Raw genomic sequence first — 115343 nt, forward strand, 5'->3', positions numbered from 1 at the left:
GGGCCGCGCGCGATCGCGGCGTTCCGGCAGATCGCCGGCGGAACCGATCCGGTAGAGAAGGCCACGCCGGGCACCATCCGCGGTGATCTGGCCCTGATCACCCAGGACAACCTGGTGCACGGTTCGGATTCGGCGGAGTCGGCGGCCCGCGAGATCGAACTCTGGTTCCCCGGCACGTAGCAAGATCGGGGCCCAGCTCGCACAGCCTGGTCAGGCGGGTTGGCGTGATGTGGGATACTTGGCTCGGGTAGCCGGCCATCAACCGGGGCCGGACGCCCGAATGAAGACTTAGACGTGCGCGACCATCGCCACGCGTGATGCGGCGCCGACCGTCCAGCCATCATTCAGACCGGCACCGGGATGGTTCACCAGTGGACCGCCCGGAGCGAGACCACAACAAGCCCGGGCGAAGTCACCCGGGTCAATAGCGGAAGCCCTCGCGTGGCCGCGTCGATCGAGACGCGCCCGGGGGCTTAAGGAGAATACGTGGCCGAAGATGCCCCAACCGAAGACCTTTCAGAAGACACGCGACACGCGGAGGACAGCCAGCCGGAGGAGTCGGCGACCGAAACCGCCGACGCGGCCGGGCCTCCTTCCGACGGTGACCAGCCCGAATCCCAATTGACCTCGGAAGCGTCCGCGGCGAGCCCCCAGGAGCACGCCGACTACCTTCCGCTGTTCGTGGCGCCGCAACCCGTCCGGTTCGACTACGACGCTGACGCCGCCGACGACGATGACGAGGACGACGACAGCGACGACGGCCAGGACACCGACGATGACCAGTCCGAACGGCCATCCGGACGGCGTCGTCGCGGGGGCCGGCGCGGGCGGGGCCGCGGCCGCGGCGAGCAGAACGGCGACGACGCCGACTCCGACAGCGACAACGACCAGGGCGGCGAGCAGGACAGCGACGACTCGGACGACTCAGATGACGAGTCCGGTGACGACGAGAACGCCGGCGCCGACGGTGCCACCCGCCGCCGCCGCCGCCGACGCCGCCGCAAATCCGGCTCAGGGGACGACAGCGACGGAGGCACGTCGCCCGACGACCCGCCCAACACCGTCGTCCACGAGCGTGAGCCGCGGAAGTCCGCGAGGGGCGACAAGTCCGGCCAAAGTGGCGACGGCGAGATCCAGGGCATCAGCGGATCGACCCGGCTGGAGGCCAAGCGGCAGCGCAGGCGCGACGGCCGCGACGCCGGCAGGCGCCGCCCGCCGATCCTGAGCGAAGCCGAGTTCCTGGCCCGGCGCGAGGCCGTCGAGCGGATGATGGTCGTCCGCGACAAGGTCCGCACCGAACCGCCTCACGAAGGCGCCCGCTACACCCAGATCGCCGTGCTCGAGGACGGCGTCGTGGTGGAGCACTTCGTTACGTCGGCGGCTTCGGCCAGCCTGGTCGGCAACATCTACCTCGGCATCGTGCAGAACGTGCTGCCGTCGATGGAGGCGGCGTTCGTCGACATCGGCCGCGGCCGCAACGGTGTGCTCTACGCCGGCGAGGTGAACTGGGAGGCCGCTGGCCTCGGCGGGCAGAACCGCAAGATCGAGCAGGCCCTCAAGCCGGGCGACTACGTCGTCGTGCAGGTCAGCAAGGACCCGGTCGGCCACAAGGGCGCCCGGCTGACGACGCAGGTGTCGTTGGCCGGCCGCTATCTGGTCTACGTGCCGGGAGCCTCGTCGACCGGCATCAGCCGCAAGCTGCCCGACACCGAGCGTCAGCGGCTCAAGGAGATTCTGCGGGAGGTCGTGCCGCCCGACGCCGGGGTGATCATCCGCACCGCGTCGGAGGGCGTGAAGGAAGAAGACATCCGCAACGACGTCGAACGCCTCGCCAAGCGGTGGGCGGAGATCGAGGCCAAGGCCGCGGAGATCACCGCGAAGAAGGCCGGCGCGGCAGTCGCTCTCTATGAAGAGCCCGATGTGCTGGTCAAGGTGATCCGCGACCTGTTCAACGAGGACTTCACCGGCTTGACAGTGTCCGGCGACGAGGCCTGGAACACCATCAACGAATACGTGAATTCCGTTGCGCCGGAACTGCTTCCGCGCCTGACGAAGTACGAGCCCGTGTCACCCGACGGTCCCGACGTGTTCGCGGTGCACCGCATCGACGAGCAGCTCACCAAGGCGATGGACCGCAAGGTGTGGTTGCCGTCGGGCGGCACGCTGGTCATCGACCGCACCGAGGCGATGACCGTCATCGACGTCAACACCGGCAAGTTCACCGGCTCCGGCGGCAACCTCGAACAGACCGTCACGCGCAACAACCTCGAGGCGGCCGAGGAGATCGTGCGCCAACTGCGGTTGCGTGACATCGGCGGCATCGTCGTCATCGACTTCATCGACATGGTGCTCGAGTCGAACCGCGACCTGGTGCTGCGCAGGCTGACCGAAGCGCTGGCCCGGGACCGCACCCGACACCAGGTCTCCGAGGTGACCTCCTTGGGCCTCGTGCAGTTGACGCGCAAGCGGCTCGGCACCGGTCTGGTGGAGGCGTTCTCGACCTCGTGCACCCACTGCGGCGGGCGGGGGATCGTGCTGCACGGCGACCCGGTTGACTCCATGTCGAGCGCCGGACGCAAGTCCGACGGCGGTGGCGGTCGGCGAGGTAAGCGGGGTAAGCGGGGCGGGAAGTCCGACGATGTGGCGGTCGCCAAGGTGCCGCCGCATCCGGCAGGCGAACACCCGATGTTCAAGGCGATGGCGGCCGCCAACGGTCGTCACGACGAGGACGAGGACGAGACCGAGGAGCAGAAGCCCGTCGAGGAGGTCGCTGCGGCCGATTCGGAGGCCATCCGCGCCGCGGTGACCGAGACCGACGACGAGGACCTCGAGGACGAGGATTACGACGACTCGGACGAGGACTCGGACGACGATTCGGACGAGGACTCCGACGACGATTCGGACGAGGACTCCGACGACGACGAGATCGATCTGGATTCCGACGACGATGAGGACGACATCGACGACGACATCGAGGTCATCGACGAAGACTCCGACGAGTCCGACGACGACGATTCCGATGACGAGTCCGACGACGATTCGGACGAGGATGACGACGATTCGGACGACGACTCGCAGGGGTACGGCGCGAACGGGGCCCCATCGACGGCGACAACGGCCTCCGGTGGGCGGCATCGGCGCCGGGCGGCCGCTCGGGCCGCGGGTCCACCGGCCCACGAGGGCTGACCGGTGGCGTTCGCCGCCCACGACGCGTGACCTGCGGTGATTTGACCCTCGTCCGGCGACTCAAGTAGCCTTGAGCAGTTGTCGCCAGGCTCTGGACCAAGTGGAGTCGGCGACACTCCGAGATCCGGAAACCCAGACATGCGCAGCAGCAAGTCGCGCGCGCCCAGTGAACGACGTAGGAGTAGCAAGACGATGGCAGCCGAAAAGGTTACGTACGCAATCGTCAAGACCGGCGGCAAGCAGTACAAGGTCGCCGTCGGCGACGTGGTGAAGGTCGAGAAGCTCGATTCCGAGCCCGGCTCCAACGTCTCGCTGCCCGTTGCGCTGGTCGTCGACGGGGCGAAGGTCACCGCGGACGCCAAGGCGCTGGAGAAGGTCGCGGTCACCGGCGAGGTGCTCGAGCACACCAAGGGCCCGAAGATCCGCATCCACAAGTTCAAGAACAAGACCGGCTATCACAAGCGGCAGGGACACCGTCAGCAGCTGACGGTCCTCAAGGTCACCGGCATCAAGTAGGAGCGACGACGACATGGCACACAAGAAGGGCGCTTCCAGCTCGCGTAACGGTCGCGACTCCGCCGCACAGCGGCTCGGCGTCAAGCGGTTCGGCGGCCAGATCGTCAAGGCCGGCGAGATCATCGTGCGCCAGCGGGGTACTCATTTCCATCCCGGCACCAACGTCGGCCGTGGCGGCGACGACACGCTGTTCGCGACGGCTCCCGGCGCTGTCACATTCGGCAGCAAGCGCGGCCGCAAGACGGTCAGCGTTCTCCGACCAGAGGCTTAAGCTCGCGAAGGTAACGCTGCGGCGGTCTCGTGAGCTGACGGTCCGCCATGGCGTTTCTTCGAAGGAGTGATCACCGATGCCTCGGTTCGTCGACCGCGTCGTGATCCACGCGCGGGCCGGCAACGGCGGTAACGGCTGCGCCTCGGTCCACCGCGAGAAATTCAAACCGCTCGGCGGCCCCGACGGGGGCAACGGCGGCCGCGGCGGCAGCGTGGTGCTGGTCGTCGATCCGCAGGTGCACACGCTGCTCGACTTCCATTTCCACCCGCATGTCGTGGCGCCGTCCGGCAAGCAAGGCGCGGGCGGCAACCGGGACGGAGCCGCAGGTGCGGACCTCGAGGTCAAGGTCCCCGACGGCACGGTCGTGCTCGACGAGGACGGTCGACTGCTGGCCGATCTGGTCGGTGCCGGCACCCGCTTCGAAGCCGCCGCCGGCGGCCGCGGTGGCCTGGGCAACGCCGCGCTGGCGTCGCGTGCCCGCAAGGCCCCCGGCTTCGCGCTGCTCGGCGAAAAGGGGCAGGTCCGCGACCTCACGCTGGAACTCAAGACCGTGGCCGACGTCGGACTGGTCGGGTTTCCGTCCGCGGGCAAGTCATCGCTGGTGTCGGTCATCTCGGCGGCCAAACCGAAAATCGCGGACTACCCGTTCACCACGCTGGCGCCCAACCTCGGCGTGGTGTCCGCCGGTGAGAACACGTTCACCGTCGCCGACGTGCCCGGCCTGATCCCCGGTGCTTCGCAGGGCCGCGGTCTCGGCCTGGACTTCCTGCGCCACATCGAGCGCTGCGCGGTACTGGTCCATGTGGTGGACTGCGCGACGCTGGAACCGGGACGCGACCCGGTGTCCGACATCGACGCCCTGGAAGCCGAATTGGCCGCCTACACCCCGACGCTGCAGGGCGATGCGGCGCTGGGTGATCTCGGGGAGCGCCCGCGGGCGGTGGTGCTCAACAAGATCGACGTGCCCGATGCGCGCGAGCTGGCCGACTTCGTGCGCGACGAGATCGCGCGCCGATACGGCTGGCCGGTCTTCGAGGTCTCCACCGTGACCCGGGAAGGGTTGCGGCCGTTGACGTTCGCGCTGTGGGAGATGGTGTCGGCCTATCGCGAATCGCAACCCCCGGTGGTGCCGCGCCGGCCCGTCATCCGGCCCGTCGCCGTGGACGAGAGCGGGTTCACCGTCGAGCCCGACGGACACGGCGGCTTCGTCGTCCGCGGCACCCGGCCCGAACGATGGGTTGCCCAAACCGATTTCGACAACGACGAGGCGGTCGGTTATCTCGGTGACCGGCTGGCGCGGCTGGGCGTCGAGGAGGAGCTGTTCAAGCTCGGCGCCCGCCCCGGCTGCGCCGTCACCATCGGAGACGTCACCTTCGACTGGGAGCCGCAGACCCCCGCGGGGGTGGACGTGCCGATGTCGGGTCGCGGCACCGATCAGCGGCTGGAGCAGACCGACCGGGTCGGCGCCGCCGAACGCAAGGCCGCCCGACGGGAGCGGCGACGACCGGGCGGGGAACCCGGATGAGCGCACCGCTGAGCACCCGGGACGCGATCCGCACTGCGCGCAGCATCGTCGTCAAGGTCGGCACCACCGCGCTCACCACGCCGTCAGGGGTGTTCGACGGGCGCCGGGTGGCCACGATGGTCGATGCGATCGAAAAGCGCATGCAGGCGGGTTCGGATGTGGTGATCGTGTCCTCGGGTGCGATCGCGGCGGGTATTGAACCGCTCAAATTGTCCAGGCGACCGACGGATCTGGCCACCAAGCAGGCCGCGGCCAGCGTCGGGCAGGTGGCGCTGGTGAACTCGTGGAGCGCGGCGTTCGATCGCTACGATCGCGTCGTCGGGCAGGTGCTGCTGACCGCGCATGACATCGCGATGCGGGTGCAGCACACCAACGCCCAGCGCACGCTCGACAGGTTGCGCGCGCTGCACGCGGTCGCGATCGTCAACGAGAACGACACGGTGGCCACCAACGAGATCCGGTTCGGCGACAACGACCGGCTCTCGGCGCTGGTGGCCCATCTGGTGGGCGCCGACGCGCTGGTACTGCTGTCGGACATCGACGGGCTCTACGACTCGGATCCTCGAAAGGGCAACGCCCGCTTCATTTCCGAGGTGACGCGTCCGGAGGATCTGGACGGCGTGGTCGCCGGCCGCGGCAGTCATCTGGGCACCGGTGGCATGGCATCGAAGCTGTCGTCCGCGCTGTTGGCGGCCGACGCGGGCGTGCCGGTGCTGCTCGCCGGGGCATCGGACGCCGCCACGGCGCTCACCGACGCGTCGGTGGGCACGGTCTTCGCGCCGCGGCCCGAACGGATGTCGGCGCGCCGGTTCTGGGTGCGCTACGCCGCCGAGGTTGCGGGCGCTCTGACGCTCGACGACGGTGCGGTGCAGGCGGTGGTGCGTCAGCGGCGGTCGCTGCTGCCGGCGGGCATCACCGCGGTGTCGGGCCGCTTCTACGGCGGCGACGTGGTCGAGTTGCGGTCGCAGGACGCGACGATGGTGGCGCGCGGCGTGGTGGCTTACGACCACAGCGAACTTGCCACCATGTTGGGCCGGTCGACGTCGGACCTGCCGCCAGAGCTGCGCCGTCCCGCAGTACACGCCGACGACCTGGTGGCCATCTAGCAGGGATTTCGGTGTCCAAACCGTCGGTCAGCGATCGTTTCGACACCGAAATCGCTAAGAAAGGCGGGCCTGCAGCTTGCCGAGCACCGACCTGATCTGCTCGGCGCGTTCGTCGGCGTCCTCCATGACGTCGTCCTCGGCGGGCGTCACCGACACCGCGTGGGCCTTGGCGGTCGCTTCGAAGCACTGGCGGACGGCGGGATCGGCGAGGATCACCGCGGCGAACATTCCCGGAGCGAGTTCGCGGGTCCACAACAGGCCGTCGTAGCGCACCTCGGCGGGGATCCGGATCTCCAGCGCACCGCCTTCCAGTTGCTGCTTGGCCGCGGCCAGTAGCAGCGTCAGGGCGGCCCGCGAGATCGCGCCGAGCACCTTGCGACGGAACGGGAACCACGGCAGCGGCAGCTTGTCGATCTGCTTGTCGACGCCGCCGGTGAACAGGTACTCGATCAGGCTGCGGGTGCGGATCTCCTCCACTTTCGCCCACTCGACGGTGTCGCCGTCGAATTCGATACCGTCCTCGCTGATCGCCACCCCGCCGAAGTGGTTGAGCTTGCGTACCAGCCAGCGCAACTTGGCCGGCGTCAGCGAGTGCTCGGCGAGCATGTCCCCGACGCCCAGCGCCCACCGGCCGTTGACCGGTCCCGGTTCGGGCCGCCGCCGGTCCAGCAGCGCACGCAGCCACGAGGCGTCGTCGTCGGTGGTTTCCGTCACGCCGTCATTCAAGCCGAAGTGGCGACCTCGGGCAGCTCGTCGGCCAACAACGCCAGCATGGGGGAGCACCCGTTGTCGATCTTCACGGTCGCCAAGCCATCGCCGCGAGTCGGTCCGCGGTTGACGATCGCGATCGGCATGCCCGCCGCCGCGGCGTGCCGCACGAACCGGTAACCCGAATACACCGTCAACGAGGATCCCGCCACCAGCAGCGCATCTGCCGCGTCGACCAAAGAATATGCTTGCGCGACACGGTGCTTGGGCACATTTTCGCCGAAGTAGACGATGTCGGGTTTGAGCATCCCGCCACACTCGGGGCAGTCGACGATGCGGAACGACGCGGTGTCGCGGACGACGGCATCGGCGTCCGGAGCGACAGCGATGCCACCGACGGATCGAGCGGCCTGCCGGGCGAATCCCGGATTGGCTGCCTCCAGCAGATCGGCGAGCACGGCCCGCGGCATCGTGTGCCCGCAGTCCAGGCAGATCACCTGCGCGTAGGTGCCGTGCAGGTTGACGACGTTGCCGCTGCCCGCCTTGGTGTGCAGCAGGTCGACGTTCTGGGTAAGCAGCCCCGACACCACGCCCGCGGCTTCCAGCGCGGCGAGGGCTCGGTGGCCGGCGTTGGGCAGCGTGGCGTCCATGTGGCGCCAGCCGAGGTGGTTACGGGCCCAGTAGCGCTGGCGGAACACCGGGTCGCCGGTGAACTGCCGGATGGTCATCGGATTGCTCGGCGGCGAGTCCGGGCCGCGGTAGTCGGGGATGCCCGAGTCGGTGGAGATGCCCGCACCGGTGAGCACGGCGACCCGGCGGCCACGCAACAGGGCGACGAGCTCGGGCGCTTCCACGTGATCGAGAGTAGGCGCTGTCCGGGCCGTCGAGGGCGCAGAGTCAGTTCATCAGGGCCTGCGGCGACAGCTCCTTGAGCATCGCATTGGCCCAGCGCATCTGCCGCAGCGCCTGCGGATGGCACCGCTGGGTCAGCTTCAGCAGCCGGTCGTCCTTGGCGGCCTGCGCGCCCTGCCCCAGCAGCTCCCAGTCGAGGGAAACGCCGGCCGCCAGGCGGTGCAGCCGCCGCAGGTCGGCGAGCAACAGCAGCGCGGGTTCGGGGCGGCGGCCGACGCGGTCGCTGATCCACTGCTGCGCGGACTCGGTGATCGCCGACGTGCGGGGGTGAGCGCGCAGTCGAACACCGTAGCGCCGGCCGGTTTCGGCGATCAGCTCCAGATGCTCGCGTGACCAGCCGGCAAGACCGAGCGCCACATAGTAGATGGCTTGGTCGTTGTGGTGCCGCGCGGCGGTCGCGTCCAGCGAGCGGGCCAGCCGCAGTTCCGACCGGTGCAACTCCCGCAGCGCCATGCCGAGTTTCATGGTGTCTCCGAAGAGGTCAGGGATTCAGTCGCTTCGGCCGCCGCGCCTCCGCTTGTCGCATCGACGCCGTCGGAAACCGGTGCCGAGGCGGCGGTGGTCGGCGCTGGAGCAGGTGATGACGAACCGGTTACCCGGCGCAGGCTCGCCGCCGCGGTCTTGTAGACGGGCTGTTTGGACACCGGATCCCAGTCCGTGATGGTCAGCTCGTTGGCGGCGCGGTGATGACCGTCGTCGACATCGACATCCCAATAGCCGTAGTGGAACGGCAGGAACAGCACACCGGTGCGGATCCCGCAGATGCGGGCCTTGGCGGTGACCGAGCCCCGCGGCGTGCCGATCTCGACGACGTCGCCCTCTGCAATGGTGAGCCGTTGGGCGTCGGCCTTCGACACCTCCACCCACACCTCCGGGGCGGCGGCCTGCAGTTGCGGCGCGCGGCCGGTTTTGGTGCGGGTGTGGAACTGGTAGAGGGTCCGGCCGGTGATCAACGCGAACGGAAACTCGGGGCGCGGCGGCTCGTGCGGTGAAATGTATTCGGCCGCCTTGATGATCGCCTTGCCGTCCGGATTCATCGCGCGGTATTCGGTGGGCTCCAGTGGTGCACCGGTGATCAGGTCCTTGCCATAGGCCTCGCAGTAATCGGGTGAGGCCCAGAACCGGCCGTTGGCGTACAGTCGCTCCGTTCCGTCGGGATTGTCTGCGTTGCAAGGCCATTGGATGCCGGCGGAGCCACGGAGCTTGTCGTAGCTCAGGCCGGTGTAGTCGCACGGGCGGCCGGCGCTGCAGCGTTTCCATGCTTCGAACGCCGATTCGGCGTCGGTCCACGACGGCAGCGGTGCGCCGTCGTTGTCGCGGAAGTCCATCCGGCGCGCGTAGTCGAGGAAGATGTCCAGGTCGGGCCGAGCCGCGCCGGGCGGATCGACGGCTTTCTCCGAAAGGTGAACGGTGCGGTCGGCGTTGGTGAAGGTGCCGGTCTTCTCACCCCACGCCGCGGCGGGCAGGACCACATCGGCGAGTTCGGTCGTCTCGGTGCGGAAGATGTCCTGCACGATCACAAAAAGCCGGTCCTGGCCCAGAATGCCTCGAATACGTCGCAGCTCGGGAAGCGATACGGCGGGGTTGGTGGCGCTGATCCACAGCAGGCGCAGCGTGCCCTGCTCGGCGTAACGGAACATCTGCATCGCGTGCGTCGGCGGCGCGTAGTGCGGAATCTGCAGTGCGTCGATGTTCCACAGTCGGGCGAGCTCTTCGATGTGGGAGTCGTTGGACCAGTTGCGGAATCCCGCCAGATCGCCGTCCGCGCCGCATTCGCGGGTGTTCTCGGCCGTGGGTTGGCCATTCATCTGCAGGATTCCGCAGCCCGGCTTGCCCAGCATTCCGCGGACGATGTGAATGTTGTTGACCTGCACCGCCGCCGCCGTCGCCTGATGGGACTGGTAAAAGCCCTGCAGGACCGTCGAGAGTAGCCGCTGCGCGGTGCCGAGCCGCCGAGCCGCCTCCCTGATGTCCTCGGCGGGCACGTCGCAGATCTTCGCCACGCGCTCGGCCGGGAACTCGGCCACCCGCTTTCGCAGTTCGTCGAAGCCGACGGCGTGGGCGTCGACGTAGTCATGGTCCACCCAGTCGTTGCGAAGAATTTCGTGCAACAGTCCGTTTCATCAACGCCACGTTGGTCCCGGGCAGCGGCGCGAGATGCACTGTGGCGGCCTGCGCGACGGGTGTCGGCCGGGGGTCGACGCACACGATGGCGGGTGGGTCGTCACCGGCGAGTCGGTCGAGCATTCGCATCCACAACACGGTTTGGGTTTCGGCGACGTTGTGCCCGAAAAGGGCGATCACGTCGGCGTGGTCGACGTCGGTGTACGAACCGGGCTGGCCGTCGCAGCCGAACGATTCCTTGAGCGCCTCGGCGGCGGTTGCGGTGCACAACCGGGTGTTGCCGTCGACGTGGTTGGTGCCGATCGCCCCGTGGGCGATCACGCCCTGCGTGTAGTACTCCTCGAGAAACAGCTGACCGCTGGTATAGAACCCGAATGCGCTCGGTCCCACCGTTTCGAGCAGCTCTTTGCTGCGGCGGACGATCCGGTTCATCGCTGTGTCCCAGTCGGTTTCGACCAGCTTGCCGTTCTCGCGCACCAGCGGCATGGTGAGCCGGTCGGTCGACGCGTTGGCCTGCCACCCGAAGAGATCCTTGGTGTCGACCCGGCCGCGGTTGACGCGATCGACGGACCGGCCTCGAATGCCGACGATGCGGCCGTCTTTGACCGCGATGTCGAGGCCGTCACCGTTGGAATGCAGCACAGACGCCGACTGCACCCATCGGTCGACCGCATCGGGGGCCAGCCCGTCGGCCAGGTGCATGTCGACGCGTTCTGGCCAATGTTCGCCTTTTCCGTAAGGCGTCCGAGTGCCCCACGGTTCGGCGATCCGATCGCGCTTGGTGTTGATCATCGGTTTGGTCGGGCTACCCGCGAACCGCTACGTCAAACGCGTCACCGCAAACACTCTGCGACCGGGGTGATGTCGGCGCTCATATTGCTCTTCATCATGGTCAGCGCCGCGTCGCTGAGTTCCGGGTCGATGTGGGCGACCGCATCCGGCGGGACGACGACCGGAAAATGCCGGACGTAGGCGTCCAGCGCGGTGTAGAGGATGCACTGCTCGGTGACCTGGCCGGTGAGGATCACCCGCTCCGGCTTCAGTTGGCTCAGCAGGTACGCCAGCGCGGTGGCGTAGAAGGCGCTGTGACGCACCTTGGTGAGCATCCGGCAACCCTTGCGGGGCACTATCGGCTCGACCAGATCGGGGTGCTCACCTCGCAGCGCCGATTGCACGATATCGCCGAACTCCGCGCTGAAATCGCCGTAGTTGTCGTTGACGTAGATGAGGTCCACGTCGTCGCGATCGTGGGCCGTGTCGACGAGCCGGGCCAGCGGGTCGATGATCTCAGCGACGTGCGGAGCCAACTTCTCGGCGTCGGGGTGACGGTAGGTGTTCATCATGTCGATGACCAGCACAGCGGTCGCACTCATGGGGACTTGCATACCCCGTTCCGTTTTCGGGCAACAATGAGGCATGGACTTCTACTCGGCGTACCGGCACGGCTTCGTCCGCGTCGCCGCCTGTACGCACCATACGGCGCTCGCCGACCCGCAGGCCAACGCCGAGTCCGTGCTGCGGATGGCGCGCGACTGCCACGACGACAGCGTGGCGCTTGCGGTCTTCCCGGAGCTGACGCTGTCGGGGTATTCGATCGAGGACATCGTTATGCAGGACGCGCTGCTCGATGCGGTCGAAGACGCGGTGCTCGACATCGTCGTGGCCTCGGCCGATCTGATGCCGGTGTTGGTGGTCGGCGCGCCGCTGCGCTACCGGCACCGGGTGTACAACACCGCCGTGGTGATCCACCGCGGGCGGGTGCTCGGCGTGGCGCCGAAGTCTTACCTGCCGACGTACCGCGAGTTCTACGAGCGACGCCAGATGGCGCCCGGCGACGACGTGCGCGGGGCGATCCGGATGGGGCGCGGTGATGCCTGGGCGGACGTGCCGTTCGGCCCCGACCTGTTGTTCACCGCGACCGACATGCCGGGTTTCGTGCTGCACGTCGAGATCTGCGAGGACATGTTCGTGCCGATTCCGCCGAGCGCGTCGGCGGCATTGGCCGGTGCAACGGTGTTGGCGAACCTGTCGGGCAGCCCGATCACCATCGGCCGGTCCGAGGACCGCTGCCTGCTGGCCCGCTCCGCTTCGGCGCGCTGTCTGGCCGCATACGTCTATTCCGCGGCGGGGCCGGGGGAGTCGACCACCGACCTCGCCTGGGACGGCCAGACGATGATCTGGGAGAACGGCGAGTGCCTGGCGCAATCCGAGCGGTTCCCGAAGGCTGAGCAACGCTCGATCGCCGACGTCGACCTGGAACGGCTGCGCTCCGAACGCATCCGGATGGGCACCTTCGACGACAACCGGCGTCACCACGGTACGTCGACGGACTCCTACCGGCGGGTGGAGTTCCAGCTCGATCCGCCATCGGGTGACATCGGGCTGCTCCGGCACGTCGAACGCTTCCCGTTCGTTCCGTCGGATCCGCAACGGCTGGAACAGGATTGCTATGAGGCCTACAACATCCAGGTGGCCGGGCTCGAGCAGCGGTTGCGTGCGCTCGACTACCCCAAGGTCGTGCTCGGGTTGTCCGGTGGCCTGGACTCGACGCACGCGCTGATCGTGGCGGCGCGGGCGATGGATCGCGAACAACGGCCGCGCAGCGACATTCTCGCGTTCACCATGCCGGGGTTCGCCACCGGCGACCGCACCAAGGGCAATGCCGTGCGGTTGGCCGAGGCGTTGGGCGTGACATTCGACGAACTCGACATCAAGTCGACCGCGGAACTGATGCTCAAGAACATGGACCATCCGTTCGGGCGCGGCGAGGAGGTCTACGACGTCACGTTCGAAAATGTGCAGGCCGGCCTGCGCACCGACTACCTGTTCCGGTTGGCCAATCAGCGCGGCGGCATCGTGCTGGGCACCGGCGACCTGTCCGAACTCGCGCTCGGGTGGTCGACCTACGGCGTCGGGGACCAGATGTCGCACTACAACGTCAACGGCGGCGTGCCGAAGACGTTGATTCAGCACCTGATTCGCTGGGTGATCACGTCCAAGCAGTTCGACGAGACCGTCAACGAGGTCCTGCAGTCGGTGCTCGACACCGAGATCTCCCCGGAGCTGGTGCCCGCCGGTGAGGACGAGGAGATCCAGAGTAGCGAATCCAAGGTCGGCCCCTATGTGCTGCAAGATTTCTCGTTGTTTCAGGTGCTGCGCTTCGGGTTCCGGCCCTCGAAGGTCGCGTTCCTCGCCTGGCACGCCTGGAGCGATCCCGCGCGCGGCGACTGGCCAACCGGCTATCCCGAGGACAAACGACCGGCGTACTCGCTGAAGGAGATTCGGCACTGGCTGCAGGTGTTCGCGCAGCGATACTACTCGTTCGCGCAGTTCAAGCGGTCGGCGCTGCCCAATGGGCCGAAGGTGTCGCACGGCGGGTCGCTCTCGCCGCGCGGTGACTGGCGGGCGCCGTCGGACATGTCCGCGCGCACCTGGCTCGACGAGATCGAGCGGGAGATCCCCGAGGAGTGACTGTGATTTCGGTGTCGTCGGGTGCGGTCAGCGCAACCAGCTATCCCGAAATCACGCCGATGCCGGGCACGAACCGGCCGACTGTCGCGAGGTAGTCGCGGTAACTGTCGCCGTGCGTCGCGAGCAGATACGGCTCTTCGACGACGCGCACCTGCGCCTCGATCGTCGCGACGAGAAGCGCGAAGCCGATGATAGCTACGAGATTCGGTGTGACGAGGGCGATTCCGAAGCCGAAAGCCATCATCGCGGTGAAGATCGGGTTACGCACCCGGGCGAACACGCCGCTGCGGATCAGAGTCGTGGTCTCGCTTGCGTCGACGCCGATCCGCCAGGAGTCGCCCATGTCGAACTGCGCGTAGAGCGTTGCGCCGATGCCCGCCACGGCCAACGCGATGCCGACGACGTTCAGCCACGGCCGGTCGAGAACTTCCAACGGCGCGACCACGCCGGCGAGCTGCAGGATGGGCGCGAACACGGCGGCGGCCATCGCGACGACGAACCCCACCCCGGCGAACCACTCGGGCGACAGCGGCCGCCCGCTGATGCCACGAAACCCGGTCGATCCGGTCCGGCGCCGTTGACGCCAACTGCGCCAACCGAATCCGAGTACGGCGAACAATCCGAACAGGACGAGTGCGATGATCGGCATGCTGACTCCTTGTAGATGTTCACGCGCAGCAGGGATCACCGCGCCACGCGTCGACGCCTTCGCGGACCGCGATCACCGCGATACCGAGCGCCGCGACGGGATCGGCCCACGACCAGCCGAAGAGGCCGTTGAGCAGCAGGCCTGCCAGCAGGATCGCCGACAGGTAGGTGCACAACAATGTCTGCTTGGAGTCGGCGACGGCCGACGTCGAACCGAACTCACGGCCGGCGCGCCGCTGCGCCAGCGACAGCACGGGCATGATCGCCAGGCTCAGCGCGGCGAGCACGATCCCGACCAGCGACGGCGCGGCCGCGCCGCGGCCGGTCAACGCGAGCACCGCGTCGACGGTTACGTACGCCGCGAGGGCGAAGAACGAGAACGCGATGAAGCGCAGCGCGGTCTTCTCTCGCGTCTCAGGATCGCGCGCCGCGAACTGCCACGCGACGGCCGCCGCGGAGGCGATTTCGACAACTGAGTCCAGCCCGAAGCCGATCAGCGCCGACGACGACACCCGGGTGCCCTCGGCCAGCGCGATGGCCGCCTCGATGACGTTGTAGGTGATCGTGGCGGCCACCAGCCATCGGATACGACGGGCGAGTACCTCGCGCCGGGCGGTGGTGGGCATCAGCAGCAGTCGTCGGCGACCGCGCTCGGGCAGCAGGCCGGATCGACGTCGAGCACGAGGCCGACCAGGTCGTCGAGTGCGTGGGCGATGCGCTCGTCAGCGAGTTCGTAGCGGCTGCGGCGGCCCTCCGGCTGCGCGAGCACCAGTCCGCAGCCCCGCAGACAGGCCAGGTGGTTGGACAGAATCTGGCGGGAGACGCCGATCTTGTCGGCGAGCTCCGAGGGATAGCCGGGCCCGTCGCGCAACATCAGCAGGATCTCGGCGCGGGTCGGGTCCGACAGCGCGCAACCGAACCGCGACAGCGCGTCGCTGTGGGTGACCGTCTGCATGGCCCGATAGTACAGGGAATTCTGTACTATCGGGGCCTCGGTTTGTGGAGCCGCACCGGCGCTCAGCGCCGGTAGCGCTCCACAAATCGCTCGCTAGAGGCGGCCGTCGACACGCAGGTCGGGGTGCACCCAGTCCGGCGAACGGCGCTCCTTGAACGACCGGAAGCCCTCCATCGCCTCGGCCGAGGAGTAGCTGGCCTGCATACCGATGCGGTCGAACAACCCGAGATAGTTGTCCAGGCTCGACTTGACCACGCCGCGGGCGCCGGGAGCGGTCCGACAGCACTGGCCGAGCACCTCGCGCGCCGCATCGAGCAGAGCGTCGTGGGGCACCACGCGCGTCACCATGCCCCACTCCAGCGCCTCCCGCGCCGACAACGTCCGGCCGGTGAACATCAGATCCCGCGTGCGGACCGGGCCGATCAGGCGGGCCAGCATCTGGCTGTAGTACGTGTCGGCGATACCGCGCAGCAGTTCGGGCACCCGGAACGTGGCCCGCTCACTGACGACCGTCATGTCGCTGCACAGCGCGATCTGCAAGCCGCCGCCCTGACACAGCCCGTTGACCGCCGACACCACCGGCTTGACCGACTGCCGCAGGGTCTCGAACGGTGTCACGTCCATGCCGAGCGCCGACCCGAACGTCAGCCAGTTGTCGCTGCCGTCGCCCCCACCCATGTCACCGCCGGGCGCGAAGACGTCGCCGGTGCCGGTGATCAGCAGACCGGCCAGATCCGGATCGGCGTCGACGTGGCGCACCGCGTAACGGATTCCGAAGTACATCGCGGGCGTCATCGCGTTGCGGGCCTCCGGCCGGTCGAGCCGGCACACCCCGAACGGGCCCTCGCGGGTGAACTTCAGGTAGGGGGTGCCGAGCCAGTCGCCCTCGGGTGGCCGCGGGCCGCCGGTGGTGCTCGGCTGGGTGCTCGTCATAACTGCCTTTCCGTCGCTCGATTGGATACCGCGTCGTCGATGGCTTCGGCGTAGGGCGCACAATCGCCGGCCCCCGGAACGAGCGTGGACAATGCGGCGGCGGCGCAGGCCCGGCGCAGCGCGGTCTCGTGGCCGTCGAGCCAGTGCGCGGCGAGCACACCGGCGAACACGTCGCCCGCGCCGGAGGTGTCCACGGCCCGCACGGTGGGTGCCGGGACGACGAAGCGCTCGCCGTCGCCCAGATAACTCGCACCGCGCGGACCCCGGGTGATCACCAGATGCGGGACGGGCCAGTGCCACTCGCCGGCCTCGGTCTCGTTGACCACGACGACGTCGGCTGACTCGGACAGCGCGAGCAGCTCGTGCGGCGGGGCACCGGGCGGTGAGGCGTTGACGATGACGACCGCACCGGCCTCGCGCGCCACCCTCGCGGCGGCGATCGCGGTGGGAAGGGGAATCTCCAATTGCAGCAGCATCACGTCGCAGTCGGCGATGACGCCACGCACGTCCGCGGAATTCACGTCGAGCGCGGCATTCGCCCCCGCCGCGACCACGATCGTGTTCTCTGCCGACGAATCCACCAGGATCACGGCCGATCCGCTCGGCCCAGGCACCGTGATCACGCCGTCCAGACCGACCCCGTTGGCGCTGAGGTGACCCCTCAGCGCCTCGGCCGCCGCGTCGCTACCGAGCGCGGCGACGAGTCGCACCTCCGCGCCCGCCCTCGCCGCGGCCACCGCCTGGTTGCCGCCTTTACCGCCCGGTGAGGTCGACAGGCCGGACGCCAGCACGGTCTGGCCCGCGCGGGGCAGGGCGCTCACCATGAACGTGTGGTCGGCGTTGACACTGCCGACCACACACACCCGCGCCACCATGACCCCCAACGCTAATGCAGCACCGCTACCTGACACGTGTCGAACTCCCGAAGCCCGTTCGATACGCTGGTTTGATGAGTGTGCAGGTCCCCTTGGCTTCTGATGCCGCCGATCTGCGTGGTCAGGTACACGACGCCGCCCGCCGAGCCCGCGTGGCGGCGCGCGCGCTGGCCACCCTCAGCTCGGAAACCAAGAACCGCGCGCTGAACACCGCCGCCGACCACGTGCTGATGTCGACGCGGCAGATCCTCGAGGCCAACGAGCAGGACCTCGCCGCCGCCCGCGCCGCGGGCACCCCCGACGCGATGCTCGACCGGCTCAAGTTGAACCCGGACCGCGTCGACGGCATCGCCGACGGACTGCGCCAGGTGTCGCGGCTCCCCGACCCGCTGGGCGAGGTGCTGCAGGGCCGCACACTGCCCAACGGTCTGCAACTGCGGCAGCTGCGTGTCCCGCTCGGTGTCGTCGGCATCGTCTACGAGGGCAGGCCGAACGTCACCGTCGACGCATTCGGGTTGACGCTGAAGTCCGGCAACGCGGTGTTGCTTCGCGGCAGCTCCTCGGCGGCCAACTCCAACGCCGCGCTGGTGAACGCGCTGCGCGCCGCGCTGGCGACCGAACTGCTCGACGTCGACGCGGTGCAATTGCTGCCCAGCTCCGACCGCGCCAGCGTCACCCACCTGATCCAGGCGCGCGGGCTGGTCGACGTCGTCATCCCGCGCGGTGGCGCAGGGCTGATCGACGCGGTCGTCCGGGACGCGACGGTGCCGACGATCGAGACCGGCGTGGGCAATTGCCATGTGTACGTGCATGAGTCGGCCGATCTCGACGTCGCCGAACGCATCCTGCTCAACGCCAAGACGCGCAGGCCCAGCGTTTGCAACGCGGCCGAATCGGTTCTGGTCGACGCCGCGATCGCCGATCGTGCGGTGCCGCGGCTGACCCGCGCGCTGCGGGACGCCGGTGTCACGGTGCACGACAACCCGTCCGAAGAGGAGTTGCGGGCCGAGTTCCTTTCGATGGACATCGCGTTGGCGGTGGTCAACGGGGTCGACGCGGCCATCGACCACGTCAACGAATTCGGCACCGGCCACACCGAAGCGATCGTCGCCACGGATCTCGCTGCGGCGCAACGGTTCACCGAGCGGGTCGACGCGGCCGCGGTGATGGTGAACGCGTCGACGGCGTTCACCGACGGGGAGCAGTTCGGGTTCGGTGCCGAGATCGGAATCTCCACCCAGAAGCTGCACGCCCGCGGACCCATGGGTTTGCCCGAACTGACGTCAACCAAGTGGATTGTGTGGGGAGACGGCCACACCCGCCCGGCCTGATATAGGAGCCCTATCCGTGAGTGTCCCCGCCCGCCCAGCGCCGCTGTTCGCCGACATCGAGGATGTCGGCAGACGGCTGGCCGAGACCGGCTACCTGCCCGACACCGCAACCGCGACAGCGGTTTTCCTGGCCGACCGGCTCGGCAAGCCGTTGTTGGTGGAAGGACCCGCGGGTGTCGGCAAGACCGAACTGGCTCGCGCGGTCGCGCAGTCGACCGGGTCGGGTCTGGTGCGGCTGCAGTGCTACGAGGGCGTCGACGAGGCTCGTGCCCTCTACGAGTGGAACCACGCCAAGCAGATCCTGCGGATTCAGGCCGGGCACGGGGATTGGGACTCCACCCGCGACGACGTGTTCTCCGAGGAGTTCCTGCTGTCGCGCCCGCTGCTGACCGCGATCCGGCGCACCGAGCCGACCGTGCTGCTGATCGACGAGACCGACAAGGCCGACATCGAGATCGAAGGCCTGCTGCTGGAGGTGCTGTCCGACTTCGCGGTGACCGTGCCGGAACTGGGCACGATCAGTGCGGAGCGCGCGCCGTTCGTCGTCCTGACCTCCAACGCCACCCGCGAGCTGTCCGAGGCGCTCAAGCGCCGGTGCCTGTTCCTGCACATCGACTTTCCCGATCCCGACCTCGAGCGGCGCATCCTGCTGTCCCGCGTGCCGGAGCTGCCCGAGCGGCTCGCCGACGAGCTGGTCAAGATCATCGGCGTGCTGCGCGGAATGCAGCTCAAGAAGCTGCCGTCGGTTGCCGAGACCATCGACTGGGGCCGTACGATCCTGGCCCTGGGGCTGGACACCATCGACGATGCGACGATCGCGGCCACGCTGGGTGTGGTGCTCAAACACCAGGCCGACCAGATCAAGGCCTCCGGCGAGCTGAGGCTGAACTGAGATGGCCGTGCGCCGGACCCGACCGTCGCAGCCGTTGGCGCCGCACGGCCTGCCCGGCCACCTCGTCGGGTTCGTCGAAGCGCTACGGGCACAGGGAATTTCGGTAGGCCCTTCGGAGACCGTCGACGCCGGACAGGTGGTCTCCGTGCTGGGCTTGGCCGATCGGGAGGCATTGCGGGAGGGCATCGCCTGCGCGGTGCTGCGCCGCCCCGACCACCGCGATACCTACGACGCGATGTTCGACCTGTGGTTCCCCGCTGCGCTGGGCGCGCGGACGGTTTTGGTGGACGACGACGGTGAAGCGGACGACAGCGACCCGGGTCTGCCGCCGGAGGACGTCGAGGCTATGCGGTCGGCGCTGCTGGACATGCTGGCCGACAACGAGGATCTGGCGAACCTCGACGAGCGGATGGCCGCCATGATCGCTCAGATCGTCGAGGCGTACGGCCGCTACAACTCCAGTCGAGGGCCGTCGTATTCGTCGTACCAGGCCCTCAAGGCGATGAACCTCGACGACCTCGAGGGCCGGTTGCTCGCCGGCCTGCTGGCTCCGTACGGCGAGGAGCCCACGCCGACGCAGGAGCAGATTGCCAAAGCCCTTGCTGCGCAGCGCATCAACCAGCTACGCAGGATGGTCGAGGCGGAGACCAAACGCCGCACCGCCGAACAACTCGGCCGCGACCACGTACAGATGTACGGTGTGCCGCAGCTCGCCGAGAACGTAGAGTTCCTGCGCGCCTCGGGTGAGCAGTTGCGCCAGATGCGCCGGGTGGTGGCGCCGCTGGCCCGCACGCTGGCGACCCGGCTGGCCGCGCGGCGGCGGCGCTCGCGCGCCGGCGAGATCGACCTGCGCAAGACGCTGCGCAAGTCGATGTCCACCGGCGGGGTGCCGATCGACGTGGTGCTGAAGAAGCCGCATCCCGCCCGGCCCGAACTCGTCGTGCTGTGCGACGTCTCGGGCTCGGTCGCCGGGTTCAGCCACTTCACGCTGCTGCTCGTGCATGCGCTGCGCCAACAGTTCTCTCGCGTGCGCGTCTTCGCCTTCATCGACACCACCGACGAGGTGACCGAGCTGTTCGGACCGGACGCCGACCTCGCGGTGGCGGTACAGCGCATCACCCGGGAAGCGGGTGTGTACACCCGCGACGGGCACTCCGACTACGGCCACGCGTTCGCGTCGTTCATGGACAGATGGCCCAATGTGCTCTCGCCGCGCAGCGCGCTGCTGATCCTCGGCGACGGCCGCAACAACTACCGCAACCCCGAGATCGAGCTGCTCGCGCACATGGTCAACTCCAGCCGGCATGCGCACTGGCTGAACCCCGAACCCCGGCACCTGTGGGGCAGCGGCGACTCGGCGGTGCCGCGGTATGAGGACGTCATCACCATGCACGAATGCCGGTCGGCCAAGCAGTTGGCGTCGGTCATCGATCGGTTGCTGCCGGTCTGAGCCGGCTCGGCCACTCCCGTAAGCTGGCTATTCGTGGCTCCTCGGCGCAGGCTCGGCGTGATGGGTGGGACGTTCGATCCCATCCACAACGGGCACCTCGTCGCGGCCAGCGAGGTCGCCGAACTGTTCGGACTCGACGAGGTGGTGTTCGTCCCGACCGGACAGCCGTGGCAGAAGGACCGCCGAGTCACCGCCGCGGAAGACCGCTACCTGATGACGGTGATCGCAACCGCCTCCAATCCACGGTTCACCGTGAGCCGAGTGGACATCGATCGGAGCGGACCCACCTACACCAAGGACACGTTGCGCGATCTGCGCGCGCTCAACCCCGACGCGGACCTGTTCTTCATCACCGGGGCCGACGCGCTGGCGTCGATCCTGTCGTGGCAGAACTGGGAGGAGATGTTCGCCATCGCGAGTTTCGTCGGGGTGAGCCGGCCGGGGTACGAGCTGGACGGTAAGCACATCGCTGCGGCGATCAAGGAACTGCCCGACGATGCGCTGCAGCTCGTCGAGGTGCCCGCACTGGCGATCTCGTCGACCGACTGTCGTAAGCGCGCCCGGGAGAACCGGCCGATCTGGTATCTGGTGCCCGACGGCGTCGTCCAGTACGTGGCCAAGCGCAAACTCTATGCCGCACAACCGCTCACAACCCAGGGGAAGCACCGATGAGCGCCTCCGACGAAGCCGTCCGCATGGCGACGGTGGCCGCGCAGGCGGCCGCGGCCAAGGTCGCCGACGACGTCGTGGTGATCGACGTGTCGGGCCAACTCGTCATCACCGACTGCTTCGTGATCGCCTCTGCGTCGAACGAACGACAGGTCAACGCCATCGTCGACGAGGTCGAGGAGAAGATGCGCGTCGCCGGCTACAAACCGGCCCGCCGCGAAGGTGCCCGCGAGGGCCGCTGGACCCTGCTCGACTATGTCGACATCGTGGTGCACATCCAGCACGAGGACGAGCGCAACTTCTATGCGCTGGACCGGTTGTGGCGGGACTGCCCGACGATCCCGGTCGATGTGGACGAGCCGCATACGCAAAGTGGGGCCCCGCCCGAAGAGCAGGGGATGACGGAAGAGGACGGCCGACCGTGAGGCGGGTCCGACGCCTGGTCATGCTGCGGCACGGGCAGACCGAGTACAACGCGGGCAGCAGGATGCAGGGCCAGCTGGACACCGACCTGACCGATCTGGGGCGGGAGCAGGCGGTCGCGGCGGCAGAGGTGCTGGCCAAGCGGCAGCCGTTGGCGATTGTGACCTCGGATCTGCGGCGGGCATTCGACACCGCGGTGGTGCTCGGCCACCGCGCCGGCGTGCCCGTTACGGCCGACGTTCGGTTGCGGGAGACACACCTCGGCGAGTGGCAGGGGCTGACCCACCTCGAGGTCGACGCCGCGGCGCCCGGTGCTCGGCTGGCGTGGCGGGACAACTCGCGATGGGCGCCGCCGGGCGGGGAGAGTCGCGTCGACGTCGCCGCGCGCAGCATGCCGCTGGTCGACGAGCTGATCGTCGGACAGCCGGAGTGGGGTTTGCACCAGCCCGGTGGGGATCCGGAACGGCCGGTCGTGCTGGTCGCCCACGGCGGGCTGATCGCGGCGCTGACCTCGGCGCTGCTGAGGCTGCCGGTCGACAACTGGCCGATCCTCGGCGGCATGGGCAACGCCAGCTGGGTGCAGCTGTCCGGCCACAGTGACGTCGACGCGGCGCCCGAGGCCGTACGGTGGCGGCTCGACGTGTGGAACGCTTCGGCACAGGTAGCCAACGATGTCTTGTGAGCGTCCGACCCTTCTGATCTTCTGCGACTCGCTGTCCTACTACGGCCCGACCGGCGGGCTGCCGGCCGACGATCCGCGGATCTGGCCCAACATCGTTGCCGCCCAGCTTGGTTGGGATGTCGAGCTGATCGGTCGGATCGGTTGGACGTGTCGTGACGTGTGGTGGGCGGCGACGCAGGACCCGCGGGCGTGGGCGGCGCTGCCGCGGGCCGGCGCGGTGGTGTTCGCCACGGGCGGCATGGATTCCCTGCCGTCGCCGCTGCCCACCGCGGCGCGTGAACTGATCCGCTACGTGCGCCCGCCATGGCTGCGCCGCTGGGTGCGCGACGGCTACTGCTGGGTGCAGCCGCGGCTCTCACCGGTGGCGCGCGCTGCGCTGCCGCCACACCTGTCCGCGGAGTATCTCGAGATGACCCGCGGCGCCATCGATTTCAACCGGCCCGGGATACCCGTCGTCGCCTGTCTGCCCTCGGTGCACATCGCCGACACGTACGGCAGGGCACATCATGGCCGCGACGGCACCGTCAGAGCGCTCACCGAATGGGCCGACCAGCATGACATTCCGCTCGTCGACCTCAAGGCGGCGGTCGGGGAGTACGTCATGAACGGCCAGGGCAACCCCGACGGCATCCACTGGAACTTCGATGCTCATCAGGCCGTGGCAGACTCCATGCTCAAGGCGCTCGCCGAGGCCGGCGTGCCGTGTCCGTAGTCGTGGTGACCGACTCGTCGTCGCGCCTGACGCCTGACGAGTTGAAGCAGACCGACATCCGGCAGGTGCCGTTGCATGTGCTGGTCGATCTGATCGACCTGCGCGACGGTGTCGACGAGGTGCCGTATGACGTGCATGAGGTGCTGCGCGCGAGCACCGCGGGCGCGACACCCGCCGACCTCGCGGAGATGTACCGCCAGGCGCTGCGGGACAGCGACGGCGACGGCGTTGTCGCCGTGCACCTGTCGGCGGCGCTGTCGAGTTCGTACAGTTCTGCGGTGCAGGCCGCTCGGGAGTTCGGACCGTCGGTACGGGTCGTCAATTCACGCTCGGCGGCGATGGGGGTGGGGTTCACCGCGCTCGCCACCGCGCGCGCCGCCGCCAACGGTTTGGACCTGGATTCGGTTGAGGCCGTTGCGCGTTCGGCGGTACAACGCACGCACGCGTTCATCGTGGTGCACCGGCTGGACAATCTGCGGCGCAGCGGGCGGATCGGAACCGCGGCATCATGGTTGGGCACCGCGTTGTCGGTCAAGCCGCTGCTGTGCATCGACGTCGACGGCCGACTCGTGCTCGACCAACGGATCCGGACGATCGGCAAGGCACACATGACGATGGTGGACCGCGTCGCCGATCTTGTCGGTGACCGCCAGGCGTCGATCGCGGTACACCACGTCGACAACCACGACGGCGCCGACGAGGTCGGCGCCGCGCTGACGGACCGGCTCCCTCAGCTCGAAGCGCTCACCGTGCGGGATATGGGTCCGGTGCTGTCGATCCATGTCGGTGGGGGCGCGATCGGTGTGGTCGTCCAGCTCGCCGACTGATCCGGCCATTGCCCGCGGCTTTGGTAAGTGATAACTTACGGTTCGTGCCGACTTACCAAGATGCCGATGCGTGGGTGGCGATGGCGGACCGCACCCGGCGGTCGATCGTCGAACGTCTCGCGCACCGGCCGATGGCGGTCGGGGAGCTGGCTCGCGATCTTCCGGTCAGCAGGCCCGCGGTGTCCCAGCACCTCAAGGTGCTCAAACGCGCCGGGCTGGTCTGCGACCGCCCCGACGGGACCCGGCGCGTCTACCAGCTCGACCCGGTGGGGCTGGCCGCCATGCGGGCCGACCTCGATCGCTTCTGGGGGCAGGCGCTGGCCGGCTTCAAGGAAATAACCGAACGCGAAGGAGAGCAATGATGACCTCTGCCCAATCCGCGGTCGTCCGCCACGACATCACCGTCAACGCGCCGCTCGAACGGGCGTTCCGGGTGTTCACCGAGCGGTTCGGCGACTTCAAGCCGCGCGAGCACAACCTGTTGGGCACCCCGATCGTCGAGACGGTCTTCGAGCCGCATGTCGGCGGGCGCATCTACGACCGCGGCGAGGACGGCAGTGTCTGCGCTTGGGCGCGGGTGCTCGTCATCGAGCCGCCGCACCGCATCGTCTTCTCGTGGGACATCGGCCCGACGTGGCAGCTCGAATCCGATCCCGGGCGGTGCAGTGAGGTCGAGGTCGTGTTCACCGCCGAGGCCGATGGGTGTACGCGCGTCATCCTCGAGCATCGCCACCTTGAAAGGCACGGCGACGGCTGGGATTCCGTCGCCACCGGCGTCGGCGGTGATGCCGGCTGGCCCCTGTATCTGCGCCGCTACGGCGACCTGTTCGACCGCGAGGCGCCGTGATGTCCATCGACGGCGAACCGAGCCTCAAGGAGTTGGCCCGCGCCGAGCGAGCCGACCTCGCGGCGTTTCTGGCCGAGTTGACGCCCGAGCAGTGGCGCCACCCGAGTCTCTGTAGCCGGTGGACCGTCAAAGACGTTGTCGCGCATGTGGTCAGCTATGAGGAACTCAGCGTCGGCGGTCTGCTGAAGCGGTTCGCCAAGGGGTGGGTGGTGAACGCGAACCAGGTCGGAGTCGACGAGTTCGCCGGGTTCTCGCCCGATGAGCTGGTCGCGTATCTGAACCGGCACCTGTATCCGAGCGGCTTGACCGCCGGCTTCGGCGGCATGATCGGTTTCGTCGACGCCACGGTGCACCACCAGGACATCCGCCGCGCGCTCAACCGGCCGCGCACCATCCCCGCCGATCGCCTCGGGCGCATCCTGCCGTTGATCCCCGGTAATCCACGATTGGGGGCGGGCCGGCGGATCCGCGGGCTGCGCCTGCACGCCACCGACGTCGACTGGTCACACGGGCACGGTGCCGAGGTGATCGGTCCCGGTGAGGCGCTGATGATGGTGATGACGGGTCGTCGGGCAGCGCTCGCGGATCTCGACGGGACAGGTAAAAGTACTCTCGCGCAACGACTCTAGGCTCACGAGCGCACACTGCGGTACGGAAAATGGTCGAGAAACCGTACGCCGCTGTGCCTTCGGCGGTAATTCACACCGCGGCGCGACCGGTGACCGGAGGCAGGTCCTTGAGCGTCACGATGCCCGGCTGCGCCGCCACCACGGCGGGCACGGCGTTGGTCACCGGCAGCGCGGTATAGATCATGCCCAGACCCATGAAACCGGGTTCGGTCCAGTCCTTCGGCGGCAGGCAGTGCAGCACGGTGCGCATGTTGGGAAGCCCGAAAACCTGAATGACATGGCCGTGTTCCAGCGGCTTCGGCGGGGTGACGTGGTCACCCATGATCCAGTTGAATCCGACGCTGACGACGTTCTTCTCGCCCACCCAGCCGCGGTGATAACCGTGGACGCCGGCGACGGTGCCTTCGGGGATCTGCATGAACCCGAGGTCGGAATCCCCTGTCGCTGCTGTGAACGTGACGTCGAAGGTCATCCTGTCGAGTTCCGCGCCGATCGCGTCGGCCATCATCGCAGCGGACTCGGCGAACACCTCGCTTTCCCGCCGTACACTCTCCGCCAGCCCGGGGGTGTCCGGATCCTGTGAGAATCCCATCGCGGTCTGCGTTCCCGCCGATTCGTACGTCGAACAATCCACCGACTCGGTGATGCGGATCTCGTCGACCCGTTCACAGGCGCCGGAGAGCACCATGCCCACCATGTTGCTCATCCCGGGGTGCGCTCCGCTTCCGAAGATCGTCGAATTGCCTGTCATGCAGGCCTTCCGGATTCTGTCGAGGTCCGCCGGTGACTGCTTGCCGCCGGTGATCCACGCCGCGCTCGAACAGACGTTGACACCGGCCTCGAGCAGCCGGCACAACTCGTCGATGTCTGGCCACAGCGGGTTGTAGCAGCAGGCGTCGGGGCGCTGCGCCAGCAGTGCCTCGATGTCGTTGGTGGCCGCGATCCCCGTGGGTTCGGGCCAGCCCGCCAGTTCCGCCGCGTCGACGCCGGCTTTGTCCGGGCTGTGCGCGTAGACGCCGACGAGCTCCATGTCGTCGCGTCCGATGATCGCGTGCAGCGACCGACGGCCGATATTGCCGGTGGTCCACTGGATCACGCGAAGTGGCCGATCGGGTGTGGTCACGAAATCTCCTCGGGGTCAGGGTGACTACATGTGGGTGCCGCCGTCGATGCGGACCTCCGTGCCGGTGACGAAGTAGGCTTCCGGCGCCGCGAGCATGGCGACCACGGCCGCCACCGCGTCGGGCTTGGCGAACATGGCGTCGCCGTCGATGGCGAGCGTCGGCATGATCTTGCCGAACAACGTATAGTCCGCATCTTCCGGCAGTCCAGGTCCGGCGCTCTGCCCGGATTGCCCTGACCCGTCGGTCATTCCAGAGGAGATCGATCCCGGCTGCACGCAGTTGAATCGGATGCCTACCTTGCTGAACTCCAAGGCCAACGTGTGCGTCATGGCCTGGATGCCGCCTTTGGAGGCGGCGTACGCCGACATGTACGGGTGCGCGAAGTTCGCTGAGGTGGAACTGAAGTTGACGACCGCGGGTGCAGTGCCGTCGCGCAGGGCGGGTAGCGCCTCGCGGGTGACGAGAAACGTGCCGATGAGGTTGATCCGCAACACGTGCTCGAAGTCGGCGAGGGTGGTGTCGGCGAAGTGCGAAGACCGAAGGATGCCCGCCGCGTTGACGAGAGCGTCCAGACCGTTCATCGCCGCTACGGCGCGAGACACCCCGGCGGACACGGATTCCTCGCTGCCGACGTCGACCACCACGGTGGTGAGCCGGTCAGCGGCCCCATCCGCCTTGGCCTCGGTGTCGGCCAACCCGGTCTCGCTGACGTCGGCGGCGACGACCGTGCCGCCCTCGTCGAGAATCCGCAGGACCGTCGCCTGGCCGATGCCCGACCCGGCCCCGGTGATCAGCACGCGACGGTCGGTGTATCGCTGCAACGTCGTCACCGGAGGAATGCTAGTGGCTACGTCCGGTTCGGCCGGCTATTCCGGGTCCGGTTCGGTGTTCTCGACCGCGTCAGGCCCGGCCGATTCGTCGGCTTGTTCGGCGAGCGCCTCGGTTTCCGCGGGCAGAAACAGCGCCACGCCGAGTGCCAGGAAGAACAAGATGAACAACGGCCCGCCGAGGTAAAGGTTCATCGGTCCGCCCGGCGAGATGAAGCTCCCCGGCGGTCCGATGATCGTGATCGTCTCGATGAGCTGCTCGACGGCGAAGGCGGCGGCGACGATCCCAAGCCAACGTGGAAAACGACCTTCGTTGGCCGCCAACAAAATCGGTGCGGCAACCATGATGTCGGCCACGGTGAGCATGGGTCCCCACATCGTGACGATGTCGGTGATCGTCCGCGCGGTCCCGGAGCCCAGTTCGCCGGGATGCAACGCCAACCCTGAGGTGAACCAGGTGGCGATGCTGATCTGGACGAGAATCACGCCGGAGCCGATCGTGAACACGAAGGCATACGGCCCCGCCAGCCGGTCGCGCGCATGGCCGAGGACCACCACCAGGGCCAGCGAGCCGAACGCCACCAACAGCGCCTGAGTGCGCATGGCACCGGCGTTCTCCTGGATGTGGGTGACGATGTCGAGACCCGGCTTGTCGATGCCCGGTAGCGCCGGAACCATCAGCAGCGCAACGGTATACAGAACGGCGAATGCGATGGCCGCGACCATCGGGACTCGACGATCCACAGCAACACTGTAGACCGCCGTTATCCCCAACGCTCACTTCATCCACAGGGCGCGTCGTCGCCTGTCATCGACGGGGCTTGCGGTCGGCGTGCGCACCTATCTTCGGCAACATGCGAACCGAATTGGCCGCCGAGCGCCTGCAGCGCCGGCTGGGCGCAGAAGTAGAGGCCGACACCGACGTCGAGGAGCGCCAACCGGACACGTCGCTGACCCGCTGGCTGCCGGAAACCACCGGAAACGGCGCAGCGGGTTGGATCGCTGCGGTGCGCGCCGATCCCGGTCGCGTCGGTGTCCTTGCGCTCGCCGGGGTAGGAGTCGTCGCGGTGCTGATCACGGTGTTCGTGCTGGTGCGTGACGACACCCCCGCGGTGACAGCGGCCAAACTCCCGCCCGTGCAGATGGTTTCGTCGGCGAGCCCGACAGCGGATGCGGCGAACTCGACGTCGGATGAGCCCGTGGTCGTCAGTGTCGTGGGCCTGGTGCACAAGCCCGGGCTGGTCACGCTCGAAGCGGGCGCCCGGATCGCCGACGCGGTCGCCGCGGCGGGCGGGCCGCTGGAGGGCGCAGACATGGTGGGACTCAACATGGCCAGACGGATCACCGACGGCGAGCAGATCGTCGTCGGTATCGCGGCGCCACCAGGCGAGCCGGCCGCCATGGGCAGCTCGGTCAGTCCGGGTGCGGCGGCGACCGCATCGGCGGACGCACCGCCGACCGGGACCGGCGACAAACCGCCGGGCGAAAAGGTGAACCTGAACACCGCGACCGTCGAACAACTCGACACGCTGCCCGGCATCGGTCCGGTGACCGCTGCGGCGATCGTGGCGTGGCGCGACGCGAATGGCCGGTTCACCAGCGTCGATCAGCTCGGTGACGTGGACGGTATCGGACCGGCGCGGCTGGACAAGCTGCGCAACCTCGTCCATGTCTGACGACGGTGGCGGACGCCGTTGGGACCCCGCTCGATCTACGGCTGGTACCGGCGGCGTTGACCAGCTGGGCGGTGACCGCCGCCGGGATCGTCTGGCACATCGGCGGAGCGGTTGCCGCCGCTGTCGGGGCGGTGGCGACGGCTGCGGCGCTGGGTTGGTGGGGTGGACGTAGTAGCCGCCGAGCGCAGGCCGACGGAACGGGGGCGGGCGCGGGTGTCGGCGCGGTCGCAGTGGTGGCCGCCGCGTTCGCGATCGCGATCGGTCTGCAGGTCGACCAACTGCGCGACCACCCGGTCGCCCAGCGCTACGGCACGGCCGCCGCCGTCGTCGTCGCGCCGACGGAGAGCCCCCGAGCGCTCGGCGGCAACCGGACGGTGTTCCGCGGCTCGCTGCTGCGGTTGGACGGTCGCGAAATGTCGGGCCGGGTGGTGGTCTTCGCGTCGACCTCCGGCGTCGCCGACCTGACGGCCGGCACACCCGTGGCATTCCGGGCCCGAATCGGCCGGCCGACCCGACGCGACCTCAGCGTGGCGGTGCTGTCGGCGACCGGTGAGCCCACCTACGGCGAGGCGGCCGCGGTCCACCGCGCCGCCCACGAAATCCGCGCGACATTCGCCGACGCGGCACGACGGTCACTGCCTGCTGAGCAGGCCGCGATGCTGCCCGCGCTGGTGCTCGGCGACACCTCGGCGGTGCCGAAACAGACGACGGCCGACTTCCGTGCCGCCGGCCTGACGCATCTGACCGCGGTCTCCGGCGCCAACGTGACGATCGTGTGCGGGGCGGTGCTGTTGACGGCTGGACTGGTCGGCCCGCGGGCCGCAGTCGCCCTCGCTGCGGTCGCGTTGCTCGCGTTCGTCGTGGTCGTGCAGCCGACGGCGAGTGTGCTGCGCGCCGCCGTGATGGGCGCGATCACCTTGTTGGCGGTGCTGACGCATCGGCGCCGGCAGGCGATTCCGGCGTTGTCGGCCAGCGTGTTGGTGTTGTTGATCGCATCGCCGGAACTGGCGGTCGACGTCGGTTTCGCGCTGTCGGTGTCGGCGACCGCGGCCCTCGTCGTACTTGCCCCGGTGTGGTCGCGGCGACTCGTCGACCGCGGCTGGCCCAAGCCGGCCGCCGACGCGGTCAGCGTGGCCACCGCCGCGCAACTGGTCACCGCTCCGCTCGTCGCGGGGATGGCAGGCACGTTCAGCATCGTGTCGGTCGCGGCCAATGTCGCGGTCGCGCCGGTGATTCCGCCGATCACCGTCGTCGGCACCGCCGCGGCCGCGCTGGGTCGCGTCTGGCCCTCCGGTGCCGACCTGTTGATTCGCTTCACCGGGCCGGAGCTGTGGTGGCTGTTGCACGTAGCCCGCTGGGCGGCCGGCATTCCCGGATCCTCGGTGCCCGTGCCGTCGGGGCTGCCGGGGGTGGTGCTGCTCGCCGCCGCGGGCGTCGGGGCGGTGGTGGCCTGGCGCTCGCGCTGGGTGCGCGCCGGCGCGTGCGCCGCCGCGGTGTGCCTGCTGGCGTGGACGGTGGCGGGGCTGCTGTCAGGCGGCCGTGACACGATCGTGGGGTGAGCGAAGCGTCGCGATTGCATCTGGTGCTCGGAGACGAGGAATTGCTGGTCGAACGCGCGGTAGCGACGGTTCTGCGGGGCGCGCGCAAGCAGGCAGGCAGCCACGACATCCCGGTTGACCGGTTGCGTGCGGGCGACGTCAGCACAAGCGAACTCGCCGAACTACTGAGCCCGTCGTTGTTCGCCGACGAGCGGGTCGTGGTGCTGGAGTCGGCGGCGGAAGCGGGCAAAGACGCGGTCGCACTGATCGCCGACGCCGCAGCCGATCTGCCGCCCGGCACCGTGCTCGTCGTCGTGCACTCCGGTGGCGGCCGCGCGAAGGTGCTCGCCGATCAACTCAAGAAACTGGGCGCGCAGGTGCATCCCTGCGCGCGGATCGTCAAGGCCGCCGAGCGCGCCGACTTCGTCCGGCGTGAGTTCCGTGCCCTGAAGGTCAAGGTGGGTGACGACACGGTCACCGCAGTGCTCGACGCGATCGGGTCAGACATCCGGGAACTGGCGGCGGCGTGTTCGCAGTTGGTCACCGACACCGGCCGCGCGGTCGACGCGGCGGCGGTGCGCCGCTACCACTCGGGCAAGGCGGAGGTGAAGGGGTTCGACATCGCCGACAAGGCCGTCATCGGGGACGTCGCGGGAGCCGCTGAAGCGCTGCGGTGGGCGATGATGCGCGGCGAACCGCACGTCGTGCTGGCCGATGCGCTGGCCGAAGCCGTGCACACCATCGCCCGGGTGCGGCCGTTGTCGGGCGATCCCTACCGGCTGGCCTCAGAGCTGGGCATGCCGCCGTGGCGGGTGCAGAAGGCGCAAAAGCAGGCGCGGCGGTGGTCGAACACCTCGGTCGCCGAGGCGATGCGGTTGGTGGCCGCGCTCAATGCGGATGTCAAGGGCGCAGCGGCCGACCCGGAATACGCGTTGGAGGCAACCGTCAGGAGCGTCGCCGAACTCGTCGCGGACTGAGCGGCTTGATTGCGTCGAGTGCACGCCTCACGTACCGATTCTCGCGATTCGTGTACACCAGCCGTGCACTCGGCGATAAAGATCAGAGCTTGTTGAACGCCGAGGCCAAAGCCGATTTGCGGTTCGCGGCCTGGTTCTTGTGGATGACGCCCTTGCTGGCGGCCTTGTCGAGCTGGCGGCTGGTCGACGCCAGCAGGTCGCGAGCCTTGTCCTTGTCGCCGGCCTCGACGGCCTCCCGGAATCCGCGGACCGCCGTGTGAAGCGACGACTTGACCGACTTGTTGCGCAGCCTGCGGCGCTCGTTGGTCTTGATCCGCTTTTCCTGCGACTTGATGTTGGCCACGCGTGTAGTCCTTCGTAAATCCCGTTGGAGTTTCCCAAAGTCTGGTAGGCGCCCGGTGTGCGGGCAGCGAGGGTTCAGGTTACCAGCGCAATGGGCAAATGCCCAAAGCGAGCCCGCCGGCCGCCGGCCCGACCCGGTCGGCCGTCGCCCTCACCCGGCCGGCTTCGCGCCGACCCCGGGATGCACTTCGACGCGATGCAGGTCGTCACCGATTTCGATCTGGCGGTCGAACACCGCCGCGGCCAGCGCGCGCCAATCGTCTTCCTGTCCGGCCTCGATGCCCGGCACGTAGTGCGTCAGGATGAGGATCCCGACCCCCGCGCGCGCCGCGGTCGTCGCCGCCTCCTCGACCGAGGAGTGGTAATCGCAGATGTCGCGGATGCGCTGCATGGGCATCTCGTCGATCAGATCCTTGCGAATGACGGTGTGCACCAACGCCCCTGCGCCCGCCGCCAGCTCATCGAGGCTTTCGCATGGCACCGTGTCGCCGGCCAGGACAACTGACGCGTCGGCGTGCTCGACACGGAAGCCGATCGTCGGCGCGACGGGCCGGTGGTCGGTCGGCGCGACCCGGATCCTCACCCCGTCGCTGTTCCACACTTCACCGTCGGTGTACTCGTGCACCTGCACCGGAGGCGGCGTCGTCAGATCGGCGTGGTGGGAGATGCGGTATCCGATGTCGAAGCCGAACGCCTTGAGCGTGGCGTCGACCACCTCGGCGGTGCCCGGCGGCCCGATGATCTGCAACGGGGCGGGGTCGGGGGTGAAGGTGGACACCCAACGGGTGATGATCACGTCGCCCAGATCGGCGATGTGGTCGCTGTGCAGGTGGGTCAGCAGCAGCGCCGACAACCCGTTGGCGGCGGCGCCCGCGGCGGTCAGGCGTTGTTGTACGCCGCGGCCGCAGTCCACCAGAAACGTCTGTCCGCCCGCACGCACCAGAGTCGACGGCCCGGCCCGGCGCGCGTCGGGGATGGGGCTTCCGGTGCCGAGCAGCGTCACCTCGATCATGGCCCACATATACCTGACGGACGCGTCGAAAACTCGCCATTGCCGGCCCGCCGCCGCGCAAAGCAGCGTTGCGCAGGCGTGACCCGGTTGCAACCGTGCAAACCCTTCCGCGTCGACCGCGCCGCACCTAGCCTGTGAGGTACATCACGAGCGGAGGCAAGGATGCGGATCGCGGACGTGTTGCGGAGCAAGGGCGCCGCGGTGGCCACGATTACCCCGGAGACGTCGGTCGCGGGGTTGCTCACCGAGTTGGCCGTGCACAACATCGGCGCGATGGTGGTGGTGTCGCCCGACGGTGTGGTGGGCATCGTCTCCGAGCGCGACGTCGTGCGCGCCCTGCATGCGCACGGCGCCGACCTGCTGCGACGGCCGGTGTCAGAAATCATGACCAGCTTCGTGGCGACCTGCGCACCAGACGATTCGGTCGACAGCCTGAGCGCGTTGATGACGACGAACCGGGTCCGGCACGTGCCCGTGATGGAGAACGGCAGGCTGGCGGGCATCGTCAGCATCGGCGATGTGGTCAAGACGCGGATGGAAGAGCTCGAAACGCAGCAGGAGCAGTTGCAGGCCTACATCACCCGTGGCTGACGTCGAGGTTGCGCCCGCCCGGCGGCGCGATGTCCGCACCTTGTCGGAGGTATTGGGCCGCGCGTTCTATCCGGACCCGGTGATGATGTGGATGCTGCCGGACGACGGCGCACGGGCTCGCGGCCTCGCGCGGATGTTCGCGACCATGACCCGACACCACTTCCTGCGAACCGACGCCGTCGAGGTGGCCGGTGGCGGACGGATCGGCGCCGCAGCGCTGTGGGCTCCGCCGGGACAGTGGAAGCAGGGGCGCCTCGAGGAGCTGCTGATGATGCCCGGCTTCATCCGGGCGTTCGGCTCGCGGGTCAGACGCGGTCAGCAGGTATCCGAGCTGATGAAGAAGCATCATCCGGAGGAGCCGCACTGGTATCTGGCGGTGATCGGCAGCGATCCGAGTGTCCGTGGGACCGGCTTCGGCCAGGCCCTGATGCGCTCGCGACTCGATCGGTGCGACGCCGAGTACGCGCCGGCCTATCTCGAGTCCAGCAACCCCGACAACATCCCGTACTACCAGCGCTTCGGGTTCGAGGTCACCGGCGAGATCAAGTTGCCCGACGGCGGCCCCAGCATGTGGTCGATGTGGCGCGAGCCGCGCTAGCTCTTCGCCGAACAGACGCAAAAACCCCCGCCACGCAGAGAAAATGGAGCACTTTGCGTCTCCTCGCGGCAGGAAAGCGAGTCAGCTCCAGGAGTATTCGGTGCGGAGGCGGGTCGCGACCGCTTCGAACCTCTCGCGCGTGAGGATCGCGCCTTCGCGCCGGATGCCGGCCTCGGGCACGTCGAGCACCCGGTCCAGCCGCACCCAACTCTGCCGGCCCTCGTAGTCCCAGGTGCCGCTGCCGATGCCGATCCAGTTCGGATCCTCGCGATGGTGGTCCTGGCTGGACAGCATCAGGCCGAGCAACGTCGAGCGGTCCCGCCCGACGACCAGCACGGGACGGTCCTTGCCCTGCGTCGGATCGTCCTCGTAGACCACCCACGTCCACACGATCTCGCCGGGGTCGGCGCGGCCGTCCAGGTCCGGCGCGTATACGACCTTGCGGGCGCGGTGTGCGGTCGGCACGAAGTTGCGGCTGACCGGCCGTCCAGCGGTGATCGCGGGCGCCTCCTCTTTCGCGGTGCCGGCGATCGCGTCCAGGCCGATCTTGATGCCCTGCTGGATACCGCGCTGCACGGTGTCGGACTGGCCGATCTGACGGATGAACTTCGGCGCCTCGTTGAACACCAAATTCTCCGCGAACTTCTGGAATGTTCTCCACGGCGGAGCCATGTCCCGAGCATAAGCGAGCGTCCGACCGCGCGATTGTGTGCTCGGGCCTTGCCCTCGATACGCTGTTGGCACCCGCAGGACCGTCCTACCAGGAGATTTCCAATCAGCAATTTCGCCGATCAGACGTTCACGGCGCCGGCGCAGATCCGGAACTTCTGCATCATCGCCCATATTGATCACGGCAAGTCGACGCTGGCCGATCGGATGCTGCAACTCACCGGCGTCGTCGCCGATCGGGACATGCGCGCGCAATACCTCGACCGGATGGACATCGAGCGTGAACGCGGCATCACGATCAAGGCGCAGAACGTCCGGCTGCCGTGGCGCATCGGTGACGACGAATACGTGCTGCACCTGATCGACACTCCCGGCCACGTCGACTTCACCTACGAGGTCTCGCGGGCACTGGAGGCCTGCGAAGGCGCAGTGCTGCTCGTCGACGCCGCCCAGGGCATCGAGGCGCAGACGCTGGCGAACCTTTACCTGGCGCTGGACCGCGACCTGCAGATCATCCCGGTGCTCAACAAGATCGACCTGCCCGCGGCCGACCCGGACCGGTACGCCGCCGAACTCGCCCACATCATCGGTTGTGAGCCCACCGACGTGCTGCGGGTGTCCGGCAAGACCGGCGCCGGGGTGGCCGACCTGCTCGACCACGTCGTGCGCGAGGTGCCGCCGCCGACCGGTGAGGCCGACGTGCCTGCCCGCGCCATGATCTTCGACTCCGTCTACGACACCTACCGCGGCGTGGTGACCTACGTGCGCGTCGTCGACGGCAAGATCATCCCGCGCGAACGCATCAAGATGATGTCCACCGGCGCCACCCACGAACTGCTCGAGGTCGGCATCGTCTCGCCGGAGCCGAAAGCCTCGGCGGGCTTGGGTGTTGGAGAGGTCGGCTACCTCATCACCGGTGTGAAGGACGTGCGCCAGTCCAAGGTCGGTGACACCGTGACGACGGCGCGCCACGGCGCCGCCGAACCGCTCACCGGATACCGCGAACCGCGGCCGATGGTGTACTCGGGGCTGTATCCCGTTGACGGCTCGGATTATCCGGTGCTGCGTGATGCGCTGGACAAGCTGCAACTCAACGACGCCGCGCTGACCTACGAACCGGAAACGTCGGTGGCGCTCGGGTTCGGCTTCCGCAGCGGCTTTCTCGGCCTGCTGCACATGGAGATCACCCGCGAGCGCCTCGAACGCGAGTTCAACCTCGACCTGATCTCGACGTCGCCGAACGTCGTGTATCGCGTTGTGCTGGAAGATGGTTCGGAAGTCGTCGTCACCAATCCGTCGGACTGGCCTGACGGCAAGATTCGCACGGTCTACGAGCCGGTGGTCAAGACCACGATCATCGCGCCCAGCGAGTTCATCGGCACGATCATGGAATTGTGCCAGTCGCGGCGCGGTGAACTCGGCGGCATGGACTACCTGTCGCCGGAGCGGGTGGAGTTGCGCTACACGATGCCGTTGGGCGAGATCATCTTCGACTTCTTCGACGCGTTGAAGTCGCGCACCCGCGGCTACGCCAGCCTCGATTACGAGGAGGCCGGCGAGCAGGAGGCCGAACTCGTCAAGGTCGACATCCTGCTACAGGGCGAGCCGGTCGACGCGTTCTCGGCGATCGTGCACAAGGAGTCGGCGTACGCCTACGGCAACAAGATGACCACCAAGCTCAAGGAGCTGATCCCGCGTCAGCAGTTCGAGGTTCCGGTGCAGGCGGCGATCGGATCGAAGATCATCGCTCGCGAAAACATCCGCGCGATCCGCAAAGACGTGCTATCGAAGTGTTACGGCGGCGACATCACGCGCAAGCGCAAGCTGCTCGAGAAGCAGAAGGAAGGCAAGAAGCGGATGAAGACCATCGGCCGGGTCGAGGTGCCACAGGAGGCGTTCGTCGCCGCCCTGTCCACCGACTCGTCCGCCGACAAGGCCAAGAAGTAGCTGCGATGCGCAGGGCGGCGATGGGGGCGGCGCTGGGCGCGATCGCGGTACTCGCCGGCTGTTCGGCCCCGCCGGCCAAAGCGCCAGTCGTGCACATCGCCGAAGCCGCCAAGCCGTCCCCGCACCGGGCGCTGGACCGGGCGCTGCCGACCGCCGAGGAACTGGCCACCACACTGGGCGCCAGCGGCTTCATGGGCCAACTGGTCACCGGCGGCGCCGACATGCTGTTGCAGGGTGTGCGGGAGGCCGAGGCGACCCCGGTCGACTGTGTGAGCACCGGGTACCGGTTGGAGAAGGTGGTTTACCAGGCCAGCCCGGTGCGCTCGGTGGCAAGCCGGTCATGGGCCGGAGGCGACGCCAACGGCCCGACCGCCACCGGTTTCTTCGGGGTGGTCGAGTTCGGCGATGTCGCGGCCGCGCAAGCCTTCTTCGCCGCTTCGGCCGACAAGTGGCACGGCTGCAACGGGCGGACGCTGGTGCTGCAGCAGCCCGAGCGTGGCGCGCAGGCCACCAGCCGGATCACCGAAGTGGGCATCGACAACCGGATCGTGTCCGCGGTGGTGATGCAGGACGCCGGGTCGACGATTCAGCGCGCGCTCGGCGTCGCCGGGGACTGCATCGTGGACGTGGAAATCACCGACGTGGCCGGACCCAGCGCCACCGGCGCCCGGGATGCCGCCGCGGTCGCGGCCTTGATGCTGCAGAAAATCGGTGCCTCCTGACGCCTCGCGACCGAATTGACGGCCGCGCCACGAATGTGCGGTGAGTCGGTCACAATAACGCGGTGACTCGATTCGGCACGGCGACCCGGATATCCGCCGCGGCGGTCTTCCTGGCGGTATCCGTCTTGCTGGCCGGCTGTGTGAGCACCGTTTCGGGAACCGCGGTGCGCGGGCAGGACGCCGGCCGCCTCGACGTGCCGCCGCTGGCCGAGTCCGACCTCGACGACGTGTTGCTGTCCATCGGTGAACTGAACGGGATCATGGGCGCAACGACGATGAAGGTCACCAGCGAACTCGACGAGATGACCGACCACTCCGAGCAGGTTTCCGACCTCGACTGCCTGGGCGCGATCTACGGCGCCGAGGATCCGGTGTACGCGGGCAGCGGGTGGACCGACGTACGCGACCAAGTGGCGCGCGAACCCGGCGAGGACAACGACCACTGGGTCGAGCAGACCGCGGTGCTCTACCCCTCGGCCGACAAGGCGCAGCGGTTCTTCGACAAGTCCAGGTCGGCGTGGGAAGGCTGCGCCAATTCCTCTGTCGCAGTGGCAGATGGGGGAACCTCGTACCTGTGGGAGGTCGGTGAGGTGAGCGCCGAGGACAACTTGGTCACTCAGCTCACGACGCAGGCGGACGCCGGCGGGTGGGCCTGCCAGCACGCGGTGTCGGTGGTGTCGAACCTGACCGTCGAGGCGTGGGCGTGCAGCTACTCGATAGGCGACGAGGCCGCCACCATCGCCACCGACATGGTCGGCAACGCCGCGAAGAAGTAGCCAACCGTATGCCGTCACATGAGACGCTCGACCGGAGCCCCGATTTTCGAGAGACCGCCAATCTGGCCGGACTACCCGCTATGCGGTTTCGTATCCGATCGCGAAGCGAGCGTCGAGGCTCTCAGCAGTTCCGCCGCTGAATGTTCTGAATCGTCTTTTGGTACACCGACTGCCAATAGCGGGCATTTCCGTTGTCGCCCTGACGAAAATAGTGGTCGGCGTTGGCTTTGGCGTGGCTGGCCGCATTCTGCAGCGCGGCGCAGCTTCCGTCGCGGGGCCTGGCCTCAGCCACGTCAGCTCCGAAGCCGGCGAGTGCTGTGGACATTGCGACTGCCGCGACCGACTTACCGAGAATTTTACGAATCTCCACGGTGAACTTCCTTCGTGATTGCCCGCAAGGCCGATTGCCTAGCGGTGTTCACATCTACTGACGCATTCCGTCGAGAAAGACGCACGATCACATCGGCCGGTGCGTCCGTCGACACACGCATGCGTCAGAACAGGCGTCGAGTACTTCCCCTGAAAGGAGTCACTGTGGCCACCACACGAATCCAGCTCGCGTTGAACGTCGATGACGTTTCGACGGCGACCGCGTTCTACGAGAGCATGTTCGGCGTACCGCCGCACAAGGTGCGTGATGGCTACGCCAACTTCGCGATCGACGACCCGCCGTTGAAGCTGGTGCTGATCGAAAAACCCGGCGCAGACGAGACCCTCAACCATCTCGGCGTCGAAGCTGACACAGCCGAGCAGGTCATCGCGGCACAGGAGCGCTTCAGAGCCGTCGGCCTCGAGATCGCGGTCGCCGAGCACGACGTCTGTTGTCACGCAACACAGGACAAGGTGTTCGTCACCGCGCCCGATGTGCCGCTCGGCTGGTGGGAGTTCTACGCTGTCACCGACGACAACCCGGCGAACCCCGACGCCGCACCCTTGTCCGTATGCGAGGCCAGCTGCGCGGCAACCGATTCCGTCGAAAGCACCTGCTGCTCCTGAAAGAAGCCGAGTCGGGCTGCGGAGTCAGCGCCCAGCGCATTCGCAACCCGGTGGCGGCTCATAGTCCATCGGCATGCCCCGAGCGTCGAGCGTCAGTGCGCAGCACTGCCCGAGCAGCTCGGCGAGCCGTCGGCGCCCGCGCTGCACGCGCGACTTCATCCCGGACAGCGAGACCTCCGCTCGCTGTGCTGCTTCGGCTTGGCTCATCCCATCGAGGTCGATCATCTTCACCGCCATCCGCTGCTCCACCGGCAGCCCGGCGAGAAGCGGGCGCAGGCAAGCGGACAGCTCGTGAAGCGCGGCGGGCTCGTCCTCGTCGGTGAGCGCGGGGGCGGAGTGTTCGGACAAGGTCGTTACCGGGTGTTCTCGGTTCCGGCCTGCTCGTCGGTACTCGTCGACGATCGCGTTTCGGGCGATCCGCAAGGTCCAGTTCGGCAGCTTCTCCTCGTCGTTGAGCGCGCCCACATTCTGGTGAATGCGAAGCAGAATGTCGGCCAGGAGATCGTCGGCCCGGTTGGGGTCGGCGATCCGCCGGCGAACGAAGGTCCGGAGTTGGGGCAACATGTCCCGCCACATCTGTTCGGTGGGTTGATGTAGCGCCGCCGCAGGCGTGGTCTTGGTGCCGTCGATGCTCATGGCCGTCATCCTCTTGGCACCCGCGCGGGCGCCCGACAGTACTGACGACGGTAGCCCGCCAAGGACGCAACAAGTTGCGGATTCGGCCTACATCGGGGCGTTGGCGGGCACGAACACGCCGGAGCTGTCGGCCTCCTCCTCGGCCCGGATTACGTGCACCACCGCGTTGATCAACGCCAGATGGGTGAACGCCTGCGGGAAGTTGCCGAGATGCCGGCCGGTGCGCGGCTCGATCTCCTCGGCGTACAGGTGCAGCGGGCTGGCGAACGACAGCAGCCGCTCGCACAGGTGCTTGGCGCGGCTCACCTCGCCGATCTCGACCAGCGCCGACACCAGCCAGAACGAGCAGATCGTGAAGGTGCCCTCCTCGCCGGACAGCCCGTCATCGGTCTCCTCGACGCGGTAGCGCAGCACCAGGCCTTCCTCGGTGAGCTCGTCGGCGATGGCCAACACGGTGGCGCGCACCCGCGGGTCGTCGGGCGGAAGGAACCGGGTCAGCACCGCCAACAGCAGTGAGGCGTCGAGCGCGTCGTCGCCGTAGCGCTGCGTCAGCACACCGCGCGAGTCGACGCCGTTCTTGAGCACGTCGGCCTTGATCTCCTCGGCGATCGCGCGCCACTGCTGGGCATAGGACTTCTCGCCTTGCAGTTCGGCCAGTTTGGAGCCGCGGTCCAGCGCCACCCAGCACATGATCTTGCTCGAGGTGAAGTGCTGCGGTTCGCCACGCACCTCCCAGATCCCGCGGTCGGGCTGCTTCCAATGCTTGATCGCCTCTTCGACCTGCTGCTTGAGCACCGGCCACAACGTGTCGGAGATCTGCTCGCGCGACTTGGCGTGCAGGTACACCGAATCGAGCATGGTGCCCCAGATGTCGTGCTGCATCTGGTTGTAGGCCCCGTTGCCGATGCGCACGGGTCGCGCGCCGTCGTAACCGGACAGGTGGTGCAGCTCCTCCTCGACCAGTGTGCGCTCCCCGCCGACGGCGTACATCACCTGAAGCGGATGGCGCTCACCGTTGTTCGCTCCGGACACATCGGCGATGAACGCGAAGAAATCGTCGGCCTCGCGGTCCAGGCCCAGCGTGTAGAGGCCCCACAACGCGAACGTCGAGTCGCGCACCCACGCGTAGCGGTAGTCCCAATTGCGTTCGCCCCGAGGCGTTTCCGGTAACGACGTGGTGGGAGCCGCCAACAGCGCGCCGGTCGGGGAGTAGGTCAACCCCTTGAGCGTCAGCGCGCTGCGCTGCAGGTAGGACCGCCATGGATGGTCGGGGAAGTCGCCGACGTTGATCCATTGCCGCCAAGCCTCGCTGGTCTGCCACATGCGGTCGGCAGCCTCGTCGTAGGTCTGCGGCACCGGATGTTTGGACCAGGACAGCGCGACGTAGACGTTGTCACCCTCCTTCATCCGGGTCCGCGCCCGCGCCTCGTGGCCTTCGAGGCCGAGCCGCAGATTTGTCGTCAGCCGCAGCGTCGGGTGCGCGTCGGCGTCGCGGGTGGCCCGCGCGATCGCCTCGCCGTAGGCCTGAGCCGAGTACTCCCAGGTGGCCGGGATCCGGTGGTAGTCGAACGCCGGTTCGCAGTTCATCACCAACTCGACAGTGCCGCTCACACATCGCACGGTGCGCAGCAGGATGTGCTCGGCGTCCCAGTCCATGGGGGTGCGGCGATGGGTGCGCGACCGCGCCTCCAGGTCGTGCCAGGGGCCCATCACCAGCGCGTCGCGCACGATCAGCCAGCCGGTGTGGGTCTGCCACGTCGTCTCGAGGATCAGGCTGCCGGGCAGATAGCGGCGGGCCGAAGGCACCGACACCCCGTACGGGCCGAGCCGGAAGTGGCCGGCGCCGCGGTCCAGGATCGCGCCGAACACGCTGGGCGAGTCGGGCCGCGGCACGCACAGCCACTCGACGGACCCGGCCGAGGAGATCAGGCAGGTGTTCTCGCAGTCGGACAAAAACGCGTAGTCAGCGATCGGCGGAAACGGGTTCCGCAACGCGCCGCCGGGCGCATAGGGCGTCGGGGCGGTCACCGTCAGCGGGGTGTCCGCCACGACGGCGGGCGCGGGTTTCGCCCCGTTTTCGGTCTCCGTGGACCCGTCCGACGGCCCGGTTTGTTGCAGAACCATGCCGACATCATCGACTGCCGATGTGTCCGGCGTCTACTCATCGGCCGGGTAGCCGCGCGCCTCGCGCTGTCAGCGGCGGGCAAAGGCCGGGACGCGTTCGGGCAGGGGCCCGATCGCGACGCCGTAGGCGGCCACCCTCCGCAGCAACGGCAGCCTGGCGGCGGCGCGCACCAGCAGAGGCGGATCGGCCGGTCCTGTTGACGTGACCGCGACCGCGATGACGCGCCGGTGGATCAGCTTCTGGACCGACTGGATCAGCGCCGTCGGCAGCCATCGCCGGGCCTGCACACGCGCCAGATGCCTGGTGGACAGCGTTCCCGAGCGCAACGGGCCGGCCAGGATCCGCCCCGCCGCGACGGCGTCGGCCACCGCGAGGTTGATCCCGACGCCGCCCACCGGCGACATCGCATGGGCAGCGTCACCGATCAGCAGCAAACCATCGGTGTACCAGCGTCTGAGCCGGTTGAGTTGCACATCGAGCAGTTTCACGTCGTCGAACGATGTCACCGCGCCGACGCGGTCGGCCAGCCACGGCACCAGGGCCACCACAGCGCGATGCAACGACTCGATGCCCTTCGCGCGTAGCTGCTCGTCGCGGCCCTTGGGGATGACATACGCGCACTGGAAATAGTCGCCGCGGTCGATGACGATCTGGGCGTGCCCCGCACCGAGCACGCCGGCGAGGCCGTGCGGATCGTCGGCGTCGCGGGACACCCGGAACCACCAGACGTCCATCGGCACGCCGAAGTTTTTCGGTGTCAGACCCATCGCGGTGCGCATCGTCGAAGACCGCCCGTCGCAGGCGACGGTCAGCGCCGCATGCATCTCGCGGACCTCGCCGTCGGCGCCCCGGTAACGGACTCCGGCAACGACACCGTCCTCACAGACCGGCCCCAGCACCTCGGTGCTGCGCAGCAGAGTGAAGGACGGCTCCCGTTCGGCGGCCGACGCCAGCAGTTCGAGGAAGTCCCACTGCGGGACCAGCGCAATGTGCTTGTGCGGACCGGGAATACGTCGCAGATCCATCGCAAACTGCATACCTTGCACGGTCATCGCCAACGTGTCGATCTCGCGGTGCGGCACCGCGGCGAACTCGTCGGACAGCCCCAACTCGTCGAGCAGTCGCAGCGTGCTGGCGTGCACCGTGTCACCGCGGAAGTCGCGAAGGAAATCGGCGTGCTTCTCCATCACCGTGACCTCGACGCCGGCGCGGGCGAGCAACAGCCCGAGCATCACGCCGGCCGGGCCGCCGCCGACAACGACGCAGGTGGTGCGCTCAGCAGGCACGAGGTCATCTTCGCATCGCCTAGGCTGGCCGTGTGGGTGGCTTCCTCAGTTGGTGGGACGGCGTCGAGCTGTGGCTCTCCGGCCTGCCGTTCGTCGCCCAGACCGCGGTGGTGATGCCGGTGGTGCTCGCCCTGGCCTACGGCGTCGCGGTCGTGCTCGACGGCGCGCTTGGCAACGGGATCAGGTTGGTGCGCCACATTCGCCACGACGATGGTGACGTCGACCGGTGAGCGGCGGGATGCCCCGATCGCGGGTGACGCTGGTGCTCGTCATCCTGGTGATCCTGGTGCTCGTCATGTGGCTGGTCACCCGGTGACACCTGCGAATCCCACACCGGGCGGGTTGCGCCAACTCTGTTAGGCTTCGCGCCATGCAAACAGCGTCCGGCAACAAGAGCGGCCATGTGCTGGCCCTCATTGCCGTGGGTTCGAGCGCTGTCGCCGATGTCTGTTGTTGTTGCTGACTCCCTACCCGTCCGCGGTTCGGTGTCGGTGACGGCTGTGGCATGGCGCCCTCGTGCCGATCCATCGCCTTTCCGTCGGAACGGATTCCGTCGAAATCCCCCAACGAAAGGTCACCGATGGGCAACATCCGCACCTCCTGGCGCGCCGCCGCGGCGCTCGCGACCACCGCGACCCTGCTCGTCGCGTGCGGAGGCGGGTCGAGCGATGTGCCGGGCGGGGACCGGCAGGGTGGCGACGCCGAAACCACCCTGACGCTCGTCGCCTATGCCGTGCCCGAACCCGGCTGGAGCAAGATCCTTCCGGCGTTCGCGGCCAGCGAGGAAGGTGACGGCGTGGCGGTCACGACGTCCTACGGTGCGTCGGGTGATCAGTCGCGCGCGGTGGTCGACGGCAAACCCGCCGACGTCGTGAACTTCTCGGTCGAACCCGACATCACCCGGCTGGTGAAGGCGGGCAAGGTCGCCGAGGACTGGAACGCCGGCGTCACGAAGGGCATCCCCTTCGGCTCGGTGGTTTCCCTGGTTGTCCGCGAGGGCAACCCGAAGAACATCAAGGACTGGGACGACCTTCTGCAACCCGGGCTCGAAGTGGTCAGCCCCAGCCCGTTGAGTTCCGGTTCGGCGAAGTGGAACCTGTTGGCGCCGTATGCCGCCAAGAGCAACGGCGGCCAGAACCCGCAGGCCGGCCTCGAGTTCGTGAACCAGCTCGTCACCGAACACATCAAGACCAGGCCGACGTCGGGCCGAGAGGCCAGCGACCTGTTCCTGCAGGGCACCGGCGACGTGCTGCTCAGCTATGAGAACGAGGCGATCAACATAGAGCGGCAGGGCAAGCCCGTCGAACACGTCAACCCTCCGCAGACGTTCAAGATCGAGAATCCCGTCGCGGTGGTGACCTCCAGCGCGCACCAGGACAAGGCGAACGCGCTGAAGAACTTCCTCTACACCCCGGAGGCCCAGAAGATCTGGGCGCAGGCCGGTTTCCGGCCGGTCGATCCGGCGGTCGCCGAGGACTTCGCGGACGACTTCCCGGCCCCGCAGAAGCTGTGGACGATCGCCGACCTGGGTGGCTGGAGCGCCGTCGATCCGGCATTGTTCGACAAGGACAACGGCTCGATCACGAAGATTTACAAACAGGCGACCGGATGACAGCTGCGCTTGGCCCCGGCGTCTTCGCCGGCCGGTACGGCAGCACTCGGCTGCGTGTCGGCGTCGCGACGACGTGGCTGTCGGTGATCGTGCTGCTGCCGCTGGCCGCGATCGTCTGGCAGTCCGCGGGCGGCGGGTGGGCGGCGTTCTGGGAGGCGGTGACGTCCAACGCGGCGCTGGAATCGTTTCGCGTGACGTTGACGATCTCGACGCTTGTCGCGGTGGTGAACCTGTTCTTCGGCCTGCTGGTCGCCTGGGTGCTCACCCGCGACGACTTCCCCGGAAAGCGGCTGGTCGACGCGATCATCGACTTGCCGTTCGCGCTGCCCACCATCGTCGCCAGCCTGGTGATGCTCGCGCTCTACGGCCCGAACAGCCCGGTCGGGGTGCACATCCAGCACACGAAGTGGGGAGTGGCCACCGCGCTGCTGTTCGTCACGCTCCCGTTCGTGGTGCGCTCGGTGCAGCCGGTGCTGCTCGAATTGGACCGGGAAGTGGAGGAGGCCGCTGCGTCGCTGGGCGCCGACAACTTCACCATCTTCCGGCTGGTGATCCTGCCCGCGCTGCTGCCGTCGCTGCTGTCGGGGACCGGCCTGGCGTTCTCGCGCGCGATCGGCGAGTACGGCTCCGTCGTGCTGATCGGCGGAGCGGTGCCGGGGGAGACCGAGGTGTCCTCCCAGTACATAAGGACCCTCATCGAATTCGACGACCGGACCGGGGCCGCCGCGGTTTCCATTGTGCTGCTGTCGTTTTCCTTCGTCGTGTTGTTCATCCTGCGCACCGTCGGGGCCCGGGCCGCCAAGCGCCAGGAGCTCGAGACATGATTCTCTCAGCCGCGGCGCGATACGTGTTGCGCTTCGTCGCGCTCGGCTACCTGCTGGTCCTGCTGGTCGTGCCGGTCGGGCTGATCCTGTGGCGCACGTTCGCTCCCGGCATCGGCACCTTCGTCGAGTCGATCACCACACCGGCGGCGATCTCGGCGCTGCAGCTCTCGCTGCTGGTGGTCGCGATCGTGGTCCCACTCAACGTCATCTTCGGGGTGCCGACGGCATTGGTGCTGGCGCGCAACCGGTTTCGCGGCAAGAGCCTGCTCCAGGCGGTCATCGACCTGCCATTCGCGGTGTCTCCGGTGGTGGTCGGTGTCGCATTGATCCTGTTGTGGGGCAGCGCGGGAGCGTTCGGCTTCGTCGAGAACAACCTCGGGCTCAAGATCATCTTCGGCTTGCCGGGCATCGTGTTGGCGAGCATCTTCGTCACGGTCCCGTACGTCATTCGCGAGGTCGAACCCGTCCTGCACGAGCTGGGCACCGACCAGGAAGAGGCGGCATCGACGCTGGGTTCCAGCTCGTGGCAGACGTTCTGGCGGGTCACCCTGCCCTCCATCAAATGGGGCCTGATGTACGGCGTGGTGCTGACGGTCGCCCGTACCCTCGGCGAGTACGGCGCGGTGATCATGGTGTCGTCGAACCTGCCGGGCACCTCGCAGACGCTGACCCTGCTGGTGTCCGATCGCCATGCGCGCGGCGCGGAATACGGTGCCTACGCGATCTCGACGCTGCTGATGGCGGTGGCGGTGATCGTGTTGATCGCCCAGGTGATTCTCGACGCCCGCCGCCAGAAGACGACCGAGTAGAACAGGAGACGACGGCTGTGCCGAACGCGATCACCGTACAGGGCGCCAACAAGCGCTACGGCGACTTCGCCGCGCTCGACAACGTCGACTTCGACGTGCCCGCCGGCTCGCTCACCGCGCTGCTGGGTCCCAGCGGTTCGGGCAAGTCCACCCTGCTGCGCGCGATCGCCGGGCTGGACCAGCCCGACAGTGGCACGATCACGATCAACGGCCGTGACGTGACCAAGATTCCGCCGCAGCGACGCGGTATCGGTTTCGTCTTCCAGCACTATGCCGCGTTCAAGCACCTCACCGTCCGCGACAACGTCGCGTTCGGACTCAAGATTCGCAAGCGGCCGAAGGCCGAGATCGCCGAAAAGGTCGACAACCTCCTGGAAGTCGTTGGGCTGGCGGGTTTTCAGACCCGCTACCCGAACCAGCTCTCCGGCGGTCAGCGTCAGCGCATGGCGCTTGCCCGCGCGCTCGCAGTGGACCCGCAGGTGCTGCTGCTCGACGAGCCGTTCGGCGCGTTGGACGCCAAGGTGCGCGAGGATCTGCGGGCGTGGCTGCGGCGCCTGCACGACGAGGTGCACGTGACGACCGTGCTGGTCACCCACGACCAGTCCGAGGCCCTCGACGTCGCCGACCGGATCGCGGTGCTCAACAAGGGCCGCATCGAGCAGATCGGTTCGCCGACGCAGGTTTACGACGAGCCGGCGAATGCGTTCGTGATGTCGTTCCTCGGCGCGGTGTCGTCGTTGAACGGAGCCCTGGTGCGCCCGCACGACATCCGGGTGGGGCGCAATCCCGAGATGGCGATCGCCTCGACCGACGACTCGGTGCAGAGCACCGGCGTGGTGCGCGCGGTCATCGACCGGATCGTCATGCTGGGCTTCGAAGTTCGCGTCGAATTGACCAACGCCGCAACGCAGACGCCGTTCACCGCGCAGATCACCCGCGGCGACGCCGAGGCGCTCGGACTGCGTGAAGGCGACACCGTGTACGTGCGCGCCACCCGCGTGCCGTCGATTCCCGCCGACACCGAACTACCGATGGCCGACACACCGCCGACGACGACGAGTCGCTGAGCGGCTACGCCGCGACGAGGTCCTCGGCGACCACCGCGTCGAAGCGGTCCAGCACCGTTGCGGCGACCAGGTTGTGCGAGCCCAGCGGTTCGGCCATCGCAATGCCGTTCGCTGCAGCGTACGCCCTCACCCGGTCGGTGATGCGGCCGTGCGCCAAGAACCAGGGGGCGATGACGAGGCGCTCGGCGCCGTCGGCGCGCAGCCGCTCCGCGGCGTCGGCGACGCCGGGGTAGGCGCCGGTGGCGAACGCGATCTGAGTTCCGCGCCAACGAGTTCCAGTGCCGAGGGTGTGCGCCACCGTGGCGGTGCGTGCGTTGGCGGCTTCCCTGGAGGTGCCGACCGCGACGACGATCACCCCGAGGCCGTCGTCATCGGGGGAGACCCCGGCCTCGGCGAGGCGCCGGCGGAACACCGTCATCAAGGCCGGGTCCTCGCCGAGAACGTCGGCCCGGTCCACCACTGCACCGGACTCCTCGATGACGGTGGGGATGTCGATGCGCGCGTGATAGGCGTCGGCGAGCAGCAACGGGACGACGATGCCGGGGCCGTCCAGCCCACGCAACGTGTCAGTCAGGTACGGCCCGTTCTGTTCGAGGAATGCCGCCCGGACGTCGAGCCACGGCCGCAGCCGTCGAATGCGGCCCGCGACCGCATGTGTCACCGCCGCCGACCGGGGATCGGCGCTGCCGTGGGCCGTCAGCACCAGAGCGCGACGGGTTGGTGCAAGCACCGTCACGACGCGTGCAGCCCGCATTCGATCTTGCCGGTGCCCGCCCACCGGCCACTGCGCGGATCGGCGCCCTCGACCGGCTTCGCCGTGCACGGCGCGCAGCCGATCGACGGATAGCCTTCGTCCACAAGCGGATTGACGAGCACGCTGTTGGCATCGATATAGGCCTGCATGTCCTCATCGGTCCAGGCCGCCAGCGGGTTGATCTTCACCAGGCCGAATGCCTTGTCCCAGCTGATCAGTGGAGCGTTGGCGCGCGTGGGTGCCTCGACCCGGCGGATGCCGGTGACCCATGCGGAGTATCCGCGCAGCGCCGCCGACAGCGGCTCCACCTTGCGCATCCGGCAGCACTCGTTGGGCTCGCGGGCGAACAGGTCCTTGCCGAACAACTCGTCCTGCTCGGCCACGCTGTGCTCCGGTCTGACATTGACGACGTTGACGTCGTAGACCGCCTCGACGGCGTCGCGGGTGCCGATGGTCTCCACGAAGTGGTATCCGGTGTCGAGAAACAGGACGTCGACACCCGGGCGCACCTTGGCGGCCAGGTCGACGAGCACCGCATCCTGCATGTTCGACGCCACGATGTAGCTGTCGCCGAAGTTCTCATCGGTCCAGCGCAGCAGGTCGAGCGCGCTGGCCCCGTCGAGTTCGGCCGCACCGCGCTCGGCCAATGCCTGCAGGTCGGTCTCGTTCATCAACTCCGTCACCTCAGGTCCGCCTCGTCTGCTCGTAGTGCCCACGTAGCGAAACGCTCGCCCTGTTCTCTTTGTTTCACGAAGTTTCGGACGACACGGTCGATGTAGTCACCGAGCTCAGAAGACAGCACCTTGTGCTGGCGCAGCTTGCGGCCGAAACCGCTGTCCAGGCCGAGGCTGCCGCCCAGGTGCACCTGGAAACCCTCGACCGAACCGCCGTTGCCGTCGTCGACCATCTGGCCCTTGAAGCCGATGTCGGCGACCTGGATGCGCGCGCACGAGTTCGGGCAGCCGTTGATGTTGATCGTGATCGGCACGTCGAGCTGGGCGTTGATGTCCTCGAGCCGCTTCTCCAGCTCCGGCACCAGCCCCTGGGCCCGGGTACGCGTCTCGGTGAACGACAGTTTGCAGAACTCGATACCGGTGCAGGCCATCAGGTTCTTGCGCCAGTGCGACGGCTGCGGCGGCAACCCGAGCGCCTCGAGACCGGCCGCCAGTTCGTCGACCTTGTCGTCGGGCACATCGAGGATGATCAGCTTCTGATAGGGCGTGAAGCGGATGCGGTCCGAGCCCGCCGCTTCGGCCAGATCGGCGACCTTCCGCAGGATCGTGCCGGACACGCGGCCCGCGACCGGCGCGACACCCACGGCGTTGCGCCCGTTCTTGAGCTTCTGGATGCCGACGTGGTCGATCGGGTGCTTGACCGGTTCGGGGGCGGGCCCGTCGATGAGCTTGCGCCCGAGGTACTCGTCCTCGAGCACCTGGCGGAACTTTTCTACGCCCCAGTCCTTGATCAGGAACTTCAACCGGGCCTTGGACCGCAGCCGCCGGTACCCGTAGTCGCGGAACACCGCGGTTACGGCCTCCCACACGTCGGGCACCTCGTCGAGCGGAACCCACGCGCCGAGTCGCTGCGCCAGCATCGGGTTGGTGGACAGGCCGCCGCCCACCCACAGATCGAGCCCCGGCCCGTGTTCGGGATGGTCGACCCCGATGAAGGAGACGTCGTTGACCTCGTGGGCGACGTCCTGCAATCCGGAGATCGCGGTCTTGTACTTGCGGGGCAGGTTCGAGTACTCGGGATTGCCGATGTAGCGACGCACGATCTCGTCGAGCGCAGGCGTCGGATCGAGCACCTCGTCGAGGGACAAGCCCGCCAGCGGCGAGCCCAGCATCCCGCGCGGGCAGTCCCCGCAGGCCTCGGTGGTCTGCAGCCCGTGAGCGGCCAGCCGATCCCAGATCTCGGGCACGTTCTCGATCTCGAGCCAGTGATACTGCAGGTTCATCCGGTCGGAGATGTCGGCGGTGTCGCGGGCGAACTCGGTGGAGATCTCGCCCAGCGTGCGCAGCGCGGCGGCGGTGAGGGCCTTGCCGTCGCAGCGCACCCGCATCATGAAGTACTTGGCCTCGAGCAGGTCGGCGTTCTCGTCGCCGGTCCAGGTGCCGTCGTAGCCCTGCTCACGCTGGGTGTACAGGCCCATCCAACGGAAGCGGCCGCGCAGGTCGGTCTTGTCGATGCCGTCGAAGCCGGTCTTGGAGTAGATGTCGACGATGCGGGCGCGCACGTTGAGCGCGTCATCGTCCTTTTTCAGCTGCTCGTTGGCGTTGAGCGGTTCGCGGTAGCCGAGTTTCCACTGGCCCTCGGCGCGGGGGCGTTTGGCGGGCTTCGGCTTGGTTTCCGCTGTGGTCATGGTCGTGGCTCCTCTGTGGAGCCGGATCGCGCGTCATCACCGGGGCTGTCCGGCGGCGCAGATCCGGCGGCCAGCTGAAATTCGGGGTGGGCTGGGTCCTAAGGATCAAGCGTCAGGGCAGACAACAACAGCTACACACGCGCTTGAAATCGACATGCCGCCGCGCCACCAGGGCTACACGCTGGGGGAAGATGCGGACGGCGGTCACGTGCCCAATTGTGCCACGGACACCGACATATGCCCTAACCGGGCAGAATTTACGGTCACGGTGAGCAGAAACCGGGCAGCGAGGCGGCAATCACGCAGCAGAAGTACGAGGAGGCGCCTGCGTGGCGGCAATGTCGCGGCCAGGCGGACAATCGCTTGCATGACCCGAACCGCGGCACCGACTGGACGCTCCTCGCGCGAGCGCTCGTCGGCCGAGTTACCGGTCGTCACGCCGACGCCGGGGCGGCCGTTCGGTGTCTACATCCACGTGCCGTTCTGCGCGACCCGCTGCGGTTACTGCGACTTCAACACCTACACCCCCGCCGAGCTGGGCGGCGCCGACCCCGGCCAGTGGCTGGTCGCGTTGCGTGCCGAGCTGACGTCGGCGGCTCAGCGGCTGGGCAGCGCGCCGCGGGTCGACACCGTGTTCGTCGGCGGTGGCACGCCGTCCCTGCTGGGCGGCGCGGGCCTGGCCGCGGTGCTCGACGCCGTGCGCACGCATTTCCCGCTGGCGCCCGACGCCGAGGTCACCACCGAGGCCAACCCCGAGTCGACGTCGCCGCCGCTGTTCGACCAGCTGCGCGAGGCCGGGTACACCCGGGTGTCGCTGGGGATGCAGTCGGCGGCGCCCCATGTGCTGGCGACGCTGGACCGCACACATTCGCCGGGGCGGGCGCTCGGTGCGGCGCGGGAAGCCCGGGCGGCCGGATTCGAGCACGTCAACCTCGACCTCATCTACGGCACGCCGGGGGAGTCCGACGACGATCTGCTGCGCTCGGTCGACACGGTCGTGGAGGCCGGCGTCGATCACGTCTCGGCCTACGCGCTGGTCGTCGAGGATGGCACCGCGATGGCCCGTCGGGTGCGCCGCGGCGAGCTCGCACCGCCCGACGACGACGTGCTGGCCCGCCGCTACGAGCTGCTCGACGCCCGCCTGACGGACGCCGGTTTCGATTGGTACGAGGTCTCCAACTGGAGTCGGCCGGGCGGTGAATGCCTGCACAACATCGGCTACTGGAACGGCGGCCAGTGGTGGGGCGCCGGGCCGGGAGCGCACGGCTTCGTCGGCGCGGTCCGATGGTGGAACGTCAAGCATCCCAACACCTATGCGCAGATGCTGGCCGACGGCCGGCTGCCGGTGGCCGACTGTGAGCAACTCGACGCCGAAACCATGCACATCGAGGATGTGATGCTGCGGGTGCGGCTGCGCGACGGGCTGCCGACGAGCTTGCTGACCCAATCCGAACGGCGGCGGGCCGACACCGCCGTCGCCGACGGCCTGCTGACCCCGGTGGACAAGCGGCTGGCGCTCACCGACCGCGGCCGCCTGCTGGCCGACGCCGTGGTCCGCGACCTGCTCGACTAAATGCGGCGAGTGCCCGCAACGTGACCGGCACCACCTCCGAGCAGCCCGCGTAGATCACAAAAACCAGCCCGGATATGCCAGTATTGCGGCCATGGCGTGTGGATTCTTAGGCAAGGCTATCCAGAGTCCGGGACTCACCTGACGTGACCCACACCGACGCCTCAACCGACGACTCCACCCGACCCGAGCCGATCGCGATCATCGGGTTGGGCTGCCGGGTGGCCGGTTCGATCGGAACGCCCGAACAGTTCTGGAACTTCCTGCTCGACGGTGGCAGCGACATCCGCGAGGTGCCGGAGGAACGCTGGGAGCCCTATCTTCGCCGCGACCCGCGCAACGCCGCGGTGCTCAAGGACGTCACGCGATGGGGAACGTTCCTCGACGACCTGCCCGGCTTCGACGCCGAGTTCTTCGGGGTGTCACCGCGTGAGGCGGAGCTGATGGACCCCCAGCAGCGGCTGGCGCTCGAGGTGAGCTGGGAGGCGCTCGAACACGCCGGTGTCCAGCCGAAGTCGTTGGCGGGCAGCGACACCGCCGTGCTGATGGGCGTCAACTCCGACGATTACGGCAAGCTGATCATGGAGGACCTGCCCGGTATCGAAGCGTGGACCGGGATCGGCACGTCGCTGTGCGGCATCGCCAACCGGGTGTCTCACCTGCTCGACTTGCGCGGCCCCAGCGTGGCTCTCGACGCCGCATGCGCCGCTTCGCTGGTCGCCGTGCACCAGGCGTGCCAGATGCTGAACACCGGTGAGACGTCGCTGGCGCTGGCGGGCGGGGTCAGTGCGTTGATCGGGCCGGGGCTGACCCGGGTGCTCGACGTAGCGGGTGCGACGGCCCCCGACGGCCGCTGCAAGACCTTCGACGCCGCCGCGGACGGCTACGGACGCGGCGAAGGCGCGGGCGTGGTGGTGCTCAAGCGTCTCGCCGACGCAATCCGCGACGGCGACCACGTGTACGCGGTCGTGCGGGGCGGCGCCGTCGCGCAGGACGGTCGCACTGTCGGCATCATGTCGCCCAACGGCGAAGCGCAGGCCGAGATGTTCCGACGCGCTTGCCAATTCGCCGGCATCGCTCCCGCGAGCGTCGGTTTCATCGAGGCGCACGGCACCGGCACACCGTCCGGCGACCCCACCGAGGTGCGGGCACTCGCATCGGTCTACGGAGTGGACAGACCTGCCGACGAGAAGTGCCGTATCGGGTCGGTCAAGCCCAACGTCGGCCACCTCGAAGGTGGCGCCGGAGTCATCGGGCTCATCAAGGCCGCGCTGACGCTGCATCACCGGACCATCCCGCCGACCGCGGGCCTCACCTCGCTGACGCCCGCGGTGGACTGGGCCGAAAGCGGGTTGCGGGTACCGACGCAGGTCGAGCCGTGGGACGGTGCCGGCGATGCGCCCAGGCGCGCCGCGGTCTGCAGCTACGGCTACGGCGGCACCATCGCACACGTGCTCCTCGAGGAGACGCCGACCAGACGAGCCGCCGCCGAGCCCGCTCGAAACCCGCAGTGTCCCATGGTCATCCCGGTCTCGGCCCGCAGCACCGCCCGCTTGCGCAGCCAGGCGGGTGCGCTCGCGCAGTACCTGCGAAGCGATCCGCCACCGCTGGCCGAGGTCGCGGCCACCCTGTGGACGCGCCGCTCGCACGAGCCGGTCCGCGCCGCGGTGGTCGCCGACGATGTGGACGACGTGGCCGGGGTGGCCGCGCGCTTGGCCGCCCTGGCCGACGACGAACCGGATGCCGCCGTGGTGACCGGGACGGCGCTGCCCGCCGCAGCCGCCGGCGCGGTCTGGGTGTTCTCCGGCCACGGCTCGCACTGGGCCGGTATGGGTCGCGAATTGCTCGCCACAGCACCGGAATTCGCCGACGTGGTGGACACCATCGACCCGGTGTTCACCGCCGAGCTCGGGTTCTCGGCGCGGGAGGCGCTGACCACCGGGCACCTCGGTGGTACAGACCGGGTGCAGGCGTTGACCTTCGCGATGCAGGTCGGCCTGGCCACGATGCTGCGGGCCCGCGGCGTCACACCGGCGGCGGTGATCGGTCACTCGGTCGGGGAGGTCGCCGCATGCGTCACCGCGGGGGTGTTCGACCTGACGGTCGGCGCCGCGGTGGCGTGTTACCGCGCCCGGGGTTTCCGGTCGGTGATGGGACAGGGCGCCATGGCGCTGGTGCGCCTTCCGTTCGGCGAGGCCGATCGGCGGCTGGCCGGACGAACCGATGTGGTGGCCGCGATCAGCGCGTCGCCGGAGTCGACGGTGATCTCCGGCATGACTGGCGCCGTCGACGACATCTGCCAGGAGTGGACCGATCAAGGCGTGATGGTGCGGCGGGTCAACACCGACGTCGCGTTCCACAGCCCCGCGATGGACGCGCTCACCGGCGAGCTCGGCCGCCTCACCGCCCAGCTGCCCCCGCCGCGGCAACCCGAAACCAGGCTTTACACAACGGCGTTGGCCGACCCACGGTCTGCGGCACGCCGCGACCAGCACTACTGGGTGGCGAATCTGCGAGACCGGGTGCGGTTCGCCGAAGCGGTCTCGGCCGCGGTCGAGGACGGGCACCGGCTGTTCCTCGAGGTTTCGGCGCATCCGGTGGTGGCGCACTCGATCGCCGAGACACTCACCGCTGCCGGTGCCGACCAGCACGCCGTCGTCCCGCTGCTGCGGCGGGAGCGGCCTGAAATGCGTTCGGTGGCAACGGCGGTGGCTGCGCTGCACTGCTACGGCGCGCCGGTCGATCCCGGCCTGCCGGCTGCACCGTGGGCGGCTGACCTGCCGGTGACCCAGTGGCAGCACCGGCGGTTCTGGCGCACCCCGACACCACCGCCGGGTGGCCGCGGCGTGCATGACGTCGAGAGCCACACTCTGCTCGGTGGCCGGACAGAGGTGACCGGCGCGGTGGCGTCGAAGATGTGGCAGACCCGGGTCGACCTGGACACCCGCCCGTACCCGGGCAACCATCCGGTGAAAGGCACCGAGATCGTGCCGGCGGCCGTCATCGTCAACACCTTCCTGGGCGCGGCCGCAGAGTTGGATGTGCGTTGCGACCGCGCGGGCGCAGACCTCGTCGACGTCCGGCTGCGCACCCCGGTGGCGCCGGGGCGGGCCCGCGACGTGCAGGTCGTCCTGCAGGACCGCGGGCTGAGCCTGGCCACGCGGCTGGTCGACAACGACGACGAGTCCGACGACGGCGGCTGGCTCACCCACAGCAGCGCGGTGGCCGCCGCCGATGACGACATCGAAGACCTCCTGGGCGAGGTGCTCGACGAGCCCGCCGCCCGCGAGCGGTGTCGCGATCGGCTGCCCTCGAGTCACGTCGTCGATACCCTCGCCACGCTCGGCGTCGCCGCGATGGGATTCGACTGGGAAATCCTCGAATTGGACGGTGGCGACGGCGAACTGCTCGCCAAGGTGGCCGCTCGCGCTGACCACGCGGCGCCGGAAACCTGGGCCCCGCTGCTGGACGCCGCGACGTCCGCGGCCTCCACGGTCTTCGACGGCCCGCCACGGCTGCGGATGCCCGCCCGCATCGACCGGGTCCGGGTGCACGGGCAACCGCCCGCCGTTGCGCTGCTGCATGTTCGACGAAGGCCGGGCACCACCTCGACCGACGTGTTGCTCGCCGAGGAATCCGGCAAGGTGCTCGCCTCACTGACCGGGATGTCCTTCGAGCAACTCGAGAACCCCTCCGGCAGCGACGTGTCCCGGATGCTGCATCACGTGTCGTGGCAACCGGTGTCATGGCGACCGGACGGCCGGCCGCGAGCCGTCGTGGTCGTCGGCGGTGACACCGCCACCCGCGGGTTCGTGGCGCGCGACCTGTCCGCAGCAGAGGTGCCTTACGTGCTGCACGACGACGCGGGCGAACTCGCTTGTGCTGCAGAGTCATTGGATCGCGATGCCGTGGTGCTGGTGCTTCCGCGCAGCCACGACTCGCCGGAGCGGTCGGTCGGCCTGGTGATGCAGACGCTGCGGGCGCTGCTCGACCACGGCGCCGAGGCGCGGATGTGGGTGCTCACCCGTGGCGTGCACGAGGGCGCGAACGTGGCACATGCGCCGCTGTGGGGGTTGGCCAGGGTCGCCGCCGCCGAACACCCGAAAGTGTTCGGCGGGGTGCTCGACGTGGCCGACGATCGGCTTCCGCTCGGCGTGCTGGCCTCTGTGCACGGCCATCCCGTCTTGGTGCTGCGCGACGGCGTCGCACAGTCGGCGCGCCTGGCGCATGCGGGTCGGGGATCCGGTGCGCCGTTGCAGTGCTCGGCAGGCGGCACGTATGTGATCACCGGCGGCACCGGGGTGCTCGGATTGCGGATGGCGCAGCGGTTGGCCGACATCGGCGCGCGCCGCCTGGTCTTGCTGTCGCGTCGCGGTATGCCGGACCGCTCGCAGTGGCAAGCGGATTCGGAGTTGGTGCGCACCGTCGCGGCGCTCGAGGAGCGGGGGGTCTCCGTGCGCGTGGTCGCGATGGACATCGCAGCGCCCTGCGCCGCCGACACGCTGCGCGCCGCGCTGCGCGACCTGCCGCCGGTGCGCGGGGTGATCCACGCGGCCGGTGTCGAGGCCGGCGCGCTGCTGGTGAACACCACGCCGGACGACTTCACCGCGGCGATGCGCCCCAAGGTCGACGGCACGCTGACCCTGCACGAGGTGTTCCCACCCGAACAGCTGGACTGGCTGGTGCTGTTCTCGTCGTGTGGCTACCTGGCGGGTTTCCCGGGTCAGGGCGCGTACGCGTGCGCGAACTCGTTCCTCGACGTGATGGCGCGGCACCGACGCAATCTCGGTGACCGCACCGTCAGCATCGCCTGGACCGCGTGGCGAGGCTTGGGCATGGGTTCGACGTCCGGCTTCGTCGCCGCGCAATTGGACGCGCTGGGCATGGACACCGTCGGGGCGGACGAGGCGATGCGGGCGTTGGACCTCGCGATGCGACATGACGAGCCGAACGTCGTTGTGCTGCCGCTGCTTCCGGCCGCCGCCTCGGTGCCGATGCTTGCCGACGTGTCGCCGACGGACACCGACGAGTGCGACAGCGGGGGACCACCGCCGGTCGGCCTGATCGACGCCGACCCGACGCGCGTCGGACAGGTCGTCGCTGCCGCGGTCGCCGCGCAGTTGGGCGTGTCGGAGGGCGACGTCGACACCGCTCTGCCGTTGGTGGAGGTCGGCGTCGACTCGATCATGACGGTCGGGCTGCTGCGTCAGCTGGAGAAGCAGACCGGCTTGTCGTTGCCGCCGACGCTGCTGTGGGAATACCCGACCGCGGCGGCCGTCAGCGAACGGATCGTCGAACTGCTCGAGGCTCCGGAGCCCGCGGAGCAGGTCGAGGTCTCCTGACCGGACACATCGCGCTCTGACTCCCGCCCAGACTGAAATCATGCGCGAAAAGACGCCGGAATCTGCTGCACAACTTCAGTTTCGGCAGCGCAAGCAGATGTCCCCGCCTCAGGACACCAGCTGCGAGACCACCTTCTTCTTGTCGACCTTGCCGACCGCCGTCTTGGGCAGCGACGGCAGCGGCGCCAGCACGTCGGGCCTGCAGTGCGCCGAAACGCCGCGCTCGTCGAGGTACTTGTTCAGCTCGGCGAGCGTGATCGGCGCGCCCTTGAAAACAACTGCTGCGCAGATCTTCTCGCCGAGGTACTCGTCGGGCAGGGCGACCGCGGCCGCGGCGTAGACCGCTGGGTGCGCGAACAGGTGCTCCTCGAGATCCGACGCCGACACCGTCTCACCGCCACGGTGGATGACATCCTTGATACGACCGGTCACCTCGACGTAGCCGGCCCGCGGACCGTCGGCGAAGATGCGCACGCGGTCACCGCTGCGGTAGAAGCCGTCGGGAGTGAACGACCGCGCGTTCGCCTCATCGGCGCGGTAGTAACCGTTCAGCGTGTAGGGCCCGCGGACCAGCAACTCACCTTCCTCCCCGGGGGCCACCTCAGCGCCGGACTCGTCGACCACGCGCATCTCGTCGTGCGGCGACATCGGTCTGCCCTGCGTGTTGACCACGACGTCGACCGGATCACCGGGGCGGGTGAAGTTCAGCATGCCCTCGGCCATCCCGAAGATCTGCTGCAGGCCCGGCGTGAGCCCGGACAGGATGTACTCGGCCTCCTGCGGAGTCATCCGGGACCCGCCGACCTGCACCAGGCGCAGGGACGTCGGCAGCACGGGTTCCCACTCGCACGCCTGGGTCCACACCTTGGCCAGCGCGTTGACCAGGGCGGTGACCGTCACCTTGTGCCGGTCGATCAGCGCGAACGCGGCTTCGGGGCTGGCGTCGGTGGTGAAAACCGAGGTGGCGCCGACGGTCATCGAACCCAACAGGCCGGGGCATGCCAACGGGAAGTTGTGCCCGGCGGGCAACACGACGAGGTAGACGTCGTCACCGGTCAGGTGGCACTCCTGTGCGCTCGTCCTGGCGGTGTAGAGGTAGTCGTTGTGCGTGCGGGCGATGAGCTTCGGCAGACCCGTCGTACCGCCCGACACCAAGAGCAGGGCCGGCACATCGGGGTCGACGGGCCCGCGCTCGGGCAGCGGGCCCTCGAAATCGGCCAGCGCAGACCAGGATTGGAACCGGCCCGGCTCGCCGTCGACGAATACGTGGCGCAGCTGCGGGTTGTCCCTGACCAGATCCTCGGCCAGTTCGCGGTAGTCGAAGCCGGCGATCGAATCGGGCACGATGAGGCCGACGGCACCGCTGAGCGCGGCGAAGTGGTTCAGTTCGGCGGACCGGTGCCCCGGCAGGCACATGACGGGAACGACGCCGGCGCGCAGCACGCCGAACAACGTGACGGCGAACTCGCAAGTGTTCGGCAGCTGCAGAAGCATCCGATCACCGGGGCCGATGCCGCGGTCGGCCAGCGCCGCCGCGATGCGGTCGGCCCGCCCGTCCAGGTCGGCGAACGTATAGCTGACGTCGGGGTCGATGACCGCGGTGCGCGCCGGCCACGCCGCGGCGGCGTCGCGCAGGATCGAGTCGAGCGGCTCACCGGTCCAGTAGCCGGCCCGTCGGTACTCCTCGGCGCGGTCGGGCGGGAACGGCACGAACCCGGTCATCAAGTCGCCGAAATCGCCGTGCCCAAGCGGCCGATCTCCTGGTGCGCGCTGCTCGAAACCGGTGCTCATGGCGGATGCGGCCCCTCGGGGTAGGTGTGTTTGGTGCCTCGAATATAAGGTAGCGTTCCCGGGGTTAGTTAGGGCAGCCTGTACTAATCTGGAGGATCGCGTGGGTGTTGGTGAGACGGGTTCGGCGTCGACGGAAAACGCCGCCTCTCCGGGACCGGCCGACCGCACCGTCCGCGAGGAGGTCGCCGAACTTCTCGGCGTGAATCCCGACGAGGTCGACCCCGATGCCGACCTGATCGCCTCGGGCCTCGATTCGATTCGCATGATGTCGCTGTCCGGGCGGTGGCGCAAGCAGGGCATCGACGTCAACTTCGCCGCGCTCGCCGAGAACCCGACCGTCGCAGCGTGGTCGGCGCTGGTCTCCGACCGATCCAGCAACGGTGGCCCGGATCGGGTCGCCGAAACCGCGCCCGCCGGCGACGAGAACGAACCGTTCCCGTTGGCGCCGATGCAGCACGCGATGTGGTTGGGCCGCAACGACGATCAGCAGCTCGGCGGCGTGGCCGCGCACCTGTACGTCGAGTTCGACGATGTCGGCGTCGACCCGGAGCGGCTACGGCGTGCGGCGACGAAACTCGTTGCCCGCCATCCGATGCTGCGCGTCGAGATCCTCCCGGACGGCACGCAGCGGATCGGCGAGCGCGGCCTGCCCGTCACGGTCCACGACCTGCGCGACCTGGACCGCGAGGCGGCCGAGCAGCGCCTCGAGGCCATCCGGCACGAGAAGTCGCATCAGATCCTCGACGGCGATGTCCTCGAGTTGAGCCTGTCGCTGCGCCCGGACGGACGGACGCGGCTGCACGTCGACATGGACATGAACGCCGCGGACGCGGTGAGCTACCGCAAGTTCATGGCCGACCTCGCGGCGTTCTACCGCGGAGGCGAGCTGCCCGACCTCGGTTACACCTACCGCGAATACCGGGCCGCGCTGACCGCGGCGGATCGAGGACCGTCCGCAGAAGACCTGCAGTGGTGGGCCGAGCGGATACCAGAGCTACCCGAATCGCCTGCGCTGCCACTCATTCCGCTCGCCGAACAGCAGGACCCACGGCGCAGCGTGCGGCTCTGGCACATCTTCGACGTCGCGACCCGCGACGCCCTCTTCGCCGCCGCGCACCGCCGTGGGATCACGCCCGCGATGGCCGTCGCGGCCTCGTACGCCAACGCGCTGGCCCGGTGGTCGAGTGGTCCGCGATTCCTGCTCAACCTGCCGATGTTCGGCCGCGAGCCGTTCCATCCCGACGTCGAGAAGCTGGTCGGCTGCTTCACGTCGTCGCTGATGCTCGACATCGACCTCGCCAACACGCGCACACCCACGCAGCGGGCCCGGGCGGTGCAGGAGACGCTGCACTACACCGCGCGGCACTCCAGCTACTCGGGGCTGTCGGTGCTGCGCGACCTCGGCCGTCACCGGGGCAACCAGGTGTTGGCGCCGATCGTCTACACCAGTGCACTCGGGCTCGGCGACCTGTTCGCCGGGGAGGTCACCGACCAGTTCGGCGCCCCGGTGTGGACGATTTCGCAAGGGCCGCAGGTGCTCATCGACGCGCAGGCGACACCGCTCGCAGACGGTCTGATGATCAACTGGGACGTGCGCGTCGACGCGTTCCGGCCGGGCGTCGCGGACGCGATGTTCGCCTACCATCTCGCGGAGCTGACCCGGCTCGCCACCGACGATGCGGCCTGGGACGCGCCCGATCCACCCGCCGTGCCGGAGCCGCAGCGCGCCGTGCGGCAGGCGGTGAACAGCGCGACGGCGCCGCTCAGCAATGAGGCGATTCACGACGGCTTCTTCCGCAACGCGCGGGTGGTCCCGGACGCGCCCGCGATGTTCAGCCGGGACGGCGACCTGACCTACGGCGAACTGCGCGACCGCGCGCTCGGTGTCGCTGCAGCGTTGCGCGACAACGGTGTTCATCCCGGCGACCTGGTCGCGCTGGTCGGACCGAAGTGCGCCGAGCAGATCCCCGCGGTGCTCGGCATCCTGGCGACCGGAGCCGCCTACCTGCCGATCGGCGCGGACCAACCCGCGGAGCGCACCGCGCGGATCCTCGACGCGAGTGCGGTGTCGGCGGTGCTGCTGTGCGGCGGCGCCGACATGGTGCACGCCGACGTGCCGGTCCTCACCGTCTCCGAGGCGACCGCCCGCGACACAGCTGTGCAGCCCGCCGAGGTCGACCCGAATGCGCTTGCCTACGTGCTGTTCACGTCGGGGTCGACCGGCGAACCGAAGGGTGTGGAACTGACCCACGACGCGGTGATGAACACCATCGAGTTCGTCACCGACCACTTCGGCATCGACACGGGCGACCGCAGCCTGGCGCTGGCGTCGTTGGAAGCCGACATGTCGGTGCTGGAGATCTTCGCGATCCTGCGCGCGGGCGGTGCGGTCGTCGTGGTCGACGAGGATCAGCGTCGGAACCCCGACGCCTGGGCGCGGCTGATCCAGCAGCACGGCGTGACGTTTCTGAACTGGATGCCGGGCTGGCTCGACATGCTGCTGGAGGCCGGTGCAGACCGGCTAGCCGGACTGCGGGTGGTATTGCTCGGCGGCGACTGGGTGCGTCCGGAACTCGTTCGGGCGCTGCGCAAATCGGCGCCGAAAGTGCGCGCCGCGGGTCTCGGCGGCGCGACCGAGACCGCCGTGCACGGGACCATCTGCGAGGTCGACGACCCGCCCGCGCACTGGACTTCGGTGCCCTACGGCACACCGTTGCCGAACAACGCCTGCCGCGTGGTGGCCGCCGACGGCAGCGACTGCCCCGACTGGGTGCCCGGTGAATTGTGGTTCACCGGACGCGGCATCGCCCGCGGATACCGCGGGCGGCCCGACCTGACCGCCGAGAAGTTCGTCGAACACGAGGGCCGAACCTGGTACCGCACCGGTGATCTCGTGCGCTACCTGCCTGACGGCACACTCGAGTTCGTCGGTCGCGTCGATCACCGGGTGAAGATCAGCGGTTACCGCATCGAGCTCGGCGAGGTGGAGGCCGCGCTGAAGCGGGTCGGGGGAGTCGACGCGGCGGTCGCCGCGGTCATCCCCGGTGATCGCGATGTGCTGGCTGCGGTGGTGCGCACCGACGACCCCGCCGTCGACGCACGAGCCGTCACGGCGGCGATGGGCGACCTGGTTCCGGCGCACATGATCCCGAAGGTCATCGTGGTGGCCGACCGGATCCCGTTCACCGTGAACGGCAAGATCGACCGGCAGGCCGTCGCGCGCCTGCTCGCCGACGCTGAACCGCCTGCGGCACAAGCTTATCGAGCGCCAGCCACCCCGCTGGAGTCCGCTTTGGTCGCGATCGTGGCCGAGGTGCTCGACATCGAGGCCGCCAAGGTCGGCGTCGACGACGACTTCTTCTCCCTCGGCGGGGATTCCGTGCTGGCGACCCAGGTGATCGCCCGCGTCCGGGACTGGCTCGACACCCCGACCGTGTTGGTCACTGACATGTTCGCCGCCCGGTGCGTGGCGAAGCTGGCCGAGCGACTGCTGGCCCGGGAAGCCGACAGCGAGCGCCTCGACGCCGTCGCCGAGGTGTACCTCGAGGTGGCCGAGATGGACAGCGCCGCCGTGCTGTCCGAACTCGAATCCTCAGCGTAAGGCGGCGGCCAGACGGCGCCACTGATCGCGCGGGAACTCCCGCGGATCGGCGGTGAGCACCTGCACGCAGACGTGGTCGGCGCCGGCGTCGTGGTGCTCACGGACCCGCTCGAGCACCGTCTCCTCGTCGCCCCAGGCGATGAGCGCGTCGAACAACCGGTCGCTGACCGAGGCCACGTCCTCTTCGGTGAAACCCGACCGCAACAGGTTGTTGGCATAGTTCGGCAACGCCAGATACGAACGCAGCCAATCGGTTCCGAGCGCACGCGCCTCGTCGGCGTCGGTGGTGAGCAGCACGGTCTGCTCGGGCAGCAGCAGCGGGCCCTCGCCGAGCTGTTCGCGGGCGTAGCGGGTGTGGTCGGGCGTGACCAGATACGGGTGCGCCCCCCTCGACCGGGTCGCGGCCAGCTCGAGCATCTTCGGGCCGAGCGCGGCGAGTACCCGGTTGCCCACCGGAACCGGTTGCGGTGTCGCGTCGATCCCGTCCAGGTAGGCGCGGGTCGCCGCCAGCGGCTTGCGGTACAGACCCGGCTCCCTGGAGTCGATCAGCGGGGCATGGCTCACCCCGATGCCGAGCAGGAACCGCTCGCCGTGCGTCCCGGTGAGCGACGCGTAGCGGGCGGCCACGTCGGCGGGCTCGTGCATCCAGAGGTTCAGGATGCCGGTGGCGATCACCACCCGCTTGGTCGACGACAGCAGGTGCTCCACCGAATCGAGGACGGGACCACCGACGTCGGGAATCCACAGCGCCGTGAACCCGAGTTCCTCGAGTTCCGCGGCGGCCTCGGCGGCTTCACCCTGGTCGCCGTACCGCAGTTGCGAACTCCACACACCGACGCCGGCCAGCTCCATGCCCGTCCTTCCCTAGGTGACTACCGCCCACGTTACGTAGCGACCGGCACCCTTCACGCGACCGGTAGGGTTAGGCGACCCTTACCCAAGATCAGGAGGGCGCATGACCGCTGTGCAATCCGCACCCGACGTCGAACCGGTCGCGCCGGAAGGGGCGCCCGATGCCGCCAAGCGGGCCGCCACCTACGACAAGCTGGCACTGCAGCAGCTGCTCGCCCCGACGCGGGCTCGCACATCGCGGGCGACGCGCTACCAACTGCTGGCGTCGGCTGCCACCATCGTGCCCTTCATCGGCATCGTGGAGATCGGCCGCGAGCTGCTCGCCGCCGGCCCGCCGGATCAGACCAGGGTGTGGATCGTCGTCGCGGTGGTGATCGTCGCGCTGCTGGTGCGCACGCTCGCCGGTGGCGCCGCGCTGACCATCACGCATTTCGCCGACGTGGACCTGCAGCGGTCACTGCGGCTGCGGATCGTCGACAAGCTCGGCCGGTTGCCGCTGGGCTGGTTCGGCACCCGGTCGTCGGGCGAGGTGAACAAGGCCGTGCAGAACGACGTCGGCGAACTGCATTTCCTGGTCGCGCATTCGGCGGTGGAGAACACGGGCGCGCTGGCCACCCCGCTGTTCGGCCTCATCTACTGCTTCTACCTGGACTGGCGGCTGGGCCTGTTGGCGATGGCCACCGTGCCGTTCTACGTCGGCGTGTACGTCGCGCTGGGCCGTGACTCCCGGGTGCAGATGGAACGCCTCGACCGGGGAGTCGAACGGATCAGCGCCACCATCGTCGAGTTCATCGCCGGCGTGTCGGTGGTCAAGACCTTCGGCGAAGCGGGTAAGGCGCACAAGCGCTTCGCCGACGCCGCCGACGAGTTCAACGACAGCTTCGCCGGCTGGGTGGGACCGCTGGTGCGGGTCAAGGCGGTGTCGTCGATCTTCATCGATACGCCCGTGCTGCTGCTTGCCAATCTCGCCGGCGGCTACTGGTTCGTCCGCAGCGGCTGGGTGACACCGATCGAGGTGCTGGGTTCGACGCTGGTCGCGGTGACGATCCCGGCGGCCGTGCTGACCGTCGGCTATTCGACGCACATCCGCAGGCAGGCGGCGGCCGCGGCGGGTCGCCTCAAGCGCCTGCTCGACACGCCCGTGCTGCCCGTCGCCCGCGATCCGCAGACGCCGCGGGACAACTCGATCCAATTCGAGGGCGTGCAGTTCTCCTACGACGGTCGAAACACCGTCCTGCACGACATCTCGCTCACGCTGCCGGCCGGGACGATCACCGCGCTGGTCGGACCGTCGGGCAGCGGCAAGTCCACGCTGGCGACGCTGGTGCCGCGCTTCCACGACGTCACCGCGGGCACGGTGCGCGTCGGCGGCGTCGACGTCCGCGAGATCGCCCCGGTCGAGTTGTACCGGCACGTCGGGTTCGTGCTGCAGGACGTGCAACTTCTCGGCATCAGCGTCGCCGACAACATCCGGCTCGGCCGGGCCGACGCCACCGACGAAGAGGTCGTCGCCGCGGCGCAGGCGGCCCGCATTCACGACCGAATCCTGCAGTTGCCCAACGGTTATGACTCCGTGGTCGACGAGGACGCGCACTTCTCCGGCGGCGAGGCCCAACGCGTCAGCATCGCGCGCGCACTGCTGGCCGACACGCCGATCCTGGTGCTCGACGAGGCGACCGCGTTCGCCGACCCGGATTCGGAAGCCCAGATCCAGGAAGCGCTTTCGCGGCTCATCGTCGGGCGCACCGTGCTGGTCATCGCGCACCGGCTGGGCTCGATCGTGTCCGCGGACAACATCGTCGTGCTGGACCGTGGGCGCATCGTCGAACAGGGCCGACACGACGATCTGCTTGCCGCCGGCGGGCAGTACTCGCGGATGTGGCAGTCGTACACCGCGGGGCATGCCCGCGAATGGGAGGTGGCCAGATGATCCGGGGCTTTCTGCAGATCCTCGGCCCGCAGCGGGGCCGGATGTTCAGCTTCCTCGCGGTGATGACGGTCTACGGCATCCTGCACGGCGTCGTGATGCTGTTGCTGGTGCCGGTCACGGTGTCGATGTTCGACGGCGACTATGGCGCCACCGCACGATGGTTGGCGCTGATGGCCGTCACGGTGCTGGTCGCATCGGTGCTCAACTACATCGGAGCGAAGCTGGCGATCCGCATGGCGCTGACCACGATGCGCCTGCTGCACCACCGGCTCGGCGATCACATGGTCACCCTTCCGCTCGGTTGGTTCACCCGCGAGACCGTCGGCAGGGTGTCCCAGATCGCGGTCAAGGGAACGGTTTTCGTCGGCACCAGCGGTGGCAACCTGGTCACCCCGCTGGTGGTGAACACGGTCAGCGCGGTCACCGTGGTGGCCGGCCTGTTCTTCTTCGACTGGCGCATCGGGCTCGTCGCCCTGGTCGGCGGTGTGCTGCTGGTGCTGTGCGGGCGGTTCGCCGCGCGGCTGATCGCGACCGCGGAGGTCCGCACCCACGATTCGGCGACCGACGTCAATAACCGCGTGATCGAGTTCGCGCGGTACCAGCCGGTGCTGCGGGCGTTCGGCCGCACCGGCGCCGACTACAAGCCACTCGGCGACGCCCTGGAAGCGCAGCATCGGGCCGGGCGCGCCGCGTTGTGGCAGTCGGTGGCCGGGTTGATGTTGAACGGCGTCGCCGTGCAGGCGGTGTTCTCGGTGCTGATCGCGGCGGGGGCGTGGCTCGCGGTGCGCGGCGACATCAACCCGATCACGCTGGTGGCCATCCTTGGGCTCGCGGCCCGGTTCGCCTCGCCGCTGTCACAGCTGGCCGAACTCGGGTCGGCGATGAGGTTGGCGAGCGCAGAGTTGCAGCGCATCACGTCGATCCTCGACACCGCGTCGCTCTCTGAGCCGGCCACGGCAAACCCCGCCACGGTGCCGGGCCGGGTCGAACTCGACCGCGTCACGTTCGGGTACTCGGACCGCACGGTGCTGTCGGACGTGAGCTTCGCCGCCGAGCCGGGCACCATGACCGCGCTGGTCGGTCCGTCCGGATCGGGCAAGTCGACGATCACCAAGCTGATCGCCCGCTTCTACGACGTCGACTCCGGCGTGGTCCGGGTCGGCGGCCACGACGTGCGCGACCAGCTCACCGCGGACTTGATGGCCCAACTGTCACTGGTGTTCCAGGACGTGTACCTGTTCGACGACACGTTGTGGGAGAACATCCGCATCGGGCGGTCGGACGCCAGCGACGAGGACATCGTCGAGGCGGCCCGCACCGCCGGCCTGCTTTCCGTCGTCGAACGGCTGCCTGACGGTTGGCACACCCGCGTCGGCGAGGGCGGCTCGGCGCTGTCGGGCGGTGAGCGTCAGCGCGTGTCGATTGCACGGGCGCTGGTCAAGAACGCGCCGATCGTGCTGTTCGACGAGGCGACCAGCGCGCTCGACCCGGAGAACGAGCACCACGTCGCCGAATCCATCCGGACCCTCGCCCAGCGCAGCACGGTCATCGTGATCGCGCACAAGCTGTCCACGGTCACCGCGGCCGACAACATCGTGGTGCTCTCCGCGACCGGAGCGGTCGAGGAGCAGGGCACCCATACCGAGCTGATGCAGCGCGGCGGCCGGTACGCGCAGTTCTGGAGCCAGCGCGTGGCCGCGACGGGCTGGGTGATGGCCGCAAGCGACTAGCTGGGCGAAATCACGTGTTCGGTACCGCACGTAGGCGTCTGCGCGCCGAGAAGGATAGGGTAACCTCACTTCCGACTTAGGACAGCCTGCGCTAAATCAACGGAGGAGCTCATGGGGGTATTTCTCGCAGATGCGCAGGCTCGGCCCCGGACTTCTCGCCGACCCATCGACGCGACCCCGACACGATGATCGAACAGAGCCAACTGACCTTCGCGCCCTGGATCAAACGCTCGGCCGGGAAGACCGCCGGCGGCGCGACCGTGATCTTCCCCCACGCGGGTGGCGCGGCGGCGGCCTACCGGTCGTTCGCGTCGGCGTTGGCCGGCGGTGGTGACGACGCGTACGTCGTCCAGTACCCGCAGCGTGCGGATCGGTTGGCCCATCCCGCCCCGGACACCGTGGAGGCGCTGGCCGCCGATCTGTTCGCCGCGGGCGACTGGTCCCGGCTCGGCCCGCTGCGACTGTTCGGGCACTGCATGGGCGCGGTGATCGCGTTCGAATTCGGCCGGGTCGCCGAGCGTCACGGGGTTTCCGTTCGGCAGCTGTGGGTTTCGGCGAGCCAGGCACCTTCCACGATCGCCGGTTCACCGCGGTTGCCCACCGCCGAGGCGGAAATCGTCGCCAACATGGTCGATCTCGGCGGTACGGACCCGCGGCTGGTCGAGGATGAGGAGTTCATCGAGTTGCTCGTCCGAGCGGTGCGGGCGGACTATCTGGCGTTCAACCGCTACGCCTGCGAGCCGGACGCCCGCCTCGCCGCCGACATCCACACCCTCGGTGGCAGCGCCGACCACCGGATCAGCCAGGACATGTTGCGGGGCTGGGAAACTCATACCCAAGGCGCGTTCACACTGTCGCTGTTCGACGGTGGGCACTTCTACATCAACGACCACATCGACGCGGTTGCGGAGTTGGTCAATGCCGGTTAGCGGGCCGGATCACGCTGTCGATGATCCGATCGTCATCGTGGGGATGGCGATCGAGGCGCCGGGAGATGTCGACACCGCCGACGCCTACTGGGACCTGCTGGTCGCACAGCGCGAAGGTCTGTGCCCGTTCCCGCGGGACCGCGGGTGGTCGGTGCGCGACGTGCTCGACGGATCGCAGCGCGACGGGTTCAAATGCATCCACGACCTCGGCGGCTTCCTCTCTGGTGCTGCGGTTTTCGACCCCGAATTCTTCGGAATCTCGCCGCGGGAAGCGGTCGCGATGGACCCGCAGCAGCGGGTCGCGCTGCGGGTGGCGTGGCGAGCGCTGGAGAACAGCGGCATCAACCCCGACGACCTCGCGGGCCACGACACCGGCTGCTATGTGGGCGCCTCGACGATGGGGTACGGTCCCGACCTCGCCGAGTTCTCCAATCTCACCGGACATCTGATGTCGGGAACCGCACTGGGAGTGATCTCCGGGCGGATCGCCTACACGCTCGGACTCGCCGGGCCCGCGCTGACCATCGACACCTCGTGTTCGTCGACACTGACCGCGATCCACACCGCGACGCAGTCACTGCGATCGGGGGACTGCGACCTCGCGCTGGCCGGTGGCGTCTGCGTGATGGGCTCGCCCGGCTTCTTCGTCGAGTTCTCCAAACAACACGCGCTTTCCGACGACGGACACTGCCGGCCGTACAGCGCGCAGGCCAGCGGCACCGTATGGGCCGAGGGCGCAGCGATGTTCGTGCTGCAGCGCCGATCGAGAGCCGTGAGCGACGGTCGTCGGATACTCGCCGAGTTGCGGGCCACCTGCCTGAACCAGGACGGCCGCTCCGTCGGCCTCACCGCACCGAGCGGGCAGGCACAGGCGCGGTTGTTTCAGCGCGCGCTGGAGTACAGCGGGGTGCGGCCCGAAGACATCGGGATGATCGAGGGCCACGGCACCGGCACCCGACTCGGGGACCGCACCGAGCTGATATCGCTCGCCCAGACCTACGGCGCCACCGCACCCGGCGAAGGCGGCCTGCTCGGCTCGGTCAAGTCGAACCTCGGCCACTCGCAGGCCGCGGCGGGCGGACTCGGCCTGGCCAAGGTGCTGATCGCCGCCGAGCACGGAACGATCCCGGCCACCTTGCACAGCAACGAAGCCAGCCGCGAAATCGACTGGGACAGCCAAGGTCTGCGGCTGGCCACCGAGCTGACGCCCTGGCCGGCGGTCGACGGCAGACGTCTCGCGGCGGTGACCGCATTCGGTATGAGCGGCACCAACGCCCACGTGGTGGTGTCGATGCCTGCGACCGAATCCGAGGCGGCATGATGACGTCCACCGGTCTGCCCGACGGCCGGATCCCGGTCGTGTTGAGCTCGCACGCCGAGGAACTCGTTGCCGCCGACGCCGAGGCGATACTGCGTTACCTCGACCGCGACCCGGATGTGCGGGCGGTCGCCGCGGCACTGCTGCGCACCCGCCGGCTGCGCAGACACCGTGCGGTCGTGCGCGCCACCGACACCGCCGAACTAGCCGACGGGCTGCGCGCCGTAATAGCGGGAACCGATCACCCGCTCGTCGTCCGCTCATCGGAAACACGCACCGCCCGGGTAGCTTTCGTGTTTCCTGGACAAGGCAACCAGTGGCCGTCCATGGGCGCGCAGGCATACCGGCAGTCCGCCGTGTACCGGGCGCACGTGGACCGCTGCGCCGAGGCATTCGTCGCCGCGGGCGAGTCGTCGCCGCTGCCGTACCTGACCGCGGAGTCCACTGGCGGACAGTGGTCACAGGCGCAGGTCCAGGCCGCGCAGTTCACCCACGCCGTCGGCCTGGCCCACATCTGGCGGTCATGCGGAATCCAGCCCGACGTCGTCATCGGGCACAGCCTCGGCGAGGTCGCCGCCGCGTACATCGCCGGAAGCATGGCGCTGCCCGCCGCCGCCGGTGTGGTCATCGCGCGCGCCAAGGCGGTGGACCGCCTGTCCGGCGACTACCGCATGGCGGCGCTGGGGGTTTCGCTTCCCGACGCCGAACGGCTGATGTCCACGATCCCCGGTTGGCTCGAGGTGTCCGCGGTCAACGCCGGCGCTTCGGTGGCGGTGTCCGGGCAGCGCGCCGCCGTCGCCGCGCTCGTGGCCGCCGCGACAGAGCAGGGCCTGTTCGCCCGCGAGCTCGACGTGAACTATCCCGGCCACACCAGCGCGCTGGAACGGGTGCGAGACGATCTGCGCGCGATGCTCCCCGATGCCGAATTTACTTCTGCTCCAATACATTTCATTGGCTCGACGACCGCGGATGTGGTGCCCGAAGGCACCGGCTTCACCGACTACTGGTACGACAACCTCCGCAACACGGTGCGGTTCGACCGCGCCGTCGCAGCCGCGAGGCACCGCGGCGCGGAAGCGTTCATCGAGATGTCGGCGCATCCGGCCCTGCTGTTCGCATTGGGTGACCTGCTGGCCGATCAGACCGACGAGCCGCTCGTCGTCGGGTCGGGTCACCGCGACATGTTGCCCATGGAAACGTTGTCGGCCAACATTTCCGCCGTCGCGGTGGCGAATCCCGGCTACCGGTGGGCCGACCTCGTCGACGTCAGCTCGCAGCCACCGTTGCGCGGCTTTCCCAACGCGCCCATGCGGACCGCGCGGTTGTGGGCCGAACCGAAGCCATTGGCACCGGTCTACGGCGTCACCGTCGCCCGCGAGAAATGGGACCGCACCACGCCATCGGCAACGGTGGCGCGGCGCGTCGCGGTCGTCGAGCTCACCGGACCCGGCGGTTCACTCGGTGATCGGCTGCGGACAGCGCTGCGCCGCAGCGGATCCGAACTCGTCGAGGCCCGCACCGCCGACCTCGTCGTCGCGGTGGCCCCCGAGCTGGACCATCCCGACGCCGAACGCGGCGCCCAGGAGATCTCCGGATTGATCGGCGCAGGCTTGCTCGACTACGTCGACGCCGCCGGCCCCGAGACTCGGGCGGTGTGTCTGGTCACCGTCGGCGGTGAGCACGTCCGGCCGGGCGAGCCCGCGGCGTTGCCCGCGCAGGCCGCGCTGGCGGCGATGCACCGCAGTATCGGCTTCGAACGTCCCGAGCAGTCGTTCCGGCATCTCGACCTGCCGTCGTGGGAACCCGACGATGTCGTGGCGGCCGCCGCGGCGGGCGCGCTGCTGGGCGGCGCCGACGAAACCGCCATACGCGACGACGGCTCGGGCCCAGAGGTTTTCGTACGGACCGTGGCCGAATCGGTCGAACCAGCGCCGTCCTGGCAGCTGGATGGGAACTCGCTCGCCGACGTCGTGATCACCGGTGGTAACGGTGCGGTCGGACTTCACTTCGCCCGGTATCTGGCCGCCCACGGCGCCCGTCGCATCGTGTTGCTCAGCCGCAGCGGCGTCGACGCCGCGGTCGTCGCCGAACTGGCGGCAGCGCAGGTCGACGTGGTAGCGCCGCGCTGCGACGTCACCTCCGCCGAGCAGATCGCAGCGGCGGCCGGGCAGTTCGGCGGCGACGGCGCCTCACTGCTTATCCACGCCGCGGGCGCGGCGGCCTTCACGGACCGCGACGCGCTCACGCCCGCCGCGTTCGCCGAAACCTCGGCGGCCAAGATCGGCGGCCTGGCCCGGATGACGGAGCTGTGGCCGATGCGCCCGGACGCGCGAATCCTGCTGTGCTCGTCGGTGTCCGGCGTGTGGGGCGGGCGCGGGCACGCCGCGTATTCGGCCGCCAACCGGATGCTCGACGTGATGGCCGGCCAGCTGCGTGCCAAGGGCCAGCACTGCCTGGCCGCCAGGTACGGGCTGTGGCGCGGCATTGGGATCGCCGGCGCCGGGGAGGTGACCAGGATCGAACGGTCCGGCCTGCTGCCGATGACGCCCGACGCGGCGGTCGAAGCCACCCTGCGTGATCACGGCGAGGACCCGCTGTTGCTGAGCGCCGACCAGGGCCGGCTGCGAATGTTCCTGGAGAGCCGAAGCGCGGATACCATCGAAACCCGGCCGGCCACAAGCGAAGCCGACGTCGACACCGCTGCGCGCGTGCGGACCGAGCTCGCCGCGGTGCTCAACCTCGAGCCGGCCTCGATCGACCTCGACATGTCCCTGCTCGACATGGGCGTCGACTCGCTACTGGCCCTAGACCTACGCAAGCGGCTGCTGCGGACGAGCGGCCGGAAGGTGCCGCTGGCCACCCTGCTCGGCGGCATCACAGGCGGCGAGCTCGTCGCCGACCTCAACAGCACAGAACGATCAGAGAAGGTGGACAACGCGTGACTGACACGGTCGATACCCGCGAGCGGGTCGAGGACCGCCGGCTGGAGTTGCTGCGCCGCAAGTTGGCCGAGCGGGGACTGCGCACGGAGAACCAATCGACCGCTGAGGCGGGCGGGCTGTCCGACGGGCAGCGTCGCATGTGGTTCGTCCAGACGGCAGATCCGACCGGCGCGATCCTCAACATCTGCCTCTCCTACCGGATCACCGGTGAGCTCGACGTCGCCCGACTGCACGACGCCGTCAACGCCGTCGCCGCGCGGCATGCGGTGTTGCGCACCACCTATCAGGCCGACGACGACGGTGAACCGCAACCGACCGTGCATGACGAGCTGAGGCCCGGCTGGGCGGTGCACGATCTGACCGACCTCTCCGAGCACGCGCGCCGACTCCGACTGGAAGTGCTGGCCCAGCGCGAGTTCGGCGCATCCTTCGACCTCGCCACCGAATCGCCGCTGCGGCTCACTGCCGTGCGCACCGCCGCCGACGAGCACGTCCTGCTGTTGGTCGCGCACCACATCGCCTGGGACGACGGCTGCTGGCAGGTGTTCTTCGGCGACCTCACCCGGGCATACACCGGTGCACCGCTCGCACCTGCCGTCAACCCGCCGGCGCACACGCTCGGTTCGGTCGACGAAGACCTCGACTACTGGCGCACGGTGCTGGCCGATCCGCCCGAGCCGCTGGAACTGCCGGGCCCGAACGGTTCTGCGGTACCGACGAATTGGCGGTCTCAGCGCCTCACCCTGCAACTGCCGGACGCAACGGTCGACCGGGTCGCGGCGCTGGCGAAGGAGTCGGGCGCGACGCCGTACATGGTGCTGCTGGCGGCCTTCGGGGTGCTGATGCGGCGCTACACCCACGCCGAGGACTTCCTGGTCGCCACGCCCGTGCTGAACCGCAGCGCCGAGGTCGAGGACGTGATCGGCTACTACGGCAACACGGTCGCCCTGCGGCTGCGACCCGCCGCCCGGCAGAGCTTCCGCGACGTCGTCGCGCACGCGCGTGACACCGCGGTCGGCGCGTTCGCGCATCAACGCGTCAACCTGGACCGGGTGGTGCGCGAACTGAACCCGGATCGTCGGCACGGCGTCGAACGGATGACCCGGGTGACGTTCGGCGCCCGCGGCGCTGACGGCGAAGGCTTCAACCCGCCCGGAATCACCTGCAGCCGAGCGGAATTACGTAGCCATCTGACTCAGCTGCCGTTGGGATTCATGGTGGAGTTCGACGCCCCCGAGGCGCGGGTCGTCGTGGAGGCCGAATATCTCGTCGAGATCCTCGACGCGGCACTGGTCCGCCAGCTTCTCGAGCACTACGCGGTGCTGCTCGACGATGCGCTGCAACGCCCCGATCGCCCCATCGCCGAGCTCGAGGTGATGGGCGCCGCCGACACCGAATGGCTGAACCGGGTGGCGGCCGGCGAGGAGTTCGTCACCGCCTCCTCGACGATGACGGCGCTCGTCGAAGCCCAGGTGGCGCGCACACCCGACGCGGTCGCCGTCGTCTACGAGGGACGCCACTACACCTACCGCGAGCTCAACGAGTCGGCGAACCGGGTGGCGCACTGGCTGATCGAGCAGGGCATCGGCACCGAGGACCGCGTGGCGGTGCTGCTGGACCGCTCGCCGGAACTGGTGATCACCGCGCTCGGGGTGATCAAGGCGGGCGCGGTGTACCAGCCGGTCGACCCGACCTACCCCGAGGACCGGCTGACGTTCATCCTGTCCGACTCCGACCCGAAACTGATTATCCGCGAACCGATCACCGGCCTCGACGGCCACCGCTCCACCGACCCCACCGACGCCGACCGGGTTCGCAGGCTGGATCCGGACAACACCGCGTACCTCATCTACACCTCGGGTTCGACCGGTCTGCCCAAGGGTGTCCCGGTCCCGCACCGGCCGGTCGCCGAGTACTTCGTCTGGTTCAAGGGCGACTACGGGATCGACGACAGAGAGCGGCTCCTGCAGGTCGCATCGCCGAGTTTCGACGTCTCGATCGCCGAGATCTTCGGCATGCTCGCCTGCGGCGGCCGACTCGTGATTCCCCGGCCGGACGGCCTTCGCGACGTCGGCTACCTCACCGAGTTGCTGCACGACGAAGGCATCACCTCGATGCACTTCGTGCCCTCGCTGCTCGGGTTGTTTCTGTCGCTGCCCGGCGTCAACCAGTGGCGCACGCTGCAGCGGGTGCCCATCGGCGGCGAAGCGCTGCCCGGCGAGCTGGCCGACAAGTTCCATGCGACCTTCGATGCGCTGCTGCACAACTTCTACGGGCCGACCGAAACGGTGATCAACGCGAGCCGCTACAAGGTCGAGGGCAAGCAGGGCACCCGGATCGTGCCGATCGGCAGGCCCAAGATCAACACCCAGATCCACCTGCTCGACGACGCACTGCGGCCCGTTCCCGTCGGGGTGATCGGCGAAATCTACATCGGCGGAACGCATGTCGCCCACGGCTATCACCGTCGGGCGGGGCTGACCGCCGAGCGGTTCGTCGCCGACCCGTTCAATTCCGGTGGCCGGCTGTACCGGTCGGGTGATCTGGCCCGCCGCAATGCCGACGGCGACGTCGAGTTCGTCGGCCGCGCCGACGAGCAGGTCAAGATCCGGGGCTTCCGCATCGAACTCGGTGAGGTGGCGGCCGCGATCTCCGTCGACCCCAGCGTCGGTCAGGCGGTGGTGGTGGTCAGCGACCTGCCCGGTGTCGGCAAGAGCCTCGTCGGATACGTGACCCCGGCCGAAGCCGTCGAGGACGTGAACGTCGAGCGCATCCGCAACCGCGTCGCGGCCGCGCTGCCGGAGTACATGACGCCGGCGGCGTACGTCGTCGTCGACGAGATTCCGATCACCGCGCACGGCAAGATCGACCGCGCGGCGTTGCCCGATCCCGACATCGACTCGGGTGCGGCCTACCGCGAGCCCGTCGAGGGAACCGAGCGCCGGCTCGCCGACCTGTTCGCCGAACTGCTCGAACGCGACCAGGTCGGCGCCGACGACTCATTCTTCGATCTCGGTGGGCATTCGCTGCTGGCCACGAAACTCGTTGCCGCAGTGCGGGCCGCGTTCAACGTCGACATCGGGGTGCGCGAAGTCTTCGAACTCGGCACCGTGGCCGCGCTGGCGCAGCGGATCGACTCGGCCCTGTCCTCGCAGGCCACCGCGGCCACCCGGCCCCGACTGGTTCCCGTTCCGCACGACGGGCCGCTGCTCATGTCGGCCTCGCAGTTGCGGATGTGGTTCCAGTACCGCATCGACGGTCCCAGCCCGGTCAACAACATCCCGTTCGCCGCGCGCATCAGCGGGCCGTGTGACAGCGACTCGTTCGTGCAGGCGGTGCGCGACGTGGTGGCCCGGCACGAGGTACTACGGACCACCTACCGCGAAATCGACGGTGCCCCATACCAGATCGTCAACGACGGGCTCGAGGTCGCGGTGCGCCGCGCCCGGGGCGACGACGACGCCTGGCTGGACACCGAACTGCACGCCGAGCGCAGGCACGTCTTCGACCTCGAAAGTGACCCGCCGGTGCGGGCCGCGGTGCTGGCGACGCCGGATGCGCACGTGGTCTCGCTGGTGGTGCACCACATCGCCGCCGATCACTGGTCGGCGATGGTGTTGTTCACCGACCTGCTGACGGCATACCGGGCCAGGCGCGCCGGCCACGCTCCCGGGTTCGCGCCGCTACAGGTCCAGTACGCCGACTACGCGGCGTGGCAAGCCGCGCTGCTCGGCCAGACCGACGGCCCCGTCGTGGCAGAGCGTGACTACTGGCGCAGGCAATTGGCCGGCCTGCACGAGGATCCGGGTCTGGCGCCGGACTTCCCGCGTCCGCCGGTGTTGAGCGGGGAAGGCGACGCCGTCCCGTTCGACATCGACGCCGCCACCCGGGCGAAGTTCGCCGAACTGAGCTCCGAAGTCGGGGTCACGGAATTCATGCTGCTGCAGGCGGCGGTGGCCGTCGCGTTGCACAAAGCCGGTGAGCGCCCGGACATTCCGCTGGGCACACCGGTCGCCGGCCGCACCGAAACCGAACTCGACCAGCTCGTCGGGTTCTTCATCAACATCGTGGTGCTGCGCAACGACCTGACCGACAACCCGACGTTGCGTGAGGTGCTGCGCCGGGCCCGCGACACGGCGCTGGAGGCTTACGCCCATCAGGACCTACCGTTCGACCAGGTGGTCGACGCGGTGCGGCCGGCGCGGTCGCTGTCGCGTAACCCGCTGTTCGGGGTCGTCGTGCATGTGCGCGATGCCCTGCCCGCCGACCAGGTCATCGAATCGGGGCCGGACGGCGACACCACGTTCACCGCGCTCGAGCCGCCCTTCGACGTCGCGCACGCCGACCTGTCGGTCAACTTCTTCGGCGGCGAGGACGGCTACCGCGGACACGTCATCTACCGGACCGACCTGTACCGGCGCAGCACCGCCGAACGGTTCGTCGGGTGGTTGTCGCGCGTGCTGACCGCGTTCGCCGACGATCCCGGCCAACGAGTGCGCGACGTGCAGGTCGCCGACCGCGAGGAGCGCCGCGTGGTGCAGCGGTTCAGCGCGTCGGCATCGGCCAGCGTGCTCGATGGCTGGCGCGACCCGGTCGCGATCGGCGTGGTGGGCGACGTCTACGAGCATGTCGTCGACGAGACGGGCGCCGAACTGCGCGCCACCGGCAGGCGGGGGCGGTGGACGGCCGACGGTCAGCTGGAGTTCGTCGAGGCCGCCGACGCGCGTCGCCCGACGACACCGGCGGGTCCGGCCGAACCGGCGCGCACCGAAACCGAACGGGCGCTCGCCGCACTCCTGGCCGAGGTCATCGACGTGCCCGAGGTCAACCGCACCGACAACTTCTTCCAGTTGGGTGGCGATTCAATTCTCGCGGTGCAGCTGGCGGCCAGGGCGCGGGACAGCGGTTTGGCGGTCACGGCGCGAATGGTGTTCGAGCACTCCACACTTCACGAGCTCGCGAGTGTGGTCGACGAGGCCGGCTCGGGAACCGATACACCCGACACCCACCACGAGCCGATGGCTGCCTCCGGGCTGTCGGCGGACGAGTTGGCGGCGGTCACGTCGATGTGGTCGGCATCGCAAGACGGTGCCCCGTGACTTCAACCCGACCCAAGACCGAACCGAAGGTCGCCATCGAGGACGTGATGGCGCTCAGCCCGCTGCAGCAGGGGTTGTTCTCACTGGCGCAGTTGAGCACCGGTGAGGACGGTGGCGAAGACCCGTACGTCATCGCGATGGTCGCCGAAGTCACCGGCGACCTCGACACCGCCCTGCTTCGCGAGTGTGCGGCGGCGATGCTGGCCCGTCACCCCAACCTACGCGCCAGTTTCCTACGCGCGCAGAGCAAACCGGTTCAGGTGGTGCCCGCCCGCGTCGACGTGCCGTGGCGGCACATCACCGCGGCGACCGACGAGGTCGACGCGCTCGAAGCCGACGAACGCCGCCGGCCGTTCAACCTCGAACGCGGCCCGGCGATCCGGTTCGTGCTGATCCAAACACCCGGGCCGCGTTGGCGTTTTATCGTCGTCGCCCACCACATCATCATCGACGGCTGGTCGCTGCCGTTGTTCGTCGGTGAGCTGATCTCGTTGTACCGCTCGGCCGGTGACCCCGCCGTTTTACCGCCGCCGCCGCGGCCGTACCGCGACTACATCGGCTGGCTCGCACACCGGGATCAGGAGAGCAGCCGCAACCTGTGGCGCGAACACCTCGCCGACCTCGGGGGGCCGACACTCGTCACGCCGGCGCTGGCCTCCGGCGAGCCGCCCGCCGGGGAACCGCGCCGCACCGAGATCAACCTGGATCGCGCCGCCTCGCTGGGCCTGGCCGAAGCCGCGAGGTCGCGCGGCGTCACGGTCAACACCCTGGTCCAAATGGCCTGGGCTGCAATGTTGTCCGCGTTCACCGACCGCTCCGACGTGGTGTTCGGAGTAACTGTGTCTGGGCGCCCCGGCGAGCTCGCCGGCGTCGAGACCATGGTCGGGCTGTTCATCAACACCGTGCCGTTGCGGGTCCGGCTTGACCCGGTGGCCCCTGTCGGTGCGCAATGCGTTGCCCTGCAACGGGAAGCGGCCAAGCTGCGCGACCACAGCTATCTGCCCCACAACGAACTGCGTTCGCTGGGTGGCATCGGCGAGATGTTCGACACCCTGCTGGTCTACGAGAACTTCCCGCCCGGCGGTCTGGTCGGCGGCGGCGACTTCGTCGCCAACGGCGCCACGTTCCGTCCGGCCGCGCTGGAGAGCGTGTCGCACTTCCCGATCACGATCGCCGCGCACATGATCGACGACGAGCTCACCGTGCTGGTCGAGGTGATCGACGGTGCGCTCGGCCAGATGAGCCCGGAATCGCTCGGGCGCCGCGTGCTCACCACCGCCCAACGACTGATCATCCACTGGGACAACCCGTTGCGCGACGTCAGTGTCCTGCTCGACGGTGAGGCCGAGACCGCTGCGGCCGGGCTGGCGCCCGCCCCTTCGCACCTCGGCGTGCATACCGCGTTCACCGAGATCGCGAGCAGCAGGCTCGGATCGCCGGCGCTGAGTTGGGACGGCGGCGAACTCACCTATCGGGAACTCGACGAGTCGGCCGACCGGCTGGCCGCCGCGTTGGCGAAGCGCGGGGTGTCCACCGAAACGCCTGTGGCGATACGCCTTTCGCGCGGACCGCAGTACGTGATCGCGATGTTCGCGGTCTTGAAGGCCGGTGGCGTCATCGTGCCGCTGGATCCCGGTATGCCCGCGGAGCGGATCGCCGACATCCTCGGCCAGTGTGGCGCGACGGTCGTCGTGGACGACGAGATGCTCGCCGCGGCGGCGGAAGCGGTCGAGGAGTTCCGCGCGGTGCCTGCGGCGCCGGGCCAGGCCGCGTACATGGTGTTCACCTCGGGCACCACCGGCCGACCGAAAGGGGTCGTCGGCACCCATCAGGCGCTGCTGGCCTACGCCGATGACCACGCCCGAAACGTCCTGCGGCCGGCGGCTGCTCGGCTGCAGCACCCGCTGCGGGTCGCCCACGCCTGGTCGTTCACCTTCGACGCGGCGTGGCAGCCGCTGGCCGCCCTGCTCGACGGGCACGCGGTGCACATCGTCGACGACGCCGTCCAGCGGGACGCCGAGGCGCTGGTCGAGACCATCGCCCGGTACGGGATCGACCTGATCGACACCACGCCGTCGATGTTCGCCCAGCTGCGCGCGGTCGGACTGCTGACCACGGTGCCGCTCGGCGTTCTGGCGCTGGGCGGCGAGGCCGTCGGGATTCCGGCGTGGAACATGATCCGTGACGAGTGCGCGCGGACCGGGATGACGGCCTACAACTGTTACGGCCCAACCGAAACCACCGTGGAAGCCGTTGTGGCCGCGATCGCCGAGCACGAGGAGCCGACCATCGGGCGCCCGACGTCGCCGAGCCGGGCCTACGTGCTGGACTCGTGGCTGCGCCCGGTGCCCGACGGAGTGCCGGGCGAGTTGTATCTGGCGGGTCGTCAGCTGACCCTTGGCTACCTCGGCAGGCACGGCGAGACCGCGGCCCGGTTCGTCGCCGATCCCTTCGCGCCGGGCGAGCGGATGTATCGCACCGGGGACGTCGTGCGCCGCCGACCGGACGCCGCGCTGGAGTTCCTCGGCCGCTCGGATGCGCAGGTGAAGATCCGCGGCTTCCGCGTCGAACCGGCCGAGATCTCGGCGGTTCTGCACACCCATCCCGCGGTGCGGCACGCCCACGTGGCGGTGCGCGAACAGCGGTGGGGTCCTCAGTTGGTGGCCTTCGTCGCTGCGGCGCCGGCGCCGGATGTGGCGGAGCTGCGCACGCTGGTCTCAAAGCGCCTGCCGCGCTACATGGTTCCGCACTCCATCGTGGTGGTCGATCAGATGCCGTTGACGGCGCATGGCAAGGTCGACGAAGCCGCCCTCGCCGAAATCGCCGTTGCCGAAGGGCCGTCGGCTGCCCCGGAGACCGAGACGGAGGCGGCGCTCGCGGCCGTGCTGGCCGAGGTGTTGAACGGCACCGACAGCGGCGACATCGACGTCGCCGCCGACTTCCTCGCGCTCGGCCTGGACAGCATCGTGGCGCTGTCGGTGGTGCAGGCGGCGCGCAGGCGCGGCATCCCGTTACGCGCGCGGTTGATGCTCGAGTGCGCGACGCTGCGCGAGCTCGCCGCGGCCGTCGACAGCGAATCGGCGATCGCCCGCCACGGCGACGATGCGCAGGGCCCCGTCCCCGTGCTGCCCAACGCGCACTGGCTCTATGAGCACGGCCATCCGCGACGGTTGGCGCAGACCGAGGCCATCGCGTTGCCCGACGGCATCACCGGTACGCAGCTCGAGCGGTTGCTGCGCGCGGTCGTCGACGGCCATGAAGTTCTGCGCAGCCGGCTGGACCGGCAGACGATGACGTTCGTCGAGCACCCGGCGCAGGATCTGCTGACCGAGGTGCGGATCGACGGTGACGCCCAAACCCTGGCCGACGCCGTCGCCGAACACGCCCGACGGTCGGTCGAACACCTTGACCCGCAACAAGGCTCGATGTTCGTCGCGGTGTGGCTGCGGCCGCCCAGCGGCGGTGGTGTGCTGCTGCTGACCGCCCACGTGCTGGCGATGGACCCGGCGTCCTGGCGGATCGTGCTGGCCGAACTCGACGCGGCGTGGCACACCGTCGCGTCCGGTCGCGAACCGGCGCCGACACCGGAACACACCAGCTACCGCCGCTGGTCGCGGCTGCTCAGCGAGCGGGCCTACGCGCTTGACACGGCCGACTTCTGGGCCGCCCAGCTCGACGGCGAGGACCCCGCCCTCGGTGCGCGCAGGCTGCGGCCGCAGACCGATCGAGTCGGCGACGTCGTCGTCTCGATGGCAATGACCGAGACCGACCTGACGTTGCGCTTGCTCAACGGGTCCGAACCCGCACCGCACCTGCTGGCCGAAGCCGCGGCGCGCACCGTCACCCGCTGGCGGCTGCACCGGGGGCAGGAGACACCGCCGCCGCTGCTGGCCCTGGAAACCCACGGCCGCGCGGACGGTGTCGTCGACGGCGCCGACACCTCCGACACCGTCGGGCTGCTCACCGCGATCTATCCGCTGCGGGTGCGCGCGGCGCGCGACGTAGGCCAGATACCCGGCGACGGCATCGATTACGGGCTGCTGCGCTATCTGCGGCCGGACACCGCCGAACGGCTGGCCGCCTACCGGGAGCCGCAGCTGCTGCTGAACTTCCTGGGCCGCGTGCACGTCGGCATCGACGGCGGCGCGCTTCGGCCGGACCGTGCGCTGCTCGCCGGGGTGTCGCCGCTTCCTGAGCCGCAGCTGGCGGTTCGGCACGAGTTGACCGTGCTGGCGGCGGTGCTCGGCGATACCGACGCACCGGTGCTGGGCACCCAGTGGCGCACGCTGCCCGACATCCTGACCGCCGATGACGTCACCACGCTGCAGGCGATGTGGCAGGAATCGCTACGAGAGGTCGTCTCATGAGCCGCACACTCGCGGTGGTCGGCGCGGGCGCCAAAGCCGTCGCCGTGGCCGCCAAGGCCGCCGAACTGCGCGACATGGGCCTCGACGTGCCCGATGTCGTCGCGGTCGAGAAGACCGGTGTCGCCGCCAACTGGCAGGCCGACGGCGGCTGGACCGACGGCCAGCACCGGCTGGGCACCAGCCCCGAGAAGGACGTCGGCTTCCCGTACCGCTCGGCGCTGGTGCCGCGCCGCAACGCCGAACTCGACGAACGCATGACCCGGCACAGCTGGCAGCAGTACCTGATCTCGACCGGGCAGTTCGCCGAGTGGATCGACCGCGGCAGGCCCGCACCCACCCACCGCCGGTGGAGCCAGTACCTGCGCTGGGTCGCGGCCAACATCGAGATGACCGTGATCAACGGTGAGGTGCAGGCCATTTCGGTCGACACCGATTCCGGCGGGCCGCGGTGGGCACTGCGCACCCCGGACCGCACGGTGACGGCCGACGGCCTGATGATCACCGGACCCGGGCAGCCCGAGCGTTCGATCCTGCCCGGCAATCCGCGGGTGCTGTCGATCGCGCAGTTCTGGCATCGCGCCGCGCAACACGAGGTGATCCGCGCCGAACGGGTAGCCGTCATCGGCGGTGGCGAGACCGCCGCGTCGATCCTCAATGAGCTTTTCCGCCACCGGGTTTCGACGATCACAGTGATCTCACCCCAGGTGACTTTGTTCACCCGCGGTGAGGGGTTCTTCGAGAACACGCTGTTCTCCGATCCCACCGGCTGGACCAGTCTCACGATGGGGGAGCGGCGCGACGCGTTGATGCGCACCGACCGCGGGGTGTTCTCCGCGCGGGTGCAGGAGGCGCTGCTCGCCGACGACCGGATACGCCACCTGCGCGGCCGGGTCGCGCACGCGGTCGCGCGCGACAGCCGAATCCGGTTGACGCTGAGCACCACTGCGGGCGGGGAGTCGCTGGAGACTGTCCACGGTTTCGATCTGGTCATCGACGGCTCGGGCGCCGACGCCATGTGGTTTGTGCCGCTGCTCGGCCAGGACGCGTTGGATCTGCTGGAACTGGGCATCGGCGCACCGTTGACTCCGGATGCGTTGCAGGAGTCCATCGGCGACGATCTCGCCGTCACCGGCGTGGCGCCGAAGCTGTTCCTGCCGGGCCTGTCCGGCCTCACACAGGGACCCGGATTCCCGAACCTGTCGTGCCTCGGGTTGTTGTCCGACCGCATCCTGGGCGCCGACCTGGCCTCGACCACAGCCGGCGACGACAGCGCGCTGCCCGCGGTACGGCGCGGCTAAGCCCGTTGCGCTTGGGCCCACGCGTCGGCTCGTGTCGGCACATCCATGTCGAACACGCGCGCATGTAACACCGTGCGGTTGCGCAGCGCGGCGCGCACCGCCCGGTGCAACCCGTCCTCCAGATAGCAGATGCCCTTCCATCGCACCGCGTGCGGGAAGAGGTCGCCGTAGAACGTCGAATCCTCCGAAAGCAACCGGTCCAACGCGAGCACCGTGGTGGTGGTGACCAGTTCGTCGAGGCGGATCTGCCGCGGCGGAATCTGCGCCCACTGGCGATGTGACAAGCCGTGGTCGGGATACGGCCTGCCCTCTCTGACTCCCTTGAAAATCATCCGGCGAACGTCCTTCGCGTCGTACCCCCGGGCTGCGGCGTCACGCCGGCATCAGGTGTAAAGGCTAATGCAATTGGCCCGCGCGCGATACGAACAGTGCTCGGGCGCTGTCTGCGCTGTTGGTGCCCTTAAAATGGGTGCTGACGTGACTCGAGGGGTAGGTGATCAGACATGGGTAGCGCCGACGACCGCCGGTTCGAGGTGCTGCGCGCGATCGTCGCCGACTTCGTGGCCACCAAGGAGCCGATCGGATCGAAGACACTCGTCGAGCGGCACAACCTCGGTGTGTCGAGTGCGACCGTGCGCAACGACATGGCGGTGCTGGAAGCCGAGGGCTACATCACCCAGCCCCACACCAGCTCCGGCCGGGTTCCTACCGAGAAGGGCTATCGCGAATTCGTCGACCGGATCGACGAGGTCAAGCCGCTGTCGTCGCCGGAACGCCGCGCGATCCTGGCATTTCTCGAATCCGGTGTGGACCTCGACGACGTGCTACGCCGCGCGGTGCGCCTGCTCGCCCAACTCACGCGCCAGGTCGCGATCGTTCAGTATCCGACGCTGTCGACGTCGTCGGTCCGGCATCTGGAGGTGGTTGCGCTCACCCCGGCCAAGCTGCTGCTGGTGGTGATCACCGACAGCGGCCGGGTGGACCAGCGGATCGTCGAACTCGGGGACGCACTCGACGAGCATGATGTGGTCAAGCTGCGCGACCTGCTCGGGCAGGCGCTCGAGGGCAAGCCGCTGGCCGCCGCGTCGATAGCGGTGTCGGATCTGGCGTCGCAGCTCAACGGGCGAGGCGGGCTCGCCGACGCGGTCGGGCGCTCGGCGACCGTGCTGGTCGAGACCCTCGTCGAGCACAGCGAGGAGCGGTTGCTGCTGGGCGGCACCGCCAACCTCACCCGCAACACCGCCGACTTCGGCGGCTCGCTGCGGTCGGTGCTCGAGGCGCTCGAGGAGCAGGTGGTGGTGCTGCGGTTGCTGGCGGCGCAGCAGGAGGCCGGCAAGGTGACCGTGCGCATCGGCCACGAAACCGAGGCCGAGGAGATGGCGGGTACCTCGGTGGTCACCACGGCTTACGGTAGTTCGGGCAAGGTGTACGGCGGCATGGGGGTGTTGGGCCCCACCCGAATGGACTATCCGGGAACTATCGCTAATGTCGCTGCGGTTGCTCTCTATATCGGGGAAGTCTTAGGCAGCCGGTAGCGGCCGGCACGGTTAACCAGGAAGACAGGCAAGGTCAGCGTGGCACGCGACTATTACGGGCTGCTCGGAGTGAGCAAGGGTGCGTCGGATGCAGAGATCAAGCGCGCCTATCGCAAGCTGGCGCGTGAACTGCATCCCGACATCAACCCGGACGAAGAGGCGCAGGCGCGGTTCAAGGAGATCAGCGTCGCCTATGAGGTGCTCAGCGATCCGGAGAAGCGCCGCATCGTCGACCTCGGCGGCGACCCGCTGGCAACGGCGGGTGCCGCCGGCGGCAACGGGTTCGCCGGCTTCGGCGGTCTCGGCGACGTGTTCGAGGCGTTCTTCGGCGGGGGCGCCACCTCGCGTGGTCCGGTCGGCCGGGTACGCCCGGGTTCGGATTCGCTGCTGCGGATGCGGCTGGACCTCGAGGAGTGCGCGACCGGCGTGACCAAGCAGGTGACCGTCGACACCGCGGTGCTGTGCGACCTCTGTCACGGCAAGGGCACCCACGGCAAATCCAGCCCGGTCACCTGCGACACCTGCGGCGGCCGCGGCGAGATCCAGACCGTGCAGCGTTCTCTGCTGGGCCAGGTCATGACGTCGCGTCCGTGCCCGGTGTGCGGCGGCGTCGGCGAGGTCATTCCGGATCCGTGCCACCGCTGCGGCGGCGACGGCCGTGTGCGCGCCCGCCGGGAGATCAGCGTGAAGATCCCGGCCGGTGTCGGCGACGGGATGCGGGTGCGATTGGCGGCTCAGGGCGAGGTCGGCCCCGGCGGCGGGCCGGCAGGCGACTTGTACGTCGAGGTGCACGAGCAGCCGCATCCGACATTCCTGCGCGACGGCGATGATCTGCACTGCACGATCTCGGTGCCGATGGTCGACGCGGCGCTGGGCACCACGGTCACCGTCGACGCGATCCTCGACGGACCCACCGAGGTCAGCATCCCGTCGGGCACCCAGCCGGGTTCGGTGGTTTCGCTGCGTGGGCACGGCATGCCGCATCTGCGCTCGGGAGTGCGCGGCGATCTGCACGCGCACATCGACGTCGTGGTGCCGTCGCGGCTGGACAACGACGACGTCGAACTGCTGCGGAAGCTCAAGGAGAAGCGGACCCGCGACGTCGCCGAGGTGCGCTCCACGCAGGCGACGGCCACCGGTGGCGGCTTGTTCAGTCGGCTGCGTGAGACGTTCAGCGGCCGCTAGAACGGGCAGTACCTATGCCGAAGATTGCACTCGGGGCTGTGCCGGACCGCAATCGACGACCTTCAGTGCAATCTCGGGCCAATACGCCGTGACCTACGCGCTGTTCTATGTCGACGCCCTGCCTGAAGTGGGTGAGCGCGCGGTCGTCGACGGTGACGAGGGTTTCCACGCCGCCAACGTGCGCCGCATCCGGCCAGGTGAGTCGCTACAGCTCAGCGACGGCGCCGGCGAGCTGGCGCACTGCGAGGTCGACGAGGTCGCCAAGGGCAGGCTGACGGCGCGGGTGCTCGATCGGCGCTTCGTGCCACCCCCGTCGCCGACCGTCACCGTCGTGCAGGCGCTGCCCAAGTCGGATCGCTCCGAGCTGGCCATCGAACTGGCCACCGAGGCCGGAGCGGACGGCTTCGTAGCGTGGCAGGCATCCCGATGCGTGGCGCGGTGGGAGACGGCTGCCAAGGTCGACAAGGGGCTGCGGCGGTGGAGCGCGGTAGCCCGGTCGGCGGCCCGGCAGTCCCGGCGGGCCCGCATCCCGTCGGTCAACGGTGTGGTGTCGACGGCCGAACTGGTCGACCGGCTCGGCGGCGGTTCCGTGGCGCTGGTGTTGCATGAATCGGCGACGCAGCGGCTCACCGACGTGCCGTTGGCGTCGGCCGACTCGCTGATCCTGGTCGTCGGACCGGAAGGCGGGATCACCGACGACGAGCTCGCGGCGCTGTCCGATGCGGGTGCGACGGTCGTGCGGTTGGGTCCGAACGTGCTGCGGACGTCGACCGCCGCGGCGGTCGCACTGGGCGCGGTGGGTGTGCTGACGAGTCGGTGGTGATGACGGTTCACGCCAGCCGATTTCCAGTTTCCGAACCGTGGTTTCCCGCACCGAAATAGGAAGCCCCCAGCAGAATACGAAGTTGGGTTAAGTTGAATTCCCGTGCGGAATCTTGGCTCCGACAAGTACGCCTCGATACCGGTCGTACCGGGCCCGCCGCATGCTACCCGTGGCGGCCGCAACCCAGCGACGCGTTGTGCCCAGCCGAGCGACCCCTGCTTGCTGCTCAGGCGTTCGGCATCGTCATCCACGGCCCGATGGGCTCCAACGACAGCAGGGGGCAGTTATGGGACGTAATTCGTTATGGATGAGGAAGTTTCACAATCGGGAATCAATCGACCGGCCACCGCTGCTGATCTTCCCGCACGCCGGCGCGGGAGCGTCGTGGTACCGGAAATTCTCGGAGGTGCTCTGTGATGACTTCGAAGTCATTGCGCTGCAGTACCCGGGTCGGCAGGACCGTGCGGCTGAGCCGGCGCCGACATCGCTGACCGACATCGCGGCGGGTGCCTTCGCTGAGTTTCAGACCTCGGAGTTCAACCGCGGTATCCCGATCACCACCTTCGGCCACAGTATGGGCGCGCTGGTTTCGTTCGAGTTCGCCAGAATCGCCGAATCCGCCGGGGTGCGAGTACACCAACTCACCATCCTGGCCGCGGTCGCCCCTCACCGGATAGCGGACAAGCCGCCGGCACCGAAAGACGAGGAAAGGCTTCTGCGCCATCTCAGATGGCTCGGGGGCGCTCACGCAGACGTGGTAGCCGACCCCGAACTCGTCGCGCTGACGCTACCGGTCGTCAAGGCCGATCACCGTACCGCAGAAGCCTATTCGTGCGATCCGGCAGCACGCATCGAAGCGCGGATCAGTGTGCTGGGCGGAGATCAGGACCCCATCGTGTCGATGGCGGACCTCCACGGCTGGCGGCAGCACAGCGACGATGTGGAGATAACGATGTTCGACGGTGGACATTTCTTCCTCCTCGACCACGTCGATGACATCCGAGAACACATGACCCAGACCGGAGTTCGGCGGTGACCATGCAAGCGGCGCCCGATATCGACCCCATGGTCGTATCGGGAATGGCTGTGGCAGCGCCGGGCGAAGTCCATACACCGCTGGCGTACTGGTCCGCACTGAGCGAAGCGCGCGAGTTGATCGGTCCGATGCCACGCGATCGCGGCTGGCCGCTGGAGGACATGTTCACTCTGTCCCGCCACGACGGGTGGGCCGACGTGTGTGACGCCGGCGGATTCCTGGCCGACGCGGGCGCGTTCGATCCCGTCTTCTTCAACATCAGCCAACGTGAGGCCGCCGTCACCAATCCGCAGATCCGGCTCGCGATGCGCGTGGCGTGGAAAGCGGTGGAGAACACCGGAATCAACGCCGGCGCGCTTGACGAAGAGGAAGCTGGCTGTTTCGTCGGGGCGTACCCGACGGAGTACGGACCGCTGGGTACGAGGGCTGACGAATACAGCGGCTACCGGACTGTCGGCATGGTGACCGACAGCATTGCTGGACGGGTGTCGCATTCGCTGGGGCTATCCGGCCCGTCGGCTACCGTCAACACCGCCTGCGCGTCGTCGCTGACCGCGCTGCACCTGGCCGCGGCCGCGGTGCGCAACGACGAGTGCGACTGGGCACTGGCAGGGGGCGTGTGCGTGATGGGCAGCCCGGTCATCATCTATGACTTCGCCAAGCACAACGCCCTTGCCGCCGACGGGCATTGCCGCGCCTACGCCGACGACGCGACCGGAACGCTATGGGGCGAGGGTGCGGGCTTTGTCGTCGTCGAACGCGAATCGCGGGCGCGCCGCCTCGGACACCGCATCTTCGGACGGATTCTCGCCAGCCATTACAACCACAACGGCAAGGGCAAGGCGATCCTGACTCCGCGGGCCGACGCGCAGGAGAAGCTGATCCGCCGGGTCATCGACGCAGCAGGCATCGACGCCGCGGACGTCGGCATGATCGAAGGACACGGCACCGCCACCCGCGCCGGCGACCGCGCCGAACTCACCGCACTGGTCAACACCTACGGCGCCGCCCACTCAACGGCTTTCGTGGGATCGTCGAAGTCCAATCTCGGACACGCCCAGGGGGCGGCGGGGATGCTGGGCGTGATCAAGGTGCTACTGGCGGGATGGCACGGCCAGATCCCCGCGTCGCTGTTCACCGACAACCCGACCACCCAGGTGGATTGGGACAGAACCGGCCTTCGGCTGGCCACCAAGCTGCATCCATGGGAAGCCAAGGACGGCAGTCGATATGGCGCGGTGTCCTCCTACGGGGCGGGTGGAGTCAACGCGCACACCATCATCGGCATGCCGATGCGAGAGGAGAACGACGATTTCTGAGTACCGGATGCCCGATGGAACCGTTCCGGTACTGCTGTCGGCGGACACCCCGGACCTACTTCGCGCCGAAGCCTCCGCGCTGATCTCGTATCTGGAGGCTCAGCCCTGGGTCCAGCCCCAGCGCGTCGCCTCGATGTTGTTTCGAACCCGGCTTCCCAGGCGCTACCGCGCGCTTGTCATGGTCACCGATCGTGCCGGCCTCGTCGAAGCGCTGCGCGCGGTGGCCGACGGTCGCCAGCACGCCGCCGTGGTCCGCAACGAGAAGGCGGCGGGCGAGCGCCGGCGCGCGTATGTGCTGCCCGGGCAGGGTGGTCAGCGCCCGGGTATGGGCGCACTGTTCTACCGCGACGTGCCGGCATTCCGGTCCGAAGCCGACCGCTGCGACGGCTATTTCGGCGCACTGTTCGGCGAATCCCCCTTGGGCTACCTGCTGGGCGCCGGCAGCGCCGGCGACGGCACGGTGGTCGTGCAGTCGGCGCTGTTCATGCTGATGGTTGCACTCGGCGCGATGTGGCGCTCGGTCGGTGTCACCGCCGCCGCCGTCGTCGGGCACAGCCAGGGCGAAATCGCCGGGGCCTACCTGTCGGGGAAGATGACGCTCGAGGATGCCGTGACGATCGTCGGCACCCGGGCGCGTGCGGTCGAGACCATCTCATCTGACGACTACGCGATGGCGGTCGTCGCCGCCGACCGCGATGAATGCGAAGCCGTACTGGCCCGCCAAACCGGCTGGGCGCAAGTGTCGGTGGTCAATTCGCCGCGCCTCGTTGGTATATCCGGAGACCGCGACACGGTACGGGCGAGTGTGGACACGCTGGCGGAGTGCGGCCGGTTCACCCGACTCATCCCGGTCCGATACCCGGCGCACACGAGCCGGGTCAACGAATTCCGTGAGGTCATCGAGACCGCTGTGCACTCTCACGTCCCGAATGCGCGGTTCCGCGACAGCGAGATCGACTGCATCGGTTCGACACTCGGCGAGCCCGTGTCCGCCGACGTGGCGGTCAGCGACTACTGGTTCTGGAACCTGCGCAACATCGTGCGCTTCGACAAGGCGGTCGCCACCGCGATCGGGGCAAAGGTCGACACCTTCGTCGAACTCGCCGAGCATCCGACACTGCAGCTCGCTATTCAAGAGAACCTCGACACGCTCGACGCGCCGTCGGCGACCGTCGTGGGCACGTCCACCCGGGAGGCTGCCGACCTCACGGAGTTCACCCGCAACCTCGCCCTGCTGGCGGTCGATGACATCGACTACCGATGGGATGTCCTGCGGACCGAACCGACGGAGCCCGCGTCGCTTCCGCTCTTGGACTTCCCGAATACACAGATGAATGAGCAGACCCTGTGGTTGCCGCACCATGGGTTCTCGGCGCTGCCTGCTGATCGGGAGCCGGCGCTGTCGGCTGAAGCGGCACCGCCGCCGGCTGAAGCGGCACCGCCGCCGGCCGAAGCCACGGCACCGCCGCCGGCCGAAGCCACGGCACCGCCGCAGGTCATCGTCGAGGACTGGGTCCCGCTCAAGCGGCGCGCCACGGTGCCGCCCCGATCCTTCGGCATTGTTGACCACATGGGCGGTGATACCGACTTGGTTGCCGCGTTGTGTTCGTCCGCCGCGCAGCAGGGAGTCTTCGCGCGCCCCCTGGGCGACGTGGACGATACCGGCGAAGACATTGACTCCGTTGTGGTCCTGGTGCCCGCGCTCGAGCGCATGAGCCAGGTCGAGGCCGCCGGGCTCGTCGCGAAGTTCTTCGTCGACCGGCAGTGGTGGCTCCCGCGAGCCGCGCCGAAGGAGTACTGGCTGGTCACCGTCGACGGCGAGAACGTGGTCCCGGCGGATGGTGCGCCGCATCCGTACGCCGCGGCGATCAGCGCCGGATTCCGCTGTCTCGGGGGTGAATACCCGGATATCACTTTTCGCCACCTCGACCTCGCGCACCGGTACCCGGGCGCCGAGTCGGCGCAGGCGATCATCGCCGCACTGCACACCGCCGACGAGCCGGACCTCGCATTGCGTGACGGCACCGTGTACGGAAAGCGGCTCGTGGAGGCCATCGCCGCAGACGCGCCGTGGATGCTGAACAGCCGGCACGTGTTGATCACCGGTGGCACCGGCCGGGTGGGGCTGGAGTTCTGCGGGCACGCCGCACGACACGGCGCCCGGCGTATCACGCTGGTGAGCCGGACAGGGGAGACACGCGCCACCACCGAACAGCTCCGTCCCCTGCGGGCGCTCACCGAGATCCGGGTCATCGCCTGCGACGTCGCCGACGTCAGCGACGTACGGCGGATGGCCGCTGACATCGGTGAAGCGCCAGTGGATCTCGTCGTTCATGCGGTGCTAGACGACGCATCCGCCGCGGTGCATACCCTGACTGACCTCACCGAAGGACAGTTCGACAGCGCGCTACGCGGCAAAGCGGTCGGTATCTCGAATGTCCTCGACGCGGTCGCCCTCGCCACCGATTGCCATGTGCTGCTGTGCTCGTCGACGGCGGCGGTGCTCGGCGGTCGCGGCAAGATCGCTTACGCGGCGGCCAACCGGATGCTCGACGCCTATGCGCACGAAGTGCGCGCCGCGGGGCGCGCCTGCAGCTCGGTGCAGTGGGGTCAGTGGGCGATCTACGAGGGGCAGAGCCGCACCGACATCGCGAACCTCGCCGAGATCGGCTACCTGCCCATGCGTTCGGCCGACGCAATCACACTCGGGCTCAGCGGATCCCCTCGCAACATCATGGTGGCGGCTTTCGACTGGGAACGCGCCGGTGCGGTGCTCGGGACACTGGGCTACGGACCGACGCTGTCTCAGCTCGTAGCGACGGTGGCGCGGAATGCCGAAGAGCCGGCTCGCCGCGCGGGCGGCCCAACGACGCCGATACTGCAGTTGCTGGCCGAGGTGATCGGGGCCGGTGACGTGCAGGCGGTCGACAGTACGGCCCCATTGGTGGCGCTCGGGCTGGACTCCCTCAACGCATTGCAGCTGCGCCGGCGTCTCAGAATCGAATTCAGTTGCGAGATAGGAGCTTCCGACCTTCTGGGTGGTATGTCGCTTGACGACGTAGTGAAGGTCGTCAGCGCCGGTGCGGGGGGTCCTGCGCCTACTGTCGCACCCGCCGAACCCGGTGGCACACGCCCGTCGGCACCGGACCGTGGCGTCGAGCAGATCCTGTTGCAGCTGCTGGCCGAGGTGATCGGGACCGACGATGAGAAGGCGCTGGACACCACGACGCCGCTGGTGGCGCTCGGGCTGGATTCGCTCAACGCGTTGCAACTGCGACGGCGGATCAAGTCCGAACTCAACCGTGAGGTCGCGGTCGGGGAATTGCTCGGCGGTGCAAGGCTCGACGACGTGACGGCCATGGTGACCGCGGCGGGGCCGAGCGTGGGCCCGCGGCCTTCAGCGGGTACAGCACCGGCCGTCGCACCGACGCCCGTCGGCAGCCAGCGTGATGCCGACCTCGACGCCGACCAAATCGCCTCCGCACGCGAGGATCTCGACCTGTTCGGGCTCGGCGCCATGTGGCGACTGGTCGAGCCGGTGTTGCGCGACGGTGACGGGCACACCGCCGAAGTGATCGCCGAGCGACTTCACTTCGCCGCCCGGCACCGGTGGGTGCTGCGCCAATGGCTGCACGAGCTGAGCACTCGGGGTTTCGTCGGTCTGGTCCGCGACGACGGCGCCGGCGGCTACCGCAAGCTGCGCGACGTGCCGACGCCGAGCCGTCCCGATCTGGTCGCGGTGTGCACAGATCTCGGATATCCGGCGCCCTACGGCCGATTCCTCGATGATGCCAACAGGTATCTGGTCGATCTCGTCAGCGACGGTCGCAGCGTGCAGGAGCTGCTGTTTCCGGACGGTGCGACGGACCGGGCCGACGCGTTCTACCGCGACAACGCCGTAAGCCGCTACCTCAACCTCGGCGCGCGCACCGCGGTTGCCGACCATGTCCAGCGGCTCGCGGAGGCCGGCCACTCGCCCGTCCAGATCCTGGAACTAGGGGCCGGTGTCGGAGGTATGACCGACGACCTGGTGGCTGCATTGACCGGTTTGCCGGTGCAGTACCGCTTCACCGATGTCTCCACCTTCTTCCTCAACGCGGCCAGGCAGCGCTACGCGAAGCACCCGTGGATGCAGTTCGCGATCGTGGACCTCAACGATGATCTGAGCCGCCAGCCGGCCTGCGACATCGTCGTCGCGGCCAACGTGGTGCACAACGCGCGTGACGTCGGGCGCACCCTGCGGGAGATTCACGACCTGCTGCGGCCCGGCGGTGCGGTCGTGTTCATCGAGGTCTGTAAGGCGAACTGCTCCTTCATGACCTCGGTGTACTTCCTCATGTCGCCTGCTGCGGATCAACCTCAGGTGGGCTTGACCGATGTCCGCGCGGGGACCGACCGAATCCTGCTGACCAGGGCGGAATGGCATCGTGAGCTCACCGCGAGCGGCCTGACGCCGGTCCTCACGCTGCCGGCGGCCGACCATCCGCTCGCGCCGCTCGACCACCACGTTTTTGTGGCTGTGCGGGGTGACGCCGCCTAGGGGCCGATGCGCTGGTGGCGCAAAGCTGGCCGGCCTCTCGCCCGCCTGCCGCGTTAACCATTGGGACTGGTCGCTGACCAGCGGTAAACTGTGAGCATCACATCAGCAACGGCCAGGCCAGAACCAGAAAGTAGGCACTGAACCCTCTTGACGCCCCGCGAGACGACCGCTGACTCTGATCAGTCTTCTGAGTCGGTACGCAGCAGCATCAACGTTCCGCCCGATCTCATCGTGGGCCTACTGGGTTCCGCCGACGAGAATCTACGTGCGCTCGAACGCGCCCTTTCCGCCGATATCCATGCGCGCGGCAATGAGCTCACGCTCTCCGGTGAACCCGCCGACGTCGCGTTGGCCGAGCGGGTGATCTCCGAGCTGATCGCGATCGTCGCCAACGGCCAGTCGTTGACCCCCGAAGTCGTGCGGCACAGCGTCGCGATGCTCACCGGCACCGGCAACGAGTCGCCCGCCGAGGTGCTCACCCTCGACATCCTGTCGCGGCGCGGCAAGACGATCCGGCCGAAGACGTTGAACCAGAAGCGTTATGTCGATGCAATCGACGCGCACACCATCGTGTTCGGCATCGGACCGGCCGGCACCGGTAAGACGTATCTGGCGATGGCCAAGGCGGTCAACGCATTACAGTCCAAGCAGGTGTCGCGGATCATCCTCACCCGTCCCGCCGTGGAAGCCGGTGAGCGCCTCGGCTTTCTGCCGGGCACGCTGAGCGAGAAGATCGACCCGTATCTGCGGCCGCTCTACGACGCGCTGCACGACATGATGGACCCCGAGCTGATCCCAAAGCTGATGAGCGCGGGCGTAATCGAGGTCGCGCCGCTGGCGTACATGCGGGGTAGAACGATCTCGGATGCGTTCATCATTCTCGACGAGGCGCAGAACACCACCGCCGAGCAGATGAAGATGTTCTTGACCCGGCTGGGCTTCAACTCGAAAATCGTTGTGACGGGCGATATCACGCAGGTTGACCTGCCCGGCGGAGCCGCGTCGGGTCTGCACGCGGCGATGCGCATCCTCGAGGGCATCGACGACATCCACTTCGCCGAACTCACCAGCGCCGACGTCGTGCGCCACCGGTTGGTGTCGGAGATCGTCGACGCCTACGCCAGGCACGACGAGCCGGCCCAGTTGAACCGGGCGCAGCGACGCGCCTCCGGCGGCGGCCGGCCGCGGCGGTAGCGGGCATGAGCATTTCGATATGAGCATCGAGGTGTCCAATGAGTCGGGCATCGACGTCTCCGAAGAGGAACTGATCAGCGTCGCCCGCTTCGTCATCCGCAAGATGAACGTCAACCCCGCGGCCGAACTGTCGATGGTGCTGCTCGACACCGCGGCGATGGCCGACCTGCACATGCGGTGGATGGACCTGCCGGGCCCCACCGACGTGATGAGCTTCCCGATGGACGAGCTGGAGCCCGGCGGGCGGCCCGATGCGCCCGAACCCGGCCCGGCCATGCTCGGTGACATCGCGCTGTGCCCGCAGTTCGCCGCCGAACAGGCCACCGCGGCCGGCCACTCGCTGGGCCAGGAACTGGCGCTTCTCACCGTGCACGGAGTGCTGCACCTGCTGGGCTACGACCACGCCGAGCCCGCCGAGGAAAAAGAGATGTTCACCCTGCAGCGCCAACTGCTCGAGGAGTGGGTGGCCGACCAGGTCGAGGCGTACCACCAGGACCGCCAGTCCGAGAAGGAACGCCGGCTCCTCGACAACTCCCGATTCTTCGACGAACTGTGACCGGTGTCGGACAGCTGATCTTCGCGATCGTGCTCGTCGCCTTCGGCGGGCTGTTCGCGGCGATCGACGCCGCGCTGAGCACCGTGTCGATGGCGCGCGTCGAGGAACTCGTCCGCGACGAGCGACCCGGAGCGGTGCGCCTGGCCAAGGTGGTGGCCGAACGCCCGCGCTACATCAACCTGATCGTATTGCTGCGCATCGCCTGCGAAGTCGGCCCGACCGTGCTGCTCGCCGCCTACCTCGACGGCCACCTCGGCGTCACATGGGGACTGTTCGTGGCCGCCTCGATCATGGTCGTGGTCAGCTTCGTCGTGATCGGCGTGGGGCCGCGCACCCTGGGCAGGCAACACGCGTACACGATCGCGTTGCTGGCCGCGCTTCCGCTGCAGGTGCTTTCGGTGCTGCTGACGCCGATCAGCCGGCTGCTGGTGTTGATCGGTAACGCATTGACCCCCGGCCGCGGATTCCGTAACGGCCCGTTCGCCTCCGAGATCGAACTCCGTGAAGTGGTCGACCTGGCGCAGCAGCGCGGTGTGGTGGCCGACGACGAGCGGCGGATGATCCAGTCGGTCTTCGAACTCGGCGACACCCCGGCGCGCGAGGTGATGGTGCCGCGTACCGAGATGGTGTGGATCGAGAGCGACAAGACAGCGGGGCAGGCGACCTCGCTCGCGGTGCGCAGCGGCCACTCCCGCATTCCGGTCATCGGCGAGAACGTCGACGACGTGGTCGGCGTCGTGTATCTCAAAGACCTTGTCCAGCGGACGTATTACTCGACCGACGGCGGTCGCGGCACCAAAGTCTCCGACGTGATGCGCCGCACGGTGTTCGTGCCGGACTCCAAGCCGCTGGACGAGCTGCTGCGCGAGATGCAGCGCGACCGCGTCCACATGGTCCTGCTGGTCGACGAGTACGGTGCCATCGCCGGCCTGGTCACCATCGAGGACGTGCTCGAGGAGATCGTCGGCGAGATCGTCGACGAGTACGACGCCGGCGAAGTGGTGCCCGTAGAAGAGTTGGGCGACAACCGCTATCGGGTGTCTGCCCGGCTGCCGATCGAAGACCTCGGTGAACTGTACGACATCGAATTCGACGACGATCTCGACGTGGACACCGTCGGCGGCCTGGTCGCACTGGAACTCGGCAGGGTGCCGCTGCCTGGCGCCGAGGTGACGTGGGACGGGTTGCGGCTGAAGGCCGAAGGCGGACCGGACCACCGCGGGCGGGTGCGCATCGGCACTGTTCTGGTCAGCCGTACCGAGACTCCCGAAGGAGACGACGACGATGAGTGAGCTCGACGCCGAGGACGCCAAGCTGGTGACCCTGGCCCGCGGCGCGATGGGCCGCGCCGAGGCGGGCAGCGGCGCGGCCGTGCGCGACGTCGAAGGCCGCACCTACGCCGGCGCCCCGGTGGCGTTGAAGACGTTGCAACTCACCGCGCTTCAGGTCGCCGTCGCCGCGGCGGTCGCCAGCGGCGCAACCGGTCTGGAGGCCGCGGTGCTCGTCGGCGGCTCTCTCGACGACGCGGGGGTGGCCGCGGTGCGTGAACTGTCGGCGGACGCCGAGGTGATCGTCACCGATCGAGCCGGCACGGTGATCCCATGACCGTCGAAACTGCGCAGAGATCGCGTTTCTGGCGGATTTCGCGATCTCCCCGCAGTCTCGGCGCGAAATGAGCAGCGAATTCCGCTCCGGCTTCGTCTGTTTCGTCGGGCGGCCGAACACCGGCAAGTCCACGCTGACCAACGCGCTGGTCGGCGCGAAGGTGGCGATCACATCCAACCGGCCGCAGACCACCCGGCACACCATCCGCGGCATCGTGCACCGCGAGGACTTTCAGATCATCCTCGTCGACACACCGGGCCTGCACCGGCCGCGCACCTTGCTGGGGCAGCGGCTCAACGATCTGGTCAAGGACACCTACTCCGAGGTCGACGTCATCGGGTGGTGCATCCCGGCCGACGAGAAGATCGGGCCGGGGGACCGGTGGATCCACGACCAGATCCGCGCCGTCGCGCCCAAGACCACGCTGGTCGCCGTGGTCACCAAGATCGACAAGGTCCCCAAGGACCGCGTCGCCGCACAACTGGTCGCGGTCAGCGAGCTGGTCGGCCCCGACGTGGAGATCGTTCCGGTGTCGGCGACCGCGGCTGACAACCTCGACGTGCTCGTCGACGTGCTGGCCGCCCAACTGCCACCGGGACCGGCGTTCTATCCCGACGGCGAGCTCACCGACGAGCCCGAGGAAACCCTGATGGCCGAGCTGATCCGCGAGGCCGCGCTCGAGGGTGTGCGCGACGAGCTGCCGCACTCGCTGGCCGTCGTCATCGAGGAGGTCACGCCGCGGGAGGACCGCGACGACCTGAACCCGCTTGTTGATGTGTACGCGATCCTGTACGTCGAACGCGACAGCCAAAAGGGCATCGTGATCGGCAAGGGCGGCGCCAGGCTGCGCGAGGTCGGCACCGCGGCCCGCACACAGATCGAGAAGCTGCTGGGCACCAAGGTGTTCCTCGATCTGCGGGTCAAGGTCGCCAAGAACTGGCAGCGCGACCCGAAACAGCTGGGCCGCTTGGGCTTCTAGCTATGGGCGTCTAGCTTTGGGCGCCCGAGCCCGGCTCTCCGAACGGCCGGCCCGGCCCGTGCGCAGGTGGCGCCACATCGCCCTTGCCGTACACCGCGACCACCACGCTGCGGTCGAGCGAGTTCGCCGACCAGACACCGATGTCGACGTTGGAGCAGTCGCTCATGATCGCGTGGTAGTCCGGCCGGTGGTACCACTGGTTGATCAACTCGATGCCGCTGATCGCCAACGCCGGGTTGATCGCCACCGTTTCGGCGACGCCGCCCGCGTAGCCCGCCTTACGCGCACGGTCGGTGACGCTCGACCCGTCCGAGCCGGTGTCGCCGTTCAGCGCCCGGTTGTTCAGCACGTCGTTGGTGTGCCATTCGGCGGCCAGCCGCAGCTTCGGGTTGATCTTGATGTCGGTGTCGCAGCCGGCCTGACGTTGCATGGTGTAGACGTTGGCCACCACGCCGTCGTTGAGCCGTTTGTTGTCAGCGGCGGCGCCCGGAGCACCGGCGACGGCGCCACCCACCAGGCCGCCCATCAAGGCCAGCACCGGAACCGCACGGGTGTAGCGCAGCGCTCTCATTCCGGGAGACTTTACGCGACCTCGTCGGAGACGTCCTCGTGTTCTGGCCGGTCGGGACCCGTTATGGGCACATCGGAGGCCGCCGGCTCAGGATCTGGCGCCGGTTCGGGAAGCCACCAGGGTTCCGGCTGCTTCATCGCCCAGCCGTTGATCGCCTCCAACTCTGCGGCCAGCGAGATCAGCAGCGGCTCGCTGTTCGCCGGTCCCATCAACTGCACGCCGATCGGCAGGCCGTCGCTGGTGAACCCGGCGGGCACGTTGATCGACGGCCAGCCAAGCAGGTTCCACGGCCAGGTGACCGGGCAGGCCTTGATCATCGTGCGGTCGGTCGACAGCCCGCCGAGGCGGTCGAACTCGTGCACCTTGGGCGGGGGTTGTGCGGTGGTCGGCGCCAACACCACGTCGGTGATGTTGAACAGGTAGCCGATCCGGCGGTGCGCGCGGGCTTCGCGAGCGCGGGCCTTGCGCAGCACATGCTCCGAGAGCAACCGGCCCATGCGCATGTTGGCCTTGGTCCGCTTGTCGAGCCTGACGTCGTGGCCGAGCCGGTCGGCCCACTCCAGCAGTCCCGACGTCGACCTGGACAGGAAATTCCACGACATGCCGAGCGTGTACTCGGGGTCCGCCGCGACGACGGTGTGCCCGAGTTGCTGCAGTTGTTCGGCGACGACGTCCATCGCCGCGCGGATCTCCGGATGCAGCGTGGCCCGGAACACCGTGAAAGGAAACTTCGTCGACATCGCGATGCGCAGCGGGCCGGGCGCCTGCGCGACGCACTCCGAAACGTTCACCGGCGGCGGCTGATGACGATCGCCCGCGACGTTTCCGGACGCGGCGTCGAGCACCAGTGCGGCATCGGTGACCGTGCGGGCCAGCACGCCGTTGACCGTGATGCCGTTGAACGCCTCCGGCAGCGGCCATGTCGAGATGCGGCCGCGCTGCGGTTTGATGCCGACCAGATGCGTCCACGCCGCGGGGATGCGCACGCTGCCCGCGCCGTCGGAGCCGATCGCGGCGGTCACCAGTCCGGCCGCCACCGCCGCGGCGCTACCGCCCGAGGACCCACCGGGAGTGTGCTCGCGTGACCACGGGTTGCGCGTGTGCCCGAACGCCGGCCCGCTGGTGAACGGCCACTGACCCAGTTCGCAGGTGTTGGTCTTGCCGACGATGACCGCACCCGCCGCCCGCAACCGCCGCACCACCTCGGCGTCCTGGGCGGCGGGCCGGACCGTACCGTCGGCGCCGAAGCGGGTCGGCACCCCGGCGACGTCGACGTCGTCTTTGACCGCGATCGGAATGCCCAAGAGTGGATGTTTCGAAAGATCCTGGCCCGCGGCACGTTTGCGGTCCGCGCGGGCGGCGTCGGCGAGTGCCCGGTCGGTGAACACCACGCGGAACGCGTTCAGTGTCGGCTGGCTGGCCGTGATGGCGTCGAGCGAGCGCTGGACCAGTTCCACCGACGTGACTGAGCCGCTCGCGAGCTGGAAGAGCTGTTGAGTCAGGGTGGGGAATCGCGCGTCGTTGACCATCACCTCAGAGGATATCGGCGGTGCGAATCGGAATCTGACGGATGGTGGTGGGAGACTGAACCGATGCGGCTGTATCGGGACCGGGCGGTGGTGGTGCGCCAGCACAAGCTCGGCGAGGCCGACCGGATCGTGACACTTCTGACCCGTGACCACGGGTTGGTGCGGGCGGTGGCCAAGGGGGTGCGGCGCACCCGCAGCAAGTTCGGCGCCAGGCTGGAGCCGTTCGCGCACATCGACGTTCAGCTGCATCCCGGCCGGAATCTCGACATCGTCACCCAGGTGCAGGCCATCGACGCGTTCGCCTCCGACATCGTCAGTGACTACGGCCGCTACACCTGCGCATGCGCGGTGCTGGAGACCGCCGAACGTCTGGCCGGTGAGGAACGCGCCCCGATGCCCGCGCTGCACCGGCTGACGGTGGCCGCATTGCGGGCGGTGGCCGACGGCGGCCGACCCCGTGAGCTCGTGCTGGACGCCTACTTGTTGCGGGCCATGGGGATCGCGGGGTGGGCCCCGGCGCTGACCGAATGCGCCCGGTGTGCCGCGCCGGGTCCGCACCGGGCCTTCCATGTGGCGGCCGGGGGCAGCGTGTGCGTGCACTGCCGGCCGTCGGGGTCGGTGACGCCGCCGCAGGGGGTACTGGACTTGATGGCTGCGCTGCACGACGGGGACTGGGAGCACGCCGAGACGTCGACGTCGTCGCACCGGAGCCAGGCCAGTGGGCTGGTCGCCGCGCATCTGCAGTGGCATCTGGAGCGCCAACTGCGGACGTTGCCGCTGGTCGAGCGGGTGTACCGGGTGGACAGGACCCTGGGCGATCACCGCACCGCGGTGGTGGTCGACCAGCATGTGTCGCTGGTCGGGCAGGATGTGCCCCATGGCAAGCGAACGGGCTGGGCGGAGGAAGGCCCCGGCAATCTACCCACAGCTGCCCCCGGCGCCTGACGACTACCCGACGTTCCCCGACAAGTCGACGTGGCCCGTCGTCTTCCCCGAGATCCCGGCAGGCACCAACGGCCGGTTCGCCCGCCCGCCCCAGCACACCTCCAAGGAGGCCGCGCCAAGGATTCCGGCCGACCAGGTGCCCCGCCACGTCGCCGTCGTCATGGACGGCAACGGCCGCTGGGCCACCCAGCGTGGCCTGCACCGCACCGAGGGGCACAAGATGGGGGAGGCCGTGCTCATCGACATCACCTGCGGCGCAATAGAAATCGGTATCAAGCACCTGACGGTGTATGCGTTCTCCACCGAGAACTGGAACCGCAGCACCGAGGAGGTGCGCTTCCTGATGGGCTTCAACCGGGAAGTGGTGCGTCGGCGCAGGGAGAACCTCAACGACATGGGCGTACGGATGCGTTGGGTCGGTTCGCGACCGCGGATGTGGCGCAGCGTGATCAAGGAGTTCGACATCGCCGAGCAGATGACCGTCGGCAACGACGTCATCACGATCAACTACTGCGTCAACTACGGTGGCCGCACCGAGATCGTCGAGGCGACCCGCGAGCTCGCGCAGCTGGCGGCCGACGGCAGGATCAAGCCGAATCGCATCAGCGAGGCCACCTTCGCCAAGCACCTGCACCGCTCCGACATCCCCGACGTCGACCTGTTCATCCGGACCTCGGGGGAGCAGCGCGCCAGCAACTTCCTGCTGTGGCAGGCGGCATACGCCGAGTTCGTGTTCCAGGACAAGCTGTGGCCCGACTACGACCGCCGCGATCTGTGGGCCGCCTGCGGGGAGTACGTCAACCGCAACCGACGCTTCGGTAGGGCGTGATGGCGCTGCAAGATCGGCTCGGCGAGATCCTCGAGGGGGTGCTGCCCGTCACGCGCGAGGCCGACGGCGCGGTGACCGTCCATCACGACGAGACGTTCGCCTCGCTGCGCACGGTTCCGGTCGCCGAAGGACTCGAGTTGGTGTCGCTCACCCAGATCCTGGCCTGGGACCTGCCGCTGGACGCCAAGCTGCGAGCCAAGGTCGCCGAGCATGCCCATAACACGCTGCTGGGCACGGTGTCGCTGGCGGCCAAGAGCGGGCCCAAGGAGGTCGCCGCGGGGGCCAAGCGCAACTCGAAGAAGGCCGCGGATGTGCTGTTGCGCTACAACTTTCCCGCCGCCGGGTTGACCGACGACGCGCTGCGCACGCTCATCCTCATGGTGCTGGCCACCGGTTCCGAGGTGCGTCGCGCGCTAGTCGGCTGAATCGTTCGCGCCGAAACTGAACTTGTGTGCGCCGTCCCGCCGCCGGAATCTCGTGCAGAAGTTCAGTTTCGAGCCCGCGGAGTCTCAGGGCTTCCGGCCGCGCAGTCGCCGCAGACGCCGAAGATTTCGATCGTGTGGCTGACATCGGAGAAGCCGTGTTCGTGGGCGACGTCGGCGGCCCAGGTTTCGACGTCACCGCCCTGAATTTCCACCGTCGACCCGCATACGCGGCACACCAGGTGGTGATGGTGGTCCTCTGAGCAGCGCCGGTACACCGACTCGCCGGTGTCGGTGCGCAACGTGTCGACGACGCCCGCGGTCGCCATCTGCTGCAGGGTGCGGTAGACCGTCGTCAGCCCGATGCCTTCACCGCGGCGCCGCAACTCGTCGTGCAGTTCCTGGGCGGAGCGGAACTCGTCGAGGTTGTCCAGCAGCGCCGCGATGGCCGCCCGCTGCCGGGTGGCGCGCACTCCCATGCTCACTGGCCCGCCTCGGCCGCATGCGTCACCGCCGCGACGACGATCTCGGCGAGGTGGTGATCGACGAGGCGGTACATCACTTCGCGTCCGGATCGCTCGCCGGCCACCACACCAGCGGCCTTGAGGATTCGCAGATGCTGGCTGACCAGCGGTTGCGGTACGGCCAGCGCGTCGACGAGTTCATGCACGCAGCGCGCCGACTCCCGCAGCTGCAGCACGATCGCGATGCGCACCGGGGCGGCCAGTGCCCGCAGCAGGTCGCCGGAAGTGTCGAGCACATCGCGCGGCGGCAGTTCGGGAAACGGTTCGCCGCTGTGGTCGTGGGTGGCTTCAGCGGTCGCGGGGTGTCCGTCAGCCCAAGTGGAAACGGTTTTCATTATGACCGCCACAATACATGCGCTTCGATGCATGTCAACGCCGGAAACCGAGCCACCTTCAGCGCGAGCGACCGTGTCTGTTCGCGAAGTCTGCGGCGTGTCGTGTGCAAATGCGGTCGCTCGCGGGGAATGTGGCGGTCGCTAGGCTGTGCGTTCGTGGCTTCATCTTCTTCGATCATCGACACCGTCGCGAACCTGGCCAAGCGGCGCGGCCTGGTCTACCAATCGGGGGAGATCTACGGCGGCACCAGATCGGCGTGGGATTACGGCCCGCTCGGGGTGGAGCTCAAGGAGAACATCAAGCGCCAGTGGTGGCGCTCGGTGGTCACCAGCCGCGACGACGTCGTTGGCCTCGACTCGGCGATCATCCTGCCGCGCGAGGTGTGGGTGGCCTCCGGGCACGTCGACGTGTTCAACGATCCGCTGGTCGAGTGCCTCAACTGCCACAAGCGCCACCGGCAGGACCACATGCAGGAGGCGTACGCCGAGAAGAAGGGGATCGACGATCCCGACTCGGTGCCGATGAGCGACATCGCCTGCCCGGACTGCGGGACCAAGGGCCAGTGGACCGAGCCGCGCGACTTCAACATGATGCTCAAGACCTACCTCGGGCCGATCGAGACCGAGGAAGGGCTGCACTATCTGCGGCCGGAGACCGCGCAGGGCATCTTCGTCAACTTCACCAATGTCGTTACCACACAACGCAAAAAGCCGCCATTCGGTATCGCCCAGACGGGTAAGAGCTTCCGCAACGAAATCACTCCCGGCAACTTCATCTTCCGGACCCGCGAGTTCGAGCAGATGGAGATGGAGTTCTTCGTCGAGCCGTCGACGGCCCGCGAGTGGCACCAGTATTGGATCGACGAGCGGCTGCAGTGGTACGTCGAACTCGGCATCGACCGCGACAACCTCCGCCTCTACGAGCACCCCAAGGAGAAGCTGTCGCACTACTCCGACCGCACGGTCGACATCGAGTACAAATTCGGCTTCGTCGGCAACCCGTGGGGCGAGCTGGAGGGTGTCGCCAACCGCACCGACTTCGACTTGTCCACGCACACAAAGCATTCCGGCGTCGACCTGTCGTACTACGATCAGGCCAACGACACCCGTTATGTGCCGTACGTGATCGAACCGGCAGCCGGGTTGACGCGGTCGTTCATGGCGTTTCTCGTCGACGCCTACGCCGAGGACGAGGCGCCCAACGCCAAGGGCGGCGTCGACAAGCGCACCGTGCTACGGCTGGATCCGCGGCTCGCGCCGGTCAAAGCCGCTGTGCTGCCGCTGTCGCGTAACGAGGCACTCTCACCGAAGGCGCGCGACCTCGCGGCCGAACTGCGCAAGAACTGGAACGTTGAGTTCGACGACGCCGGAGCGATCGGCCGCCGCTACCGCCGCCAGGACGAGATCGGCACCCCGTTCTGCGTGACGGTCGATTTCGACTCGCTCGAGGACCAGGCCGTGACGATCCGCGAGCGCGACGCGATGACGCAGGACCGCGTCGCCCTCGACAACGTCAGCGACTACCTCGCCGTTCGCCTCAAGGGCTGCTGAACCTCCCGCGACACCTCCCGCGAGCAGACGCAAATTGCCCTTAAATCGCGGCTTTTCGGGACATTTTGCGTCTGCTCGCGCGGCGCGCGCGGTTAGCGGCTAGAACCGGCCGCCGCCGCCGAACATTCCGCCCCCGCCGCCGGAGCCGCCGAACGAACCGGGACTGAAGCCACCGCCGCCGAAACCGCCGCCGAAACCGCCACGCATTCCTCCGCTGAGGATGTTGCCGATCAGGATCCCGCCGATGATCGCGCCCATGTTGCCCCCGCCGCCCCCGCCGCCGAATGGACCACCCATATACGAGTGACGCGCGTTCTGCATATCGGCGTTGGCGAGGGTCTGCGCCTGCGACGCGAGCATCGCCGCGCCGTTGGCGTGCGCGATGGCCCCGGCCGGATCCGTCGACCGCTTCTCCTCGGCCGCGCCGATCTGTCGGACGGCCTCGGCCAGCCGGGTGCGGGCCTCCGGACCGACGATGCCGCGGCGGGTGTCGATGAAATCCGACACCGACCGAACCCGCGACCGGGCAGTGAACAGCGCTTCGTCCAACGCCCGGTTGAGTCGCTCGGCCGCTTCCCGTTCCTGTTCGACGGCGGCCAGCAGCCGGTCAAGATCCGCGTCGGCCTTCGTCAGCTCGGTGAAGGAGCCCAGCGGGTCAGCCGAATTCGAGCGCTGCGCGGCCGCCACCGCGACCGCCGCAGCGTCGCGGGCCTCAGCCAACTGAGCGGCTTGCGGCACGTTGCCCTGCTTTAGCAGGGCGCCGGCCTGCTTGATGCCGTTCTGAATGTCTTCGATCGCCGCCGGCAGCGTGGCGGCCGCCCGGCGGATGTCACTGGCAGCGCTGTCCACCGCGTCCAGCAGCCCGCGTGCCTGGGCCAAGGCGGCCTCGGCCGCGCGGACACATTCGACGAGTTCGGTCTGGCGCCCCGCCACCGGCCGCTCGGCAAGATCGCGCGCACGGGCGATGTTCTGGTCGGCGAAGGTCAGCAATTCCTTGGCCGCGTCCACATTGCCGGCCACCGAACTCAGCGCCGTCGCCTCGAACTCGCCGTGCAGTTGCTCGAGCTTCTGCTGCGACGGGCCCAGCTGGGCGGTGATGCCGACCACCTGCTGGGTCAATGCGCCCAGGCGCGACGGCGCGTTGATCACCAGATTCCGCAGGTCTGCGAACGCGTCCCGCTGCGCTTCCAGTTCACGATCGGCCTTGGCGGCGGCGACCACCACGCGAGTCAAGAGGTCGCGACGCTGCGCCGGGGATTCCGGAATGGCGTCGTCGAGGATCTGCCGGACGTTGAACGCCTGGCCGAGGGTCGTCTTGGCGTTGTTGACCGCACGCGTGAACGGCTCCGTGCGCTCGGTGCCGAATTCCTCTACGGCGAGCTGCAATTCGTGGTCGCTGGTGCGCACGGCGTTGTCGACTTCGACCACCATCGCGCGCGACAGGTCATCGAGGGCGTCCAGCGACACCGCCGCCAGCGCGTGGGGATCGGTCGGATCCACTCGACGTGCCGCGGCGAACTCGGCCTCCCGGCGCTTGCGCCGCCGCCGCCGTCGCCAGAACATCAACAGCACCACCGCAAGCGCGATCACCCCCAGCGCGACCAGCAACCCGAACCAGCTGATCGTCGAACCCGAGCCGGCGGACTGAGCGAGACCCTCGGCCGCGGCCACCGCCGCACCGACCCAGTCGTCCTGACGCAGTGCGGGTTCGATGTCGTTGCGCCGCACGCTTTCCACTCGGCTGGAACTCAGTTCGGTGGCGCTGCTCGGAACCAGGAAGGCATACGCACGATCGCCTGTCGCGATGGCGAGCAGCGCGTCGAAATCACCCAGGTCGCTCACCCGCATCGTGTTACGCGCCCACGTTTGCGCCGACTGGCCGGAGAACGACTCGACGTAGACGACCCACAACCGGGTCTTGCGGCTCGCGTACAACTCGTCGATCGCCGAGGTCACCTGTGCACGGCCGGCAGCGTTCAGCACGCCCGCGTTGTCGGTGACGTAACCCGGGAGCCGGAACGGAGTCTCAGCCGATGCCGTGGGCGCGACAAGCGCACCGGCGGCGATCGTGGCGAGCACGAGGGTCAGCAAGCGGACAAGGCGCATGCCGTCAATCTAATGTGCGGCACGGTCCGGCCGGTTGGTGCTGGCAGACTATTCGTCGGTGACAGCGAACGCAGATCCCTACGACGAGTTCGACCGCGAGCGACGGGCGGTCGAGCCACCGAAGGGTGCCGCGCTGCCGGGCGCCGACAATCATCACCGCACCGATTTCGCGCGGGACCGGGCCCGGGTGCTGCACTGTGCGGCGCTGCGCCGGCTGGCCGACAAGACGCAGGTGGTCGGGCCGCGCCAGGGCGAGACACCGCGCACGCGGCTGACCCACTCGCTGGAAGTCGCCCAGATCGGCCGCGGGATGGCGATCGGGTTGGGCTGCGACCCCGACCTCGTCGACCTCGCCGGGTTGGCCCACGACATCGGGCATCCGCCCTACGGGCACAACGGCGAGCGCGCGCTGAACGAGATCGCCGCTGACTGCGGCGGCTTCGAGGGCAACGCGCAGAACTTCCGCATCCTGACCCGACTAGAGCCGAAAGTCGTTGCCGCCGATGGCGAAAGCGCGGGCCTGAACCTCACCCGCGCCGCTCTGGACGCCGTCACCAAGTACCCGTGGCGGCGCGGCGAACGGCCGGCCAAGTTCGGTTTCTACGAGGACGACGTGCCCGCCGCCGAGTGGGTGCGCACCGGTGCGCCCGCCGGCAAGCCGTGCTTGGAGGCCCAGGTGATGGACTGGGCCGACGACGTCGCGTATTCCGTGCACGACGTCGAGGACGGCGTGGTGTCCGGTCGCATCGACATGCGGGTGCTGGCCGACAACGACGCGGCCGCCGAGTTGGGCCGGCTGGGGGAGGCGAGCGGGATGGGCGCCGGGCTGCGCTCCGACGATCTGGTGGCCGCGGCGGCGCGACTCTCTGACCTGCCGGTCGTGGCCGCCGTCGGCAAATACGACGGAACCTTGTCGGCCTCGGTCGCGCTCAAACGGTTGACCAGCGAATTGGTCGGCCGGTTCGCCTCCGCGGCCATCGCGGCCACCCGCGAGGAATCCGGACCGGGTCCGGTGGTCCGCTACCAGGCCGACGTGCGCGTCCCGGAACTGGTCCGGGCCGAGGTCGCGGTGCTCAAGATCCTGGCGCTGCAGTTCATCATGTCCGACCCTCGGCATCTGGAGCTGCAGGCACAGCAGCGCGAGCGCGTTCACCGGGTGGTGGCGTGGTTGGCCGCGGGCGCCCCGGCCACCCTCGACCCGATCTTCGTTCCGGCGTTCAACGCCGCAGGCGACGACGGCGCCCGGCTGCGCGTGGTCATCGACCAGGTTGCGTCCTTCACAGAGGGCCGGTTGGAGCGGTTGGAACCGGCCTAAGCGTGATCGCGCCCGACGCCGGGCGCTCTAGACTGGCCCGGTGGCCGGCCGCATTCCTGATCGCGACATCGCGGCCATCCGTGACCAGGTTCGCATCGAGGACGTCGTCGGCGACTACGTGCAGCTGCGGCGGGCCGGTGCAGACTCGATGAAGGGTCTGTGTCCGTTTCACGACGAGAAGTCGCCGTCGTTTCATGTGCGGCCCAACCACGGCCACTTCCACTGTTTCGGCTGCGGTGAGGGTGGCGACGTCTACGCGTTCGTCCAGAAGATCGAACACGTCAGCTTCGTCGAATCGGTCGAACTGCTCGCCGACCGCGTCGGCTACACGATCACCTACACCGGCGCGTCGACCACGAACGTGCAGCGCGACCGCGGCAGCCGCAGCCGGTTGCTTGCGGCCAACGCGGCCGCGCAGGAGTTCTACGCGACCGCGCTGGAGTCCGACGAGGCCGCGCCCGCGCGCCAGTACCTGATCGAACGCAACTTCGACGCTCAGGCGGCCAAGCGGTTCGGCTGCGGCTTCGCCCCGTCCGGCTGGGACACGCTCACAAAACACCTGCTGCGCAAGGGATTCGAGTTCAAGGAGCTCGAGGCGGCCGGGCTGTCCCGCGAAGGCAAACGCGGACCGATGGACCGCTTCCACCGCCGGCTGCTGTGGCCGATCAGGGCCAGCGGCAGCGAGGTGATCGGTTTCGGCGCCCGACGCATCTTCGACGACGACCCGATGGAAGCCAAGTACGTCAACACACCCGAAACCGTGCTGTACAAGAAGTCCTCGGTGCTGTTCGGACTGGACCTGGCCAAGCGCGACATCGCCAAGGGGCATCAGGCCGTGGTGGTCGAGGGCTACACCGACGTAATGGCCATGCACCTGTCCGGGGTGACGACGGCGGTCGCGTCGTGCGGAACCGCGTTCGGCGACGACCACCTGTCGATGCTGCGGCGACTGATGATGGACGACAATTTCTTTCGCGGCGAACTGATCTACGTCTTCGACGGGGACGCCGCGGGGCGCGCCGCGGCGATCAAGGCGTTCGAGGGTGAGCAGAACCTGGCGGGGCAGTCGTTCGTGGCGGTGGCCCCAGAAGAGAAATTAGCCGGGATGGATCCGTGTGACATCCGGCTTCATTTCGGCGAGGGTGCGCTGCGCGATCTGGTGGCGCGACGAACTCCGTTGTTCGAGTTCGCGATTCGCACCGCGCTGGCCGAGCACGACCTCGACAGCGCAGAGGGCCGGGTGTCGGCGCTACGCCGGTGCGTACCGATGGTGGCGCGCATCAAGGAGCCGATGCTGCGCGACGAGTACGCCCGACGGCTGGCGGGCTGGGTCGGCTGGGCCGACGACACGCAGGTGTTGACGCGGGTTCGCGAGGAGGCCCAGAAGCGCGGTCTGCCCGACCGCGGCGGTCGGCGGCGCGGCGCGACCGAACAGGCGCAGCCGCGCAGAGCCCGCACCCCCGAGGCGGGGCCGCGGCCCGATCCGGCCGATCCGACGCTGTGGCCGCAGCGCGAAGCGCTCAAATCCGCGCTGCAGTATCCGGCGCTGGCGGGCCCGGTGTTCGACTCGCTGACCGTCGAGAGCTTCACGCATCCGGGTTATGCCGCGGTGCGACAGGCCATCGAGGCCGCCGGCGGGACGTCGACGGGGCGGTCCGGCGCGGAATGGATCGAGACGGTCCGCTCCAACGTCGCGACGCCCGCGGCGGCGAACCTGGTCAACGAACTGGGAGTCGAGGCCATCAACGTCGACGACGACGAGCGGTTGCCGCGCTACATCGGCGGGGTGCTGGCCCGGCTGCAGGAGGTGTGGGTGGGCCGCCAGATCGCCGAGGTGAAGTCCAAGCTGCAGCGCATGTCGCCGGTTGAGCAGGGCGACGAGTATCACGCGTTGTTCGGGGACCTGGTCGCGATGGAGGCGTATCGCCGCAGCCTGCTGGAACAGGCGAGCGGCGACGACATCTCTGCGTAGCAGGTGGTAACGCGATATGGTGGGCGCGCTATAAACCGTCGGAGACGGTCAGGAAGGCGGGCACGTGACATCGATCAACAACCGGGCGCGGCGGCTCGTCGCTGCAGGCGCGTTCGCGGTGGCCGCGGTCGCGGCTCCGTTCGCGGCAGCCGTGCTGGGATCGACGGCGATTGATGCTCAGGCAGCGCCGGCCTGCCTGGCATGGTTCGGCAACAAGGAAGACGGCAAGTGCCTGTCGTACTCCAACGGCAACGGCGTCAACGTCGGCACACCGGAGGTCGGCCTCAACGGATCGGACGGGGTCGGCATCAACACTTCGCCCATGTTCCCCGGCCAGACCATCAACGACCCGTACCGTTAACGGACCTTCTCTCCTTGCTCGACATCGGGGCCGATCACCGTCGTCCCGTTGTCGATCTCCGTCAACGTGACCATCGGCGGGTCCGGCGACACCCGATCGGCGATCTTGCGCCGACCGGCGTCGATCACGGCTTTGGCCGCCGGGCTCTCGGTGACCGCCTTGTAGGTTCCGGCGATCTGCTCATATCGGCGACGGCCGGCCTTCGAGCCCAGTACATAGCCGACACCCAATACGACGAAATACCCGATCACTGGGTCCCTTCCAGACGACGGTGTGTTCGGTCCCATCCTGCCTCACGTACCTGAGAGCGCGCGGGGCGACGGCGTATTGGCGGGTTCTGCGAGACGTAGGCTAGAGTCAACCCCCGGCCCGCACACTAGCGTGATCGCGGGTGAGCAGTCCCCTGTAGCTCAATTGGCAGAGCATTCGGCTGTTAACCGAAGGGTTGCTGGTTCGAGTCCAGCCGGGGGAGCCACCATCGTCCCGACTCCCCGATCTTCCGCCGTGTCGGCGCCGTCACAGCGCTCGCCGGCAGCGCATGATGGGCGCATGGCCGATGCAGGGTTCTGGATCGCGTGGGGAATCCCCGCGCGCGGACGCGAAGTGCACGCTCTCGAACTCCTCAGACAGTCCACGACGGGCTATCTCGACCGCCTCCAGCGCGACGGGAGAATCGAGCGCTTCGACACCGCGATCCTTCGTCCGCAGAGCGTCGAACTCGGCGGGTTCATCCTGATCCAAGGCTCCCAGGAGCAGATCGACGCTCTGCGCCGCGACGACGAATTCCAGCAGTGGGTCACCCAGATCCAACTGGTGGCCGACCGGGTCGGAATGGTCGACGCCTGGGTCAACGACGGCCTCGGCGAGGCCATGGGACTGTACGACGAAGCGCTGCGCAAGGCCGGCCTGCTCTCCTAGTCGGCGTTGCTGGCCCCGGGGCCAGTCGCCAAAACCCGTACACGATCAGAACCACAGGGACGCTTGTTGCTCATGCGACATTTGTCCTTTTTGCTGCGCGGTGCCTGCCGGTGCTATTAAATGGCGCTAATTGACGGGGAGGGGGATTTCTTTCTCGTGGAGGGGAAGCGTGGGCGCAGCAAGGTACATCGGTCGTGTCGGCGGATTGGCCGTCGCTCTGGGCGTGGGCAGTGCGATTGCCTCGGGACACGGCATCGCAGCGGCCGAAACCACCGACTCACAACCAGGTAACTCCGCCAACTCCGAGCAATCCTCGACAGAGCCGTCGGGCGGATCCGGGACCGGTGCCGCGACTTCAGCGACCGGCGTGACCACGGGTTCCAGTCGGACGTCGACAGAGACAGAGACCGAGACGGAGACCGAGACCGATACCGACGGTCCGTCCGACGCGGACGCCGACGAGTCGAAGAACTCGACGACTACAACCACCGTCACCGGTGGTGTGACGGTCAGCGCGCAGACCAACACCGGGTCGGCGCCCGACGCCAAAGCACCGGAGGTCACCGTCGCCGCCGAGACGACGGCGACACCAGACGAGCCGAAACCGGAACCAGAACCCGAGCCCACCGCGACGACAGAACCCGAACCAACGCGGACGCCGACAGCCGAACCGACCGCGACGCCGACAGCCGAACCGACGGTAACGCCGACAGCCGAGCCGGCCAAGAACTCAGTGGAAACTGCTGCGCGCAAACCGGATTCATCTCCATCGTCACAGTCGAAGCCCGACGGGGCCGCTACTGCGGCGATCGAACAACCGTCCGCCAGCGCTACGGCACGCACGGTACAGTCGGTCTCGAATCCCGCTGCGGCGGTTCAGGAACCGACCAGGTTCGCAGTATTCGCCGATGCCCGTTCGTTGGCGGCGACGACCGACGACGTATCGTCGACGATGGCCGCTTTTCAGCCGACGTCGGCGACTACCCCGACCGCGCCGCCGAACCTGTTCACCACGGTGGCCAATGTCGTGTCCAGCGCGATCAATTGGGTCCTCAACCCGTTGGCCGGCACGGCGCCGACGACGCCCGCGCAACCGCCGCTGATCTGGGGCCTGCTCGCATTCGCTCGCCGCGAATTCGAGAACCTCTTCTCGGCGTTGACGGGGCGGCCCACCCCGACGGCGACGACGCTGGTGGAACCCGCGACCAGGCTGGCGCTCGCAGCAGCGGCGGCGCCGGCGGGACCGCTCTACTCGCCCTTCCCCAACCCACAGGTGAGCCCGTCGACACAATTCGTTTCCTGGGTGACGGGCGCGTACAAATATCCCAACGATCCCCTCAGCGGATATTCGGACCTGATGGCCAACACCGTCGACCGCTACCGGGTGGGCGGCACGGACCTCGGCATCATGTGGGACAACGGCATTCCCGACGATCCGAACACGCCGATCAACGAACACCAGATCCTGATCGCCGTCGGCGACACGTTCGCCGACGGGAACATGTCGGTGGACTGGCGGTCCAACACCATCTTCCGCAGCTCCGACTGGGACCTCGCCAACGGGATCGAGATTCCCAACGGTCAGTGGTACACCGGCAACATGTTCGGCGGCGCGCCGTTGGGACCCGACGGCAACCCGAACCGGGCCAGGCAGGTCATCTTCGCCGAAGGTCTGCCCGCCGGTGTGACGCTCATCCCGACTGCGGGAATCTCGGTACCCACACCGGGCTCGCGGTTCGGCGCCATCCAGTACGTCAGTTTCATGTCGGTGTCCCAGTGGGGCTCACCGGGTTCGTGGACGACGAACTACTCGGCGATCGCGTGGTCCGACGACAACGGCGAGACCTTCCATGTCGCGCCGCAGACCGTCCGCTACAACCAGCCGTGGAGCGGCAACCAGAACTTCCAGCAGTCGGCGTTCGTCCGGCCCGGCGACGGATACGTCTACATGTACGGCACCCCCAACGGTCGACAAGGTGCCGCGTACCTGTCGCGGGTGCCCGAACAGGACATTCTGGACCTGACCAAGTACGAGTACTGGAACGGCGGAAACGCCGGCTTCTTCGGCTGGGGAGCGACCCCGGCCGGCTGGCGCAAGAACGACCCCGCCGCGGCCACGGCCGTGTTCGGAGTAGACCAGGGTGCCTGCGGCGTCGCCAATCCCGGCAACCAGGTCAGCGAAATGTCCGTGCAGTACAACAAGCAGTTGAACAAATATGTGGTGCTCCACGGCGATCAGTTCAACAACATCGTGATGCGGACGTCGGACACCCCGCAGGGCACCTGGTCGAGCGCGAAGGTCCTGATGAGCCAGCAGCCCGGCGGCATCTACGCGCCGATGATGCATCCGTGGTCGCCGTCGACCCAGGGCACCGGTACCGACCTGTACTGGAACCTGTCGTTGTGGGACGACTACAACGTCATGCTGATGCGCACGGACCTGTCCAAGGTGTGAGCATGCTCAGACTGGCGCTCATCGGAATTCTCGTCGCACTGGCCAGCGCGCCGGTGGCCTGCGCTGAACCCGGCGCGCCACCCGGAAGCGGCAGCTGCACAGCGGATCTCGAGGGCGCGATGACGCGGATGCCCGATGCCGACGGCCCGTCGGTGTGCCGGGGTGGTGCATGGCAGCCGGTGACCACGCCGCAACCGCCGGCCGATCGCTGGGTGAGCTTCGGCTCGCCGCTCAAACTGCACGGACAAGGCATGCGCAATCCGGACATGGTCTCGGGCAAATGGACTGCGACGCCTCAGAATTCGGCTGCGCAGTGCCGCGTGCAACAGCAGGAAGTGGTGATTCCCGGCCAGCTCAGCGCACCGGCAACGGCTGTCGGAGAGCCGGGTCAACGCCTGCAGTTCGAGGTGCCGCCCAGGATGTTCTTGATCGAACTGAGCGGCGACTGCCTGTGGGAGCGCCGCTGACCGCTTCTACTTCGGCTCGATCGTGCCCGCGCTGATCGCGTTCTGCTCGGTGTGCTCGTCGGCGTCGGGGATGCGCTCGGGGTGCAGCATCTCGGCGTAACGCAACTGCTCGGGGATGCCGAACCCGTCGACGAGCAGCTCCGCGTACGGCCGCAACGTGCGGCAGCGTTCGTTGATGCCGCGGGTGACGGCCTTGGCGCGCTCGGTGGAGATGTAGCGGTGTTCGATGAACCAGGCCTTGTCCTCTTCGATCACCGACAGCGCATACAAGTCGCACACCATGTTGAGGATCTTGCGGGCCTCCTCGTCCTCACATGAGTCGATACCCGCGACGAACGCTTCCAAGATGATGCGGTCGATGTGGGCGCGGGCGCTGTGCAGCACATGGTCTTGCACGGCGTTGAACGCGTCGAACTCGCTCATCTCCTTGGACTTGCCCTGCAGCCGGCGGGCCACCGTCGAGATCATGTACTCCTCGCGGTCCTCGAACATCTGGACCTGGGTGCCCCGGTTGAACAGGCTGCCTTCCTCCTCGTTGTC

97 protein-coding genes, 1 tRNA gene and 2 pseudogenes (2 of these 100 cut by a window edge) are annotated in these 115343 nt (G+C 68.5%); 66 read left to right on the forward strand and 34 right to left on the reverse strand.

Translation table 11 applies throughout. The annotated features are described in order from the left end of the window. From ndk to proB, 6 genes are all read left to right on the forward strand, one after another. Positions 1–180 carry the 3' end of a nucleoside-diphosphate kinase gene (gene ndk, locus AU187_RS03365; protein WP_156442317.1) on the forward strand. 240 nt of this gene lie to the left of the window's left edge, so only the last 180 of its 420 coding nucleotides appear in the window; the start codon falls outside the window, past its left edge; the stop codon is at positions 178–180. Between the two features lie 306 nt (positions 181–486). After that, complete coding sequence (rne, locus tag AU187_RS03370; RefSeq protein ID WP_059166236.1) at positions 487–3186, forward strand: ribonuclease E; 2700 nt, start codon at positions 487–489, stop codon at positions 3184–3186. Between the two features lie 192 nt (positions 3187–3378). Continuing rightward, a complete protein-coding gene (rplU, locus tag AU187_RS03375) occupies positions 3379–3702 on the forward strand; it encodes a 50S ribosomal protein L21 (RefSeq protein ID WP_059102384.1) in 324 nt (107 codons plus the stop codon). 13 nt (positions 3703–3715) lie between these two features. After that, the gene (gene rpmA / locus AU187_RS03380; protein WP_059102385.1) at positions 3716–3973 is read left to right on the forward strand and encodes a 50S ribosomal protein L27; all 258 of its coding nucleotides are present in this window, start codon (positions 3716–3718) and stop codon (positions 3971–3973) included. Between the two features lie 76 nt (positions 3974–4049). Beyond that, on the forward strand, positions 4050–5498 hold the full coding sequence (gene obgE, locus AU187_RS03385; RefSeq protein ID WP_059166237.1) for a GTPase ObgE: 1449 nt from the start codon (positions 4050–4052) through the stop codon (positions 5496–5498). Continuing rightward, complete coding sequence (gene proB, locus AU187_RS03390; RefSeq protein WP_059166238.1) at positions 5495–6604, forward strand: glutamate 5-kinase; 1110 nt, start codon at positions 5495–5497, stop codon at positions 6602–6604. The genes obgE and proB overlap by 4 nt, the downstream gene beginning before the upstream one ends. 54 nt (positions 6605–6658) lie before the next feature. On the opposite strand, the gene AU187_RS03395 is transcribed toward proB, so the two are convergent. The 5 genes and pseudogenes from AU187_RS03395 to AU187_RS03415 all read right to left on the reverse strand — a co-directional run bounded on the left by AU187_RS03395 (position 6659) and on the right by AU187_RS03415 (position 11721). Then, positions 6659–7318, reverse strand: a complete 660-nt coding sequence (locus AU187_RS03395; protein ID WP_231740463.1) for a hypothetical protein — start codon at positions 7316–7318, stop codon at positions 6659–6661. 8 nt (positions 7319–7326) lie between these two features. Next, positions 7327–8166 carry an NAD-dependent protein deacetylase gene (locus AU187_RS03400; RefSeq protein WP_059102388.1) on the reverse strand — a complete coding sequence of 280 codons (840 nt, stop codon included), beginning with the start codon at positions 8164–8166 and terminating at the stop codon, positions 7327–7329. A 43-nt stretch (positions 8167–8209) separates the two neighbouring features. Then, on the reverse strand, positions 8210–8689 hold the full coding sequence (locus AU187_RS03405; RefSeq protein ID WP_059102389.1) for a hypothetical protein: 480 nt from the start codon (positions 8687–8689) through the stop codon (positions 8210–8212). Then, positions 8686–11140: pseudogene (locus AU187_RS03410) on the reverse strand (molybdopterin oxidoreductase family protein). Before AU187_RS03410 ends, AU187_RS03405 begins: the two are co-directional and overlap by 4 nt. A gap of 41 nt (positions 11141–11181) precedes the next feature. Beyond that, entirely contained in the window at positions 11182–11721 is a 540-nt protein-coding gene (locus AU187_RS03415; RefSeq protein WP_059102391.1) for a cysteine hydrolase family protein, read from the reverse strand. A gap of 43 nt (positions 11722–11764) precedes the next feature. Between AU187_RS03415 and AU187_RS03420 the strand changes: the two genes are divergently transcribed. After that, complete coding sequence (locus tag AU187_RS03420; RefSeq protein ID WP_059102392.1) at positions 11765–13819, forward strand: NAD(+) synthase; 2055 nt, start codon at positions 11765–11767, stop codon at positions 13817–13819. A gap of 40 nt (positions 13820–13859) precedes the next feature. Here the strand turns inward: AU187_RS03420 and AU187_RS03425 are convergent, their stop codons facing one another. The 5 genes from AU187_RS03425 to AU187_RS03445 form a co-directional block, all read right to left on the reverse strand. Then, positions 13860–14468, reverse strand: a complete 609-nt coding sequence (locus tag AU187_RS03425; RefSeq protein WP_059102393.1) for a methyltransferase family protein — start codon at positions 14466–14468, stop codon at positions 13860–13862. Positions 14469–14487: 19 nt separating this feature from the next. After that, positions 14488–15093, reverse strand: coding sequence for a cation efflux transmembrane domain-containing protein (locus tag AU187_RS03430; RefSeq protein ID WP_059102394.1), 606 nt, complete (start codon positions 15091–15093; stop codon positions 14488–14490). Further along, positions 15093–15422 (reverse strand): ArsR/SmtB family transcription factor, encoded by a 330-nt coding sequence (locus AU187_RS03435; protein WP_059166239.1) that lies wholly within the window; start codon positions 15420–15422, stop codon positions 15093–15095. Before AU187_RS03435 ends, AU187_RS03430 begins: the two co-directional genes overlap by 1 nt. 93 nt (positions 15423–15515) lie before the next feature. After that, positions 15516–16355, reverse strand: coding sequence for an enoyl-CoA hydratase/isomerase family protein (locus AU187_RS03440; RefSeq protein WP_059102396.1), 840 nt, complete (start codon positions 16353–16355; stop codon positions 15516–15518). Continuing rightward, the gene (locus AU187_RS03445) at positions 16352–17230 is read right to left on the reverse strand and encodes a ribokinase (protein ID WP_082683773.1); all 879 of its coding nucleotides are present in this window, start codon (positions 17228–17230) and stop codon (positions 16352–16354) included. Before AU187_RS03445 ends, AU187_RS03440 begins: the two co-directional genes overlap by 4 nt. Before the next feature lie 74 nt (positions 17231–17304). On the opposite strand from AU187_RS03445, the gene AU187_RS03450 reads away from it, so the two are divergent. From AU187_RS03450 to AU187_RS03500, 11 genes are read left to right on the forward strand one after another with little or no spacing between them, the layout of a single operon-like run. Beyond that, on the forward strand, positions 17305–18561 hold the full coding sequence (locus AU187_RS03450; RefSeq protein WP_059102397.1) for a glutamate-5-semialdehyde dehydrogenase: 1257 nt from the start codon (positions 17305–17307) through the stop codon (positions 18559–18561). Positions 18562–18577: 16 nt separating this feature from the next. After that, a complete protein-coding gene (locus AU187_RS03455) occupies positions 18578–19453 on the forward strand; it encodes an AAA family ATPase (protein ID WP_059102398.1) in 876 nt (291 codons plus the stop codon). A gap of 1 nt (position 19454) precedes the next feature. Next, on the forward strand, positions 19455–20903 hold the full coding sequence (locus tag AU187_RS03460; protein ID WP_059102399.1) for a vWA domain-containing protein: 1449 nt from the start codon (positions 19455–19457) through the stop codon (positions 20901–20903). A gap of 33 nt (positions 20904–20936) precedes the next feature. Then, the gene (nadD, locus tag AU187_RS03465) at positions 20937–21575 is read left to right on the forward strand and encodes a nicotinate-nucleotide adenylyltransferase (protein WP_082683765.1); all 639 of its coding nucleotides are present in this window, start codon (positions 20937–20939) and stop codon (positions 21573–21575) included. Next, positions 21572–21997: a ribosome silencing factor gene (gene rsfS / locus AU187_RS03470; protein ID WP_059102401.1), complete on the forward strand. Its 426-nt coding sequence runs from the start codon at positions 21572–21574 to the stop codon at positions 21995–21997. Before nadD ends, rsfS begins: the two co-directional genes overlap by 4 nt. Positions 21998–22017: 20 nt before the next feature. Next, positions 22018–22677 carry a glucosyl-3-phosphoglycerate phosphatase gene (gene gpgP, locus AU187_RS03475; protein WP_059102402.1) on the forward strand — a complete coding sequence of 220 codons (660 nt, stop codon included), beginning with the start codon at positions 22018–22020 and terminating at the stop codon, positions 22675–22677. Further along, positions 22667–23389, forward strand: a complete 723-nt coding sequence (gene octT / locus AU187_RS03480; RefSeq protein ID WP_059102403.1) for a diglucosylglycerate octanoyltransferase — start codon at positions 22667–22669, stop codon at positions 23387–23389. The genes gpgP and octT overlap by 11 nt, the downstream gene beginning before the upstream one ends. Further along, positions 23380–24216 (forward strand): DegV family protein, encoded by an 837-nt coding sequence (locus AU187_RS03485; RefSeq protein WP_059102404.1) that lies wholly within the window; start codon positions 23380–23382, stop codon positions 24214–24216. Before octT ends, AU187_RS03485 begins: the two co-directional genes overlap by 10 nt. Before the next feature lie 44 nt (positions 24217–24260). Continuing rightward, positions 24261–24578 carry an ArsR/SmtB family transcription factor gene (locus AU187_RS03490; RefSeq protein WP_059102405.1) on the forward strand — a complete coding sequence of 106 codons (318 nt, stop codon included), beginning with the start codon at positions 24261–24263 and terminating at the stop codon, positions 24576–24578. Beyond that, positions 24578–25063 (forward strand): SRPBCC family protein, encoded by a 486-nt coding sequence (locus AU187_RS03495; RefSeq protein ID WP_059102406.1) that lies wholly within the window; start codon positions 24578–24580, stop codon positions 25061–25063. Before AU187_RS03490 ends, AU187_RS03495 begins: the two co-directional genes overlap by 1 nt. Further along, a complete protein-coding gene (locus tag AU187_RS03500) occupies positions 25063–25692 on the forward strand; it encodes a maleylpyruvate isomerase family mycothiol-dependent enzyme (RefSeq protein WP_059102407.1) in 630 nt (209 codons plus the stop codon). The genes AU187_RS03495 and AU187_RS03500 overlap by 1 nt, the downstream gene beginning before the upstream one ends. A 70-nt stretch (positions 25693–25762) precedes the next feature. Here AU187_RS03500 and AU187_RS03505 read toward each other — a convergent pair whose 3' ends face one another. Genes AU187_RS03505 through AU187_RS03515 form a run of 3 tightly spaced genes read right to left on the reverse strand, consistent with a single transcriptional unit; the run spans position 25763 to position 28387 of the window. Continuing rightward, a complete protein-coding gene (locus AU187_RS03505) occupies positions 25763–26815 on the reverse strand; it encodes an NAD(P)H-dependent amine dehydrogenase family protein (protein WP_059102408.1) in 1053 nt (350 codons plus the stop codon). Between the two features lie 24 nt (positions 26816–26839). Beyond that, complete coding sequence (locus AU187_RS03510; protein WP_172800148.1) at positions 26840–27646, reverse strand: SDR family NAD(P)-dependent oxidoreductase; 807 nt, start codon at positions 27644–27646, stop codon at positions 26840–26842. Between the two features lie 36 nt (positions 27647–27682). Then, a complete protein-coding gene (locus AU187_RS03515) occupies positions 27683–28387 on the reverse strand; it encodes a hypothetical protein (protein ID WP_156442318.1) in 705 nt (234 codons plus the stop codon). Between the two features lie 110 nt (positions 28388–28497). On the opposite strand from AU187_RS03515, the gene AU187_RS03520 reads away from it, so the two are divergent. Genes AU187_RS03520 through holA form a run of 3 tightly spaced genes read left to right on the forward strand, consistent with a single transcriptional unit; the run spans position 28498 to position 31834 of the window. Then, positions 28498–29319, forward strand: a complete 822-nt coding sequence (locus tag AU187_RS03520; protein WP_059166241.1) for a ComEA family DNA-binding protein — start codon at positions 28498–28500, stop codon at positions 29317–29319. Positions 29320–29324: 5 nt separating this feature from the next. Beyond that, positions 29325–30878 carry a ComEC/Rec2 family competence protein gene (locus AU187_RS03525; RefSeq protein WP_059102411.1) on the forward strand — a complete coding sequence of 518 codons (1554 nt, stop codon included), beginning with the start codon at positions 29325–29327 and terminating at the stop codon, positions 30876–30878. A gap of 14 nt (positions 30879–30892) precedes the next feature. Next, positions 30893–31834 (forward strand): DNA polymerase III subunit delta, encoded by a 942-nt coding sequence (gene holA / locus AU187_RS03530; RefSeq protein WP_172800150.1) that lies wholly within the window; start codon positions 30893–30895, stop codon positions 31832–31834. Positions 31835–31916: 82 nt separating this feature from the next. Here holA and rpsT read toward each other — a convergent pair whose 3' ends face one another. Together rpsT and AU187_RS03540 are read right to left on the reverse strand one after the other, a co-directional pair. Then, complete coding sequence (gene rpsT / locus AU187_RS03535) at positions 31917–32177, reverse strand: 30S ribosomal protein S20 (protein ID WP_059102413.1); 261 nt, start codon at positions 32175–32177, stop codon at positions 31917–31919. Between the two features lie 150 nt (positions 32178–32327). After that, positions 32328–33188 carry a ribonuclease Z gene (locus AU187_RS03540; RefSeq protein WP_059102494.1) on the reverse strand — a complete coding sequence of 287 codons (861 nt, stop codon included), beginning with the start codon at positions 33186–33188 and terminating at the stop codon, positions 32328–32330. A 162-nt stretch (positions 33189–33350) separates the two neighbouring features. Here AU187_RS03540 and AU187_RS03545 point away from each other — a divergent pair, with 162 nt between their 5' ends. Together AU187_RS03545 and AU187_RS03550 are read left to right on the forward strand one after the other, a co-directional pair. Next, positions 33351–33779 (forward strand): CBS domain-containing protein, encoded by a 429-nt coding sequence (locus AU187_RS03545; RefSeq protein ID WP_059102414.1) that lies wholly within the window; start codon positions 33351–33353, stop codon positions 33777–33779. Beyond that, positions 33772–34377, forward strand: a complete 606-nt coding sequence (locus AU187_RS03550; RefSeq protein ID WP_059102415.1) for a GNAT family N-acetyltransferase — start codon at positions 33772–33774, stop codon at positions 34375–34377. Before AU187_RS03545 ends, AU187_RS03550 begins: the two co-directional genes overlap by 8 nt. Positions 34378–34458: 81 nt before the next feature. Here AU187_RS03550 and AU187_RS03555 read toward each other — a convergent pair whose 3' ends face one another. Continuing rightward, positions 34459–35049 (reverse strand): type II toxin-antitoxin system PemK/MazF family toxin, encoded by a 591-nt coding sequence (locus AU187_RS03555; protein WP_059102416.1) that lies wholly within the window; start codon positions 35047–35049, stop codon positions 34459–34461. On the opposite strand from AU187_RS03555, the pseudogene lepA reads away from it, so the two are divergent. The 3 genes and pseudogenes from lepA to AU187_RS03570 all read left to right on the forward strand — a co-directional run bounded on the left by lepA (position 35028) and on the right by AU187_RS03570 (position 38491). Beyond that, positions 35028–36993, forward strand: a pseudogene (gene lepA, locus AU187_RS03560) (translation elongation factor 4). The gene AU187_RS03555 and the pseudogene lepA sit on opposite strands and share 22 nt — an antisense overlap. Positions 36994–36998: 5 nt before the next feature. Next, positions 36999–37715 carry a sensor domain-containing protein gene (locus AU187_RS03565; protein ID WP_059102418.1) on the forward strand — a complete coding sequence of 239 codons (717 nt, stop codon included), beginning with the start codon at positions 36999–37001 and terminating at the stop codon, positions 37713–37715. A 62-nt stretch (positions 37716–37777) separates the two neighbouring features. Continuing rightward, positions 37778–38491: a sensor domain-containing protein gene (locus AU187_RS03570; protein WP_059102419.1), complete on the forward strand. Its 714-nt coding sequence runs from the start codon at positions 37778–37780 to the stop codon at positions 38489–38491. A 121-nt stretch (positions 38492–38612) separates the two neighbouring features. Here AU187_RS03570 and AU187_RS03575 read toward each other — a convergent pair whose 3' ends face one another. Continuing rightward, entirely contained in the window at positions 38613–38861 is a 249-nt protein-coding gene (locus AU187_RS03575; RefSeq protein ID WP_059102420.1) for a hypothetical protein, read from the reverse strand. Positions 38862–39025: 164 nt separating this feature from the next. Here AU187_RS03575 and AU187_RS03580 point away from each other — a divergent pair, with 164 nt between their 5' ends. Beyond that, positions 39026–39487 carry an ArsI/CadI family heavy metal resistance metalloenzyme gene (locus tag AU187_RS03580; RefSeq protein ID WP_059102421.1) on the forward strand — a complete coding sequence of 154 codons (462 nt, stop codon included), beginning with the start codon at positions 39026–39028 and terminating at the stop codon, positions 39485–39487. A 24-nt stretch (positions 39488–39511) separates the two neighbouring features. Here the strand turns inward: AU187_RS03580 and AU187_RS03585 are convergent, their stop codons facing one another. The 3 genes from AU187_RS03585 to AU187_RS03595 form a co-directional block, all read right to left on the reverse strand. Continuing rightward, positions 39512–40123 carry a sigma-70 family RNA polymerase sigma factor gene (locus AU187_RS03585; RefSeq protein WP_156425424.1) on the reverse strand — a complete coding sequence of 204 codons (612 nt, stop codon included), beginning with the start codon at positions 40121–40123 and terminating at the stop codon, positions 39512–39514. 87 nt (positions 40124–40210) lie between these two features. Beyond that, positions 40211–42247, reverse strand: a complete 2037-nt coding sequence (locus tag AU187_RS03590; protein ID WP_059102423.1) for a glycoside hydrolase family 15 protein — start codon at positions 42245–42247, stop codon at positions 40211–40213. Between the two features lie 69 nt (positions 42248–42316). Further along, entirely contained in the window at positions 42317–43534 is a 1218-nt protein-coding gene (locus tag AU187_RS03595) for an FAD-dependent oxidoreductase (RefSeq protein ID WP_059102424.1), read from the reverse strand. A gap of 32 nt (positions 43535–43566) precedes the next feature. Here AU187_RS03595 and AU187_RS03600 point away from each other — a divergent pair, with 32 nt between their 5' ends. The 6 genes from AU187_RS03600 (at position 43567) to AU187_RS03620 (ending at position 47846) form a co-directional block, all read left to right on the forward strand. Then, positions 43567–43764 (forward strand): hypothetical protein, encoded by a 198-nt coding sequence (locus AU187_RS03600; protein WP_059102425.1) that lies wholly within the window; start codon positions 43567–43569, stop codon positions 43762–43764. 140 nt (positions 43765–43904) lie between these two features. After that, positions 43905–43997, forward strand: coding sequence for an Ms4533A family Cys-rich leader peptide (locus AU187_RS26115; protein WP_353612117.1), 93 nt, complete (start codon positions 43905–43907; stop codon positions 43995–43997). Positions 43998–44114: 117 nt separating this feature from the next. Further along, positions 44115–45146 (forward strand): sulfate ABC transporter substrate-binding protein, encoded by a 1032-nt coding sequence (locus AU187_RS03605; RefSeq protein ID WP_059102426.1) that lies wholly within the window; start codon positions 44115–44117, stop codon positions 45144–45146. Then, positions 45143–45970, forward strand: coding sequence for a sulfate ABC transporter permease subunit CysT (cysT, locus tag AU187_RS03610; protein ID WP_059102427.1), 828 nt, complete (start codon positions 45143–45145; stop codon positions 45968–45970). Before AU187_RS03605 ends, cysT begins: the two co-directional genes overlap by 4 nt. Beyond that, on the forward strand, positions 45967–46779 hold the full coding sequence (gene cysW / locus AU187_RS03615; protein ID WP_059102428.1) for a sulfate ABC transporter permease subunit CysW: 813 nt from the start codon (positions 45967–45969) through the stop codon (positions 46777–46779). The genes cysT and cysW overlap by 4 nt, the downstream gene beginning before the upstream one ends. A gap of 17 nt (positions 46780–46796) precedes the next feature. Continuing rightward, a complete protein-coding gene (locus tag AU187_RS03620) occupies positions 46797–47846 on the forward strand; it encodes a sulfate/molybdate ABC transporter ATP-binding protein (RefSeq protein WP_059102429.1) in 1050 nt (349 codons plus the stop codon). A gap of 4 nt (positions 47847–47850) precedes the next feature. Here AU187_RS03620 and AU187_RS03625 read toward each other — a convergent pair whose 3' ends face one another. From AU187_RS03625 to AU187_RS26120, 4 genes are all read right to left on the reverse strand, one after another. After that, positions 47851–48600 (reverse strand): sirohydrochlorin chelatase, encoded by a 750-nt coding sequence (locus tag AU187_RS03625; protein ID WP_059102430.1) that lies wholly within the window; start codon positions 48598–48600, stop codon positions 47851–47853. After that, positions 48579–49271, reverse strand: a complete 693-nt coding sequence (locus tag AU187_RS03630; RefSeq protein ID WP_059102495.1) for a phosphoadenylyl-sulfate reductase — start codon at positions 49269–49271, stop codon at positions 48579–48581. The genes AU187_RS03625 and AU187_RS03630 overlap by 22 nt, the downstream gene beginning before the upstream one ends. Before the next feature lie 8 nt (positions 49272–49279). Further along, positions 49280–50962 carry a nitrite/sulfite reductase gene (locus AU187_RS03635; RefSeq protein ID WP_059102431.1) on the reverse strand — a complete coding sequence of 561 codons (1683 nt, stop codon included), beginning with the start codon at positions 50960–50962 and terminating at the stop codon, positions 49280–49282. Positions 50963–51074: 112 nt separating this feature from the next. Then, positions 51075–51170 (reverse strand): Ms4527A family Cys-rich leader peptide, encoded by a 96-nt coding sequence (locus AU187_RS26120; protein WP_353612186.1) that lies wholly within the window; start codon positions 51168–51170, stop codon positions 51075–51077. Between the two features lie 159 nt (positions 51171–51329). On the opposite strand from AU187_RS26120, the gene hemW reads away from it, so the two are divergent. Continuing rightward, positions 51330–52535, forward strand: a complete 1206-nt coding sequence (gene hemW / locus AU187_RS03640; RefSeq protein WP_059102432.1) for a radical SAM family heme chaperone HemW — start codon at positions 51330–51332, stop codon at positions 52533–52535. 143 nt (positions 52536–52678) lie between these two features. Further along, positions 52679–57874 (forward strand): type I polyketide synthase, encoded by a 5196-nt coding sequence (locus tag AU187_RS03645; RefSeq protein ID WP_059166243.1) that lies wholly within the window; start codon positions 52679–52681, stop codon positions 57872–57874. A 108-nt stretch (positions 57875–57982) separates the two neighbouring features. Here the strand turns inward: AU187_RS03645 and AU187_RS03650 are convergent, their stop codons facing one another. Then, positions 57983–59665 (reverse strand): (2,3-dihydroxybenzoyl)adenylate synthase, encoded by a 1683-nt coding sequence (locus AU187_RS03650; protein ID WP_059102434.1) that lies wholly within the window; start codon positions 59663–59665, stop codon positions 57983–57985. Between the two features lie 100 nt (positions 59666–59765). Here AU187_RS03650 and AU187_RS03655 point away from each other — a divergent pair, with 100 nt between their 5' ends. Further along, entirely contained in the window at positions 59766–63266 is a 3501-nt protein-coding gene (locus tag AU187_RS03655; protein ID WP_059166244.1) for a non-ribosomal peptide synthetase, read from the forward strand. Here the strand turns inward: AU187_RS03655 and AU187_RS03660 are convergent. After that, a complete protein-coding gene (locus AU187_RS03660) occupies positions 63258–64118 on the reverse strand; it encodes an LLM class F420-dependent oxidoreductase (RefSeq protein WP_059102436.1) in 861 nt (286 codons plus the stop codon). The two genes, AU187_RS03655 and AU187_RS03660, sit on opposite strands and share 9 nt — an antisense overlap. A gap of 103 nt (positions 64119–64221) precedes the next feature. Between AU187_RS03660 and AU187_RS03665 the strand changes: the two genes are divergently transcribed. The 8 genes from AU187_RS03665 to mbtG all read left to right on the forward strand — a co-directional run bounded on the left by AU187_RS03665 (position 64222) and on the right by mbtG (position 83731). Further along, positions 64222–66048, forward strand: a complete 1827-nt coding sequence (locus AU187_RS03665) for an ABC transporter ATP-binding protein (protein WP_059102437.1) — start codon at positions 64222–64224, stop codon at positions 66046–66048. Further along, a complete protein-coding gene (locus AU187_RS03670) occupies positions 66045–67778 on the forward strand; it encodes an ABC transporter ATP-binding protein (protein WP_059102496.1) in 1734 nt (577 codons plus the stop codon). The genes AU187_RS03665 and AU187_RS03670 overlap by 4 nt, the downstream gene beginning before the upstream one ends. Before the next feature lie 185 nt (positions 67779–67963). Then, entirely contained in the window at positions 67964–68707 is a 744-nt protein-coding gene (locus AU187_RS03675; protein WP_059102438.1) for a thioesterase II family protein, read from the forward strand. After that, positions 68697–70028, forward strand: a complete 1332-nt coding sequence (locus tag AU187_RS03680) for a beta-ketoacyl [acyl carrier protein] synthase domain-containing protein (protein ID WP_059102439.1) — start codon at positions 68697–68699, stop codon at positions 70026–70028. The genes AU187_RS03675 and AU187_RS03680 overlap by 11 nt, the downstream gene beginning before the upstream one ends. Continuing rightward, complete coding sequence (gene mbtD, locus AU187_RS03685) at positions 70028–72967, forward strand: mycobactin polyketide synthase MbtD (protein WP_059102497.1); 2940 nt, start codon at positions 70028–70030, stop codon at positions 72965–72967. Before AU187_RS03680 ends, mbtD begins: the two co-directional genes overlap by 1 nt. After that, positions 72964–78066 carry a non-ribosomal peptide synthetase gene (locus AU187_RS03690; protein ID WP_059166245.1) on the forward strand — a complete coding sequence of 1701 codons (5103 nt, stop codon included), beginning with the start codon at positions 72964–72966 and terminating at the stop codon, positions 78064–78066. Before mbtD ends, AU187_RS03690 begins: the two co-directional genes overlap by 4 nt. A 47-nt stretch (positions 78067–78113) precedes the next feature. After that, on the forward strand, positions 78114–82433 hold the full coding sequence (locus tag AU187_RS03695) for a non-ribosomal peptide synthetase (protein ID WP_059166251.1): 4320 nt from the start codon (positions 78114–78116) through the stop codon (positions 82431–82433). Continuing rightward, positions 82430–83731, forward strand: a complete 1302-nt coding sequence (gene mbtG / locus AU187_RS03700; RefSeq protein WP_059102441.1) for an NADPH-dependent L-lysine N(6)-monooxygenase MbtG — start codon at positions 82430–82432, stop codon at positions 83729–83731. Before AU187_RS03695 ends, mbtG begins: the two co-directional genes overlap by 4 nt. On the opposite strand, the gene AU187_RS03705 is transcribed toward mbtG, so the two are convergent. Continuing rightward, a complete protein-coding gene (locus tag AU187_RS03705) occupies positions 83728–84063 on the reverse strand; it encodes a type II toxin-antitoxin system VapB family antitoxin (protein ID WP_059102442.1) in 336 nt (111 codons plus the stop codon). The two genes, mbtG and AU187_RS03705, sit on opposite strands and share 4 nt — an antisense overlap. A 171-nt stretch (positions 84064–84234) precedes the next feature. Here AU187_RS03705 and hrcA point away from each other — a divergent pair, with 171 nt between their 5' ends. From hrcA to era, 11 genes are all read left to right on the forward strand, one after another. After that, positions 84235–85266: a heat-inducible transcriptional repressor HrcA gene (gene hrcA, locus AU187_RS03710; protein WP_059102443.1), complete on the forward strand. Its 1032-nt coding sequence runs from the start codon at positions 84235–84237 to the stop codon at positions 85264–85266. Positions 85267–85305: 39 nt separating this feature from the next. Further along, the gene (gene dnaJ / locus AU187_RS03715) at positions 85306–86451 is read left to right on the forward strand and encodes a molecular chaperone DnaJ (protein ID WP_059102444.1); all 1146 of its coding nucleotides are present in this window, start codon (positions 85306–85308) and stop codon (positions 86449–86451) included. Between the two features lie 88 nt (positions 86452–86539). Next, positions 86540–87274, forward strand: a complete 735-nt coding sequence (locus AU187_RS03720) for a 16S rRNA (uracil(1498)-N(3))-methyltransferase (RefSeq protein WP_059102445.1) — start codon at positions 86540–86542, stop codon at positions 87272–87274. A 286-nt stretch (positions 87275–87560) separates the two neighbouring features. Next, entirely contained in the window at positions 87561–88310 is a 750-nt protein-coding gene (locus AU187_RS03725; protein WP_059166246.1) for a thioesterase II family protein, read from the forward strand. Between the two features lie 2 nt (positions 88311–88312). Next, positions 88313–89629, forward strand: coding sequence for a beta-ketoacyl [acyl carrier protein] synthase domain-containing protein (locus AU187_RS03730; RefSeq protein WP_059102499.1), 1317 nt, complete (start codon positions 88313–88315; stop codon positions 89627–89629). 7 nt (positions 89630–89636) lie between these two features. After that, positions 89637–94169 carry a nocobactin polyketide synthase NbtC gene (nbtC, locus tag AU187_RS03735; protein WP_286131856.1) on the forward strand — a complete coding sequence of 1511 codons (4533 nt, stop codon included), beginning with the start codon at positions 89637–89639 and terminating at the stop codon, positions 94167–94169. A 147-nt stretch (positions 94170–94316) separates the two neighbouring features. Further along, complete coding sequence (locus AU187_RS03740; protein ID WP_059102447.1) at positions 94317–95363, forward strand: PhoH family protein; 1047 nt, start codon at positions 94317–94319, stop codon at positions 95361–95363. Positions 95364–95382: 19 nt separating this feature from the next. Further along, complete coding sequence (gene ybeY / locus AU187_RS03745) at positions 95383–95919, forward strand: rRNA maturation RNase YbeY (protein WP_059102448.1); 537 nt, start codon at positions 95383–95385, stop codon at positions 95917–95919. Next, complete coding sequence (locus tag AU187_RS03750) at positions 95916–97211, forward strand: hemolysin family protein (RefSeq protein ID WP_059102449.1); 1296 nt, start codon at positions 95916–95918, stop codon at positions 97209–97211. Before ybeY ends, AU187_RS03750 begins: the two co-directional genes overlap by 4 nt. Beyond that, entirely contained in the window at positions 97204–97524 is a 321-nt protein-coding gene (locus AU187_RS03755; RefSeq protein ID WP_059102450.1) for a cytidine deaminase-like protein, read from the forward strand. Before AU187_RS03750 ends, AU187_RS03755 begins: the two co-directional genes overlap by 8 nt. 67 nt (positions 97525–97591) lie before the next feature. After that, positions 97592–98503, forward strand: a complete 912-nt coding sequence (gene era, locus AU187_RS03760) for a GTPase Era (RefSeq protein WP_059102451.1) — start codon at positions 97592–97594, stop codon at positions 98501–98503. Positions 98504–98513: 10 nt separating this feature from the next. On the opposite strand, the gene AU187_RS03765 is transcribed toward era, so the two are convergent. Then, entirely contained in the window at positions 98514–99074 is a 561-nt protein-coding gene (locus AU187_RS03765; protein WP_059102452.1) for a CAP domain-containing protein, read from the reverse strand. A gap of 11 nt (positions 99075–99085) precedes the next feature. Then, positions 99086–100603 carry an amidase gene (locus AU187_RS03770; protein ID WP_059102453.1) on the reverse strand — a complete coding sequence of 506 codons (1518 nt, stop codon included), beginning with the start codon at positions 100601–100603 and terminating at the stop codon, positions 99086–99088. A 63-nt stretch (positions 100604–100666) separates the two neighbouring features. Between AU187_RS03770 and recO the strand changes: the two genes are divergently transcribed. The 3 genes from recO to AU187_RS03785 are packed head-to-tail and all read left to right on the forward strand — an operon-like array spanning position 100667 to position 102802. Next, entirely contained in the window at positions 100667–101548 is an 882-nt protein-coding gene (gene recO / locus AU187_RS03775) for a DNA repair protein RecO (RefSeq protein WP_059102454.1), read from the forward strand. Then, positions 101481–102377 carry a decaprenyl diphosphate synthase gene (locus tag AU187_RS03780; protein ID WP_059102455.1) on the forward strand — a complete coding sequence of 299 codons (897 nt, stop codon included), beginning with the start codon at positions 101481–101483 and terminating at the stop codon, positions 102375–102377. The genes recO and AU187_RS03780 overlap by 68 nt, the downstream gene beginning before the upstream one ends. Next, positions 102377–102802, forward strand: coding sequence for a hypothetical protein (locus AU187_RS03785; RefSeq protein ID WP_059102456.1), 426 nt, complete (start codon positions 102377–102379; stop codon positions 102800–102802). The genes AU187_RS03780 and AU187_RS03785 overlap by 1 nt, the downstream gene beginning before the upstream one ends. 62 nt (positions 102803–102864) lie before the next feature. Here AU187_RS03785 and AU187_RS03790 read toward each other — a convergent pair whose 3' ends face one another. Beyond that, the gene (locus tag AU187_RS03790) at positions 102865–103278 is read right to left on the reverse strand and encodes a Fur family transcriptional regulator (protein WP_172800153.1); all 414 of its coding nucleotides are present in this window, start codon (positions 103276–103278) and stop codon (positions 102865–102867) included. A 2-nt stretch (positions 103279–103280) separates the two neighbouring features. Next, a complete protein-coding gene (locus AU187_RS03795; protein ID WP_059102458.1) occupies positions 103281–103658 on the reverse strand; it encodes an ArsR/SmtB family transcription factor in 378 nt (125 codons plus the stop codon). A gap of 129 nt (positions 103659–103787) precedes the next feature. Between AU187_RS03795 and AU187_RS03800 the strand changes: the two genes are divergently transcribed. Further along, complete coding sequence (locus tag AU187_RS03800; RefSeq protein ID WP_059102459.1) at positions 103788–105209, forward strand: glycine--tRNA ligase; 1422 nt, start codon at positions 103788–103790, stop codon at positions 105207–105209. Between the two features lie 99 nt (positions 105210–105308). Here the strand turns inward: AU187_RS03800 and AU187_RS03805 are convergent, their stop codons facing one another. Continuing rightward, entirely contained in the window at positions 105309–107315 is a 2007-nt protein-coding gene (locus tag AU187_RS03805; protein WP_059102460.1) for a TPM domain-containing protein, read from the reverse strand. A gap of 58 nt (positions 107316–107373) precedes the next feature. Between AU187_RS03805 and AU187_RS03810 the strand changes: the two genes are divergently transcribed. The 3 genes from AU187_RS03810 (at position 107374) to AU187_RS03820 (ending at position 110963) form a co-directional block, all read left to right on the forward strand. Next, positions 107374–108630: a deoxyguanosinetriphosphate triphosphohydrolase gene (locus tag AU187_RS03810; protein WP_059102501.1), complete on the forward strand. Its 1257-nt coding sequence runs from the start codon at positions 107374–107376 to the stop codon at positions 108628–108630. A 40-nt stretch (positions 108631–108670) separates the two neighbouring features. Continuing rightward, positions 108671–110602 carry a DNA primase gene (dnaG, locus tag AU187_RS03815; protein WP_059102461.1) on the forward strand — a complete coding sequence of 644 codons (1932 nt, stop codon included), beginning with the start codon at positions 108671–108673 and terminating at the stop codon, positions 110600–110602. Positions 110603–110666: 64 nt separating this feature from the next. Further along, the gene (locus AU187_RS03820; RefSeq protein ID WP_059102462.1) at positions 110667–110963 is read left to right on the forward strand and encodes a DUF7155 family protein; all 297 of its coding nucleotides are present in this window, start codon (positions 110667–110669) and stop codon (positions 110961–110963) included. Here the strand turns inward: AU187_RS03820 and AU187_RS03825 are convergent. Beyond that, complete coding sequence (locus AU187_RS03825) at positions 110960–111214, reverse strand: hypothetical protein (protein WP_059102463.1); 255 nt, start codon at positions 111212–111214, stop codon at positions 110960–110962. The genes AU187_RS03820 and AU187_RS03825 overlap by 4 nt on opposite strands. Positions 111215–111362: 148 nt before the next feature. Here AU187_RS03825 and AU187_RS03830 point away from each other — a divergent pair. The 4 genes from AU187_RS03830 to AU187_RS03845 all read left to right on the forward strand — a co-directional run bounded on the left by AU187_RS03830 (position 111363) and on the right by AU187_RS03845 (position 114803). Next, positions 111363–111438, forward strand: a tRNA-Asn gene (locus AU187_RS03830). A gap of 74 nt (positions 111439–111512) precedes the next feature. Then, positions 111513–111881 carry a hypothetical protein gene (locus tag AU187_RS03835; protein WP_059102464.1) on the forward strand — a complete coding sequence of 123 codons (369 nt, stop codon included), beginning with the start codon at positions 111513–111515 and terminating at the stop codon, positions 111879–111881. A gap of 169 nt (positions 111882–112050) precedes the next feature. After that, on the forward strand, positions 112051–114336 hold the full coding sequence (locus tag AU187_RS03840) for a DUF5005 domain-containing protein (RefSeq protein ID WP_059102465.1): 2286 nt from the start codon (positions 112051–112053) through the stop codon (positions 114334–114336). A gap of 2 nt (positions 114337–114338) precedes the next feature. Next, positions 114339–114803, forward strand: coding sequence for a hypothetical protein (locus AU187_RS03845; protein WP_059102466.1), 465 nt, complete (start codon positions 114339–114341; stop codon positions 114801–114803). A 6-nt stretch (positions 114804–114809) separates the two neighbouring features. Here the strand turns inward: AU187_RS03845 and AU187_RS03850 are convergent, their stop codons facing one another. Continuing rightward, on the reverse strand, positions 114810–115343 hold the 3' portion of the coding sequence (locus AU187_RS03850) for an acyl-CoA dehydrogenase family protein (RefSeq protein ID WP_059102467.1). It continues 1440 nt past the right edge of the window; 534 of the gene's 1974 nt are visible here — the last part of the coding sequence; its start codon lies beyond the right edge, outside the window; it ends in the stop codon at positions 114810–114812.

Origin of the sequence: Mycobacterium sp. IS-1556 (assembly GCF_001499985.1) — a bacterium.
GTDB lineage: Bacteria > Actinomycetota > Actinomycetes > Mycobacteriales > Mycobacteriaceae > Mycobacterium.

Excerpts from the sequence above, each read along its gene's own strand:
- rplU (WP_059102384.1), top strand. The coding sequence starts at position 3,379 with ATGGCAGCCGAAAAGGTTACGTACGCAATCGTCAAGACCGGCGGCAAG.
- rpmA (WP_059102385.1), top strand. The coding sequence starts at position 3,716 with ATGGCACACAAGAAGGGCGCTTCCAGCTCGCGTAACGGTCGCGACTCC.
- obgE (WP_059166237.1), top strand. The coding sequence starts at position 4,050 with ATGCCTCGGTTCGTCGACCGCGTCGTGATCCACGCGCGGGCCGGCAAC.
- proB (WP_059166238.1), top strand. The coding sequence starts at position 5,495 with ATGAGCGCACCGCTGAGCACCCGGGACGCGATCCGCACTGCGCGCAGC.
- AU187_RS03405 (WP_059102389.1), bottom strand. The coding sequence starts at position 8,689 with ATGAAACTCGGCATGGCGCTGCGGGAGTTGCACCGGTCGGAACTGCGG.
- AU187_RS03415 (WP_059102391.1), bottom strand. The coding sequence starts at position 11,721 with ATGAGTGCGACCGCTGTGCTGGTCATCGACATGATGAACACCTACCGT.
- AU187_RS03420 (WP_059102392.1), top strand. The coding sequence starts at position 11,765 with ATGGACTTCTACTCGGCGTACCGGCACGGCTTCGTCCGCGTCGCCGCC.
- AU187_RS03425 (WP_059102393.1), bottom strand. The coding sequence starts at position 14,468 with ATGCCGATCATCGCACTCGTCCTGTTCGGATTGTTCGCCGTACTCGGA.
- AU187_RS03430 (WP_059102394.1), bottom strand. The coding sequence starts at position 15,093 with ATGCCCACCACCGCCCGGCGCGAGGTACTCGCCCGTCGTATCCGATGG.
- AU187_RS03435 (WP_059166239.1), bottom strand. The coding sequence starts at position 15,422 with ATGCAGACGGTCACCCACAGCGACGCGCTGTCGCGGTTCGGTTGCGCG.
- AU187_RS03440 (WP_059102396.1), bottom strand. The coding sequence starts at position 16,355 with ATGACGAGCACCCAGCCGAGCACCACCGGCGGCCCGCGGCCACCCGAG.
- AU187_RS03445 (WP_082683773.1), bottom strand. The coding sequence starts at position 17,230 with ATGGTGGCGCGGGTGTGTGTGGTCGGCAGTGTCAACGCCGACCACACG.
- AU187_RS03450 (WP_059102397.1), top strand. The coding sequence starts at position 17,305 with ATGAGTGTGCAGGTCCCCTTGGCTTCTGATGCCGCCGATCTGCGTGGT.
- AU187_RS03460 (WP_059102399.1), top strand. The coding sequence starts at position 19,455 with ATGGCCGTGCGCCGGACCCGACCGTCGCAGCCGTTGGCGCCGCACGGC.
- rsfS (WP_059102401.1), top strand. The coding sequence starts at position 21,572 with ATGAGCGCCTCCGACGAAGCCGTCCGCATGGCGACGGTGGCCGCGCAG.
- gpgP (WP_059102402.1), top strand. The coding sequence starts at position 22,018 with ATGCTGCGGCACGGGCAGACCGAGTACAACGCGGGCAGCAGGATGCAG.
- octT (WP_059102403.1), top strand. The coding sequence starts at position 22,667 with ATGTCTTGTGAGCGTCCGACCCTTCTGATCTTCTGCGACTCGCTGTCC.
- AU187_RS03495 (WP_059102406.1), top strand. The coding sequence starts at position 24,578 with ATGACCTCTGCCCAATCCGCGGTCGTCCGCCACGACATCACCGTCAAC.
- AU187_RS03500 (WP_059102407.1), top strand. The coding sequence starts at position 25,063 with ATGTCCATCGACGGCGAACCGAGCCTCAAGGAGTTGGCCCGCGCCGAG.
- AU187_RS03520 (WP_059166241.1), top strand. The coding sequence starts at position 28,498 with ATGCGAACCGAATTGGCCGCCGAGCGCCTGCAGCGCCGGCTGGGCGCA.
- AU187_RS03540 (WP_059102494.1), bottom strand. The coding sequence starts at position 33,188 with ATGATCGAGGTGACGCTGCTCGGCACCGGAAGCCCCATCCCCGACGCG.
- AU187_RS03545 (WP_059102414.1), top strand. The coding sequence starts at position 33,351 with ATGCGGATCGCGGACGTGTTGCGGAGCAAGGGCGCCGCGGTGGCCACG.
- AU187_RS03555 (WP_059102416.1), bottom strand. The coding sequence starts at position 35,049 with ATGGCTCCGCCGTGGAGAACATTCCAGAAGTTCGCGGAGAATTTGGTG.
- AU187_RS03565 (WP_059102418.1), top strand. The coding sequence starts at position 36,999 with ATGCGCAGGGCGGCGATGGGGGCGGCGCTGGGCGCGATCGCGGTACTC.
- AU187_RS03585 (WP_156425424.1), bottom strand. The coding sequence starts at position 40,123 with ATGAGCATCGACGGCACCAAGACCACGCCTGCGGCGGCGCTACATCAA.
- AU187_RS03590 (WP_059102423.1), bottom strand. The coding sequence starts at position 42,247 with ATGGTTCTGCAACAAACCGGGCCGTCGGACGGGTCCACGGAGACCGAA.
- AU187_RS26115 (WP_353612117.1), top strand. The coding sequence starts at position 43,905 with ATGCAAACAGCGTCCGGCAACAAGAGCGGCCATGTGCTGGCCCTCATT.
- AU187_RS03605 (WP_059102426.1), top strand. The coding sequence starts at position 44,115 with ATGGGCAACATCCGCACCTCCTGGCGCGCCGCCGCGGCGCTCGCGACC.
- cysT (WP_059102427.1), top strand. The coding sequence starts at position 45,143 with ATGACAGCTGCGCTTGGCCCCGGCGTCTTCGCCGGCCGGTACGGCAGC.
- cysW (WP_059102428.1), top strand. The coding sequence starts at position 45,967 with ATGATTCTCTCAGCCGCGGCGCGATACGTGTTGCGCTTCGTCGCGCTC.
- AU187_RS03625 (WP_059102430.1), bottom strand. The coding sequence starts at position 48,600 with ATGCGGGCTGCACGCGTCGTGACGGTGCTTGCACCAACCCGTCGCGCT.
- AU187_RS03630 (WP_059102495.1), bottom strand. The coding sequence starts at position 49,271 with ATGAACGAGACCGACCTGCAGGCATTGGCCGAGCGCGGTGCGGCCGAA.
- AU187_RS03635 (WP_059102431.1), bottom strand. The coding sequence starts at position 50,962 with ATGACCACAGCGGAAACCAAGCCGAAGCCCGCCAAACGCCCCCGCGCC.
- hemW (WP_059102432.1), top strand. The coding sequence starts at position 51,330 with ATGACCCGAACCGCGGCACCGACTGGACGCTCCTCGCGCGAGCGCTCG.
- AU187_RS03650 (WP_059102434.1), bottom strand. The coding sequence starts at position 59,665 with ATGAGCACCGGTTTCGAGCAGCGCGCACCAGGAGATCGGCCGCTTGGG.
- AU187_RS03660 (WP_059102436.1), bottom strand. The coding sequence starts at position 64,118 with ATGGAGCTGGCCGGCGTCGGTGTGTGGAGTTCGCAACTGCGGTACGGC.
- AU187_RS03665 (WP_059102437.1), top strand. The coding sequence starts at position 64,222 with ATGACCGCTGTGCAATCCGCACCCGACGTCGAACCGGTCGCGCCGGAA.
- AU187_RS03670 (WP_059102496.1), top strand. The coding sequence starts at position 66,045 with ATGATCCGGGGCTTTCTGCAGATCCTCGGCCCGCAGCGGGGCCGGATG.
- AU187_RS03675 (WP_059102438.1), top strand. The coding sequence starts at position 67,964 with ATGATCGAACAGAGCCAACTGACCTTCGCGCCCTGGATCAAACGCTCG.
- AU187_RS03680 (WP_059102439.1), top strand. The coding sequence starts at position 68,697 with ATGCCGGTTAGCGGGCCGGATCACGCTGTCGATGATCCGATCGTCATC.
- mbtD (WP_059102497.1), top strand. The coding sequence starts at position 70,028 with ATGACGTCCACCGGTCTGCCCGACGGCCGGATCCCGGTCGTGTTGAGC.
- AU187_RS03695 (WP_059166251.1), top strand. The coding sequence starts at position 78,114 with ATGGCGCTCAGCCCGCTGCAGCAGGGGTTGTTCTCACTGGCGCAGTTG.
- mbtG (WP_059102441.1), top strand. The coding sequence starts at position 82,430 with ATGAGCCGCACACTCGCGGTGGTCGGCGCGGGCGCCAAAGCCGTCGCC.
- AU187_RS03705 (WP_059102442.1), bottom strand. The coding sequence starts at position 84,063 with ATGATTTTCAAGGGAGTCAGAGAGGGCAGGCCGTATCCCGACCACGGC.
- hrcA (WP_059102443.1), top strand. The coding sequence starts at position 84,235 with ATGGGTAGCGCCGACGACCGCCGGTTCGAGGTGCTGCGCGCGATCGTC.
- AU187_RS03725 (WP_059166246.1), top strand. The coding sequence starts at position 87,561 with ATGGGACGTAATTCGTTATGGATGAGGAAGTTTCACAATCGGGAATCA.
- AU187_RS03730 (WP_059102499.1), top strand. The coding sequence starts at position 88,313 with ATGCAAGCGGCGCCCGATATCGACCCCATGGTCGTATCGGGAATGGCT.
- nbtC (WP_286131856.1), top strand. The coding sequence starts at position 89,637 with ATGCCCGATGGAACCGTTCCGGTACTGCTGTCGGCGGACACCCCGGAC.
- ybeY (WP_059102448.1), top strand. The coding sequence starts at position 95,383 with ATGAGCATCGAGGTGTCCAATGAGTCGGGCATCGACGTCTCCGAAGAG.
- AU187_RS03755 (WP_059102450.1), top strand. The coding sequence starts at position 97,204 with ATGAGTGAGCTCGACGCCGAGGACGCCAAGCTGGTGACCCTGGCCCGC.
- era (WP_059102451.1), top strand. The coding sequence starts at position 97,592 with ATGAGCAGCGAATTCCGCTCCGGCTTCGTCTGTTTCGTCGGGCGGCCG.
- AU187_RS03765 (WP_059102452.1), bottom strand. The coding sequence starts at position 99,074 with ATGAGAGCGCTGCGCTACACCCGTGCGGTTCCGGTGCTGGCCTTGATG.
- AU187_RS03770 (WP_059102453.1), bottom strand. The coding sequence starts at position 100,603 with ATGGTCAACGACGCGCGATTCCCCACCCTGACTCAACAGCTCTTCCAG.
- recO (WP_059102454.1), top strand. The coding sequence starts at position 100,667 with ATGCGGCTGTATCGGGACCGGGCGGTGGTGGTGCGCCAGCACAAGCTC.
- AU187_RS03780 (WP_059102455.1), top strand. The coding sequence starts at position 101,481 with ATGGCAAGCGAACGGGCTGGGCGGAGGAAGGCCCCGGCAATCTACCCA.
- AU187_RS03785 (WP_059102456.1), top strand. The coding sequence starts at position 102,377 with ATGGCGCTGCAAGATCGGCTCGGCGAGATCCTCGAGGGGGTGCTGCCC.
- AU187_RS03790 (WP_172800153.1), bottom strand. The coding sequence starts at position 103,278 with ATGGGAGTGCGCGCCACCCGGCAGCGGGCGGCCATCGCGGCGCTGCTG.
- AU187_RS03795 (WP_059102458.1), bottom strand. The coding sequence starts at position 103,658 with ATGAAAACCGTTTCCACTTGGGCTGACGGACACCCCGCGACCGCTGAA.
- AU187_RS03800 (WP_059102459.1), top strand. The coding sequence starts at position 103,788 with ATGTGGCGGTCGCTAGGCTGTGCGTTCGTGGCTTCATCTTCTTCGATC.
- AU187_RS03805 (WP_059102460.1), bottom strand. The coding sequence starts at position 107,315 with ATGCGCCTTGTCCGCTTGCTGACCCTCGTGCTCGCCACGATCGCCGCC.
- AU187_RS03835 (WP_059102464.1), top strand. The coding sequence starts at position 111,513 with ATGGCCGATGCAGGGTTCTGGATCGCGTGGGGAATCCCCGCGCGCGGA.
- AU187_RS03845 (WP_059102466.1), top strand. The coding sequence starts at position 114,339 with ATGCTCAGACTGGCGCTCATCGGAATTCTCGTCGCACTGGCCAGCGCG.